The 115,343-nt window shown below is 38.8% G+C and carries 81 protein-coding genes and 1 tRNA gene (1 of these 82 running past the window's edge); 45 read left to right on the top strand and 37 right to left on the bottom strand.

Annotated elements, in window-relative coordinates:
* The 4 genes from U0R11_RS00005 to U0R11_RS00020 all read left to right on the top strand — a co-directional run.
* The coding region (locus tag U0R11_RS00005) for a T9SS type B sorting domain-containing protein (protein ID WP_406749213.1) at positions 1–3,254 on the top strand (3,254 nt) is incomplete at its 5' end.
* 56 nt (positions 3,255–3,310) lie between these two features.
* Complete coding sequence (locus tag U0R11_RS00010; protein ID WP_406749214.1) at positions 3,311–4,243, top strand: PorP/SprF family type IX secretion system membrane protein; 933 nt, start codon at positions 3,311–3,313, stop codon at positions 4,241–4,243.
* Between the two features lie 820 nt (positions 4,244–5,063).
* Entirely contained in the window at positions 5,064–5,603 is a 540-nt protein-coding gene (locus tag U0R11_RS00015) for a gliding motility-associated C-terminal domain-containing protein (protein WP_406749215.1), read from the top strand.
* 72 nt (positions 5,604–5,675) lie between these two features.
* Entirely contained in the window at positions 5,676–6,593 is a 918-nt protein-coding gene (locus U0R11_RS00020) for a PorP/SprF family type IX secretion system membrane protein (RefSeq protein ID WP_406749216.1), read from the top strand.
* A gap of 209 nt (positions 6,594–6,802) precedes the next feature.
* Here U0R11_RS00020 and U0R11_RS00025 read toward each other — a convergent pair whose 3' ends face one another.
* The 4 genes from U0R11_RS00025 to U0R11_RS00040 all read right to left on the bottom strand — a co-directional run bounded on the left by U0R11_RS00025 (position 6,803) and on the right by U0R11_RS00040 (position 10,802).
* A complete protein-coding gene (locus U0R11_RS00025) occupies positions 6,803–7,870 on the bottom strand; it encodes a phosphoglyceromutase (protein WP_406749217.1) in 1,068 nt (355 codons plus the stop codon).
* Positions 7,871–7,891: 21 nt separating this feature from the next.
* The gene (locus U0R11_RS00030; RefSeq protein WP_406749218.1) at positions 7,892–9,058 is read right to left on the bottom strand and encodes a sialidase family protein; all 1,167 of its coding nucleotides are present in this window, start codon (positions 9,056–9,058) and stop codon (positions 7,892–7,894) included.
* A gap of 91 nt (positions 9,059–9,149) precedes the next feature.
* Positions 9,150–9,881: a DUF3575 domain-containing protein gene (locus U0R11_RS00035; RefSeq protein ID WP_406749219.1), complete on the bottom strand. Its 732-nt coding sequence runs from the start codon at positions 9,879–9,881 to the stop codon at positions 9,150–9,152.
* Between the two features lie 93 nt (positions 9,882–9,974).
* Complete coding sequence (locus tag U0R11_RS00040; protein ID WP_406749220.1) at positions 9,975–10,802, bottom strand: M48 family metallopeptidase; 828 nt, start codon at positions 10,800–10,802, stop codon at positions 9,975–9,977.
* A gap of 89 nt (positions 10,803–10,891) precedes the next feature.
* On the opposite strand from U0R11_RS00040, the gene U0R11_RS00045 reads away from it, so the two are divergent.
* Complete coding sequence (locus tag U0R11_RS00045; RefSeq protein ID WP_406749221.1) at positions 10,892–13,675, top strand: AsmA-like C-terminal region-containing protein; 2,784 nt, start codon at positions 10,892–10,894, stop codon at positions 13,673–13,675.
* Here U0R11_RS00045 and U0R11_RS00050 read toward each other — a convergent pair.
* The 8 genes from U0R11_RS00050 to U0R11_RS00085 all read right to left on the bottom strand — a co-directional run bounded on the left by U0R11_RS00050 (position 13,672) and on the right by U0R11_RS00085 (position 25,783).
* Positions 13,672–14,769: a YncE family protein gene (locus tag U0R11_RS00050; RefSeq protein ID WP_406749222.1), complete on the bottom strand. Its 1,098-nt coding sequence runs from the start codon at positions 14,767–14,769 to the stop codon at positions 13,672–13,674. The genes U0R11_RS00045 and U0R11_RS00050 overlap by 4 nt on opposite strands.
* A gap of 80 nt (positions 14,770–14,849) precedes the next feature.
* Positions 14,850–16,106 carry a PQQ-dependent sugar dehydrogenase gene (locus tag U0R11_RS00055; RefSeq protein WP_454892289.1) on the bottom strand — a complete coding sequence of 419 codons (1,257 nt, stop codon included), beginning with the start codon at positions 16,104–16,106 and terminating at the stop codon, positions 14,850–14,852.
* A gap of 163 nt (positions 16,107–16,269) precedes the next feature.
* Positions 16,270–17,403, bottom strand: a complete 1,134-nt coding sequence (locus tag U0R11_RS00060; RefSeq protein WP_406749223.1) for an acyltransferase family protein — start codon at positions 17,401–17,403, stop codon at positions 16,270–16,272.
* 79 nt (positions 17,404–17,482) lie between these two features.
* A complete protein-coding gene (locus U0R11_RS00065) occupies positions 17,483–18,790 on the bottom strand; it encodes an aminotransferase class V-fold PLP-dependent enzyme (protein ID WP_406749224.1) in 1,308 nt (435 codons plus the stop codon).
* 21 nt (positions 18,791–18,811) lie between these two features.
* Positions 18,812–20,995 (bottom strand): c-type cytochrome domain-containing protein, encoded by a 2,184-nt coding sequence (locus U0R11_RS00070; RefSeq protein ID WP_406749225.1) that lies wholly within the window; start codon positions 20,993–20,995, stop codon positions 18,812–18,814.
* A 5-nt stretch (positions 20,996–21,000) separates the two neighbouring features.
* Entirely contained in the window at positions 21,001–22,455 is a 1,455-nt protein-coding gene (locus U0R11_RS00075; protein WP_406749226.1) for a DUF1501 domain-containing protein, read from the bottom strand.
* A 12-nt stretch (positions 22,456–22,467) separates the two neighbouring features.
* Positions 22,468–24,786, bottom strand: coding sequence for a PSD1 and planctomycete cytochrome C domain-containing protein (locus tag U0R11_RS00080; protein WP_406749227.1), 2,319 nt, complete (start codon positions 24,784–24,786; stop codon positions 22,468–22,470).
* A gap of 19 nt (positions 24,787–24,805) precedes the next feature.
* Positions 24,806–25,783 (bottom strand): Kelch repeat-containing protein, encoded by a 978-nt coding sequence (locus tag U0R11_RS00085; protein WP_406749228.1) that lies wholly within the window; start codon positions 25,781–25,783, stop codon positions 24,806–24,808.
* Between the two features lie 146 nt (positions 25,784–25,929).
* Here U0R11_RS00085 and U0R11_RS00090 point away from each other — a divergent pair, with 146 nt between their 5' ends.
* The 3 genes from U0R11_RS00090 (at position 25,930) to U0R11_RS00100 (ending at position 32,829) form a co-directional block, all read left to right on the top strand.
* On the top strand, positions 25,930–27,342 hold the full coding sequence (locus U0R11_RS00090) for a PQQ-dependent sugar dehydrogenase (protein WP_406749229.1): 1,413 nt from the start codon (positions 25,930–25,932) through the stop codon (positions 27,340–27,342).
* A 332-nt stretch (positions 27,343–27,674) separates the two neighbouring features.
* Complete coding sequence (locus U0R11_RS00095; protein WP_406749230.1) at positions 27,675–30,122, top strand: TonB-dependent receptor domain-containing protein; 2,448 nt, start codon at positions 27,675–27,677, stop codon at positions 30,120–30,122.
* Between the two features lie 262 nt (positions 30,123–30,384).
* The gene (locus U0R11_RS00100) at positions 30,385–32,829 is read left to right on the top strand and encodes a TonB-dependent receptor domain-containing protein (protein WP_406749231.1); all 2,445 of its coding nucleotides are present in this window, start codon (positions 30,385–30,387) and stop codon (positions 32,827–32,829) included.
* On the opposite strand, the gene U0R11_RS00105 is transcribed toward U0R11_RS00100, so the two are convergent.
* A complete protein-coding gene (locus U0R11_RS00105) occupies positions 32,822–33,913 on the bottom strand; it encodes a formylglycine-generating enzyme family protein (protein ID WP_406749232.1) in 1,092 nt (363 codons plus the stop codon). The two genes, U0R11_RS00100 and U0R11_RS00105, sit on opposite strands and share 8 nt — an antisense overlap.
* A 291-nt stretch (positions 33,914–34,204) precedes the next feature.
* Here U0R11_RS00105 and U0R11_RS00110 point away from each other — a divergent pair, with 291 nt between their 5' ends.
* The 6 genes from U0R11_RS00110 (at position 34,205) to U0R11_RS00135 (ending at position 40,770) form a co-directional block, all read left to right on the top strand.
* Positions 34,205–34,639 (top strand): Rieske (2Fe-2S) protein, encoded by a 435-nt coding sequence (locus U0R11_RS00110; RefSeq protein ID WP_406749233.1) that lies wholly within the window; start codon positions 34,205–34,207, stop codon positions 34,637–34,639.
* 86 nt (positions 34,640–34,725) lie between these two features.
* Positions 34,726–35,187 (top strand): QcrA and Rieske domain-containing protein, encoded by a 462-nt coding sequence (locus U0R11_RS00115; RefSeq protein WP_406749234.1) that lies wholly within the window; start codon positions 34,726–34,728, stop codon positions 35,185–35,187.
* A 12-nt stretch (positions 35,188–35,199) separates the two neighbouring features.
* On the top strand, positions 35,200–36,135 hold the full coding sequence (locus U0R11_RS00120) for a DUF5777 family beta-barrel protein (RefSeq protein ID WP_406749235.1): 936 nt from the start codon (positions 35,200–35,202) through the stop codon (positions 36,133–36,135).
* Positions 36,136–36,142: 7 nt separating this feature from the next.
* A complete protein-coding gene (locus U0R11_RS00125; RefSeq protein ID WP_406749236.1) occupies positions 36,143–36,694 on the top strand; it encodes a YceI family protein in 552 nt (183 codons plus the stop codon).
* Positions 36,695–37,777, top strand: a complete 1,083-nt coding sequence (locus U0R11_RS00130) for a c-type cytochrome domain-containing protein (protein ID WP_406749237.1) — start codon at positions 36,695–36,697, stop codon at positions 37,775–37,777.
* 152 nt (positions 37,778–37,929) lie between these two features.
* Positions 37,930–40,770 (top strand): sulfatase-like hydrolase/transferase, encoded by a 2,841-nt coding sequence (locus tag U0R11_RS00135; RefSeq protein WP_406749238.1) that lies wholly within the window; start codon positions 37,930–37,932, stop codon positions 40,768–40,770.
* A 126-nt stretch (positions 40,771–40,896) separates the two neighbouring features.
* Here the strand turns inward: U0R11_RS00135 and U0R11_RS00140 are convergent, their stop codons facing one another.
* Positions 40,897–42,501 carry a beta-N-acetylhexosaminidase gene (locus U0R11_RS00140; RefSeq protein ID WP_406749239.1) on the bottom strand — a complete coding sequence of 535 codons (1,605 nt, stop codon included), beginning with the start codon at positions 42,499–42,501 and terminating at the stop codon, positions 40,897–40,899.
* A gap of 268 nt (positions 42,502–42,769) precedes the next feature.
* On the opposite strand from U0R11_RS00140, the gene U0R11_RS00145 reads away from it, so the two are divergent.
* From U0R11_RS00145 to U0R11_RS00165, 5 genes are read left to right on the top strand one after another with little or no spacing between them, the layout of a single operon-like run.
* Entirely contained in the window at positions 42,770–43,699 is a 930-nt protein-coding gene (locus tag U0R11_RS00145; protein ID WP_406749240.1) for a bile acid:sodium symporter family protein, read from the top strand.
* Positions 43,696–44,457, top strand: a complete 762-nt coding sequence (locus U0R11_RS00150; RefSeq protein ID WP_406749241.1) for a sialate O-acetylesterase — start codon at positions 43,696–43,698, stop codon at positions 44,455–44,457. The genes U0R11_RS00145 and U0R11_RS00150 overlap by 4 nt, the downstream gene beginning before the upstream one ends.
* A gap of 24 nt (positions 44,458–44,481) precedes the next feature.
* Entirely contained in the window at positions 44,482–44,808 is a 327-nt protein-coding gene (locus tag U0R11_RS00155) for a cupin domain-containing protein (protein WP_406749242.1), read from the top strand.
* A gap of 51 nt (positions 44,809–44,859) precedes the next feature.
* Entirely contained in the window at positions 44,860–46,683 is a 1,824-nt protein-coding gene (locus U0R11_RS00160) for a family 16 glycoside hydrolase (protein WP_406749243.1), read from the top strand.
* An 18-nt stretch (positions 46,684–46,701) separates the two neighbouring features.
* Positions 46,702–48,654, top strand: coding sequence for a c-type cytochrome (locus tag U0R11_RS00165; RefSeq protein ID WP_406749244.1), 1,953 nt, complete (start codon positions 46,702–46,704; stop codon positions 48,652–48,654).
* Positions 48,655–48,688: 34 nt separating this feature from the next.
* Here U0R11_RS00165 and U0R11_RS00170 read toward each other — a convergent pair whose 3' ends face one another.
* Positions 48,689–49,729, bottom strand: a complete 1,041-nt coding sequence (locus U0R11_RS00170; protein WP_406749245.1) for a sodium:calcium antiporter — start codon at positions 49,727–49,729, stop codon at positions 48,689–48,691.
* 118 nt (positions 49,730–49,847) lie between these two features.
* Here U0R11_RS00170 and U0R11_RS00175 point away from each other — a divergent pair, with 118 nt between their 5' ends.
* Genes U0R11_RS00175 through U0R11_RS00185 form a run of 3 tightly spaced genes read left to right on the top strand, consistent with a single transcriptional unit; the run spans position 49,848 to position 52,762 of the window.
* Positions 49,848–50,735, top strand: coding sequence for a ThuA domain-containing protein (locus U0R11_RS00175; RefSeq protein WP_406749246.1), 888 nt, complete (start codon positions 49,848–49,850; stop codon positions 50,733–50,735).
* Positions 50,736–50,765: 30 nt separating this feature from the next.
* Positions 50,766–51,599, top strand: coding sequence for a sugar phosphate isomerase/epimerase family protein (locus tag U0R11_RS00180; protein ID WP_406749247.1), 834 nt, complete (start codon positions 50,766–50,768; stop codon positions 51,597–51,599).
* Positions 51,599–52,762 carry a CPBP family glutamic-type intramembrane protease gene (locus U0R11_RS00185; protein WP_406749248.1) on the top strand — a complete coding sequence of 388 codons (1,164 nt, stop codon included), beginning with the start codon at positions 51,599–51,601 and terminating at the stop codon, positions 52,760–52,762. The genes U0R11_RS00180 and U0R11_RS00185 overlap by 1 nt, the downstream gene beginning before the upstream one ends.
* Before the next feature lie 67 nt (positions 52,763–52,829).
* On the opposite strand, the gene U0R11_RS00190 is transcribed toward U0R11_RS00185, so the two are convergent.
* Together U0R11_RS00190 and U0R11_RS00195 are read right to left on the bottom strand one after the other, a co-directional pair.
* Positions 52,830–54,188 carry a PhoPQ-activated pathogenicity-related family protein gene (locus U0R11_RS00190; protein ID WP_406749249.1) on the bottom strand — a complete coding sequence of 453 codons (1,359 nt, stop codon included), beginning with the start codon at positions 54,186–54,188 and terminating at the stop codon, positions 52,830–52,832.
* 105 nt (positions 54,189–54,293) lie between these two features.
* Positions 54,294–55,157 carry a bile acid:sodium symporter family protein gene (locus U0R11_RS00195; protein ID WP_406749250.1) on the bottom strand — a complete coding sequence of 288 codons (864 nt, stop codon included), beginning with the start codon at positions 55,155–55,157 and terminating at the stop codon, positions 54,294–54,296.
* A gap of 163 nt (positions 55,158–55,320) precedes the next feature.
* Between U0R11_RS00195 and U0R11_RS00200 the strand changes: the two genes are divergently transcribed.
* The gene (locus U0R11_RS00200) at positions 55,321–56,613 is read left to right on the top strand and encodes a purple acid phosphatase family protein (RefSeq protein ID WP_406749251.1); all 1,293 of its coding nucleotides are present in this window, start codon (positions 55,321–55,323) and stop codon (positions 56,611–56,613) included.
* A 160-nt stretch (positions 56,614–56,773) separates the two neighbouring features.
* Complete coding sequence (locus tag U0R11_RS00205; RefSeq protein WP_406749252.1) at positions 56,774–58,135, top strand: Gfo/Idh/MocA family protein; 1,362 nt, start codon at positions 56,774–56,776, stop codon at positions 58,133–58,135.
* Between the two features lie 127 nt (positions 58,136–58,262).
* On the opposite strand, the gene U0R11_RS00210 is transcribed toward U0R11_RS00205, so the two are convergent.
* Positions 58,263–59,825 carry a RagB/SusD family nutrient uptake outer membrane protein gene (locus U0R11_RS00210; RefSeq protein WP_406749253.1) on the bottom strand — a complete coding sequence of 521 codons (1,563 nt, stop codon included), beginning with the start codon at positions 59,823–59,825 and terminating at the stop codon, positions 58,263–58,265.
* A 28-nt stretch (positions 59,826–59,853) separates the two neighbouring features.
* Entirely contained in the window at positions 59,854–63,072 is a 3,219-nt protein-coding gene (locus U0R11_RS00215; protein WP_406749254.1) for a SusC/RagA family TonB-linked outer membrane protein, read from the bottom strand.
* 411 nt (positions 63,073–63,483) lie between these two features.
* On the opposite strand from U0R11_RS00215, the gene U0R11_RS00220 reads away from it, so the two are divergent.
* Positions 63,484–64,917 carry a Gfo/Idh/MocA family oxidoreductase gene (locus U0R11_RS00220; protein WP_406749255.1) on the top strand — a complete coding sequence of 478 codons (1,434 nt, stop codon included), beginning with the start codon at positions 63,484–63,486 and terminating at the stop codon, positions 64,915–64,917.
* Between the two features lie 131 nt (positions 64,918–65,048).
* Here the strand turns inward: U0R11_RS00220 and U0R11_RS00225 are convergent, their stop codons facing one another.
* The 3 genes from U0R11_RS00225 to U0R11_RS00235 form a co-directional block, all read right to left on the bottom strand.
* Positions 65,049–66,224 (bottom strand): L,D-transpeptidase family protein, encoded by a 1,176-nt coding sequence (locus U0R11_RS00225; protein WP_406749256.1) that lies wholly within the window; start codon positions 66,222–66,224, stop codon positions 65,049–65,051.
* Positions 66,225–66,393: 169 nt separating this feature from the next.
* Complete coding sequence (nudK, locus tag U0R11_RS00230; RefSeq protein WP_406749257.1) at positions 66,394–66,969, bottom strand: GDP-mannose pyrophosphatase NudK; 576 nt, start codon at positions 66,967–66,969, stop codon at positions 66,394–66,396.
* Positions 66,970–67,108: 139 nt separating this feature from the next.
* Positions 67,109–67,843 (bottom strand): sulfite exporter TauE/SafE family protein, encoded by a 735-nt coding sequence (locus U0R11_RS00235; RefSeq protein WP_406749258.1) that lies wholly within the window; start codon positions 67,841–67,843, stop codon positions 67,109–67,111.
* A gap of 144 nt (positions 67,844–67,987) precedes the next feature.
* Here U0R11_RS00235 and U0R11_RS00240 point away from each other — a divergent pair, with 144 nt between their 5' ends.
* The 3 genes from U0R11_RS00240 (at position 67,988) to U0R11_RS00250 (ending at position 72,893) form a co-directional block, all read left to right on the top strand.
* Complete coding sequence (locus tag U0R11_RS00240; RefSeq protein ID WP_406749259.1) at positions 67,988–68,875, top strand: DUF4382 domain-containing protein; 888 nt, start codon at positions 67,988–67,990, stop codon at positions 68,873–68,875.
* Between the two features lie 467 nt (positions 68,876–69,342).
* Positions 69,343–71,811, top strand: a complete 2,469-nt coding sequence (locus U0R11_RS00245; protein ID WP_406749260.1) for an SLBB domain-containing protein — start codon at positions 69,343–69,345, stop codon at positions 71,809–71,811.
* A 5-nt stretch (positions 71,812–71,816) separates the two neighbouring features.
* The gene (locus U0R11_RS00250; protein WP_406749261.1) at positions 71,817–72,893 is read left to right on the top strand and encodes a GumC domain-containing protein; all 1,077 of its coding nucleotides are present in this window, start codon (positions 71,817–71,819) and stop codon (positions 72,891–72,893) included.
* Between the two features lie 58 nt (positions 72,894–72,951).
* On the opposite strand, the gene U0R11_RS00255 is transcribed toward U0R11_RS00250, so the two are convergent.
* From U0R11_RS00255 to U0R11_RS00265, 3 genes are all read right to left on the bottom strand, one after another.
* Entirely contained in the window at positions 72,952–76,260 is a 3,309-nt protein-coding gene (locus U0R11_RS00255; RefSeq protein ID WP_406749262.1) for a glycosyl hydrolase, read from the bottom strand.
* A 153-nt stretch (positions 76,261–76,413) separates the two neighbouring features.
* Positions 76,414–77,685 (bottom strand): purple acid phosphatase family protein, encoded by a 1,272-nt coding sequence (locus tag U0R11_RS00260; protein WP_406749263.1) that lies wholly within the window; start codon positions 77,683–77,685, stop codon positions 76,414–76,416.
* A gap of 94 nt (positions 77,686–77,779) precedes the next feature.
* Positions 77,780–79,024, bottom strand: coding sequence for a serine hydrolase domain-containing protein (locus U0R11_RS00265; RefSeq protein ID WP_406749264.1), 1,245 nt, complete (start codon positions 79,022–79,024; stop codon positions 77,780–77,782).
* A 256-nt stretch (positions 79,025–79,280) separates the two neighbouring features.
* Here U0R11_RS00265 and U0R11_RS00270 point away from each other — a divergent pair, with 256 nt between their 5' ends.
* The 7 genes from U0R11_RS00270 to U0R11_RS00300 all read left to right on the top strand — a co-directional run bounded on the left by U0R11_RS00270 (position 79,281) and on the right by U0R11_RS00300 (position 84,786).
* The gene (locus U0R11_RS00270; RefSeq protein ID WP_406749265.1) at positions 79,281–79,871 is read left to right on the top strand and encodes a TetR/AcrR family transcriptional regulator; all 591 of its coding nucleotides are present in this window, start codon (positions 79,281–79,283) and stop codon (positions 79,869–79,871) included.
* Between the two features lie 50 nt (positions 79,872–79,921).
* Entirely contained in the window at positions 79,922–80,203 is a 282-nt protein-coding gene (locus U0R11_RS00275) for an antibiotic biosynthesis monooxygenase (RefSeq protein ID WP_406749266.1), read from the top strand.
* A 38-nt stretch (positions 80,204–80,241) separates the two neighbouring features.
* Positions 80,242–81,354, top strand: a complete 1,113-nt coding sequence (locus tag U0R11_RS00280; protein WP_406749267.1) for a DinB family protein — start codon at positions 80,242–80,244, stop codon at positions 81,352–81,354.
* A 6-nt stretch (positions 81,355–81,360) separates the two neighbouring features.
* Complete coding sequence (locus U0R11_RS00285) at positions 81,361–82,332, top strand: ketopantoate reductase family protein (RefSeq protein ID WP_406749268.1); 972 nt, start codon at positions 81,361–81,363, stop codon at positions 82,330–82,332.
* Between the two features lie 64 nt (positions 82,333–82,396).
* Entirely contained in the window at positions 82,397–82,912 is a 516-nt protein-coding gene (locus tag U0R11_RS00290) for an acyl-CoA thioesterase (RefSeq protein ID WP_406749269.1), read from the top strand.
* 105 nt (positions 82,913–83,017) lie between these two features.
* A complete protein-coding gene (locus tag U0R11_RS00295) occupies positions 83,018–84,415 on the top strand; it encodes an aminopeptidase P family protein (protein WP_406749270.1) in 1,398 nt (465 codons plus the stop codon).
* Between the two features lie 5 nt (positions 84,416–84,420).
* Positions 84,421–84,786 carry a DUF1304 domain-containing protein gene (locus U0R11_RS00300; protein ID WP_406749271.1) on the top strand — a complete coding sequence of 122 codons (366 nt, stop codon included), beginning with the start codon at positions 84,421–84,423 and terminating at the stop codon, positions 84,784–84,786.
* A 76-nt stretch (positions 84,787–84,862) separates the two neighbouring features.
* Here U0R11_RS00300 and U0R11_RS00305 read toward each other — a convergent pair whose 3' ends face one another.
* The gene (locus tag U0R11_RS00305; protein ID WP_406749272.1) at positions 84,863–85,240 is read right to left on the bottom strand and encodes a hypothetical protein; all 378 of its coding nucleotides are present in this window, start codon (positions 85,238–85,240) and stop codon (positions 84,863–84,865) included.
* 25 nt (positions 85,241–85,265) lie between these two features.
* Complete coding sequence (locus U0R11_RS00310; protein WP_406749273.1) at positions 85,266–88,700, bottom strand: ThuA domain-containing protein; 3,435 nt, start codon at positions 88,698–88,700, stop codon at positions 85,266–85,268.
* Between the two features lie 103 nt (positions 88,701–88,803).
* Here U0R11_RS00310 and U0R11_RS00315 point away from each other — a divergent pair, with 103 nt between their 5' ends.
* The 4 genes from U0R11_RS00315 to U0R11_RS00330 all read left to right on the top strand — a co-directional run bounded on the left by U0R11_RS00315 (position 88,804) and on the right by U0R11_RS00330 (position 95,057).
* On the top strand, positions 88,804–89,532 hold the full coding sequence (locus U0R11_RS00315; RefSeq protein ID WP_406749274.1) for an NUDIX hydrolase: 729 nt from the start codon (positions 88,804–88,806) through the stop codon (positions 89,530–89,532).
* A 222-nt stretch (positions 89,533–89,754) separates the two neighbouring features.
* A complete protein-coding gene (locus U0R11_RS00320; protein ID WP_406749275.1) occupies positions 89,755–92,136 on the top strand; it encodes an alpha-L-rhamnosidase-related protein in 2,382 nt (793 codons plus the stop codon).
* The gene (locus U0R11_RS00325) at positions 92,133–93,800 is read left to right on the top strand and encodes a carboxylesterase/lipase family protein (RefSeq protein ID WP_406749276.1); all 1,668 of its coding nucleotides are present in this window, start codon (positions 92,133–92,135) and stop codon (positions 93,798–93,800) included. Before U0R11_RS00320 ends, U0R11_RS00325 begins: the two co-directional genes overlap by 4 nt.
* Before the next feature lie 132 nt (positions 93,801–93,932).
* Positions 93,933–95,057: an AbiH family protein gene (locus U0R11_RS00330; RefSeq protein ID WP_406749277.1), complete on the top strand. Its 1,125-nt coding sequence runs from the start codon at positions 93,933–93,935 to the stop codon at positions 95,055–95,057.
* Positions 95,058–95,114: 57 nt separating this feature from the next.
* Here the strand turns inward: U0R11_RS00330 and U0R11_RS00335 are convergent, their stop codons facing one another.
* The 3 genes from U0R11_RS00335 to U0R11_RS00345 form a co-directional block, all read right to left on the bottom strand.
* A complete protein-coding gene (locus U0R11_RS00335; protein WP_406749278.1) occupies positions 95,115–96,383 on the bottom strand; it encodes a type II toxin-antitoxin system HipA family toxin in 1,269 nt (422 codons plus the stop codon).
* Between the two features lie 2 nt (positions 96,384–96,385).
* Positions 96,386–96,661, bottom strand: coding sequence for a helix-turn-helix domain-containing protein (locus tag U0R11_RS00340; protein ID WP_406749279.1), 276 nt, complete (start codon positions 96,659–96,661; stop codon positions 96,386–96,388).
* A gap of 385 nt (positions 96,662–97,046) precedes the next feature.
* Positions 97,047–97,123: transfer RNA gene (locus U0R11_RS00345), tRNA-Asp, on the bottom strand.
* 74 nt (positions 97,124–97,197) lie between these two features.
* Here U0R11_RS00345 and U0R11_RS00350 point away from each other — a divergent pair.
* Together U0R11_RS00350 and dapF are read left to right on the top strand one after the other, a co-directional pair.
* Positions 97,198–97,716 (top strand): DinB family protein, encoded by a 519-nt coding sequence (locus U0R11_RS00350; protein ID WP_406749280.1) that lies wholly within the window; start codon positions 97,198–97,200, stop codon positions 97,714–97,716.
* A gap of 165 nt (positions 97,717–97,881) precedes the next feature.
* Complete coding sequence (gene dapF / locus U0R11_RS00355) at positions 97,882–98,655, top strand: diaminopimelate epimerase (protein ID WP_269010382.1); 774 nt, start codon at positions 97,882–97,884, stop codon at positions 98,653–98,655.
* Here the strand turns inward: dapF and U0R11_RS00360 are convergent.
* Entirely contained in the window at positions 98,642–100,426 is a 1,785-nt protein-coding gene (locus U0R11_RS00360; RefSeq protein ID WP_406749281.1) for a hypothetical protein, read from the bottom strand. The two genes, dapF and U0R11_RS00360, sit on opposite strands and share 14 nt — an antisense overlap.
* A 107-nt stretch (positions 100,427–100,533) precedes the next feature.
* On the opposite strand from U0R11_RS00360, the gene U0R11_RS00365 reads away from it, so the two are divergent.
* Positions 100,534–102,288, top strand: a complete 1,755-nt coding sequence (locus U0R11_RS00365; protein WP_406749282.1) for a phospho-sugar mutase — start codon at positions 100,534–100,536, stop codon at positions 102,286–102,288.
* Between the two features lie 188 nt (positions 102,289–102,476).
* On the opposite strand, the gene U0R11_RS00370 is transcribed toward U0R11_RS00365, so the two are convergent.
* The 4 genes from U0R11_RS00370 to U0R11_RS00385 form a co-directional block, all read right to left on the bottom strand.
* Positions 102,477–104,069 (bottom strand): peptide chain release factor 3, encoded by a 1,593-nt coding sequence (locus U0R11_RS00370; RefSeq protein WP_406749283.1) that lies wholly within the window; start codon positions 104,067–104,069, stop codon positions 102,477–102,479.
* A gap of 87 nt (positions 104,070–104,156) precedes the next feature.
* Positions 104,157–105,635 (bottom strand): APC family permease, encoded by a 1,479-nt coding sequence (locus tag U0R11_RS00375; protein ID WP_406749284.1) that lies wholly within the window; start codon positions 105,633–105,635, stop codon positions 104,157–104,159.
* 65 nt (positions 105,636–105,700) lie between these two features.
* Positions 105,701–108,628 (bottom strand): protein translocase subunit SecDF, encoded by a 2,928-nt coding sequence (secDF, locus tag U0R11_RS00380; RefSeq protein WP_406749285.1) that lies wholly within the window; start codon positions 108,626–108,628, stop codon positions 105,701–105,703.
* Positions 108,629–108,688: 60 nt separating this feature from the next.
* Positions 108,689–109,042, bottom strand: a complete 354-nt coding sequence (locus U0R11_RS00385) for a hypothetical protein (RefSeq protein ID WP_406749286.1) — start codon at positions 109,040–109,042, stop codon at positions 108,689–108,691.
* Positions 109,043–109,135: 93 nt separating this feature from the next.
* Here U0R11_RS00385 and nadC point away from each other — a divergent pair, with 93 nt between their 5' ends.
* Both nadC and nadA read left to right on the top strand, forming a co-directional pair.
* On the top strand, positions 109,136–109,996 hold the full coding sequence (gene nadC / locus U0R11_RS00390; RefSeq protein WP_406749287.1) for a carboxylating nicotinate-nucleotide diphosphorylase: 861 nt from the start codon (positions 109,136–109,138) through the stop codon (positions 109,994–109,996).
* Positions 109,993–110,979 (top strand): quinolinate synthase NadA, encoded by a 987-nt coding sequence (nadA, locus tag U0R11_RS00395; protein ID WP_406749288.1) that lies wholly within the window; start codon positions 109,993–109,995, stop codon positions 110,977–110,979. The genes nadC and nadA overlap by 4 nt, the downstream gene beginning before the upstream one ends.
* Positions 110,980–111,146: 167 nt before the next feature.
* Here nadA and U0R11_RS00400 read toward each other — a convergent pair whose 3' ends face one another.
* Positions 111,147–111,620 carry a RidA family protein gene (locus tag U0R11_RS00400; RefSeq protein ID WP_166374716.1) on the bottom strand — a complete coding sequence of 158 codons (474 nt, stop codon included), beginning with the start codon at positions 111,618–111,620 and terminating at the stop codon, positions 111,147–111,149.
* Positions 111,613–114,252 (bottom strand): MGH1-like glycoside hydrolase domain-containing protein, encoded by a 2,640-nt coding sequence (locus U0R11_RS00405; RefSeq protein ID WP_406749289.1) that lies wholly within the window; start codon positions 114,250–114,252, stop codon positions 111,613–111,615. Before U0R11_RS00405 ends, U0R11_RS00400 begins: the two co-directional genes overlap by 8 nt.
* 260 nt (positions 114,253–114,512) lie before the next feature.
* On the opposite strand from U0R11_RS00405, the gene U0R11_RS00410 reads away from it, so the two are divergent.
* Positions 114,513–115,343, top strand: partial view of a DUF885 domain-containing protein gene (locus tag U0R11_RS00410; RefSeq protein ID WP_406749290.1) — the 5' portion only. Its footprint extends 927 nt past the window's final position; 831 of the gene's 1,758 nt are visible here — the first part of the coding sequence; it begins with the start codon at positions 114,513–114,515; the stop codon falls past the right edge of the window.

Genomic DNA, 115,343 nt, shown 5'->3' on the forward strand with positions numbered 1-115,343 from the left:
CCACAACCGGTGTGATTAGTGGAAACCCTTCTGTCACTAGTCCGGCAACAGATTATACCGTAACTGCTACCAATGGTACAGGTAGTACTACTGCAGTTGTACGTATTACCGTTAATAATGCAGCACCAAGCACATTAAGCTATACAACTCCAAATGTGTATACCGTTGGATCAACTATTTCTAGTTTATCACCAACGGTTACAGGGACAGTTACTAGCTATAGTATTTCAACTCCACTACCAACGGGTTTATTATTCAATACCACCACTGGGGTAATTAGCGGAAACCCTTCTGTCACTAGTCCGGCAACAGATTATACCGTAACTGCTACCAATGGTACAGGTAGTACTACTGCAGTTGTACGTATTACAGTAATTTCAGGTTTACCAACGGATACGGATGGCGATGGAGTTTCTGATGCGCAAGAGGCGATTGACGGAACCAATCCTAATGATGGATGTTCATACAATCCAGCCAGTCAGATATTCGCTAATACGACCTTGACTTGGAAAAATACGGACTGCGACGGTGATGGAACCAACAATGGTACAGATTCACAACCGCTAAACTATTGTGTGGGTGGTGCAGGCGGAAACCCTCCAAGCATGGGTTCTCCAAGCTTTGCTATTTTCGGCACAAACGATTGTGATAATGATGGTATTCCAAACAGCGTAGAATGTGCCTCTGGTGGTCCAAGCTGCCAAGATTACGATGGCGATGGAATTCCAAACTTCCAAGATCCTGATTCTGACAATGATGGTATCCCAGATAGTATCGAGAAAAACATTGATTCAGATGGTGATGGTATCCCTAACTATTTGGATTTAGATTCTGATAACGATGGAATCTTGGATAGAACAGAAGGAGCTAGCGATCGTGATGGTGACGGAACTCCAAACTATTTAGACCTTGATTCTGATGGAGATTCTATCTTAGATGCATGGGAAGCTACTGATTCAAGACGCGGAGTGATTGATCCAAATTACAACGGACGTGTTGATCAAAATGGTGCTTTCATTGATAATAACAAAAACGGTTTAGCCGACTTTTTAGAAGCTAATCCGGCTCCTATTCCAGATACGGACAAAGATGGCACAGCCGATTTCTTAGATCTTGACTCTGACGGAGATTCAATAGTAGATAGCAAAGAATTAACTTCCGATCCCGATGGTGATGGTATTCCAAATTACCGTGATTTAGATTCTGATGGAGATTGGTTAGGTGATAGCGATGAAAGAGATGGAGACAATGACGGTGATAATATCCCGAATTACCTTGATCTTGACTCGGATGGAGATACGATTCCAGATGCATGGGAAGGTAAGAACAAATGCGCTACTTGTACGAACCTGAATGATGGTAATGGTGATGGTTGGGATGATCGTGGACAATATGTTGCTGTCATTGATACCGACAAAGATGGTACGCCAGATTTCTTAGACTTAGATTCAGATAACGACTGTATCCCTGACCAAGTAGAAGGAGGAGGAGATATTGATGGAGATGACAAGCCTAATTTCCGTGATACAGATTCAGATAATGATGGCATCTTAGACGCTTTAGAAGCTGTTACATGTAACTCACCTGTCGACACCGACAAAGATGGTGCCAAGGATTTCGAAGATTTAGATTCAGATAATGATGGAATCTCGGACAAGATAGAAGCTGGTTCCAATCCAAGTATTCCGGTAGATACCGATAAAGATGGCACTCCTGATTTCCGTGATTTAGATTCGGACAACGACGGTATTCCAGACAAATTAGAAGCAGGTTCTGATCCAAACAATCCGCTTGATACAGATAAAGATGGTATCTATGACTTCCGTGACTTAGATTCAGATAATGACGGTATTCCAGACAAATTAGAAGCAGGTTCTGATCCAAACAACCCAGTTGACACGGATAAAGATGGTAAACCAGATTTTCAGGATTTAGATTCCGATAATGATGGTATCCCAGATAAGATTGAAGCAGGTTCAGATCCAAACAATCCAGTAGATACCGATAAAGACGGTACGCCAGATTTCCGAGATTTAGATTCGGATAATGATGGTATTCCAGATAAAATTGAAGCGGGGGCAGATCCAAGTAATCCAGTAGATACGGATAAAGACGGTACGCCAGATTTCCGTGATTTAGATTCGGATAACGATGGTATCCCTGATAAAATAGAGGCAGGTTCTGATCCAAATAATCCGGTAGATACGGATAAAGACGGTACGCCAGATTTCCGTGACACAGATTCAGATAATGATGGTATCCCTGATCTATTTGAAGCAGGAGTCAATCCAAATATTCCATTGGATACTGATAAAGATGGCACACCTGATTTCCGTGATATAGATTCAGACAATGATGGTATCCCAGATAGCCTAGAAGCGGGTAAGGATCCAATCAATCCAGTGGATACGGATAAAGATGGCATCCCTGATTTCCGCGACTTAGATTCAGACAATGATGGTATCCCAGATAAAGTAGAGGCTGGTAAAAATCCAACGAATCCTACGGATACAGATAAAGACGGTATTCCTGATTTCCAAGAATTAGATTCGGATAATGATAGTATCCAAGATAAAACAGAGGCTGGGAATAATCCGAACAACCCAATTGATACAGATTCTGACGGAACTCCTGATTTCCAAGACCTAGATACCGACAACGATGGTATTCCAGATAAGGTAGAAGCAGGTCCGAATCCCAATGTACCCGTAGATTCTGATACTGATGGAACGCCAGATTTTAGAGATCTTGATGCCGACAATGACGGTGTATTAGATAAAGTAGAGGCTGGTACCAATCCTGCTACTCCAATAGATACCGACAAAGATCTTAAACCTGATTTCCAAGATTTGGATGATGATAATGATGGCATCCCTGATATCATGGAAGACAACTTAGACTATGGTGGACTACCTGATTGTGATAATGATGGTATTCCAAATCGACTAGATCCAGATGTTTGTCCTTCCTTCGTTCCACAAGGTATTTCTCCAAACGGTGATGGTAAAAATGACAATTTGATTATTCCAGGCATCTTAGGATTTAAGAATACATTGACCATTTTCAACCGTTGGGGTGAAATTGTTTACGAAACCAAAGACTATAAAAATGACTGGGGCGGTGAAAGTAACAATGTGTTCATCTTAAAAGATGGCTTACTTCCTGATGGCGTTTATTACTACATCGTTGATTTCTATGGCGTTAAACCCAACATATCAACTTACATCTTTATTAGCAGACTAAAAACCAAATAATCAACTCTGCTGAAAACAGAAATAAAATGAATAAAAATCAAAATAATAAACTGAATATGAGGAAGCCCATCAACATGCCCTTCCAAGGCATGTGGGTGGCCCTACTTGTTGCGATGTTGATTAGTATTTCTTCATACGAATCAAAAGGTCAAATAGAAACAATGTACAGTTTATATCGTTTTAACCCACAAATCGTAACACCTGCTCATGCAGGTTCCTCCGAAGTATCAGACATCACCGTGATTAACCGTCGCCAGTGGACTGGCTTTGAAGGCGCACCGGTAACATTTGCGGCTAGCCTTAACCAAAAATGGGGTGAAAATAAAGGTATTGGAGTCGTGGCATTAATGGACCAAGCTGGACCCATTAAAGCCACGACCATCAGTGCCGATTTCGCTTACCATGTTCCATTGAATGACAAATGGACCATGTCAGGGGGTATACGTGGAGGATTTTCCAATCTAACGATCGAATGGTCCTCGATCCGCTTAACACATGGAGGTGATGAAAACTTCCAAGAAGACATCTCCAGTGGCTTAAAATTTAACACAGGTTGGGGATTACGTTTCTCCAAGGGTGATGGACTATTCTTGAGTATTTCGCAGCCTAGGGTCCTAAAATATGATTTTGGAGTACTTTCTGGAGCTTATAAAGATGTCGACTATTATTATACCATGTTAGGTACCAAAGTCCGACTTAGTTCACAGATCACCTTATATCCAAGTGCTATGGTACGTGTAGCAACGGACGTTCCTTTAAGTTATGATCTAAATGTAAATAGCCATATCCGTGAAAAATTTGACTTAGGCTTTAGCTACCGCAAGGGAGATAGTTATGGTATCCGATTAGGATTTCAAGCAACTAAAAACCTTTATGCTGGATACGTATATGAGTTACCTATATCGGCCATTAGTAAAGTGACGACACAAACGCATGAAATGGCATTAAGATTTACGTTTAACAAGAAAAGCACCTTGGAAACAAAATAGATATTGAAGACAGTAGATTAGAGAACGAAAAGTGGAAAGCTAGATTAATTTTTGATCTAGCTTTTTTTTATACTTTCTTCATTTAGAAATTAAAAGATAAGCTTGATTTTCCCCAAATAAATAAAATCATTACGATACAATAGCCCTGTAAACTATTTTTCAATTAAAAAAGAGGGTACTTTTACCTTAATACAAATGAAATAATACATGAATATTAAATTAACTTTACAAAGCTATATTCTTTAAAATAGAGTTTTATCCCACAAATACGCACAAATATCCACCCAATAAAAGCCCAAATGGAGCCAAACAAGGGGAATAATTGCCACATTTGTAAAGAAAAGCTTAAATTATTGTCAAAAAAATCAATATTAGCTAAGTTGAAAATTTCTATACAGTGATGAATTTTTCAGTTAAGTCTAGAGTCAAAAAAAGCACAAAAGGGCATTGTGAAATACTGAGCAACAACTTTGTTGTCAATTTAAAATTAAGAACAAATAATAATTATGTTCTATTTTTTAAATTAATCCTTTAGACTACATTTGTAAAGCAAAACAGAAGAGGGGTATAGGACTTCGCTCTGGTTTAGTGTTCTACTTGTTCTAAATTAATATGAAAAAATTTATCTCTCAGCTCAACTCACGGTTCGGCTCTTCTGTACTAAAACTACAGAAAACTTTAATTCCACTAAAATCTGGTTTGCTTGTTTTAAATAAAATTTAAGACAATCTCCTAACCATCCATCATCGCGATGAGTGTGTTGAACTTCCATGGAAGAAACTAGCTTTTAAAAATTAAAACGTGTTCTAATAAAGATTAAATGAATTTAACATTCAACCTCAAGTCGAGTTTATTATCAAATTCTATGAAAACAATAAGGGTTTCTCTTTTGTTTATGTTAGGATTTGTTTTGATGAATCTAGAGGTTCTTGCTAAGATGCGTTTTTCTTCTAGCATTTCTCCTACAATTACCCGTACAATGGCAATGGCAGATTCTAGCCTGAAAGGCCAATTTGTTATTCCTACTGGTGATAAAAACAAGTTCCGCACTGAAAATATCGAGGCCATTGGTATTATTCCTCAGGGAATCACACCGAATGGTGATGGTAAGAATGACAAATTAGTCATTGACGGAATCTTAGGGCTTAAGAATAAGCTAAGCATTTTTAATCGCTGGGGAAATTTAGTTTTTGAAAAAGAAAACTATACCAATGATTGGGGTGGCGAATACCTCACTTCGGAATCAACTAGCGATAGCAAGCTCCTTCCAGATGGAATCTATTATTACGTGATAGATTTTTATGGACAAAAGGAAAATATATCGACATACGTACTTATCAACAGATTAGCAGTAAAGTAAAGTAACACAATGTTCTATAATTATATAAATTTTAAACTGAGAGTAGATCAAAAAAGGCAAAGTTGGGGCCGCTTGGCCCTTACTTACCTCATTTTGGGTATTTTACTTTCATGGAGTTATTCGTCACAGGCACAAATTGAAAGTATGTACAATTTGTACCGCTTCAATCCTCAAATCATTACTCCAGCACACTCAGGTTCAACAGAAAATTCAGAAGTAGTATTCATTAACAGACAGCAATGGATTGGTATTGAAGGAGCTCCTAAGACCATAGCAGCAACTGCCAACATAAAATGGGGAGAAAAAAAGGGAGTAGGATTTGTAGCTATGGTAGATCAAGCTGGTCCCGTTAAAACAACCAACATTGCTGCCGATTTCGCATACCACGTTTCTTTAAACGATAAATGGAAAATGTCAGGTGGTATTCGTGGAGGATTTTCAAATTTGGCATTAAACTGGTCTTCCATTCGCTTAGTTAATCCCAATGATGCACTATTTGCTCAAGATGTTTCCACAGGCCTAAAATTCAATACAGGTTGGGGCTTACGTTTTAGTAAAGGAGATGGTTTATTCCTTAGTATTTCTCAACCTCGTGTATTTAAATACGATTTCGGTTCAGCCAGTGGAGCTTACAAAGACGTGGATTATTTCTACACCATGGTAGGTACAAAAATCAAAATGGGTAATAACATCAATTTATTCCCGAGTACTTTAGTAAGATTAGCTGCCGATGTACCATTGAGCTGGGATATTAATTTAAACGCACAAATTAAAGAAAAGCTTGACATTGGCTTAAGCTACCGTCATAAAGATAGTTACGGTTTACGCCTTGGTATGCAAGCCTCCAAAAAAATCTATTTAGGTTATGTTTATGAATTACCTATCTCGAATATCAGTAAAGTAAGTACACAAACACACGAAATTGCATTGAGATTCTCCTTCTTTAAAAAAGCAGTAGTAGCTCCAGCTAGCGATTCTGATGTGAAATAAAAAGAATACTTAATCAACTAACATAAAAAAGCTCTGGGTTTATCTAACCTAGAGCTTTTTTTACAACTGATGTAACCTCTTAATAATTCTTTAAAACGGAAAAGCTCAGGGTTTAAACCCTGAGCTTTTTTACACCTGATGTAAACTCTACAAAAATCTTAAAACAGAACAGCTCAGGGTTTAAACCCTGAGCTGTTTTTCAATTTCCCTTACTCTTTACGCTCGCTCTTAAATTTCAATTGAAGTTTCTCTGACAGTACATGAATTAAGTCCTTTTGATAAATTTGAGCCGCCTGTTTCACCTCTCCCATAGGTGCCACACCAACTCCCAACATAGCAAACCATATCTCATGAGAATCTTGTACCTTTTTACCGTGCGACTTCCATTCGTCTTTAATAATGTCTCCCCTACCATGATCCGTCGTAATTAAGATCGTCGTTTTTCCTTTGTATAAAGGATCTGATTCAACAAAATCCCATACTTCATTTAACCAGGTATCAAAATGATGTACTGCCTGTAAATAATGCTGATATGCACCCTCATGAGCAAACTCATCCGTTTCCCCGTAGGAAATGTACATGGCTTTGGGCTTCTTCGTTTTTAAATATTGCATGGCTTGAAAGTGAATGAACACATCTTGACTTTCTACATCACCAAATACCCGAAACGATTGATTCAACATATCTGAAATCAATTTCATTTTTGGATCCTGATTCAATTCAGGATAAACTTCATAACCATTAATGACAGGAAAACCTGCCCTCTTTTCATTTAAAATACGGTCAAATGCATCCCAAGCACCGAAAGCAACCACCTGATTTTTATAGGCTGGTAATTGGTTTAAATACTCAAAAAAATTGGTATTGGGATTCGGTTTATATTCGTTGGAATTGATGGCTGTGTCCACTTGACCTGTCAAGAGCTCACTATAACCTGGATAAGAAAACCAATGCGGATTAGCGACATCTACCCGATTACCTAAGGCTCTATTACCATGAATTTGACCTTTCTGAGCTAATTCACCCCACAAAAAGGGCATCAACTTCTTTCTACGAGTAGCTAAATCATTATCCCAAAACTTCGTAAAAATAGCTAAACTATCTCCATGATGATATGCCTTCTTCTTTGCCAAAGTCGTATCCATACCTTTAAATACATCCTGCCAACGTAGCCCATCTGTCGTAATGACAATCACCCGATTCTCAGGTGCTTTTTGAGCTAAAACAAACGAGGTTTGAGCTAATAAACCAAAAACCAAGCATACAATTTGTTTCATATTATTCATTAAAAAGGTGAATTATTTTCTAAAACGTTTAATTCGATAAAAGGTCAAAAAATTCGCATCGTGGTTATTATGCGCTCCTCCTTCAGCATCGTCATAGGCAGTTCTGCAAGCCAATACAATGTGTTTGCCTTGAAATTGCCAGTCGACATATTGGAAACCATGCTTGATTTCATCAGGATGCTGAAATATCACCTTTTTAACTTCCCAATTTTTCAAATCATAGGAAAAACATAGGGCCAAGGTATTTCTAAATGAAGCAGGGTTTTTACCTTGATGCTTGACTTTGGTGGAGTCGGGGATCACATTGGAAATAGTCCAATATCGTTTAGAAAGTGGATCAAAGCGAATGGAGAATTTTTTGGCACCTCCAGGAAAACGAATAAAGCCATTTTGGTGATCAAAACTAGACTCTTTGCCGTCGGCACTAATCTTAACCATGGCAGCAAATTCATCCATCGTAGATTTATTATCTACCCTCAAGATATTCCAAACTTGTCCCCGTGTATCTAATACCGCATTTCCTTCAATCCAAGCTCCAAAATGATTGTCTAAGTAGGTTGAATCATAACGTAGAACATTCGTTTTTGTCCAACTGGCCGCCAACATGGGATCTGCATCCAATGGCATGGACATCATAAAAGTTCCATACCTTTTTCCCCATTTTTTTACTGTCCCCATGGCATCCTCCATGGCCCTCCACAAACGTCCCTCATGTTCTAAGAAAGGCATGGGAGCACAATGGTACTCCCCTTCCAATAACAGTCCATGTTGAGCATCTATGGGTTCTGACCAAGTATAACCGCCATCAGTAGAATTACGAATAATGGTATTCCCATGGTGTTTATTGGTGCCCATGATGTACAACTTGCCTTTAAATTCAAAAAGCTTGGACCAAAATTGCCCTTGAATCTGGCTAATTTGCACCCAAGATTTACCTTTATTTTTGGATAAATATACCCTAGAAACCGCTGAGCTATGTTCCGTAGATTTGGGTCCAAAAAAATCATGCGAGGCCAAATAATCGCCATTAGATAAAATACAAATACTGGGAGAACCTATATACTGACCGCTGGAAGCTGGACTATGTGCCACGATAACACCGGGAACTTGGGCAGTGAGGGAACTGAAAATAAAGCACAAGCAGACAAAGAGGCCTGCTCCCAAACTGGGAAGTTTCATGTTGATTAAATAGGTTAATTGATAAATGTATGGTAAAATCTGTAATAATGGATATACCCAAGATTAAGAAAAAATGAAACTCTAGTTATTTCTAAAACTTAAAGCCCAAATTTATCCCCAATCCTCTCACTCCTAACCATGGACCTTCTGTATTAATTTGAGCCGAGTTAGCCGTCACTTTACCGACAGATTTAAATGGTGAAGTATCCAAATTATCCACTTCTCTTTGTAATACTGCTTGCTCATCCGTACTTAATGCTGGATTAAATTCAGCTGTTAAAATCCCTGTACTAGTTCCAAAATGAGCTCCAACAATCCAAAAGTCAAAAACCATCCGATTCTTCCAAATAGGATATTGAATACCGAACATCAAACCTCCATTCATAGAAGTGATTTTTCCTTTAAAATCACGATCCACTTGTATCAGTTGACCACTAGATTTATCCTCTACTGTGATAGGAGCTGTAAGCTCATACACTAAATAACGCGCATATGGAGCCGCATAAAACCCTTGATTCCCTTTGCTGCTAAAATAGTATCGGATTTCAGGAGTAATCGCAATATTCCCTAATTTCATTCGGGATAGATTGATCGATTTATCATCCATTTGCTCCGTGATCGTCCCTTCCATAGGAACATTCCCATAAGGCATGGTTCTAAATCCGAGTGAAAATGACATGTGCTTGCTTAAGCTACGTTCATAAGTGAAATGATAGTTCCTAAGTAAAAGAGAACTCAAATTGATCTTAATACTATTCTTTGAGGGTTTTTGTGCCCACAATAAGGTTGGTAGCAATAATAAAACAAATGCAATTTTTTTCATGTTGGTTGATTGTAGGTACGCCAAGGTAGGCCAATGGCCATGAATTTAATTGAATAAATACTCGAATCCCAAAGATCGCTTAGCTGATACGAATTACTTTTTATAAAATTTAAGTGCTTCCGGCAGGTATTCCTTAATTTTCTGTATTCGAGTGGCATCAGAAGGATGGGTACTTAAAAACTCAGGAGGAGCCTGCCCTGATTTTGATTTTTGCATCCGCTCCCAAAATGCCGAAGCTTCTGAAGGGTCGTATCCTGATTTAGCAGCCCACATTAAACCAAATTTATCCGCTTCTAATTCTTGTTCGCGCGAAAATGGCAACATGATTCCTACCGATGTACCAATGCCATAAGCGCGCATAAATAAATCTTGCGTTTCTTTAGGCTTACTAGAAATAGCCGCAGACAAAACAGTACCGCCCAATTCCTGAATCATGGACTCACTCATTCGCTTATTTCCATGCTGTAATAAAGCATGTGATACTTCATGTCCCATCACAAAAGCCAATGCTGTTTCATTTTTAGTCACTGGCAAAATTCCGGTATAAACTACGATTTTCCCACCCGGCATACACCAAGCATTGATGGTGGTATCATTTTTAACCAAATTATATTCCCATTGATAACCCTTCAAAAACTCTTTATTGTTTTTTTCAGCAAAATACTTCTCCACAGAGGCTGTGATTTTCTTTCCAATTCGTTGAACCATTTGCGCTTGGGCATCTTTGGCCGGAGAAATAACGGTACTCGTTTTTAAAAAATCTTGGTATTGTGTCAAGGAAAGTGCTTGAATTTCTTGCTCAGAGACTAAGGATAATTGACTCTTTCCTGTCAAAGCATTTTGAGCACAAGAAATAACAAACAAGGTGCCTAAAAGAATCATTAGGCTACTTATACCGTATACTTGAATAGATCGTTTCATATAAATCAGACAATTGAGTTGGTTTCCACTGAGAAAATAATCGTAAATTTAAGTTATGCTAGCTGATTTACCCAATTAAATCATCCGCTATGCCGAATTCCAGTAAAATAGTTTTAACCGCCACAAGCATTCCTCACATGTTAAAAAAAGTCCTATATTCTTTATTAGGTATCATCCTATTTTTCATCTTCGCTGCGATGGGAATATCCATGATGTATAAAAATGAAATCAAGGATCTAATTACAAAAACGGCGAATGAAAAACTCCAAGCTCATTTCAAATTTGAAGATGCTTCCATCAGCCTTTTGCGTCATTTTCCCAGCTTAAGCATCGAAGTAGAAAACAGCAGCATCATTGGTAAAAATGAGTTCAAAAACGATACCCTTGCTCTTATACCTAAGCTAACGATTCAAATAGCCCCCTTGGCCTATTTATTGGATAACAACATGGAGATTCAAGAAGTGATCCTTGAACAGGCCCAATTTAACTTAATCATTCTTCCTTCTGGTCAAATGAACTGGGATATTTATCAAGCACCTCATTCAGATTCCCCACAAGAAAAATCCAATCAAAACATGCGCATTTCACTGGATCATTATCAATTAATTGATTCAAAAATTCGTTACAATGACCAAATGAGAGGATTTGCTACCCAATTAATTCAATTAAATCACGAAGGTTCGGGTGATTTTTCAAAGGATATTTTTACCTTAAACACGAACACAGAAGTTGAAAAGCTAAGTTTAGAGTTTCTAGGTAAAACCTACCTATCTGAAGTAAAAGGTAAACTAGAAGCTCCCATTGAGATGAATTTTGCCAAAATGGAATTTGCTTTTAAAAACAACGATTTATACCTAAATGAATTACCCATCCATTTTGATGCCTGGGTGGCCATGCCCGATACTTCCATCGATATGGATATCAAATTTCATGCCTTGAAATCTCCCCTAAAAGATTTCCTATCCCTTGTTCCTCTTTTATACCAAAACTCCTTCCAAGAACTTCAAGCGTCAGGTGATTTTGCGCTATCGGGTTATGCTAAAGGTAAAATGAACGGTCGCTCAATGCCTGGCTTTGGAATGGATTTACGTATCTCAAAAGGGTCATTTAGTTATGCTAAGGTCCCAGTAGGTGTTAAACAAATGGAGCTAGACCTACAAATAGATAATCCAGATGGTGTTCCAGACCATACTTTAATCGACTTAAAAAAATTCCAATTATACATGAACAATCAGCCAATACAAGCGAATTTGTTCTTAAAAACACCCCTTTCAAACCCCTACCTGAAAGCTAGTCTAAAAGGTGTTTTGAACTTAGGTGAAATAGCTAAAATTATCCCTCAGAAAAACACGCAAATGAGCGGTACCCTACAAAGTGATGTACAGCTGGATGGTTATGTTCAGGATTTTAAACAAGCAAAAGGCAAAGCAAATGGCTATTTTAATGCCCGCCAAATTCAATACAGTAATAGCGAAACGCAGCAAAAAATCAACATCAAGAATGCTGCAGCTACTATAAACCCTAAATCATTGATTATCAGTACACTGGAAGGAAATGTCGCAAATACCGAATTCTCGGCTAGCGGTAGTTTGCAAAATTATGTCCTCTACTTCTTGAAAAATGATAAAATCACAGGGAATTTAACCTTAAAATCGCCCTTGGTGGATTTAAATCAGCTGTTGAGCCGTAATGGGAATGCAACTCTGGACAGCCGTAGTAGTACTACGGCTTCTACGGCTGCTGCGGATCTGCAAATACCCAAAAACATTGATTTCACCCTTCAATCCAGCATCGATAAATTACTTTTCAAAGATTTGATCATTAGCCAAGCAAAGGGGGAAATCCACCTAGCTGATCAAGTCATATCAATGGATGATCTATCCTTTCAATTGGCCAATGCTTCTTGGAAATCAACCGGAACTTTTAGCAAAAAAGATCATCAAAACGCTTCGGTTAATTGGGCTTTCAATATCCAAGATTTAAACATTCAAGAAGCACATAAATACTTTAGCTTAGTTCAAAAATTTGCTCCTATTGCCGCAGTCGCTCAAGGTAAAGTGGATGTAGACTTTAGCTACTCGGGGAACTTAGAAGCTGATTTATCTCCTAATTTAATGAGTACTACGGCTGTTGGGAATATGGATTTGATCGATTTTAATCTAAAAAATTCCACCAGCTTTAATCAATTAGTCAGTTTGACCCAATGGAATCAATTAAAAAATCTAGCCTTAAAACCTACCCACCTCAATTTTCAAATTAAACAAGGTAGGCTACAATTCAAACCCTTTGAAGTTCAAACGAATTTGACCAAATTTCAAGTCAACGGTTCCAATGGTTTAGACCAAAGTTTGGAATACACCATCCTGACGGATATCCCAGCAAAAACGCTACAATCAGGCGTGGCGGCTAGTTTGAATCAACAATTAGCCAAATTAAATCCCAACCTTAATTTGGAGAAAATCCAACAAGCCTTAAAAATGCAAATAATGGTCAGTGGTACCGTTCAAAAGCCTCAATTTAAGGTCAATGTAATCAATGCTCAGGATGTGAATGGCAACAAACCAGTGACGACTCAAGCCAAGGAATTGGTAAAGCAAGAAGCGAAACAGCAAATAAATAAGCAATTGGATGAAGCTAAAGCCAAGGCGGAAGCGATGAAAAAAGAAGCCGAAATGCTCTCTCAAAAATTGCGGCAAGAAGCGTACGCCAATGCCGACCGATTAGTGGAAGAAGCCAAGAACCCATTTGCAAAAATAGCTGCCCAAAAGATAGCGGAACGACTCAAAAAAGAGGCCGATCGTAAAGCGGATGCCTTATTGGAAGATGCCGATAAAAAGGCCCAAGAATTGATAGAAAAGGCTCGTCAAAACTAACGAGCCTTTCCATTGCCAAATTGGTCACTGGCACGTATGGCTTTATTTCCTTGAAACTCTATTTCTACTAATTTTTCACTGGAAACGTAATTGTGCTGCTCATCTTCTAGGTGATACAATACTTTCCTGGTCATTGGGTCGATTACTTCCCCACTGGATGGATAAGCATATTTCCCATCTAAGGAGAAACTGATCCAACCGGGCATATCTTTCAATGGAATACTTGTCAACTGTTGATAAGGTGCTTTCCCTTGAAATACATGCAAACGCATATTAAAACCATCACAGAGCCAAATTTCCTTTTCATCTGGACTATATGCGATGCCGTGACTTGGATTCCCATGGCGTCTAACAAGGCCTTTGTTCCATCCTTCCACCACAATACTCGCCAATTTCTTACCCGTTTTTAAATCCCCTACTTCAAAACCCAAAAGACTATCCACAGTTACTAAACCAATACTTTCCTTACCATTGACCGTAAAAGGGCGAACAAAATTACGGAATGGGCCTATTTTCTGCACTAAAGTATGCTTTTGTGCATCCACTTGATACAACCAAGGATTGCCGATATCCGCTAAATAAACGTACTGTCCCGACAAACCATATAAGGTATTATGAGCTCTCTTAAAGCCTTTCAAGGTCTGAATGATGGCTCCTGTTTCGCAGCTGACTACTTGCCAAAAATCTTTTTCTAAAGAAGGCAAATACATGGTTTTACCATCAGGAGATATCGACATACGGTCGCATCCCCCAGCAAAGGGGATCTCCCAAATTACTTTTTCCGTAGCCAAGTCAATACGCTGCAAGGATTCCAAGGTGCTTACATAAATGCTGTTTAAAGGAATACTTACCGCAATCCCCTTCACATTGGATGGCTTTCCATTCGGATGGAATCCTTGGGTTTTAATTCGCTTTACAAATCGATGCTTATTATTGATGTCAAAAACCAATATTCCATGGCCACCATATCCTAGATAATCTCTGATTCCCGGAGCTGCTACATAGAGATAGCGCTTCGTTTTGTTTTGTGCATCCGAAGAAAAGCCCAGTAAGAGGCTCAACATCAATAGTAATATACATCGAATGGTTTTCATAGTTGCTAGGTTTTTAAAAAAAATGAGATGAACCATGGTATGTTCATCTCATTTTAATTTCAAATTAAATCATGATGCTGTTATTTTTTGTAACTGATTTTGAAAATCGTTCCTCCCAAATCATCCGCTACATACAAGGACCCATCTGGTCCTTGAGCTAATCCACAAGGACGGTGTTGAACTGGGCCAGTTGGTTTGGCCAAATCTGTTCCTGAAAAATTATCTGCAAATATCTCCCATTTGCCGGATGGTTTGTTATTCACAAACGGTACAAAAGCTACGAAATAACCCTTTTTCAATTCTGAATTTTGTCCGTGAAAAGCAACAAATGCTCCGTTTTTGTATTTGGCAGGAAACTGATTTCCTGTATAAAACAAGACATCATTAGGACCTAAGTGAGCAGGAAAAGCTACTTTCGGATTAATGGCTTTTTCTCCAGCCGTTTTCTTTCCATCTCCTCCATATTCCGGAGCTAAGATTTTCTTATTTTGAAATGGATCAAAATAAATGATTGGCCAGCCACCGTCATCCCCTTCATGAATTTCATATAAACATTCTGCGGGTATTTCAGCACTTTGCTTTGGCGTGTAGTATTGTGGATAAAAATCATGGAAGAATCCACGTCCATGAGATGTAGCAAAAAGTGTATTGGTTTTTGTATTCCAAGTAATACCTACGGCATTTTTCAACCCAGTAACATAGCGCTTACCATCTTGAAATTTTTGGCCTAATTGATCTGCTTTAAACTTCCAGATACCTCCAGCCGAATCCAAAACGGAACATGGAACCATTCCTTGGCCTGTACCAGGTACACGACAAGCATCATTCCAAGAACCAATGGTTACGTACATATTGGATTGTTTATCAAACACAAAAGGCTTGGCATTATCACGGCCTTTATCAATCAATCCACTCACAATGTTTTCATAATGCGCTTTATCTACAACCTCTGATTTATCGTTCATCTTAAAACGATTTACCCCTGTATTGGAGGACGCATAAAGAAATCCATTTTGAATTTGTATACCAGTACCCACAAAATCTCCGAAATAATTCGTTTCATCAGCCACACCATCCTTATTGGTATCTCTCAAATGAACGATTCCTTTGCCATCCTTAAACTTGGATAATTTAGCATAAATATCTCCATTATTGGCCACCGTTAAATGACGGGTAGCTCCCAAACCGGTTGCCACGATCTTGGTACTAAATCCCGCAGGAACCTTGATTTCCCACGCTTCCACAGGCAATTTAGCCGCTGGTTTATTGGACATGAATATACCTAGTGCCAACATTGCCAAGGTAAATTGACTTATACTTGTTTTAACTCTTTTCATGGTAATCTTCGAGGGAAAATGATTTATTTGTTTCAAATGCAATTCAATTTAAAGAAATCAGCCAAAATTCCTACCTGCAACTACACGTATATACATTTATTTTAACATGCTTCAATTTTCATTCTACATTCTACATTCCTAATTCTACATTCCTAATTCTACATTACACTCGAAGGAATACTTTTTTCTGGTACATAAAATACAAGAAGTACCATTTAATTCCTGTATAACAAATGGCCATAGCGACCGCATTGTATGGATTTCCTAATAATTGACCTAACCAATGAAATATACTATCTGTACTGTATTCCCAGTTAATAAATACGCCTGACATATAAATCAAGATGGAGTTCATTCCAATGATTCGGAAGAAAAATGACCATTTTTGATAGCCTTTCACGTCAATGATGTAATAAAATAAAGACAACAATAATAAGCTTATACCTCCCACCATCAAGACAAAGGAACTGGACCATAGGTTTTTATTGATGGGGAAATCGATATTCCAAACCAAAGCCAATACGATGAATAAAGCACCAAACATGGCCATGCGTTTCGTCTTTTGAGTACCATCACTTGGGTCATTTTTCAAGTAATTCCCTGTTAAAATTCCCAACAAACCGGTGGATATAGCAGGAATAGTCGAAGTAAACCCTTCAGGATCATGATTTCCTTTATACAAACGACCTGGCATAATTAAGCGATCCATGTAAGATGCAAAATTTCCTTCTTGACTTAGATCGCCCGCAGGAAAACCAGGAGCAGCATTAAACTTCAATAACAAATAGTAAAACATCAAAATCCCACCAAACCAAATGGCTTGAATCGCTGGCTTTTTGGTATACAAATAAATGATGTTGGCAAACATATAGCCTAAACCAATTCGAGCCAATACACTTCCAAAACGTATTTCTTCAATGGGTTTAATTTCCAATCCATTATTATAGACCACACCCAATGCGGCTAAAATCAAACCCCGTTTGATGACTTTCAACAACAACTGTTCCTTGTTTTTACCTTTTTCTATTTCTTTACCCAAAGAGAAAGGAGTAGCTACCCCTGCCATGAATAAGAAAAGTGGAAAAATTAAATCATAAAATCGGAAGCCATGCCACTCAGGATGCGAGAACTGATGCGCAAAGAAACCCCAAATGGGCGAATCTGTAGCCTTAAACATGGTATGAAAAACTTCATCAGCTCCCATAATCCAAAACATATCGAAACCCCTTAAGGCATCTAATGAATACAGGCGATTGGAGCTTAAACTGCTTTGATCTAAATTGGGTAAGGTAGACATATAATTAGGTTTAGAATTTCACAAAGGTATATAAAATGGCTACATTAAGCCTATTGGTGACCCATTTAGGCCAATTTAATTACAATTTTTTCGCTTTAGCTTGGGCGGCTAATTCTTTAATAGCATGCACCATTTTATCCAAATCCTTCAATCGAGTATAGACATGAGGGGTTACTCGGACACAAGAAATGTTTTCCCAAACTATACCCACTGTATGGATTTTATATTTAGTAAATAAAGCACTGTCTAATTCAGCGATGGTCATACCATCAATACTCACTCCAGCAATGGCACAAGAATAGGCTGACTTAAAAGAGGTATGAATCTTTACCCCAGGCACATCTTTTACCTGCGTGGTCCAATAGTTTTTCAAATAACGAATACGCTCTTCTTTCCTTTTAGAACCAATCGCATTGTGGAAATTAATGGCTTCTCCTATGCCTTGTTCAATGGGAAAGCTTCTCGTTCCCAAAGTTTCAAATTTACGAATATCCGTTCCTCGGGGTTTATCATTGCATACCAAAGGCCAAACTTTCTCTATTTTATCCTTTTTAATCCACAGCATACCTGAACCAATGGGCGCTGATAAAAACTTATGCAAGGAGGTTCCAAAATAATCACATCCTAAATCTGGAATCTTAAAATCGAGTAGACCAAAGGTATGAGCCCCATCCACGATTACTTCTATTCCACGCCGTTTCGCCATGGCACAGATTTTAGCTACCGGCATGATTTGACCCACCCAGTTGATGATATGCGTAACATGCAATAATTTCGTCTTTGGAGTGATAGCTTTTTCAAATGCATCCACAATCTGGGCATCATTTTCAATAGGAAAATCAAAGCTCAATTGAGTATACACAATCCCATCACGCTGCGCCCTTTGTCGCCAGGCATTGATCATATTCGGGTAATCTTGCTTGGTCCCGATAATCTCATCTCCCGCTTTAAAATCCAATCCAAAAATGACCGTATTTAAAGCCTCGGTGGCATTGCGGTTGATGGCAATTTCCTCTTTATCACAACCAGCCAATTCAGCTAATTTCTCCCGTAAAGGTTCACGACCTTGGTCCAAAACCCGCCACATAAAATAGGATGGCCCTTCATTGGATAATTTATTGTAGCGTTCTACGGCTTCTTGAACAATCCGTGGACTAGGACTCACGCCTCCATTATTTAAATTGATGATGTTGGGACTGGTGGTATATCCTTGCTGTACAAAGGCCCAAAAATCTTCGTCTTCTGCTAACAAGGCAGGAGATATATGCTGCTTAGCTTCCAAAATGCGCTTAAAATCAGCCGCATGGTTTTGTTGGAATAAACTAGAAGCAGAAAAGGCACTGCTCATCAGGCCTAGGGATTGTACAAATTTTCTTCGGTTAGTCATAGGTTTAGGTTTTAAAGCAATTTAATAAAACAACACCTCATCTAGCTTAATGATGGCAGGATTGGCTTTGTCTTTGACGTAGGCCGGGAAACGCTTAATACGTTTGGCTAGCATACGGTAATGAGTAAAATTACTTGATGGTAAAGGAATATTGATGGCTTGTGGTGAATAGCCCCCATTCTCTGCGGGCTGTTCGGGTTTGACAGAGGCAACTTTCTTCAAGGTTTTAGCTGAATTACCCGCATAAATTTCTATTTCCAAAGGTGGAAAAATATTGGAATCCTGCTTTCTCAAATAACTCACCGTCATACCTTTCACGGCCTTAGCATGTTTAAACTCAAACAAAGCATCGGCATCTTGCTGTTGAAATCCAATCCACGTATCATTTGCCAATCCGCGTGTATCTCGCTTGCCTTGTATCAGATCTTTGAGCGTAGACGCTCCTTTTGCCTGCCATTTGGCCTCCGCTTGAGTCAATAAGTAAACCGAATCTGGCACAAAATGATACTTATAAAAGGTATTTTTCACCACTTTACTGGCTAACCAACCAGGTTTGGTGGCCAAGGCCTTCACTACCGTAAATGCAGGAATATCAATGAGCCCTTGGGTCAGTAAAGTCCCCAAGGAATCTGGTTCTTGCTCTTTATCCAACGTATAATGAATACTCGTACCTTGGATGGTGTGCTTAAAAACTACCTTGTCTTGCGGTCCCAAAAAGAAATTCTCATTCACCAAAATGGGTGGATTAATCATCAATTTTTCATCAGTGGGAACAAATCCCTCCTCCCAACGAATCTTGGGGAAGGTCTTTTTCCAACTGGCTATTTGTTCAGATGCTATTCCTGTATTCCAAATGAATACTTCCTTGAGAAGTGGCAATTGAACAATCAGAGGCTGCAATTGATTAGCTGTAATTTTAGTTCCTGAAAGCGATAAAGACACTAATTTCTTGTTGGACATCAATGCTTTTAAATTGGCTCCTGATATTTCTGTAAAATTCAAATTCAACTTTTCTAGATTAGGAAATTGAGCCAAAAGCGATAGATTTTCATCTTTGATAGGCATTTTGGCTAGATTAATTCCAACCAACTGATCAGCCACTTTGCTTAAATTCTCCAAAGTTTTCAGTTCAAATCTTTTGGCCACATAAAAATCTGCTTGTAAGGCTGGCGCATCACTGGACATGGGATAAACCGAACAAAACGGGCTATTCACGGCTTGCAAATCAGATTCACTGGCGGCAGAAAAGGGATATTCTCTTTTGGGAATTTCTATGCTGGCAGGTATAGCAAATAAACGAGCAACAAGTTTACTTATTTGTAGGGATGGCGGGTATGCTTTGATCTTTTTATCCAAAGATGCTCCCTCTTTCACCCAAGCTTCTAGAAGTAAAATCTCATCCGGAGTCAACTGGCTTTTCCCCTTAGGTGGCATATGTTCTTTATGTTCCAAAGGCAAATGCGCGCGTTGTAAAAATAAACTCTTTGACACATCTCCTGCTTTCCAAAGATCGCCATGCTTACCGCCTTGTAGCATCTTGGCTACAGAGCTCATATTGAGCTGCCCCTTCGTTTTTTGATCATTGTGACAAGAAACACATTTTTTCTCCAATATGGGCTGAATTGCTCCTTCAAATAAAATGGATTCCCCAGTGGGTGCCTTAACTTCCTTTTCTGGCTGCCACAATTCCATCAAATAATTTTCACCATGCGTGATATTGGCTCCTCCATGACCTGCCAAACTAAGGAGCAGCACACCCAACATAGAGCCAATAAATGCCTGAAAGGGATTGACCAATAATCGATCAAACAAGATTAATAAGAGCAAATACATCCAAGCCACTGCTAAGCCTGCCCATTGATGAAAGACAAGTAATTCAGGTTCAAATCCGGATTCCTGCGACAAAAAGAAACCAAACAAGGCCGTAATGGCAGCACTGAAGGCTGTTAAATAGAGTACAAAGCGAAATGAAAGATAAAAGGCATGTTCACCTAATGGCCTCCGCAAAAGATGTACGAAAGGAAGCAAAACTCCCAAGCCAATCGGTAAATGTAAAATCAATGGATGAAAGCGACCAAACAGCTGAAAAGCCCAAGGTAAATTCACCTGATCTTGCCAAAAAAGCAGAAAGAGCAATAAGGCATGGAGGAAAATTAAACCACTCAACAAGATGCTGTACCAAGAAGATAATTGTTCTTTATTCATCCCATTTATGCCAAAAGTCCTGGGATTACATTTCCCGAAACATCGGTTAATCGATACCTTCTCCCCAAATGTTTATAGGTTAATTGTTCATGATTAATTCCCATTAAATGTAAAACTGTAGCATGAAAATCATGGATATTCACAGGGTCTTTGGCCACATTGTATCCCAATTCATCTGTTTCGCCATACACTGTACCTGGCTTGGTGCCTCCTCCTGCCATAAAAATACTGTAGGCTCTTGGATGATGATCTCGACCATAATTATCTGGGGTAAAATTCCCTTGACAATAATTTGTTCGACCAAACTCTCCTCCCCAAATCACCAAAGTTTCATCAAGAAGACCCCTTTGTTTTAAATCCGTAATCAAAGCAGCTGAAGCACGGTCTACATCTTGCGCCTGCATGCCCATTTCGTTCGGTAAATTCCCATGGGAATCCCAACCTTGATGATACAATTGAACAAAGCGAACCCCGGATTCTGACAATTTTCTGGCCAATAAAGCATTGGCGGCATAGGTGCCCGGTACCAAACAATCAGGACCATACATTTTAATAATGTGATCAGGCTCTTTGGATAAATCAGTCAATTCGGGTACCGCCGTTTGCATGCGGTAGGCCATTTCATACTGTTGGACTTTCGCCTGAATTTCAGGATCACCACTTTCATCAAATCCCAATTGATTCAGTTCTGCTAAATGATCCAACATCCGCCGACGATCCTGTTTATCAATTCCTTCGGCATCATTTAAGTATAAAATAGGGTCTTCACTGGAACTAAAAACCACACCTTGATGGGTAGAATCCAAAAATCCATTGGTCCATAGTTTGGAATAAACCCCTTGACCATTTCCTCTTCCCCTAGATAATAATACACAAAAAGCAGGTAAATTTTTATTCTCACTACCTAAGCCATAGCTCATCCAAGCCCCCATACTGGGTCTATTACCCACTTGAGCGCCCGTTTGTAAAAAAGTCAAAGCCGGGTCGTGGTTGATGGCATCCGTATTCATGGTGCGAACGATACAAATATCATCCGCTATTTTGGCAATATTGGGTAATAAATCACTGATATAAGCGCCCGACTGTCCATGCTGACGGAAGCTATAATAAGAACCCATCAAAGGGAACTTGGTCTGACTGGCCGTCATGCCTGTTAAGCGCTGACCACCCCGAATGGACTCAGGTAAATCCTGACCCATCATTTTGGTTAATAAAGGTTTGTAATCAAACGTTTCATATTGGGAAGGTGCCCCATTTTGACATAAGTAAATGATTCTCTTCGCCTTAGGGGCATATTGAGCTAATCCCAAAGGGCTAGTTGAAACATCTGTTCCGTCTCCCTTCCAAATTTTAGGAATCAACAAAGATCCTAATGCCAGGCCACCAATTCCCGCAGCAGCTTTTCCGAAGAAATGCCTTCTGGTGATATTCAGTCTATTTTTAAAAAACTCGTTTCCCATAGATGAAAAGGTTTACACCCGCATTAACGTTTCTTCCATATTATAAATCATTTGAATCGTTTGCATCAAAGCAGCCGTAAATGGATTGGCCACGGCTTGGTTTTTTTGATATTCGCCAACCTTCATCAATTGCTTGATTTTTGTAGGCTTTCGTTGGAATTCCAATTGTTCTGCCTCCAAATACTTCTTCAAAATGGCCAGTTCCTTGGCCTGTGGCGTTCTGCACACTATTTTTCGAAATACCTGACTCAAGACTTCATCTACTGGAAGTTTCAGCTTGGCCATATTTTCCGCCAATACGCGGGAACTTTCAGATACATGAGGGTCATTCATCATGACCAAAGCCTGCAAGGGTGTATTGGTTCTACCTCTTTGCACTTCACATTGATCGCGGTTACTCGCATCAAAAATCAGCATGGATGGTGGTGGCACGGTACGTTTGATAAAAACATACATCCCTCTTCGATATAAATCCTGTTGGTGATCTTGAATGTACGTCATCAAAGATCCACGACCAGAAGATGCCACTTCCCATATCCCTTTAGGTTGATAAGGTTTGATGCTTGGTCCACCTATTTCTGGATTTAAAATATCAGCACTAGCTAAAACATGGTCGCGCACATTTTCCGCTGGAATACGTAAACGAGGAGTATGAGAAAGGTAAATATTATCAGGATCCACTTTTAAATGTGCTGATGTAATGCTGGAAGATTGGCAGTAAGTAGCAGAGGTCACAATCTGTTTGACCAAACGCTTGATATTCCAGTGGTGCGACTTAAAATCAACGGCTAGCCAATCCAATAGTTCTGGGTGGGTCGGTAATTCTCCCTGCATACCAAAGTCACCCAGCGTCTTAACTATCCCTCTCCCAAAAAACTGAAACCATACTCGGTTCACAAATACTCGCGCTGTCAGTGGATTTTGATCATCAACCAACCATTTAGCCAATCCCAATCGATTCTTACTATATTTTTGGGGAGAGAAAGGTAAAATACTTTTCGGTATCCCTACTCCTACTGGCTCACCGTGGGCATCGTAATTTCCACGGTTAAGCACAAAAGTTGGTCGCCAATTACTGGAGTCCTTCATCACCATCACTTCTACTGCTGCCGTATCTCGTTTATTGATAAATTTCAAAATAGAAGCCACTTCTTGACTGGTAATTTTAATATTGGGAGGATCGGCAAAAGAGGCATCAATCGTCCCAAAAAGACCTTTTTCAGGAACCTGATTAAAAAAAGCATACGTACTGTAATAGTCCTTTTGTGAAATAGGATCATATTTATGGTCATGGCATTTGGAACATTCAAAGGTGAGCGCTAAAAATGCTTTACCAAAAGTACTCGTACGGTCATTGACATATTCCACTCGATATTCCTCATCAATCACCCCACCTTCCTGTGTGATTTTATGGTTTCGATTAAAGCCTGTGGCCAATATCATTTCTTTGGTGGCATGTGGGATTAAGTCGCCCGCTAACTGCCACGTCAAAAATTTGGAATAGGAATAATTGGAATTAAAGGCATGAATGACCCAATCCCGCCAAGGCCACATGGTCCTTAATCCATCATCTTGGTAGCCATGTGAATCCGCATAGCGCGCCACATCTAGCCAATACGTAGCCATTTTTTCTCCATAGTGCTTGTTGGCAAGTAGCTCATCTACGATCTTCTCATAGGCTTGAGGACTCGTATCTTTCAAAAAGCGATCTTGCATTTCTAAACTCGGAGGTAGTCCTGTTAAGTCAAAACATACTCGTTTTAAGAGACGCTCTTTATCGGCTTCTTCACTAGGACTTAGCCCTTTCTCTTTCATTTTGGCATAGGTAAAATGATCGATGGGGTTTCGTACCCAAGCAGCATCTGCCTCGGGAATTTCAGGTGTTTTAGGTGCGATGAATGCCCAGTGTGGTTTGTATTTAGCCCCTTGCTCAATCCATTTTTCTAAGAGCTCTATTTCGTGAGGACTTAATGTCAAATTGGATTTCATGGGAGGCATCCGCTGTGAAGTATCTTTGGCGGTAATTCTAGCCATTAATTCAGAAGCCTCTGGATTACCAGGTACAATGGCATGGGCTTTGGCATTATCTTTAAATGCAGCATAAGCTCCCTCAGGTGTATCTAAACGCAAATTGGCTTCTCGTTTATTGGCATCAGGCCCGTGGCATTTAAAACAGCGGTCTGAGAGAATAGGCCTAATGTGGTAGTTGTAATCCACTACATCCGGCATCGTGGTATCATCTGCCCGAGAGCTCGTGCATCTCCAGCTTGTATAAGCTAGAATACTGAAAGCTGCTAAAATAAGGATGAATCGAATGGATGTTGGGCGCATGGCTATCATGTTTATTATTTTATTTCCATGATAAACATTCCATTTCATTGAGTTCTGGTCCTCCACCTCGATTGGCACTTCCTGCAACTACATAAATTTTTCCTTTCCAATAAACAACCCCTGTACCATGTCTGCCTTGCAGTAAATTTGGTAGACTGGACCAAGTTCCTGTTCTGGTATCCAACACTTCTACTTCTGAATGAGCAGGAACTTGTTTGACACTTTCTCCATTCATTACAGCTAGGTAAGGCCCATTTGCAATGGAAGATGTACCTGCACGTAAGGTAGGAAGGCCTTCTGCCAAAGTTGACCATTGATTGCTTTTGAAATCAAAAACATCCACCTCCTTGATGCAAAGATCAAGTACTTTACCAATCTTGGCATGGGAAGTACGCCCTCCAGCAACATAGGCCTTGTCTTTACCCACCATCACGGCTTGGAAATGATCTCGAGCTCTGGGTGCATCTGGCATAATTTTCCAAGTATTGGATTTTGTATCGTATTCATCAAACCATTTGACATGTCCATCATAATGACCGTCGATAATCCCTGCCACTAAATAAATTTTATTTCCCCGGGTAAATACCCCGACAGAACCCCTCAATCGATCAGCTGGAATGGAAGCACCTTCTCTCCAGGTTTTAGTTTTGGGATTAAATATCAAAAATTGAGGAATTGGTTTTTCATGCGGATAATTACCTGTTAAAGCACCGATGACATAAATTTCATGTTGAAATGAAATGGCCTGAAAATGATTAAATTCCATGGGTGCATCGGCTAAAACAGTCCAATTGGATGTTTTAGGATCAAACTCTTCAATAGGTCTTTTTCCTCTTCCACCTAAAGCATAAAATTTCCCATCGCATTCTACCATGGAGCTTTCATGTCTTTTTTGTGCAGCTTGTTGAGATGTGATGATGTTCCAAGAACTGGAGGAATCCTGCGCAGACACACACCAAGAGATTAGCCCAAGGCAAATCAATAGAAACTTTTTCATGGTTTAATAGGTTTGAAAGTCTAATGTAAAAAAAATATAGAAATGTTCCGCTTTTTTAAGCCGATAGACCTAGATAAAATTTCAACAAATTATTTTTAGCTTAGTGCTAGAATTGAAAAGAAAATTGACCCTTTAATTTTACTATAATGCATAAAAGACTCAGTATTTTGGGCGGAATTGCGGTGGCCTCCATCAGCATCATGTCATTAACCTATGCTCCTAAAAAAGCATTAGTGGACGAATCCACAGAAAAAACGTATACGCAATATTGTTCAAGTTGCCATGGAGAAAAAGTTGATGCCTTTGTGGATCGTACTTGGAAACATGGAAAAACTAAGCCCGAATTGATCGCCACCATTACGAATGGTTATGCCGATTTAGGTATGCCTTCATGGAAAGCTGCATTAAGTGCCAAAGAGATTGAAAAATTAGCTGATTTAATTACGGAGAAATTAGCGAGTGTAGATCAATACAAATTTGCCAATAAGCCTTCATCCAATGTATTCAAATCCGAAGGAATGACGGTGGTATTGGATACGATTGTCAGTGGATTAGAAAGTCCATGGGGATTTGCTCAATTACCTAACAAAGATTATTTAGTTACTGACCGTGCCGGAACATTATATCTAGTAGACCAAAAACAACATAAAACGGCCATCAAAGGAACTCCTGCTGTAATGGCTAAAGGTCAAGGTGGATTATTGGATGTGGTTTTACATCCCAACTATGCTTCCAACGGTTGGGTTTACATGTCCTATTCCAAATTTAAAACGGAGGGAGGCCAAACAGTTACAGCCACAGGAATTGTGAGAGGTAAAATCAAAAACAATGAGTGGGTTGAATCTCAGGATATATTTGAATCGCTACCTTACACCAAGACTTTCCACCATTTTGGATCACGTATCGCCTTTGATAAACAAGGATATTTATTCTTTAGTGTGGGAGAACGTGGCATGGAAAAAGTCTTCCCGCAGGAAACAGATAATGACAATGGTAAAATCCATCGTCTGAATGATGATGGTAGTGTACCCAAAGACAATCCATTTGTAGGAAAAGATCTAGCTAAATTTCATCACAGCATTTATTCGTATGGACAAAGAAATCCGCAAGGTTTAACCTTGAATCCATATACAGGAGCCATCTGGGAAACAGAACATGGTCCACGTGGTGGAGATGAAATCAATATTATCCAGGCTGGTAAGAATTATGGCTGGCCAACCATTTCTTATGGAATCAATTACGATGGTAAACCCATTACGAGTATTTCTAAGAAAGAAGGCATGGAGCAACCCATCACTTATTACCTTCCATCCATTGCTCCTTCAGGATTGGCCTTTGTAGACAGTGATAAATACCCTGCATGGAAAGGCAATTTAATGATTGGATCTTTACGTTTCAATTATATGAACCGTGTGGTGATAAAAAACAACAAAGTCGTTTCGCAAGAAAAAGTACTCGTTAATCTAGGGCGTATGCGCAATGTGAAAATGGGTGTAGATGGCTATTTGTATGTAGGAGTTGAAAATCCAGGCATGGTTTTCCGTTTAAGACCGCAATAAACCCAATATTTTAGGATTGTTTGAAACAACGCTGTCAAGGTTCGGAACCTTGCCAGCGTTGTTTTTTTACATGCCAAACGAATGAGAATGCATATCTATTGTCCAATAAATTGATAATCGATTTTCACTAATCCAAACAGGCATTTTACATTTTGCCCTTGCTATTTACCACTCATCCAAAGCATTTTATTGTTTGTCATATAGTACTATGTATAACAAAGTACCTAGTATAGCTTTGCATTGTCAAAAGAGAGACATGCAACCCTCGGGCTCTTGTTTGCATCTTCGACATGTTCTCTGTTAAACAACCAAAAAACAATTCAATCCGCCTAATGAAAACTTTTATTTTATCTACCCTATTTTCTATTATTGCCCCCCTCCTCGCATTTGCCGATAACGGACTTTCAGCTAAAATCCGAGATGAAAAAAATCAGCCTGTTCCTTTTGCTTCTGTTCTTTTAAGAAAAGCAAGTGACTCCACGTTAGTAAAAGGATTTATCACCGATGAAAATGGTGAATTAAAAGCCTCTGCTTTACCCCAAGGAAACTTTACCTTAAAAATTCAATTTACAGGCTATAAAGCCTATTCCAAAAAATTGGGCGAAGTTACGGCCAATAGCCAATTGGATTTAGGCATTATTGCCCTAGAACCCCTTTCTACTCAACTAAACGAGGTGGTAGTACGAGCAACTAAACCATTTATCGAAAGACAATTAGACAAGACCGTTGTCAATGTAGAAAACTCGGTTATGGCAGCAGGCAACTCCGCCATGGAAGTATTAGAGCGCTCCCCTGGGGTCATTGTCGATAAAGATGGAAACATCAGTTTACGTGGAAAACAAGGTGTTAAAGTCATGATTGATGGTAAAATATCCTATTTATCAGGTAATGATTTGAGCAACTTCTTACGCAATCTTTCTGCTGATCAAATTTCTCAATTAGAAATCATGACCAACCCTTCTTCCAAATATGATGCGGCAGGTACTGCAGGTATCATCAACATTAAAATGAAGAAGAATGTGAATATGGGCATGAATGGGTCTGTAAACGGTACTATCGGCCAAGGTGTATATACTCGCTCCAGTGCGGGTTTAAATTTAAATTACCGCAATAATGGTTGGAACGTTTTTGGAAATGCTTCCTACTTTGGAAGAAACAACTTACAGCACAATAACATCACTCGTTATTTCCGTACCCAAAATGAAGTTTGGAATTCAACCACCGATTTCCCTTTCAAAGGCACTTATACTTCCATGAAAGTAGGGGCAGACTGGACGGTCAATAAAAAAACAACTTTAGGGATTTTATTCTCTGGAGGCTTAAACCAAACAAGCTTAAACAATGGTTTAAATCAATCTACTCAACGTAATCTGGCTACCAATGCCATCATGAGTAAATTGGATACCTACAACTCCATGGATAATCCATTCCATAACTTTGCCAACAACATCAACTTCAAACATACATTTGATAGTACAGGAAAAGAGTTGACGATTGACTTAGATTATGCACGCTATGTAGATAAAAATCAAAATGATTATTTGACTCAGTGGTATGGTTCTGAATTCAATAAAATCAAAAATGATTCCCTTTTACGTACAGGAGCATTTTCCAACATTGACCAATACTCCTTCAAATCGGATTATGTCTTACCTATTGGGAAAACCAGCAAATGGGGAATGGGTGTAAAATCCAGCTATGTAAAAACGGATAACGACCTTCAGTTTAGAGGAAAAACAGCTAGTGATGTGGATTATACCTTCCTAAACAAACAAAGCAATCGCTTTATGTATGAGGAGCAAATTCACGCAGTTTACTTAAATACAGAACGTAAATTGGGCAAATGGAGCTACCAAATAGGTTTACGTGGAGAATGGACCATTGCCGATGGAAAATCAATGGCTTATGGAAATGCGGCTTCAGATTCATCCTTCCACCGCGACTTCAAACAACTATTCCCAAGTGCTTTTGTTCAATATGAAGTTAACAAAAACCATACTCTAGGTTTAAACTATAGCCGTAGAATTAATCGTCCAGGTTATTCCGACTTAAACCCATTCGTTTTCTTCTTAGACAACTATACCTATCGAGTGGGTAACCCGATGTTGATGCCTCAGTTAACCAATTCATTTGAATTAACTCATACATTCAAGGGAGCATTTAATACCACTTTTGGATATAGTCATACCGATGATGTGATCACTCAATTATTGAGACAAGATACTAAGGCCCGTAAAACCTATCAAACTTCTGCCAACTTGGCTCAAAGTACCTCGTACAACTTAAGTTTCTCCTTGCCGATCCCAGTAACTAAATGGTGGACAAGTAATACGGATATCCAACTGAATCGCAATGAATTAACAGGTAAAGTGGATCAAGCACAAATCAATCCTGTGGGAAATATGTTCTACATCAACTCCAACCATACTTTTAGCTTAAAAAATGACATTAAACTAGAACTAGGAGGACAATATTTCTCAGGAGGATTGGAACAAGCCTTTAATTTTGGCCCTGGTGGTTCATTAAACCTAGGTATTCAAAAAACAGTCTTGAACAAAAAAGGAACCATTCGGATAAATGCAAGTGATATATTGTATACACAAAACCCAATGGCAACAATCAAATACGGAGATATTGATATAACCGTGAAAAACAGAAACGATACTCGTGTGGTTCGATTCAATTTCACTTACCGATTTGGAAATACAGCTGTCAAAGGAGCTCGTGTTAGAAATACCGGTTTGGATGCTGAAAAAGATCGCGTAAAAAGTGCCAATTAATAACCCATTTAAATACTAAGCGACTAATAATCAATTTCTTAAAAGATGTTAAAGCTTAACAGTTTTTAACTCTCCGACAAGGGCGAATCTAGGTTCGTCCTTGTTTTTTTGTATCCAGATTTCAACAAGAATTATGGTCGGGTTTTTTAGCCCAAAACTTCATTCTTCTGACGATTCTCCACCACTATTTTTTAATACGCCTAGGTCATTTTTACCCAAGCAATTCTGTATATACTTTAAAACTAATCAAACAATCTACCTAATGAAAAACCTCCTATTAACAACGCTATGCCTTATATTAATACAATTGACCTCGTTTGGTCAATCAAGTTTAAAAGCCAACATTGTCGATGAAAAAAAGCAAGCTATCCCCTTTGCTTCCTTCTTACTGAGAAAAAGCTCAGACTCCACATTAGTAAAAGGTTTTATCTCCGACGAAAATGGAATTTTACAGGCTCAAAATGTACCCAGTGGTCATTTTACCCTTAAAATTCAATCAACGGGCTATCTGGTTCGTTTAATTAAATTGGATGAAATAAAAACCAATAGCCAAATTGATCTAGGTACGATCCAACTTGAACCCTCGACTATAGAATTAGCCAATGTAGAAATTAAAGCTACTAAACCATTCATTGAAAACATGGTGGACAAAACGGTAGTCAATGTGGAAAACTCCATCATGGCCGCAGGAAATTCGGCTATGGAAGTCATTGAAAAATCACCTGGAGTCATCGTTGATAAAGATGGGAACATTAGCATACGTGGCAAACAAGGCGCCAAAGTAATGATTGATGGAAAAATTTCTTATTTAACAGGAAGTGACTTGAACAATTATTTGCGAAATCTAGGAGCTGATCAAATTGCTCAATTGGAAATTATCAGTAATCCTTCTGCCAAATACGATGCCGCTGGAACTGCTGGCATCTTAAATATCAAGCTCAAAAAAAATTCACAAATGGGCATGAATGGCTCAGTGAATGCAACTTTAGGTCAGGGGTTTTATACCCGAGGCCGTGTCGGTTTTAACCTTAATTATCGAAAAAATGCTTGGAATTGGTTCAGCAATGGATCCTATGTTCATCAACCTAACATGAACACCATTGATATTACGCGGCAATTCGCCAAGCAAGGGGAAGTTTGGAATTCAAATTCCTTCTATAATTTCATTTCCCAAAATACCCAATTAAAAGCTGGTGTTGACTGGACCTATTCCCCCAAAACAACGCTGGGCTTTCTCATTTCAGGAGGCAGCAGTCAAACGAATTTGTATCGTGGCATGAACCGAACTACACAAAGAAATTTGAACAATCAACTTCTAAGTCAATTAGACACTTATAATAATTTAGATAATCCATTTACGAACCTAGCCACTAATTTCAATTATAAACATAGTTATGATAGCACTGGTAAAGAACTTACCATTGACCTAGATTTTGCTCGTTTTCATGATCAAGGTACCAATGTCTATTTAACTCAATGGTTTGGTGCAACAAATAATCTAATAAAAAGTGATTCCCTCATCCGCACCCAATCCTTCTCCTATATTGATCAATATTCCTTCAAGTCGGATTATGTACTACCCGTCAATAAAACGACCAAATGGGGAATGGGTTTAAAATCCAGTTTGGTTAAAACCGATAATGATGTGCAGTTTTCAAGTCGGATCAAAGAAAACCCTTCCTATTCTTTCCTATATGCATTAAGCAACCGGTTTCAGTATAATGAACAAATCCATGCGGCTTACATCAATCAAGATAAAAAATTAGGTAAATGGAGTTATCAACTGGGCTTACGAGGTGAATGGACCATTGCTCAAGGAAAATCCATTTCGTATATGTCCGATGTTCCTGATTCTAGTTTCAAACGTTCCTATTTCCAAGTCTTTCCTAGTGCATTTCTCCAGTTTGAAGCAAATAAAAAACACAACTTAGGATTGAAATACAGTCGACGCATAGATCGCCCAAACTACAACTCCATGAATCCATTCATCTTTTATATTGATAATTACAATTATGAGGTTGGTAACCCTAATTTGTTACCCCAATTGACCAATTCATTTGAATTTACTCATACCTATGCAGGAGCTTATACTACTTCTTTAGCATATAGTCATACAGATCAAGTTATCACCCAATTGTTGAAACAGGATACAGAAAAGCGTATTACCTACCAAACTACGGATAACTTAGCTCAAAGGGTGACTTATAGTTTAGGTTTTTCCTTACCCATTCCTATTAAATCTTGGTGGACAAGCAATACCGACATCTATTTAAATCATGTTGAATTAACAGGCAAACTAGATCAAACTTCCATCAATCCCGTTGGAAATATGTTGTATCTAAATTCCAATCATACTTTTAGTTTGAAGCATGATATCAAAATAGAAGTAGGTGGGCAATACTTTACAGGCGGATTGGAACAAGCATTCAATTTCCAATCTGGAGGAGCGCTCAATCTTGGCATTCAAAAAACCATCATGAATAAAAAAGGAACTCTTCGATTGAATGCCAGTGATATTTTGTACACTCAAATTCCCAATGCCTCTATAAAATATGCCGATTTAGACGTATTTGTAAAAAGCAGAGGTGAAACCCGAGTTGTTCGCTTGAACTTTAGTTATCGATTTGGTAATTCCAGTATCAAAGAAGCGCGCGAAAGAAGCACAGGCTTAGAATCTGAAAAAGGAAGAGTCAAAAACACTAATTAACATCCTTCACACAGCGAAAGCCCGTGTGCATGAGACCAGAATCTGGACTTGATTTCATACGGGCTGAGCTTCGATAGGACGCACAATAGGAATCATTGCACAAAAATGAACCACCCCGCATCACTTTTTTAGGTATGCCCGGTTCATCTGGATCGTAACTATTCATGGGACCTTTGGGATTTAAAACAAGGGTTCCTTTCTTTTTTAAAGTAGCATAATAATCATGTCGGTAATTATCAAAACACCATTCCCAGACATTACCAGCGATATCATACAATCCAAAACCATTGGCTGCAAATTGCTTTACTGGAGCCGTCGTATGTACGTATCCGTCCTTGGCCTCATCTTTGTAAGGGAATTTTCCTTGCCAAGTATTGGCCTTGAATACACCTGATTCAATAGGTTCAGAACCCCATGGAAACTCTAGATTTTTCAGACCACCCCTTGCGGCCCATTCCCATTCAGCTTCCGTAGGCAATCTTTTTCCTGCCCACCGAGCATATGCCTGAGCATCGTCCCAAGAAACCTGTACCACAGGATGATTTTCTTTTCCAACGATGGAGGATTGTGGCCCTTCTGGATGACGCCAATCGGCGCCCCTTACAAATTGCCACCATTGACTGTAATCCATTAAATTGACAGGACCTGTTGTTGGGACAAATACTAAAGAACTAGGAGCTAATAAAGAATCAGGTGGACGAGGTGTGCCTGCAGGTACTTGTTTCTTCAATTCCTCCCAAGAAATGGCCTTTTCGGCCGTAGTTACATAAGCAGTAGCAGCAACAAAAGCAGCGAATTGAGCGTTGGTCACTTCCGTTTCATCCATCCAAAATGATTTCACCGCCACTCGATGAACGGGATATTCATCCGTTCTACCTTTTTCATCATGAGCTCCCATATCAAAAATTCCTGCCGGAATTTTTTTCATTCCCTGCACCATGGAAGATTTGATCGAATTTTTTTGGGTCAAATTTGCTTTGACGAATCCCCTCTTAGATGGCAATGGAACATGGCAAGCTGCTAATGAATCCTTTTGACGCTGACTCAATTGCGCACACAGATCATGTGGCAAATTCGTTATCATCAACACTACAAAAACACAGCTCCAATTAAATCTCATACTTGGGGTTTTCTTTTCATCGTAAAACTGAATCAATGGGGAATTTAACAGAAACAAAACATATAAACCAATTAATACTTGAGGAATTGTTTGACAAATAAGCTCCTAATTTGACTAATTGCTAAGTCGGCACAATTAGCCTATTGCAAGTCATACTAGCCTCCTTAATCGAAATCAGAGAAATAGCTGATCATGATCAGTTAAAACATTCGTTTGTTTGATTAGTTTTGGAAACATTAAACCCCTTAATAAATTATGAATGACAAAATAAAACGTCATGAGTTCTTGAAATCCCTAGGATTGAAAGGAGCTTCGTTAGTTGCCGTTTACTGCGGTACCACGGCGATGAGTTCATGTAAAAATGAAACTGGGATAACTCCTTCCTCTTCGACCGATTTCACTTTAGATTTAAGTCAGGCAGCTTACTCCAAACTCAATACGGTTGGATCTTATGTAGTGACCCAAAATGTGGTGGTTGCACGTGTTTCAAGTACAACATTTGCTGCCGTTACCCAAATTTGTTCCCATGAGGGAAGAGCTTCCGTTATCTTCAGTAGTGGAGGGTTTTATTGCCCTGAACACGGAGCCAATTTTGATACGAGTGGAAAAGGATTAAATGCCAATGGAAGCAAAGGATTAACTACGTATAAAACAACATTAACTGGAAACTCACTGAGAGTTTACTCCTAATTCTATATTTCCACTAGATTAACCTTGTTTTTCAAAAAGAATTTTTAACATTAGCCGTTTAATAACCCTTAATGTTCTATCATAAAATGAAAAACAATCTTAACAGAAATGAATTCTTGAAGTCTTTGGGCTTCAAAGGAGCCTCTCTTCTGGCAGTATATTGTACTGCTTCAAGCCTAAGTTCTTGTTCAAAAGAAGAAAACGTTAGCCCTTCTTCCAATGTAAAACCGGGTACTCCAGCTTCGGGAGTCGACTTTACATTGGATTTAACCAAAACTGATTATTCCAAATTGAATAATCCTGAAGGTTTTGTCATTGTTAATCAAATCGTAGTCGTGCGTGTTAACTCAAGCACCTTTGCGGCAGTGACCCAAGTGTGTTCCCATGAGGGAAATGTAGCTATTAGTTATGCTAATGGTGGCTTTAATTGTTCCGTGCATGGTGCTCTGTATGACATCAATGGAAAAGGCTTAAATGCCAATGGAAGCAGAGGTTTAACTACTTATAAAACAGCCTTAACAGGCACTAATCTGAGAGTTTTCTCATAAAATAACACACACATGAAGAAAATAACCTTCCTACTGCTCCTTATAAGTGGTATGGCTCATACCTCTATGGCCCAAGATGATTTGATGGCTATGCTAGATAAAGAAGCTTCTAAAGATCAGGTATTTACTCAAGCAACCTTTAAAGGCTCTCGTTTAATTAATGGGCAAACCATCGAGACAATAGCCAAAAAACATCTGAATTTTTGGATTTCACACCGCTTTGGGGCGGTCAACTCTGGATTTCTTGAGAACTTCTTTGGTTTAGATGAAGCACGCATCCGACTGGGACTAGAATATGGTATAACAGATCAATGGTTGTTGGGGGCTGGACGTTCCTCCATTGAAAAGAGTTATGACTTTTATACCAAATACAAGGTTTTGAGACAATCGAATCAAATGCCAGTAAGTGTAGCAGCTTATGGTAGCATGGTCATTAATACGATGCCAACTGGATATACGATGCCAACAGGCACTTTGATGCGCTTCTATAATGACCAACAGCGTCAAAGTTTTGTAGGTCAGCTTTTGATTGCTCGAAAGATGAATGAAAAGCTTTCCTTGCAAATCATGCCTTCTATTTTACATAATAATTTGAGTGAAACTCCCTATCACGAAAATACCATTACTTCCATGGGATTTGGAGGAAGGTATAAATTGAGTAACCGCCTCAGTATATCGGCTGAATATTATAAAAATTTGGTTGATAAAAATGCTTACCTAGCTAAATCTGGAGAAGTATATCCTTATCAAGATTCATTTGCCTTAGGCTTTGATATCGAAACAGGAGGACACGTATTTCAATTGCATTTCTCCAATTCACGAGGGATGATTGAAAAACATTTCATAGGTCAAACAACAGGTACTTGGGCAAATGGAGACATATTTTATGGATTCAATATCGCAAGGACTTTCAGTTTTGATCCAGAAGCAAAAAAAACACACAAATAAACCCCTTATGAAACGATTAATTTTGGCAACTATCCTAAGTTGCACCCTAGCATTTTCTTTTTCTGCCCATGCCCAATTGTACCAAGCACAAAATGGAGAGGTCTCCTTTTTTTCTAAAACTCCATTAGAAAATATTGATGCCGTATCCAAAAGTGTCAATAGTATCATTAATGTCGCCACGAATGAAATTGCTGTACAAATGCGCATTACATCATTTGTATTTCCCAATAAACTCATGCAAGAACACTTTAACGAAAACTATTTGGAAAGTGAAAAATTTCCCATGGCCTCGTTTAAAGGAAAAATCAAAGAAGTCGTAGACCTAAAAAAAGCAGGGACATATCCTGTAACGGCCACAGGTACAGCCACCATACATGGTATTACCAAGGCCATTGAAATTAAAGGAAACATTGTTTCAGATGGTACCCAGTTACAATTAAGTAGCCAGTTTGATATTCGATTACAAGATTATCAAATTGACATACCCAAAATTGTCTTTGCAAAAATTGCAGAAGTGATAGAAGTGAAAAGTAAAATACAGTTTACTCAAAAGAAATAAATGAAATACCAGTTCCTTGTAATAACCTTAGTCACCTTATTTATGGTGGCTTGCCTAAGTGATAAAAACAGTCCTTTGCCTGCCACAGAAGCAGGAACAGGAAATAATACGGGGGTAGAATTACCTAATTCTACCGCTTCTTGTGATACAAATACCATCACATTTGACAAATCGGTTTGGCCTATACTCCAATATAATTGTACTTCTTGCCATAGTGGTGCCATCATTTCTGGTGGGGTTGATTTAAGTACCTATGATAAAATAGTACCTTATATTAAAAATGGAAAACTGTACGGTTCCATGACTCATGCTAATGGCTATTCACCCATGCCGAATGCCGCTACGACTTTGTCCAAATGTGATGTCACTACGATCAAAAAGTGGATTATTGGCTCCTACCCTGCTGGAAGTATTCTTGTCAATTTAAATCCAAGCAATCCCGTAAACCCAGTAGTTGCTGTTAGTCCTACCGTACCTCCCGTGAATCCTCCAACGGTGACATGCGACCCGAATTTGGTATATTTTCAACAAAAAATCTTACCTATTATTATCTCAAATTGTGCCATGAGTGGCTGCCATGATGCCATCAGCAAAAAAGATGGAGTTCAATTAACCGATTACAGTAATATCATGAAATCGGTTAGAGCGGGAGATCCGGCCAACAGCAAATTATATAAAAGCATCATTCGAACAGATGATGAACGTATGCCTGTTCCACCGATGGCTCCACTAAGCACAGATACCAAAACCGCCATTTTCAATTGGATTAAACAAGGGGCGCTCAATAATTCTTGTGAGCCTAGTGGAAGTGCTTGCGTTACAACTAATATCAGTTTTTCCAGTACGATTCAAACGATCTTAAAGACCAATTGCCTGGGTTGTCATAGTGGAACAACAGCATCTGCAGGTATTGATCTAAGCACTCATGCGAATGTCTTGAAAGTAGTAAGCAATGGTAAGCTGTATGGTTCAGTCAATCATAGTGCGGGTTTTGTTCCAATGCCAAATGCCTCCACCAAAATCTCCAGCTGTGAAATCAGCCAGATTAAGTCCTGGATTGATGCTGGAGCGTTGAATAACTAAGGTGTTTTGACGTATTTTTTAAAATGGCTAAGATGGGATTCTTGCCTAGCTTAGTCATTTTTTTTCTTCTTGGAGATCCGATGAGATAAAGTAAAAAAGGCAGGATGTATTATCAAGTAGTATTGATTAAATTCAGGCATTAAACCTGATATATGAAATATATACTATTACTATCAATAACCCTCTTTACTGCGTTTAGTGGCTTGTCAAAAGCCCCCAAATCCAAGAAACCGAATGTCATCATAATCCTCATGGATGATTTAGGTTATGGTGATTTGAGTTGCTACGGTGCCCTCCAATTCGATACACCCAACATTGATCGAATGGCCAACCAGGGTATTCGTTTCACTAATTTTCTATCTGCACAAGCTGTTTGTAGTGCTTCTAGAGCGGGTATTTTAACGGGATGCTATCCCAATCGGGTTGGCGTTTCGGGAGCCTTCTTTCCCAATTCTCCTATTGGACTAAATCCAGAGGAAGAAACAATTGCAGAAATTCTAAAAGACAAAGGCTACGCCACAGGGATTTTCGGAAAATGGCATTTGGGAGATAAAAAAGAGTTTTTGCCCAAGCAACAAGGATTTGATGAATATGTGGGTATCCCTTATTCCAACGATATGTGGCCTGTGGATTTGGAAGGTAATCCTATCACTAAACCCGGCACTTATAAGCAAGATTTACCCATATTATCCATATTTGATGGAAATGAGCCAAGTATATATTTGAGAAATTTAAAAGACCAAGAACAAATCACTCAAGTATTGACCCAGCGTTCGGTACAATTCATCGAAAGGAATAAAAACAAACCCTTTTTTGTCTACTTAGCGCATTCCATGCCTCATGTTCCGATAGCAGCTTCTACCTCATTTCAAGGCAAAAGTAATCAAGGACTTTTCGGAGATGTGATGATGGAAGTGGATTGGTCCATCGGTGAAATCATCAAAACATTAAAGAAAAATCACTTGGAAGAAAACACCTTGGTTATATTCACGAGCGATAATGGCCCTTGGTTGAATTATGGCAATCATGCGGGTTCAACGAATGGGTTAAGAGAAGGCAAAGGAACCACTTTTGAGGGTGGACAAAGAGTACCCTTCATCGCCTATTGGAAGGGAAAAATTCAGGCAGGTCAAATTTCCAATAAATTAGCTGCGGCCATAGATGTATTACCGACTATTGCACAAGTGACACAAGCCAAATTACCAAAAAAGAAGATTGATGGCGTTAGTATTTGGCCCATTTTACAGGGCGACAAGCAAGCTGAGCCAAGAAAAGATTTTTTGTATTATTACCGTAAAAATAACTTAGAAGCTGTTAGAAAAGGTCATTGGAAATTAGTTTTACCTCACCCAGGGAGGACCTATGAGGGTTTCTTACCTGCCAATGATGGCTTAGCTGGCCAAGTCAATGAAAATGCTCCAGTTCCTCAGGGGCTCTATGATTTAAGAAGAGACCCTGGTGAGCGCTATGATGTACAAGCTAAATATCCCGAAAAAGTAAAAGAACTCTTACAAGTAGCGGATCAGGGTCGAGAAGAGCTAGGAGATGATTTAACACAAAAAAAAGGGAAGGGAAACCGGGATATTGGCCGAATCAAAAAACCGAATGTGGTTTATATTTATGCCGATGATTTAGGATATGGAGAGTTGGGGGCATATGGTCAAAAAATCATTAAAACTCCTTATTTGGATGCTTTAGCCAAACAAGGAATAAAATTTACGCAGCATTATACATCAGCTCCCGTATGTGCCCCTGCGCGTTGCATGTTGTTAACAGGTAAACATGCTGGACATGCTCAAATTCGTGGAAATCATGAGTTAGGAGGTTTTACCGATGAAACAGAAAGAGGACAAATGCCTTTGGAAGCCAATACATTTACTCTTGGTACCTTAATGAAAAACGCTGGCTATCAAACGGCAGCCATTGGTAAATGGGGATTAGGTATGGCGAATGGAACGGGGAATCCCAATGCTCATGGTTTTGACTATTTTTATGGATTGTTAGACCAAAAACAAGCACATAACTACTATACTACCCATTTATGGGAGAATGGGAAATGGGATACTTTGAATAATCAATACATGAATGTCCATCAATATCAAGGTAAAGGAGCACCAGCCGACATTGATTTTAAGCAGTTTCAAGGCAAAGAATATGTGGTGGATAACATGATGGACAAAGCATTAAACTTTGTTGAGAAGAATAAAAATAATCCATTCTTCCTTTACTTACCACTTCCCCTTCCCCACCTTTCATTACAAGCACCCGCTGAGGCCATCAAGCCCTATTTAGGAGCTTTCCCTGATAGTGCCTATTTAGGTAAAAAAGGGTATACTCCCACGGCTCACCCAAGAGCCACGTATGCAGGCATGATTAGCTATTTAGATACCCAGGTTGGTCGACTCGTACAAGCCCTTAAAAAGCATAAAATCGACAGTCAAACCATAATATTCTTTTCATCTGACAATGGAGCCACCTTTGATGTAGGAGGAGTAGATACAGAATTTTTCCAAAGTACTGCTGGATTAAGAGGTAGGAAACAAGATCTTTATGAAGGAGGCATTCGAGAACCCTTGATTGTTTCTTGGCCAAGCGTAATACCAGGAGGTCAGATTAATCACTTACCTTCTGTGCAATATGACATGATGGCTACTTTAGCAGAATTAACGGGACAACAGGTTGCAGATACCGATGGAATCTCATTTTTACCTAGCATTTTAAAAAAAGGAGAGCAGCAACAGCGGTCTTTCATCTATTTTGAATTCCCAGAAAAAACAGGTCAAGTTGCCATCCGTATTCAACAATGGAAAGGGGTAAAATCCAACTTAAAGAAAAATAGGCTCGCTCCTTGGGAGATCTATGATTTGGACAAGGATCCATTTGAAAAGAATAATATAGCTGACCAGCATCCAGAATTAATCCCACAACTAGACGCCATCCTCAAACGCGAACATCGAGCAGCAAAAATACCTGATTGGGAGATTATCAATTAGTTACGAAATAAATGTCAGGTTTCATTCGTTGGTTTTTTGATTGAAAAAATCAGGACCTATTAAAAATCAACGTCGTCAAGGTTTAGAACCTTGCCGACGTTTAGGAAAAAACCAACAATTCTGCGTTTATTTCAAACCTACAGGGCAATAATTGATTTTAAGGGCATCCATACCAGGTAAAATTCCTTTTACTCGACGAAGGAAATCATCATAATCTTTGGGCTGTTTGGGTGACCAAGAAATTTCAGATAAAGCTAATGCCCTTGGGAAAGTCATGTATTCAGCATAAGCAGGCGTACTGATGTATTCTGTCCAAACATTCGCTTGAATACCTACAATATGCTTAGCTTCTTCTGCTGTCAATTCGGGTAAATCGGGTTCAAATGAGTAAGATTTAGATAAAGTTAAATTTCCTCCAATAGCTAAAGGCTGGGTTTTGGGATCAGCTTGATAATAATCTAAATAGAAAAAACTATTGGGCGACATGACCACATCGTGATTTTGTTTGGCTGCTTCTATACCACCTTTAGTTCCTCTCCAGGACATCACCATAGCATTGGGCGATAATCCTCCTTCTAAAATTTCATCCCATCCTAGTAATTTTTTACCCTTTGAAGTGACAAATTTATCGATCCGACGAATGAAATAACTTTGTAATTCATGCTCGTCTTTCAAGCCTAATTTCTTGATAAGATCCTGACAAAAGCGACTTTCCTTCCATTGTTTCTTTGGGCATTCATCTCCACCTATATGAATGTATTGACCGGGAAATAAGGCCATTACTTCGGTCAAAACGTTTTCCATAAAGGTAAACGTTTCTTCCCTTGGACATAATACATCTTCTGAAATACCCCATCTAGTAGCTACTTGATAAATTTTATCAGGATTACAACCTAATTCTGGGTAAGCAGCCAATACAGCTTGAGAATGACCCGGCATTTCAATTTCAGGAATGATGGTGATGAATTTTTTGGTGGCATAGGCAATTACCTCTTTGATTTCCTCTTGCGTATAAAAGCCTCCATAGGGTTTATTATCATATTTTTGATCTCGATAATGACCTACCATGGTCTCCTTGCGAACAGAGCTAACAGTCGTCAACAAAGGATATTTCTTGATTTCAATACGCCAACCTTGGTCTTCCGTAAGGTGCCAATGAAAGGTATTCAACTTATAAACAGCCATCAAATCCAAAAATCGTTTGATAAAGCTCACTGGAAAATAATAACGACCTACATCTAGCATCATTCCACGGTAAGAAAAACGAGGAGCGTCTTCAATTTGACAAGCCAAAGCCGTCAATTCTTGACTAGAAGTGACATTCGAATATATTTGCGCTGGCATTAATTGAAATAATGTTTGTAAAGCATAAAATGCGCCTTTCCCCGATTTAGCTTGAATTTCAATCTTCTTGGTAGTAATATTCAAGCGATAAGCCTCATCCCCTAAGCTGGAATTTTGAACAAAAACAATGCCTTTTGAACTTGTGGAGCCTGATTTTATGGGCAGATTCAATCCAGAAGATACACTTATTTGATCTTTCAACATGGTGGCCACGGCATTGAAACTTTCATCTTGAGTACTCAAGGTAATGGCTGTACTTTTTTGAAAAATAAATTTACCTGGTACAGGAATTAATTTAGCCGGCTTAGGAACTAAATGATAAGCTTCTTGAGCTTGTAAATTAAAACAAAGCAAATAGGCACAAAGACCCCATAGGAATGATTTCATATTGAATAGGTTAATTGGAGGAAAGCAAAGATAACTTTTCATTTGAAAATGGAAAGTCTTTAGTCCATTTTTAGAAATTTCCGCGAAATTAAATCGATTATTAGCTGATCAAAAAATCAGGAAATTGATAAGATGTTAGCCGAATAAAATAAAATTAATTGGCCATTCGTTCTAACGCTGTCAAGGTTTAGAACCTTGACAGCGTTGGAAAATTTGCCCTTTTATTCGTTCTAGTAAATCGTATATTTGCCATGACGATACACCTACTATGAAAAAAATATTCAATGGCATTTCATTTTCCGTTTGGATCATCATTGCTGTTATCATGACCTTAATTTACCCCAGCCCTTTTCTTGGTGCTGGTGGAATCCAATTCAAAATTTTCATCATTCCCCTTTTGCAACTCATCATGTTTGGGATGGGTTCCACCATGGGTATTCACGATTTTCAAGAAATATTAAAATCTCCTAAAGCTGTATTTTTGGGTGTCTTTTTTCAATTTAGCATCATGCCGCTGGTAGGTTGGGGATTAACCAAAGTATTCGACTTCCCTACGGAAATTGCCGCTGGCATCATTTTAGTAGGCTGTATGCCTTGTGGATTAGCTTCCAACGTAATGTCATATTTAGCCAAAGCGAATGTTGCTCTTTCTTTAACTCTGACCTCCATAGCAACTTTTCTTGCTCCTATCCTCACTCCTTTCCTCATGAAAACCCTAGCGGGTCAATTAATCGAAATACATTTCTGGGATATGGTATGGGAAATATCAAAGCTCATCTTAATACCCATTATATTGGGTGTCATATATAATCAACTAATTGGTCAAAAATGGCCTTGGTTTCAAAAACAATTACCGCTTATTTCTATGCTCAGTATTGCTTTTATCATCATTATTATCACAGCAAATGGCCGAAATTCCTTACTTTCCGTTGGTCCACTCTTGGTATTAGCATGTTTCCTTCATAATACCATTGGTTTCATTTTAGGCTATTGGGGTGGTCGCGTGACCGGTTTACCCGAAAAAGACTGTCGGACTATCGCTATAGAAGTGGGCCTACAAAATGCTGGACTCGCTTCTGGTCTAGCTATGGCCATGGGAAAAGTAGGCACGCTCGGTTTACCTGCTGCCATTTTTGGTCCCTTAATGAATATCAATGGATCTACTTTGGCCAACTATTGGAAAAATAAATCAGTATGAAATACTATTTCATTTTACTACTCAACTTGATATTTCTCCCGCTTTGGAGTCAATCTAGTCCTGACCCCAATTTCCATATTTATATTCTGATGGGTCAATCCAACATGGCTGGCCGTGGCGAAATGGTAGAGCCCTATTCATCTCAATATCATGAACGAGTTTGGATGTTTCATGCTCAAAATCAATTTGTTCAGGCGAAACATCCCATGCATTTTGACAAACCTAGTCTAGTGGGTGTTGGTCCTGGACTTAGTTTTGGTATGGAAATGGCCAAACAATCTCCTTCGGTAAAAATTGGATTAGTTCCTTGTGCTGTGGGAGGTTCCTCCATCAATTCTTGGGTTATCAATGGCTACGATGAAGCTACGAAAACTCATCCTTTGGATGATGCTATTCAAAGAATTTTGGCAGCTCAAAAACTCGGAGTCATCAAAGGAATACTGTGGCACCAGGGAGAAAGTGATTCTGAAGCCAATAAACGAGTAGGCTATATTGACAAATTAAATGCCTTAATAGCTCAAATTCGAAGCATCACCAAGCAAGCGAATTTGCCTTTTGTGGTGGGAGAATTAGGCTATTTCAATCAAAACTACCAGGATTTCAACCAATTACTAAGCTCTTTTCGAGCTCCAAGTCTGCACATTGCGGTTGTATCTGCTAAAGATTTAACGGCAAAAAGTGACCACATCCATTTTGACAGTCGATCCGCGACTGAATTAGGCAAAAGATATGCTTTCGCCCTGCAACAATTACCCTAAAAAATTTCACTCAATACATTTTTCATGCAAACACTTATTCAAGACCAAGATATCCCTTGGAGCGATATCGAATCCGGGATCCAAAGAAAAATTATGGCTCATAATGATCACATGATGTTGGTCAAAGTCAACTTTAAAAAAGATGCCATTGGTAGTCTACACCAGCATCCGCATACCCAAGCTTCCTACGTTTCCAAAGGAAAATTTGAGGTCAACATTGCTGGCCTAAAAAAAATACTTCAAGCTGGAGATGTCTACTTTGTACCAAGTCAAGAAATCCACGGTGTAGTCTGCTTGGAAGATGGGGAGCTTATTGATGTTTTTAATCCTTCTAGAGAAGACTTTTTATAAAATCTGTCAAATTACTTACCTTTAACATTCTATTTTTTAGCATTAAACTAAATGAAACAAAAAACATTTTTCTCCAGGCTCTTGGGGTTGGGTTGCCTATTTATCCAAGTCGGTTTATTCGCCCAAAAAGAGCCCGTATCTTTTCAAGACTTAAGTTTTTGGAAAGCAAATGGTAAAAATAATTGGCAAATCGCTGGCCAAGTATCTGCTGATTTGAATAAAAAAGAATTCATGGCCACTCAGCCTGGACAAGGAGTTTTGGTCAATCTACCAGAACCTCAAAACAGGGCTAATTTAATTTCTGTCAAAGAATATGGCGACATGGATGTGGAATTTGACTTCATGATGGCCAGTCACTCCAACTCAGGCTTTTATTTGCAAGGTCGCTATGAGGTTCAATTGATGGACAGCTGGGGCGTTCAAAACCCAAGCACAGGTGATTGTGGCGGTATCTACAAAAGAAGGAAATTCATCCCCCAAGAATATTTATATGAAGGCCATGCCCCTAGGGTCAATGCCTGTCTGGCTCCTGGCTTATGGCAACATATGGAAATCTCTTTCCAGGCACCTAAATTTGATGCTCAAGGAAATAAAATCAGCTCTGCCAAGGTGCTTTTCATCAAATTAAATGGTTTTATTTTACATGAAAATGTGGAGTTAAGTGGCCCAACAGGCGGTCCGATTTCTGAAAAAGAAGTAGCCCGAGGTCCTATCATGATCCAAGGAGATCATGGTGCTGTAGCCTTTAAAAACCTGAAAATCAAAGACTTTGACGGTCAAGCAGCTAGCTTAAGTCCCTTTAACTACCAAGTTTATTACGGTAAATTCAAATCTCCTAAAGATTTTATCTACAAAAAGCCCAATGCTAGCGGCTCTCAAGCTCAATTAGCCTGGAATGCCAGCAAAAACAATGATGAATTTGCAGCTATTTACACGGCCAACTTAAACACACCAAAGGCTGGAAAGCATAACTTAGAGCTAATCAGTGCAGGAAATTATACCTTGCAAGTGAACGGTCAAATGATAGCATCCGATACACTGTATTCCAACAGAAGAAAGAAAAATGTAGAAGTGGATTTACCTGCTGGAAATTCAGCTATAAAAATCACCTATTATAAAGCTGATGCTGACATGAGTCCTATGTTAGGTTTTGGTATTGAAGGTCCCAATTTCAGAATGGTCAATTTCCAACACCCATCTTCCACACTTATTTTAGGCAATGGCCCATCTGACATTATCCTATTGGATGCAGCGAAACCTACTCTTCTACGTTCTTTTGTAGACATCCAAAAAAATGATACACGCAAACGCTTAGTTCACTCGGTGAATGTCGGCAATCCAGCTCATTTACATTATACCTATGATTTGGACAATGGGGCAATCGCTCAAATCTGGAAGGGCGACTTTTTGGATACCACACCCATGTGGGACAATCGGGGTGATGGATCATCCAGACCTAGAGGACCTGTTTTGAGTCTGGGTTCTAGTCCATTAATAGTAAAAAATACTGATTTGGAAAAAGCCATTGATAGCATGCCAGAATCGGCTGGTTTCAAAATTGGAGGATATGAAGTGAATGAACAAGAATTGCCTACGTTTGAATATGAAATTTGGGGATCTCAAGTTCGAGATGAAATTCGTGTCATGGAAAACAAATACCTCCAGCGAACTTTAAGCATCAAAAAACCAAGTTCCGATGCTTCCCTGAAAGTCGTTTCTGCTAAGTCGATCCAAGCCATGGGTAATGATTTATATGCCATTGATGGCCAAAGTTATTACATACAAGCCCCACAGGCGAGTATTCGTAGCACGGCCACAGGACAGATTTTGGTCCTACCTCTTGCTGAAAAAATCACTTACTCCATTCTTTGGTAAAAATCCAGAATATACGTTATGAACATACAACGATTCACCCATAGCTTAAAAGCCTGCTTCATCATTGGCTTACTATGCTGTCAAACGGTTTTAGCTCAAAAAGCTCCTACCGAAAATGATTATTATAAAATAGTTCGCATGGCAATTCCTGAAGGAATTACCTTAGAAGTTGGCGGTTTAGTTAGCCTTCCGAACGGAGATGTTGCCGTTTCTACTCGTCGCGGCGATGTATACATCATTGAAAACTATTTATCTTCCAAACCCACTTACCGCAAATTTGCCAGTGGATTGCATGAAATATTGGGTTTAGCCTATAAAGATGGTTATCTGTATTGTGCCCAACGAGGTGAATTAACCAAATTGGTGGATCAAAATGGAGATGGTAAAGTAGATAAATACCAAACTGTGTACTCTTGGCCCATCTCGGGTCATTACCATGAATATTCATTTGGACCAAAAATCGGACCCGATGGTTCATTTTATGTTACAGGAAACGTAGGATTTGGTAATAGCGATTGGTGGGCAGGGAAATCCTTAGTTCCTTGGAGAGGTTGGACCATGAAAATTTCAGCAGATGGAAAAATGGAACCTTTTGCTGCGGGTATGCGCTCCCCGTGTGGTATTGGTATGGTTGATGGCGAATTTTTCTATGGTGATAACCAAGGAGATTGGCAGGGTTCAGGCTTCATTTCTCATGTGGAAAAAGGAGATTTCTTAGGCCACCCAGCTTCTCTAAAATGGGCAGACCGTCCTGAATCTCCTGTAAAAATGAGAAAAGAAATGGTCTTTGCTCAAGTAGATCCGAAAGACAATCCTTTCGTGAAGCCAGAATATGTGAAGAATGAAGCCATGACTACCATTTACGAATTAGGTAAAAAGACCTATCCTAACATGGGCATTAAATCCCCTTCTGTGTGGTTACCTCATGGTATCATGGGAGTTTCTACCTCAGAAATTATCACAGATGAAACCAAAGGAGAGTTTGGCCCCTTTGCTGGTCAAGTGTTTGTAGGAGACCAAGGGATGTCCAAAATTGACCGAGTATTTTTAGAAAAGATCAATGGCAAATACCAAGGAGCAAGTTTTGAGTTTCGCTCTGGCTTCCGTTCTGGTGTTTTACGTATGGCTTGGGGCAAAGACCAACAAATGTTGGTCGGTGGAACGAATCGTGGATGGGGTTCTGTGGGCTCTGAGGATTTTGGACTTGAGCGCTTAGTCTATACGGGTAAAATACCTTTTGAGATGAAAGCTATCCGTGCAATGGTGGATGGTTTTGAAATTGAATTTACGCAACCAGCTAACAAAAAATTGGCAGAAGATGTAAACAAGTATGAAGTCTTTAATTATACCTATAAATACCACCCAGTTTATGGAAGCCCTATGGTCAATCGTCAAGACAATGCTGTACGGGGAGCTAAATTGAGCGAAGATGGATTACGCGTTCGACTGGTTATTGATGGAATGCGTGAAGGTTATGTCCATGCCATTAAACCAGATGGTGTGTTATCGGCTCAAGAAAACATCCCATTATTACATAGCAGTGGATACTATACCTTAAACCAAATTCCTGCTGGAGAAAAAGCAAACATTCCTTTGGTAACACCTAAGCGTAAGCCGTCCAAAGATGTGATTGATGCGGGTGAGAAAGCAAATACTCCCGATAACCAGACTAAGGAAGCAGGACCAAAGAAAACGGCTTCCAAGCAGGTGGTCACGGATAAAGAAGCGATGGCGCTTTTGACTAAAAATACTTGTTTGGCATGTCACAAAGTCAATGAAAGAGCGGTAGGACCCGCCTATACGGAAATTGCCAAAAGGAAATACAGCGTCGCTCAATTGATTTCTTTAATCAAGGAGCCTAAGCCTCAAAACTGGCCTGACTTTGCCACTCCGATGGCACCGATGAGCCATGTTCCTCAAAAAGATTTGGAGAAAATAGCCACGTGGATTCACGCATTAGGAAATAAATAACATGATAAAAAGAGGCATTTAGGTGCCTCTTTTTTTATGCGATGGCCCACAAGCCTATCAGGCCCATGAGGTAGGTTAAAAGAACACAAAAAGAATCTATCCCCATTTGAAAAACTTGCCGCCTAGAATGCAGCACCATACCTACCATGTAGATACAGGTTAGTATAATACCCATACCTGTTAAATACATATCAGAATTACTCAACGTAGGAATAACAGCCTCACCACTAATGATAGAAGCCACTAAAAACAAAACCGGCAGAAAGGCATTACCTCCAAAAATATCACTCACGGCCATATTATAATCCCTCATTTTAGCCGAGGCTATACCCGTGGATATTTCAGGCAAAGCAGTTGCCAAGGCCAAAATGGTTCCACCAAAAAGCACTCCACTGATATGCCAGCGTTTGGATAAAATTTCACCCGAATATTCCAAAGCCCATCCCGCCATCAAAGTTAAAACAGCCCCCACAGCCAAAACAAGCATGGCCGATTGAATGCCTCCTCGAAAAGGTGATTTTGGATGACGCAATTTGGATAAGCGAATTTGACGCTGCTCCAGAACTGTTTCTTCGGATTTGGCTAATCGGGATATGGAATAAACTGATCCTAGCCAAATAATCAGGATGAGCCATTCTATCGGGGTCGTTCTAAAAAACACTAATTGGGCTGGAAACTGTTTGGCCATCATGACTAAAGTTAAAATCATAATTAAGGCTACGCCTTCTAATATGAGGATCCGCGAATGTCCTTTTAAGGTCAACGGGGCTGAACGCCCCACCCCAAAAACATCGATTAATACCAAAACAACCGTTTGGATAGCCACACCGCCCAACAAATTACTGACAGCGATGTCATAATCATGATGGTATGCAGCCACTGAGGTAATGGCTATTTCTGGCAAATTGGTAACAATGGCTAAAAACACCATGCCCCCAAAAGCCTCTCCTAATTTAAAATGAGTGGTAATCGCATCTACTGCTCGGGTAATTTTAACCCCAGCAATCCATATAATCACCGTACAGCTTAAAAATATTAGTAATAAGCTAATGGAAGATAAAACATGAAAGTCCATGAAATCCTAGATAAATTTTAGCTAAAGTATTCATTGTTTTGTTAAAAATCATTTAGTTTTGAAGAATACACAAACCTATCTAGGTGATACCTGAAATTATCACTTGAAAATTGGAACTATGAAATGTAACCTTCGCCTCGGGCTGATTGTACTACTACAATTATGTCTATTATCCTTCAGCTCATGGGGTATTACTCCCCAGTTAAAAGAAAAATCAAAAGCTAAAAAACCTTTGATTGTATTTGTAGCTGGTGACCATGAATACAGTGGCGAAAGTACGCTTCCCCTCTTAGCTGAGATACTGGAAAAAAATTACGGATTCCGCACAAAAGTTTTGAAATCATTTCCTGATCAAAATGCTGAGAAAAATATTCCCGGACTGGAGGTCTTAGCCGAAGCTGATTTAGCTGTGTTTTTCCTTCGCTGGAGATTATTACCTGCTGACCAAGTTGCCATGATCGATGCCTATGTCAAATCTGGCAAACCAGTCATGGGCTTCCGCACTACCACACACTCGTTCAATTATCCCAAAGGTGACCCCTTAGAATCGTACAATGCCTGGGCTGAATCCACTTTTGGAGCGCCTCCGGGTTGGGGAGGAAAATCCAAGCATACCCACTATGGCCACAATGCCAGTACGGATGCCTCTGTGATTCCTTCTGCTAGAAAACATCCTATTTTAACAGGTGTGGCACCGAGCTTCCATGTTCGTTCTTGGTTATACCGTGTTTTGCCAGATTATCCAAGCAAAGGAGCGGAGTGGCTAATGATGGGTAAAGCTGTCAACCCAGATAAAACGGCTGAAGATCAGCCGATAGCTTGGACCTGGGTAAATCCTTACAAAGGCCGGGTTTTCTTTACTACCATGGGACACCCTGAAGATTTTTCAGTGGAGCCTTTCCAACGTTTGATTGTAAATGCCATCCATTGGGAATTAGGTAAAAAAGTTCCTAAAAACTGGGCGGGTAAATTAGACATTAACGTTCCTTACCGAGGAATGAAATAAGTACGTATTGACATAAATCACTCATAAAATATGAAATATCCCGTTGCGATGAACATGTTGGTTTACGGACCCGACATGAATGAATCACTAATTCCTCATTTATCCTACATCAAAGAAGTCGGTTATACGGGTGTTGAAATTCCAATATTCGAAACTGACTTGGCCTATTGGAAACCATGGAAAGAGGAAATAAACCGACTAGGTTTAGAGGTATTTACGGTGACTTTTTTAGGTGCTGATCGTAATACCATTTCACCGGATCCAGCTGTCCGTAAAAATGGAGTCGAGTTTCTAAAAAAAGCGGTAGATGTCACAGCTTATTTAGGGGCAACTTGGTTATCTGGGCCTTACCATTCTGCTTTAGGTGTTTTTTCAGGAGCGGCACCAACCCAACAGGAATTAGACTGGTCCAAAGAGAGTATGTTGGATCTAGCTGAGCACGCTCAAAAAATGAATGTGATGCTAGGCTTGGAATATTTAAACCGATTTGAAAACTATGTGGTAAGCTCAGCAGATCAGCTGTACAGCTTAGTAAAAGCCATCAATCATCCGAATGTCAAAATCATGTTTGACACTTTCCATGCTCATATTGAAGAATTCAATACTGGGGAAGCCATGATCCGCATTGCAGATGAAGTAGGTCATTTTCAATTATCAGAAAATACCCGCGCTACCTTAGGGGAAGGTCAAGTACTTTGGGCAAATGTATTTGAGAGTTTAGATAAAATGAATTACAAAGGATGGTTAGTAGTGGAGGCCTTTACTCCTTTGCTTCCGGCGGCATGTATCTGGCGCAAAAATTACAGCACAGAGGAAGAATTGATTTTGAAGAGTTACCATCACATTCAAAAATTCATCGGATAATGAACAGCTACTCGAAATCAATCCAACAGGGAGGCATCATGACAGCATTACTTTATGCCGTATTTCTCTATTTAAACAAAGATGTCCTCAGCCAAGAACTATTGATTTCCAGTGGCTATTTTCTTGTTTTATATGCCTTCATCTTCACCATGGGAAGGCCCGCAATAGTAGAAAAGCTGCAAGATTTTTATCATCTAAAAAAAGAGAGGGCCCTTTGGGTTCCTCTCTTTTTATTTTCGTTGCTCATTAGCCATTACTTATTTCATGGCATCAATCCATTCATTGGTAGCTCAGGGCTATACTTCTTCTTGTACCTATTTCCAACTTTAGCCTTTCTTGCCTTTCCTCGACAAGAAGCTTCTTGGTCAGATTTGATTATCCTTCTATTGGTATTAATCCCTTCCACCATCATCCATTTTCCCGGAAATAGTGATATCCCTTACGATACGGATGGTTTCAGTTCTGTCCAAAAAATCATACTGATACTAGGAGCTGCCTATGCCTTTACCGTGGTTAGAAAATTACCCGATGTAGGCTTTTATCCTACTTGGAAATGGTCATTCATGAGCGTAGCTCTAGGTTCATGGTTGTCTTTCTTGGGATTTGTCTATCTCATGGGAATTGTTTGGGATTTCAATATAACACAACCCTTCCAAGCTTTCGCTTGGGTATTGATTCCTACTGCTATTCGAGAATTAATAAGGGTTTACATAGGAACGGCCTTATTTGAGGAATTATTTTTCAGGGGATTAATTCAAAATATATTGGCTAAAAAAATAGCCTTTATGGCCAACTGGAAAACCTTTTGGACCTGGGGAGCCCTGATTTTCACCACGCTGAGTTTCTTTACAGGTTATGCCATGTACAAAGACTTATTCTGGTTTCCAGGATTAATCTCGATGGCTCTTTTTGCTGGAGCTTATTTCTTAGAAAAGAACCATGTAACTAAAACGGGCACCTATACTTCCTTGGCCATCACGAGCATGTTCTTTGGCCTTGTTCACTTTCATGCGGGCTCCGTCCTATTTGTGGGTCTTGCCAGCGTAGCAGGATGGGCTTATGGATATACATATATCAAAACTAAAAATGTCTTTTATGCAGCCTTGGTACATTGCTTAGTCAACTGTTCCGAATTTCTATTTTCATTACATACCATCAAATAAACCAAAAAAAATCAGGGCAAACATCTTTCGACATCTGCCCTGACCGGTTTCATAGGTTAGAGGTTTATTATAAAATCTTTTCGGTATCTGTGACAAATACTCGAGTACTAATGGTATACTTTCCGCCAGAGGCATCTTTATATTGTAAATCCAAATAAAAGGCCTGATATCCTTTTTTAGGATATTCTTTGATCAATTTCAATTGAGGCAAATTCTCTAATTTCACGCGAGAACTAAGCCATAAATTATTTCTAAAATCTTTGTCCATAGATGTGGTTTCCCACAAAGTCGCTTCCACTAAATCTTGCGTGGCTACCTGTACCTTTAGCTCAGCACCCGCTTTAGTCGTTGTTGCATTCCAAGTACAAACTGGATATTCCCTCCCTTGAATGGTATTGGCAAAAAATCCGCTTAAAGCTTCAAAAGCTTGCTTCCCTCCTGCTAAATCATGACCCGCATTGGGCACATAATGTATCATGTTTTTACCGGGAATCTGATCGTAATAATGTTTGATGGCATCCACTGTCCAATACTCGTCATTCGTTCCAATGAATAAGGTCTTAGGCACTTTCAATTTGGCACGATATGAAAAAGGATCTACTAAGGCGGTTAATGTTTTTCCGTCTGGGGTATCTTTCCCTTGTGGGATTCCCAAACTCACATAATCTTGAATTTGTATGCTGTATTCTCCGTAAGTTTTGAACTGGTAATCTAAAGTAGCGGGCATGTTCAACATATCAATCACCATAGGACCGATAGCTTTCACTCTAGGATCATCAATAGCGGCACTTAGCCAAGTGGTCCACCCTCTTTTTGAGAAGCCTGAAATCACAAATCCCCCCACTTTTGCTTTAATGCGCTTTTGACTAAACTCCTGCACAGCATCCATCCCTCTAACCGCTGATTTCACCATCGGAAATAGCAAAGGCCAGGTATAATCTTTGGTTTCTTTGAATTGATGTAAGGTATATGAAATTAACTCATCTTCCGTTTTATCCCCATACAAGGGTTGATTAGGAACTTGACGAATCAAAGAAACAATCGCTTTATTTTTATCTGAAATATTGGCTAAAATTGGCCAAAGTCGTTCATCAGCTACTAAATTAGGTTGCTCGTTCTTATTTGAGCCACCTGAAATAAACAACATGGCATCTTGGTATTTGATTTCCTTAGGAACGAAAATAGTCAATTGGTGACGCCATGTATACTCTCTCCATTTTTGAGAAGTCAAAATCAATTGATAGGCTTTAGTAGATCCAATGGTAGAAGAATCTCTTACCTCCCAATGATAGGTAGCATCACCATTATGGATATAGGAAGTCAATGCTGTCTCCGGCGTAACTTTCGTTTTTTGGGCAAAAACACTGCTACTAATAAGTGCAATGAGCAGGATGTTTTTAAGCAAAAAGGAGCACATTAATTTCATGGCGTTTATATTGGTTAAACACACCACAAAATAATAGCATAAAACAACTGAATAAGTTAATTAAACTTTCCAAAAAGTAAACTATTCTAGCAAAAACAGACAATACTAGGCATCTTTTCTGCCAATATTGACCAAATATCCAAAAATAGCCGCCGTAAAGAACATCAAAAGACTGTAAATAACAGGAGGTATACTCATGGTACTATTTCCGATCACCGTCAAGGCAATGAAGATGGCCAATGTCCCATTATGTATGCCAATTTCCATCCCGATAGCAATGGCTTGTTTTTTGCCTAGTTGAAAAAATAAGGGTACAAAATAACCAATAGCCATACTAGCGACATTCAATGTCAAGGTAGCTAATCCTACCGTTTTGAAATCATCTACGATATGATTCCTTTCTTTGATAATGGTTAAAACAATGACCAAGGTTAAAAAGATGGCAGAGGCTATTTTGACAGGTTTATCCAGAGTCGCCGCTAATTTGGAAAATTTTGATCGAACCACCATTCCGATAGAAACGGGTAATAAAACAATCATGACCACCTCCATTACTTTGGAAAATTGTAAAGGAACATATTGATCCGACTGCATGAATTGTTTCATGGCAAAATTCACAATGATGGTAATGGAAAATACGGATATTAAACTATTCAAAGCTGTTAATGTAACATTGAGTGCCACATCTCCTTTAGATATATGTGAATATAAATTGGCCGTTGGCCCACCAGGTGAAGCAGATAATAACATCAATCCTACAGCCAATTCGGGAGAAAGTCCAAATCCCATAGCTATAAAATAACAGATAACAGGAAGTAAAATCATTTGGCAAAACAGCCCCAGCACGACTGCCTTTGGGAAAGTAACCACCCGCTTAAAATCTTCTAATTGCAATGAAAGACCTAGTCCCATCATAATGATGGCCAGCGCCAATGGAAGTAATACGGCTGATAAAAAATTAGCTTGCATGTGTGATAGGTTTAGAATAATTGTACTAATATAATAAAATTTTGCATTGGGTTGATATCCTCTAAAAGAAAGACTCCGAGTACATTTCAAAAATTTTACACTCCCTTTATTTGGCTTAGATATAATTCAGTAATATTGCGCAATGAAAAACCTATTCTAACACATGAAAAAATACACATCAATCTTTTCCGTTTTTTTCTTATTATTCATTCAAATTACGGCTTTAGCCCAAATTGTGCGTGGACCCTACTTACAAAGTGTAAGCCCAAATCAGGGAATCATACGCTGGCGTACTGAACAGGCCACGGACAGTCGGGTTATCTACGGTGAAAATCCAAAGAAATTAACGAAAGTCATTGAACTTAAGCAGGCCGTGGTAGATCATGAAGTCGTCATCACAGGATTAAAACCCAACAAAAAATATTATTATACCATTGGAAATAGTAAAACCATGGAAGCAGCTTCAGAAAAAAGATTTATTCTGACTGCCCCTAAATTGGGATCGACTCAAGCCGTTCGCATTTGGGCATTAGGAGATTTTGGTTCTGGTTCAAAAAACCAATTAGAGGTTAAAAATGCAGTAGTGAATTATACCAAAAACCACCGAGCAGAGGCTTGGATTTGGTTAGGAGATAATGCTTACAGCAAGGGATTAGATGAGGAATACCAAAAGAAGGTTTTTCCTATTTATCAAGATGAGTTTTTCCAAAATTTAAACTTATACCCTGCTCCCGGAAACCATGATTATGCAGGTAAGCATGATCCTTCAGAGCCTCCCTATTTTAAGATTTTCAATATGCCAGTACAAGGCGAATTGGGTGGTGTACCTTCTGGGAATGAGTCCTACTATTCTGTCAATTATGGTCAGGTACACTTAGTATCCATTGATTCAGAACTGATGGAGCCTTCTGGTTTACAGGTAATGGATGGTAAAGGAGCTCAATATGAGTGGTTAGAAAAGGATTTGGCAGCCAATAAATTACCTTGGACTATCGTCTATTTCCATAAACCGCCCTATTCCAAGGGTTCACATGATTCGGATACGGAAAAAGATATGGTTAACATGAGACAACATGTAAACCCGCTATTTGAAAAATATAAGGTGGATATCGTGATGGCAGGCCATAGCCATGTGTACGAGCGTACGCATCCTTTGAGAGGACATTATGGAATCAATGCTACTTTTGATGCCTCAAAACATATCGTTGCAACAAGCACAGCACCAAACCAGTATGAGGTAGGAAAAGATGGCCAAGGTGTTATTTATATAGTCAATGGATCAGGTGGCCAGCTTGGTGGACAAAGAGAAGGATATCCTTTAAAATCAGCCATTTACTCCAATAATAAAATAGGAGGATCAATGATTTTGGATATCACTAAGACCAAATTAGAAGCTGTTTGGCTTGGATCTGATGGAGAAATTCATGATCAATTTACGATTACAAAAAAATATTAGGGCTAGGGATAAATCGCAGGAATGAAATGCACTGGATTTATCCCTATTTTCTTGTCATTTGCTCTAAAATACTCATAGAAAAGTATAAATTATTCCCCTGTTTTTTCTATTATTAGCGATATTAACATTTCCGTCAAAAGGAATTATAATCTCTAAACTAATGAAAAACAAAAATCAATTCGACTCAAGAAGGCATTTTCTTCTGAAGGCTGCCACAGCCGCTTTAGCAGCTCCCGTATTATTAGGACAACCTCTTAAAGCCGCCTCCGCAAGCGGTCGTTTGCAACATGCCTGCATTGGTGTAGGAGGAATGGGTTGGGGAGACTTCAATCAGTTTAAAAAACATGCTAATGTAGACATTGTCGCACTTTGCGATGTTGATGAGAAGAATCTAAAAAGGGCATCCGAGTTATTACCCCATGCGCGAACATATACCGATTGGCGCGAGATGTTCAAACAAGAAAGTGATAAAATAGATTCAGTCAATGTTTCTGTTCCAGACCATAATCATTTTGTCATCGCCATAGAGGCCATTCGAAGAAGAAAGCATGTATATTGCCAAAAACCCATGTGCCACGATGTGGCGGAAGTAAGGATTTTGACATTAGAAGCCACCAAGGCTAGGGTTATCACCCAATTAGGAACCCAAGTAGCATCCACGGCTGGGGATCGTACGGGTGTCGAAATATTAAAATCTGGGATTATAGGAAAAGTGAAACATGCCTATTTATGTTCCAATAGACCTGGAGCCGTGGCAAAATATCGACATGTGGGACCTCGACCTACAGAAGGAATAGAAAATCCTCCTAGCCACTTACATTGGGAAAACTGGATTGGTACAGCACCTATGCGGCCGTATGTTCCCAATATTTACCATCAAGCTATATGGAGAACTTGGCAAGACTTTGGTACAGGCTGGTCTGGAGATATAGGATGCCACATCTTTGACGCCGTTTGGAAAGGTTTAGGCATGAAAAATCCAATATCTGTGGTGGCGGAAGTACAACAATCATGGCAAGAATCTCCCGAAAGAAGAGCAGATACATGGCCACAAGGAAATCATATTACTTGGACATTCCCCGGGAATGAAAAAACTGCCTCCGACAAGTTAACTGTTGAATGGTTTGATGGTGAATTTTACCCACCGAAAGAAATTAGAGCACTTTTTTCTGAAACGGATTATCCAGCAGAGTCTGCGATGATCATTGGAACAGAAGGGGCCTTATTAATACCGCATCAAAAAATGCCCGTTTTATTGCCAGAAGCTAAATTCAAATCTTATCAACAGCCCGTAAAACCAGACAGAAACCATTACCATCATTTTGTAGATGCCTGTTTGGGAGGAGAAAAAACGGAATCTCACTTTGCCCAATCCGGTCCTATGACCGAGGCTGTATTATTGGGAACGGTTGCCATCCGGGTACCTGATCAGTTACTCGTTTGGGATGCGAAAAAAATGAAGTTCCCTAATTATCCCGAGGCCAATAAATACATTCAAAGAAAATATAGAAAAGGCTGGTAATGAGCCTTTTCTGATTAATATCTTCATCGCTTAGCTATCAGGGCTAAGCGATTTTTTTATACCTAATTCATGCAAAAAAAGGAGGGCAAATTTGCCCTCCTTTTCTCAATCACTCAAATCGAATAAACTAGTTAGGATAACCTGGATTTTGAGGTTTCAAATTCGGATTATTCAACATTTCTTGCTTTCCTAATGGAAGCAATAAGTGCTTCTCTTGCAATGGACGGTTGGAGCTAAGATTTACGTGACCAACGAAATTATCAAATTTACCCGTTGTTTCATTGTAAACCTTACGCAAACGAACCATGTCAAACCAAGTAATTTGCTCATAACATAATTCATGCCAACGCTCTACCCATACTGCCTCTCTAAAACTTGCAGCGCTATAGCTTCCTAAACCTGGAGTTTCCAAAGTAGCTCGATCACGAATTCGTTTGAACGCATCATAAGCCGCTTGAGAAGGACCACCAACTTCATTTTGAGCCTCAGCAAAGTTCAACAATACTTCCGCATAGCGAATTTGAGGAACATTCAAATTATCTAAACGTGTTCCGGCTACACCAGCAGAACCATTGGCTTTCTGATTAAAATGTTTGAATACATAAGGTGCGCCTAAATCAAATGGTGCGCCATTTCCATTGGTGAAATAGCTGGTATAAAAATATCCATCTTGATTTTTAGCTCTTAAATCCCCTTTTTCATACGAATTATAAAAAGCAATGGTTGGAACAGAACTACCTGTTCCTCCTGGACCAGAATAAGTCACTGGCTTAAAGTTAGGGAAGAAATTTCCCATAAAATTACCCGCTACCAAGGTATTACATTGAATCATAAATAAATGCTCCACACGGTTTTTTAAACCTTCTGAATGCACATCTTTATAAGTAGGGAATAAATTAATTACCGATGGATTGGCATTGGCGTAAGTAATTACTTCCAAAGATTTATCAGCCGATAATTTATAGTAAGCAGCCCCTTTATTTAATGGGAACCCAGCCATGGTTAAATAAACTTTACCCAATTGTGCTTTCACCGCAGCTAAACAAACACGACCACTTGCATCCATCCAAGGTAAGCCTGCCTTTTCGGCTTCTAATAAATCATCCACGATTAATTTATAAACGCTTTCCACAGGAGCTCTAGAAGGCAAGAAATCCTCAGAACCAGCCGTTTGAGGCTTGGTAATGATAGGAATATCACCCCATAATTGAACGGCTTGAAAATAAGCCCATGATCTTAAAAAACGTGCCTCACCCAAAATTTTCTTCTTTTGGTTTTCATCCATTGGAGTGATTGGTGGCACTTTTTCTAGTACTTGGTTCGCCTGAGCAATGACCTTGTATAAACCATTCCAATAGTTCACCACGTGAATGGTGTTAGGATCATGTACCAAACCATACAAGTTGTTTAGGTCGGAATTTTGAGCTGTTTCTGTAGTAGAAGTACCCGTTAATGCCTCCAACAACTGCCAGTTAGATGAAAATATACCTGCTCCACCACCCATGAATCGAGTATCAGCATAAACTGAAGCTAATGCGGCTTCGGCATGATCAGGAATTTGATAAAAAGCATCTGGCGTTAGATTCGATGGTGCTTTTTCAACCAAGAAATCAGAACAACCAAATTGCCCAAATAAAAGTACCCCACCTAGGGCCACTTTCTTTATTTTGGAATTTATTTTGAATTTCATATTACGTTTCTTTTAAAATTTTCCTTCATTAAAATGCTACCTGTAATCCTAACATGTATATCGTAGGCTTAGGGTAGTTGTGCCAAATCATACCTTGTGAGAACGCTGAGTTTCCTCCACCTTGGTTGGTTGGAGTAACTTCAGGATCGCCAACAATCGGATCTTTTACTAAAAGGAAGAAGTTTTGAGCAGTTGCATATACTCTCAAACGACTCAAATTCAATTTGCTAACCACATTGCTTGGAACATTATAGCCAAACATCAAGTTTCTACCACGTAGGAAAGAACCATCTTTGATCCACCAAGTATCCACGTTGGTTACATAACCCGCTCTTGTATCGCGAATTTCAGCAATCATGGTATTTTGATTGGTTGGTGTCCAAGCATTTAATACAGACGTGTAACTATTGGCTAAAGCTTGACGGTCTTCACTTGGATGAAGGTTCATCAACATCACTTCGTTTCCATAGTTAAACTGCATTTCTAAGGTCAAATCAAAGCTCTTATATTTGAACGAGTTTGAAATAGCTCCCCAGAAATCAGGACTACCATTACCAATAATAGAACGGTCAGCATCTGTAATCGCACGATCGCCATTAAAGTCTTTGTACTTGATATCCCCCGGTAAAATCTTAAGACCATTTCGATAAGAAGTCCATTTAGCGGCCTCCTCTGCTTCGGCTGTACCCCAAACGCCTAGACGAGTTAAGCCCCAGAATGCACCTACTGGCTCACCAACCCGAATGATGTTAGTTGGGTTAGTAAAGTTGGGTCCTCCCACATTAAAGATGTCAGATGGAGTAGCCAAAGTCAAAACCTTATTGCGGTTGAATGAAATATTAAACTGCGTATTCCACTGGAAATCTTTGGATTTTATGTTCGTCGAATTGATAGAAAACTCAAATCCTCGGTTTTCCATAGAACCCACATTACGACGAATGGTAGCATATCCTGAGGTTTGAGGAACTGGAGCATCCAATAACATGTCGGTAGTCAATCGATAGTAGTAATCCGCCTCAATGTTAACTCGACCTCCCCACAAACCTAATTCGATACCAAAATCTGTTTGTGCTGTTTTCTCCCATTTCAAATCTGGGTTAGCTAATCTAGAAATACCTGTTCCAGAAACACGACCGTCATTGTAAACCGCAGAATAGTTGGAACTCAATAAAGAAAGAGATGAGTACGCCGGAATTTCAGAGTTACCTGTTAAACCATAACTAGTTCTAATTTTCAAATTAGAAATCGTTGCATTTCCTTTCAAGAAATCTTCTTCTGAAACTCTCCATGCCAAGGCACCTGAAGGGAAAATCGCAAATTTATAATTCTCTCCAAACTTAGATGAACCGTCCGCACGTGCCGTCGCTGTAGCCAAATACTTATTCTTGAAAGTATAATTTACTCGACCAAAATACGAGTTAAAGGCAAATTTAGAGGCTCCTGAACCCACTGTAGGGTTAACGGCTCCAGCACCTAAGTTATTAAATCCAAAATAATCCGTGGCAAAACCATTGACACTTGCTCCTATGTTAAAGAAGTCTGTTTGCTGCCAAGAAATACCCAATAAGGCATTGATTGAGTGATTTTCATTAAAATCCTTCGTATACGTCAAGTAGTTTTCTAATGACCAGAACGTTTCCGTTTGATTGGTTGCCGAAGCATTACCTTGACCACCAATATTCAATGTTCTTGTTTGAGATTGGTTATTCTCTTGAGTCATGATATTCGCTCCCAAGATGGTTTTCATCTCCAAACCTTTCATGAAGGTAATGTTGGAATAAATGCTTCCCGTAGTAGTCTGTGTATTTAAAATATACTTTCGACCCATTAAACGGTGAACAGAACTCATCGTTCCTTCTGCAAAGGGGAAATCACGGTTATTAGCATAAGTTCCATCCGCATATTTTACAGGAAGGAATGGGAAGTCTTCTACAATCTGTCTTGAAACAGCATCATTCACGTCAGATAAATTTTCCGTTTGATTGTTGTATGCTAAAGTTCCTCCAACTTTCAACCATGTTTTGATTTGATCATCAATCGTAAATCGACCAGAATAACGCTTCAAGTAGGTTGTTTTGATTAACCCTTGATCATCACGATATCCTAAAGAAAAGGAATATTGAGTTCTTTCATTACCACCACTAAAACCTAATTGGTGATTTTGAGACAATTTATTTTGTGTTGACTCATTAAACCAATCTGTATCAAATAAAGGATTACCACTGGCATCAAATACACGAGTATCCGTTCTTCTCAGTCTTGGATTCAAATAAGCCCATCTTCCAGCTGCCCAACCTGCTGGGTCATACTTGGCCATATTGGCCCAAGCTAAATCTTCTACTGCCATGTATTGTTTTGCATTCAATACTTGTGGCTTGTTAGGACCCGCTACATTGACACTGAAATCAGCATTATATGTCACACTACCTTCTCCTGATTTACCTTTTTTTGTTGTCACTAAGATAACACCATTGGCTCCTCTTGCTCCATAAATAGCAGTAGAAGAAGCATCCTTAAGCACCTCTACAGAAACAATGTCATTCGGGTTCAAATAATCTATGGCCGAACTAAATTGATTCATGTTTCCTTGAGGCAACATCACTCCATCAACTACATACAAGGGGTTATTGGACGAGTTGATGGAACTAAAACCACGTACACGTACCGTAGTACGGCCACCAGGACGACCCGAGTTGGTACTTACCTGTACACCCGCCATTCTACCTGATAAAGCCTGATTTAATGAGGTAGCAGGACGCTCCATTAATTGATCCGTCTTAATAGAACTTACGGATCCTGTCAAATCTGATTTCTTCTGCGTTCCGTAACCAATAACAACAATCTCATCCAAATATTTATTATCTGGCTTCATATTGATGTTGATTGCCGACTGGTTTCCAACCGTAATCTCTTGTTGGGTATAACCAATGGCAGAAAATACCAAAACCGACTTAGAATCGGCAACCAAAATCTTGTAATTACCATTGGCATCCGTCATGACACCCCTGGTGGTTCCTTTGACTAATACGTTGACACCAGGAATACCTGAGTTAGTTTCATCAGTCACTTTACCCGTAACAGTGATATCTGCTACCTTGATGATTTTAGTTTCTTTTAGGCTTCCTACCCTTTCACTTAGGGCAGCCTGCGCTGGCAACATACTGAAGCAAGTAAGTGCAATTCCCCATATCGGAGTAACTGCTCTCATGCTCAATTGTCGATACGACATGAGTATTTTTTTTTGCATAGTTTGACCATTTTACTGGTTATTTTAGGATTAGTAATGGTCAATAATATCATCCAAATCCTATTATTCCTAAAAAAAATTATTAAATACATGTTAAGTTTGTAACGAAAAGTTTAAATTTTTAGTCAAACAAAATTCATATCTGCATTTATTTACAGCAATGATTTACTTATCGGCAAATCATATACGTAGCGTTCATTTGACACCAAAATGAAAAAAATAAAGAATCAGTCTACTTTTTAAAAATAGAGAATCTGCTTCGACTAGAAATACGTCCCAGCGTCTATATTTAGAAATTGAAAATGAGTAGATTTCAGTGTCAAACAGCTTGTTAGATAAATACAAATCAATCCTGATAATACCGCATGGGTATTGTACAATAAATGATATATTTGAATAAACTAAGCCATTATGAAAGCAAATCAAGACCGTAGAACCTTCCTGAAAAATTCAGGATTAATAGCCGCAGCCTCTGCATTCCCTTATATTTGGACCAATTCAGAAAAGCATTCTTCATTTAACCCTACCAAAAAAGCGGGAGATAAAGTCAATTTAGCTTGTATCGGAATAGGAAACCAAGGAGGTTCTGATGTCATGTCATTTCATAAAACGGGCTTAGCTAATTTTGTCGCATTTTGCGATGTGGATATGGGCGCTCCACAAACCTTGGAAGTCCTTAAAAAATTCCCAGATGTACCTAGATTTCAGGACTTCCGTACGATGTTCGACAAAATGGGGAATCAAATTGATGCGGTAGCTATTGGAGTACCAGATCATGCCCATTTTGCTATTACTATGATGGCCTTAGGATTAGGGAAACACGTGTATGTGGAGAAGCCGATGGCCAGAACTTTCAACGAGATTGAGTTGATGATGAAGGCAGCCAAGAAGCATTCCAAATTGGTGACCCAAATGGGAAACCAAGGCCACTCAGAAGCCAATTATTTTCAATTTAAAGCATACAAAGATGCAGGTATCATCAAGGATGTAACTGCCATTACTGCTCATATGAACTCTGCCCGCCGTTGGCATGGTTGGAATACTCAAATCAAGAGTTTCCCTCCAGCAGAAGCCATACCGAGCACCTTAGATTGGGATATATGGATGGGCGTAACCCAAGCTCACGATTATAATAAGGATTTTATCAATGGTCAATGGCGTTGCTGGTTTGATTATGGATTAGGCGCTTTAGGGGATTGGGGAGCTCATATCATAGATACGGCACACCAATTCTTAGACTTGGGCCTGCCAACAGAAATCAATATGTTGCGAGCAGATGGACATAATCCATATTTCTATCCGCAATCCTCAACGATTTTATTTAAATTTCCTGAAAGGGGCAACATGCCACCGGTAGATATTACTTGGTATGATGGTGTCAATAATATTCCTCCAGTACCTCAGGGATATGGAGTGACCGAATTAGATCCAAATATCCCAGCAGCTAGTAACGGAAAGATACAACCTGCTAAACTGAACCCTGGGAAAATTATTTATTCCAAAGACTTAACTTTCAAAGGAGGATCACATGGAAGTACTTTATCCATTATCCCTCCAGAGCAAGCCAAGGACATGGCCTCTAAATTACCTGAAGTACCTAAAAGTCCTTCCAACCATTATGCCAATTTCTTGAAAGCCTGTATGGGACAAGAGGAAACTCGATCTCCATTTGCCATTGCTGGCCCATTAAGTCAAGTTTTCTCTTTGGGCTGTATGGCACAGAAATTAAATACCAAATTGATTTTTGATCCAAAAAGCAAACAGATTACCAACAATGCATTGGCTAATTCCTTACTAAAAGGCGCCGCACCAAGAAAAGGTTGGGAGCAGTATTATAAGGTTTAATATCCTAAATGAAGAATGTAGAATTATGAATGTAGAATTATGAAGGCCAAAACCAACACTATTTTCTACTTACACAATTTCGAGATGGTACGATAAAAAATTCTACATTCTTCATTCTACATTCTCACCCCTTATTTATATATGTTTTCCAAATAAACCACCTCTCCTTTCTCATCAAAATCAATCAGATTATACCATATAATCAATGGAGCGGTTTTATTGACTTTAATCCATTTGGAAGGAACATTATAATAAGGCCCTTCGATTTTCAAGGTATCCATGGCGCGGGAATTAGGCCCCAAAAGCATTTTCGCATATCGAATCGGATCTTCTAAACGGATGCATCCATGGCTGTAAAATCGCTTGCTAGAAGCAAATAGCTTCTTCTCTGAAGTATCATGCAAGTACAATCGGTAGGGGTTAACAAAAGGAATTTTCAAAATCCCTAAAGTATTCCAAACACCCGTCTTCTGTCTAAATGTATACGGAAAATAATTCTTACTTAAGACTTTCCAATGAACCGTTTTCACATCTACGACCTGATTGTTTCTATCCAATAACTCCAAATGACTGGCATAAAAATAGCGGATGTTCTTTTGTATCTCAGGCAATAATTCCTCTGTAGCGATACTTCGAGGAACATACCAATTCGGGTTGATAATCACGTTTTTGATTTGGGCTGTTAATACCCGAGTAGGCCGAGCAGGTCTACCCAAAACCACTTTCATTTTCATGGCAACTTGATTCCCTTGATACACTTTCAACTGGGCGGCAGGAATATTGACCACGGTCACCTGTAGATTTTTCCGAATGTGATGTAACCATCGATAATGATTGGTCGATAATGTCAATTGAGCAATTTTAGATGGATTATGAAGCAAACTATCCTGACTTGATTGAAGTAATTTTAGCAAGGTCTTTACCTCAAAAGATGATTCATTTAGATAATTAACTAATTTTGCAATTGATTGTTTTTTCAAATAAGAATCCAGACACTGACTGACTTCATTTCTTCTTAATTCAAATACATAACCTCGAAATTTAAAGACAGGCCTAGGATTTCCAAAACTCAGATCCTCAAAAAAGGACTGTGCTAGATATTGAATTTTTGTTTCTAGCACCAAGGAATCTGTACCTAACCAAGATTTTGCTGGTGATTGTAGCAGCGAATCTAAAAAACCGTGAGAATAGAATTCCGTTTTAAGCGCGACACTAGGTGCTTGATGCAAGAGGCTATCCAAACTTTTGATGGCATGAGGTCTACTTAACCATGGGTATTCAGATTGAGCCTTCAGTCCTAGGCTCATCAACACACACACACCAATAAAACATAAAAAAATGCGATAATTCACCATATAAAAGCAACAGCTCTGAGGCACCAGCTCCTTGTTAAGCCTCCCAATATACCATTTCTCTGGGAGGAATAAATAACATGGCGATGTTGAAGGTTGCGTTTTCTATTGGGCATTTTCCAAATTACAAAATTCCTTGAAGCTTGATGTACTGCAAAAGCATGATGGTTTTGGCATCTTTAATCTCTCCAGACTGAATCATTTGCAAAGCTTGATGGATAGGGATTTCCAACACTTCGATATTTTCTTGCTCATGTTCCACTCCTCCCCCATCACTCACTTTCATGGATTTAGCATAAGCCGCAATAAAGAAATATAAAATCTCTGTGACAGAGCCTGGCGACATATAGGCTTCAAAAACTTTTTGTATCTCCGTAATCTTATAACCCGTTTCCTCCTCCGTTTCACGACGAATACAATCTTCGGGATTGTCTTGATCCAGTAAACCTGCGCAGGCTTCAATCATCATGCCATCTGGGTTTCCATTGACATAAGTAGGTAAACGAAATTGCCTAGTTAAAATAACGGTTCCTGCTTCCTTATTGTACAATAAAATAGTTGCCCCATTCCCCCGATCATAAGCTTCCCTTTGATGTGTTTGTACATGGCCATCTGACTGAGTATACTCGTAAGTAATTTTTCTCAAAACGTACCAATTGTCTGACAGAACTTCGCTTTGGGTGATTTTTATTTGAGCCATAGTGTATATGCTTGCATTGAAAGAACGAAATAAGTTGTTTCACGGGAGAAATCAATCTAGAATTGTCGAAATATGATAAATGGAAAGATCCAGATAAAGGAATCAGGTGGTATTTAATTTTGACAATCATTGGTCAAAACTACGTAAATATTAATTTAGCACTTGCGATAACAAGACCGAGAGCTAAGAGATAGCGCAGTGTGGGGACATTGAATTTCTGACTCCCATAATATGAACCTAGGAGTCCTCCCAAAATGGTTGCCGCTACGGCCCATTGAAAATTTTCAGTCACTTGAATACCTCCCTTTTGAATTTGGCCATATAAACCTGATAAGGAATTGACAAATATAAACAAGGCAGAAACTGCTGCCGTTTGCTTTAAGGTGGCCCATCGCATCAAAAGCATCAATGGACTTAAGACAATCCCTCCACCGATTCCAATCATACCCGAAAGCAAACCAATAGCCCCTCCAGAAACAAGTCCAGCCGAAATGGAAATCGGCTTAATTTCTTCCTTTTCGTTGCGAAATTGAAAGATTAATCGGAAAATAGAAATCAGAATACATAATGCCAAAATTTTCTTATACAGTGAATCTGTCAGCGTCATGGTACCTCCCAAATAGGCCAAAGGCACAGAGGCTAATGCAAAAGGCCAAAATAAGTTAAACTTGAAATGTCCTGCTCGATAAAATCCAATAAATGAAAACAGCGACACGGCTAAGTTCATCACCAAAGCAGAAGGCTTCATGATGGCTGGGGCTACCCCCATAATAGCCATAACAGCCAAATATCCACTTGCCCCTCCATGTCCGACAGATGAATAAAGAAATGCGATTATTGCTAAAAATAGTAGTAAAACGACTAGTGAACTCATCATGACTTTGACTAAAACAATTAGGGTGACAAAAGGCCCAAATGTGGCTTCAAAAAGGCCTTATTTGAAACAATTTAGCATTTTTTAATGAAATTTAACAACTAATATTGCGTTAATATTGAAATTTTAAAACCAGATAAAATAATGAAACTCTCTAATCAACTCTCAGCACTTTTAATCATTTCTGCCTTGTTTGTTTCCTGCAAATCGGATGATCTCACGAATGGCACAGGAAAGCTTGCCCTTAGCGTTACGGATGCCCCGATTGACGCTGCCAATGTCAAAGCCGTTTATGTTACATTCACGGGATTAGAATACCAAAATAGTGGTGGATCGTGGGAAACAGCCACGGATTTTACCAGCCCCCAAGTTGTGAATATTCTAGATTTACAAAACGGAAAAACATCTCTACTAGGTAACTATACCTTAAAATCTGGAAACTATACTGGATTACGCTTCAGATTAGATGCACCAACCAAAGGAACAAATAATCCCAGCAATCCAGGTTGCTATGTAGAGCTCACCACTGGTGAAAAAATGCCCTTATTTGTACCCAGCGGTGCATCATCGGGTTATAAAGCGAATGGAAACTTTTCGGTTCCTATCAATGGAGTTGTGGAAGTTACGGCCGACTTCGACTTGAGAAAATCCATAGTTGTAACAGGATCTGGAAGCACTTATATTCTAAATCCTACCATCAAAATTGCAGTCAATAATCAATCTGGAACAATCACAGGATTAGTGAGTAATTTGGCAACGGATAAAAAATACGTGGTTTATACGTATGAAAAGGATAAATACACCAACAGTGAGAGCGCTGAACCAAGTGGTGAAAATGTACGATTTGCTAATGCTATCTCAAGTACCAAAATAAGTTCGACAGGCGCCTATACCTTGGCCTTTTTAGCTGCAGGGAGCTATGATCTAATCGTTGTATCTGAAAACGCGAACGGTTTAGTAACCGTAGAAAAACAAATTAGTGCCATCGTGGTTCAAAGTCAGAAAACAACTTCTTTGAATATAGCATTGTAATTCAATCCCTAAATTATTATCGGGGTCTACATATAGTGGACTCCGATTTTTTTTTAAAAGAAAGGTCAATGAATTTTATATTTCCCTCCATATCAATATTTTTCTTAAGAAACAGTTGGCGGGTATTTAACGCCTAATCATTTGTAACCTTAATTTCCTTTTAACCATCCATTTTTTTATCTTTGATTGTAATAACCTGTTCCACCGTTTTATTTTTGAAAATTGGATGTAAGAATAAACTAATATCAACTGTTAATTCCATTGATATTAGTAGCTATTTATTCAAATCAACTATAAAACATAGCCTTGATTTCATTAAAAATATCCAAAATTTTGATTGTAATACAAACAAAGTCGCATTAACCTAAAAACCACCTTAATCGTCTGACATGTATACCCGTGTACGTGGGAGATTCTTCTAAATTATAACATCCTAAAAATTTCTTTTAAATATTTAAATCATCAAAATGAAATCAAATTCATTTAGTTCCAAAATACTTAGTGCTTGTTTCTTGCTCTTTTTTCTTTCATTTTTGCCTGTTTCAGGTCAAGATTTAAATACCTTGTCACAAAAGAATTTAAGTGCCATAAAAGCAAGTCAAATTTCTGACGCAGAAATTCAAAAAATAAAATCGCAAGTAGAAAGTTCAAACATGGGCTTGGAAGATCTTAAAAACTCTGCTCTGGAAAGAGGCTTACCCAGCGAGGAATTCGATTTGATTCGTCAAAGAATTGAAGGTCAAAAAAATAACAACCAACAAAATTCAAACGAAAAACTAATTGAAAATTCGGCAAAAATAGAAGCTCCAAGTGCCAAAAATAATACTGAAATTGATCCATTAATATTCGGTTCTGAATTATTCTTGCAGAAGTCTAATTTCATGGCTAATTCTAGCTTAGCCTCTCCTTACAATTATGAAATTGGCCCCAATGATGTACTTAAAATAATGTTGTATGGCATTCAAGAATTTTCGACAGAACAACGTGTAACTAAAGAAGGCAACATTACTATTCCTAACATAGGATTAGTAAAAATTAGTGGATTAACCATGGAAGCTGCGCAAAGTAAAATTAAGCAGCAAATGGAAAAGAATATTTATAAATCATTAAAAACAAACGAATCAAAATTATCGGTTACACTTTCCAACATTAGAACCATTCACATCACCATTATAGGTGCAAATAATTCAGGAACCTTTAATGTCAGTTCTTTAACAACGGTATTCAATGCATTAAATATTGCTGGGGGACCATCTAGAATTGGCACTTATCGAAATATCGAATTAATTAGAAATAATAAACTATTACGAACCATTGATTTATACCATTTTTTAATCAATGGAGATCAATCTGACAATGTTGGATTAAAGGAGAATGATGTCATACGTATTCCGCCTTTTAAGGATCGAATTGAAATTAAAGGTTTTGTTAAAAGACCAGGGATTTTTGAAATTAAAGCTCAGGAAACTTTCAATGATCTATTAAATTATTCTGGTGGATTTGATGATTTTGCTTATCAAGCTAGTGTACAAGTCATAAAAAAAAATGATGAAGAATTCCTTATCCAGGATTTAATTAAAAACGAATATTCATCGTTTCATCCAGAGGGTGGAAGTACTTTTATCATCTCTAAAATATTAAATCGTTTCAAAAATAGAATTAAAATTGGAGGTGCTGTTTTCCGCCCAGATAGTTATGAATTAAAAGAAGGATTGCGTATTAAAACTTTGATTGAAAAATCTGGCGGGTTAAAAGAAGATGCATATTTATATGGCGCTCATTTATTCCGAAATAAAGCAGACCTAACGAAAGAAATCATCAACATCAATTTAAAGAAAGTTTTGGAAGACGATCAAAAAGAAAATATTTTATTACAAAGAGAAGATTCCATTCATGTAACATCCATTTTTGATTTAAAAGATAAATTAAAAGTTTCTGTTCAAGGTGAAGTACATAAACCAGGTAGCTTTATGTATTACGAGGGAATAACGATAAAAGATTTAATTCGATTAGCTGGAGGAACTACCTATAAAGCTAATAGTAAAATTGAAATTGCTCGGTCGCTAAACAAAGGGGGGCCCTTAACAGACAAATCTCTTGAATCAAAAACTCAAATTCTAAATTCAGAAATTGATGCTAATTTAAACGTAGTGGAGGGTTTTGAAAATTTTCAATTAGAACCCTTTGATTTTATTTCTATTACTAAAAATCAAAATTTCAATGATGTTGAACAAATCAAATTGACTGGACAAATTCGTTTTACGGGTACGTATTCATTAGCGTCCAAAACAGAAAGGATCAGCGATTTAATTCAACGATCTGGAGGAGTTCTACCAAGCGCTTTTTTGAAAGGGGCATATTTAATCCGACATGAAAACAAAAAAAATTATTTTGATTCTGATAACAATTCGGCTTATTTAGACTCACTAGAGAAAATAAAATTTGAAGGATCGATTAAATCACTGGATGGTTATGCTCAAATAAATACTACCAAGAAAATAAATTATCTAGCCCTAGAACTAGATAAAATACTCATGAAACCTGGTAGCACATTTGATGTTATTTTAAAAGATGGAGATGAATTGGTTGTCCCCAAAATAAATAATCAAGTTAGGATTTCAGGGGCCGTTTTTCAAGAAACTATTATCCCATTTGAAAATGGCCTTAATATCAAAAAATGTATATCATCTGCCGGTGGGGTAACCGATAAATCGATACGAGGTAAAGCCTATGTCATTTATGCTAATGGCCGTTCAAAACAAATTAAACGCTTTGGGTTCTTCCGATTTAATCCAGTGATAGAACCTGGTTGTCAAGTGGTTGTACCAGTACTAACTCAGCCTAAGGCCAATGTATTAGTAACTATTTTACAATATACGGGAATGATTGCCCAAATTGGCACTACACTACTCACCATTTCTTTACTTAGTAAATAATAAAAATGTCGACTAATTCTGAATCAAACATTCAAGCCGTAGAAGAAGAGGGTAATATTTCTATCATGGATATTATCCAAATTGGCATCAATTTATACCATTTTCTAAAAAATAAGTGGATTTTCATCGCATTGGCTTCCGCTATCGGCTTTGGTGCTGGTCTATACTTTGCCATGAATGAGAAACCTACTTATAAAGCGGTATTGACCTTTGCATTAGAAGAGGATAAAGGCCCTGGGGCTGGAGTTAGTGGAATAGCAAGTCAAATAGGCCTAAACCTTGGTGGAGATGCAGGAGGTAATTTATTTTCTGGTCAAAACCTTTTAGAAATAATGAAAAGCCAGCTGATGGTTCGTAAAACATTATTAAAACCTATCACAATAAATTCTAAAGAGACTACTTTAGCTGATTACTATATTAAGATATACCAAATATATGCGGAAGATTATCCGAATAAAACAACCTTTTATCAATTAAAAAACTTCAGTAGAACAGAGGATTCAACCATTGCTATTTTATACAAAAACATCATTAATGATCATTTAATCGTACTCCAACCAGATGCTAAAATATCCATTTTAAAGATTGAAGTAAACTCTATCGATGAACTTTTTTCCAAATTATTTTGTGAGCATTTAATTCAAGAAACCTCTGATTTTTATGGAGAAACTAAAAGTAAAAAATCTAGAATAAACGTCAATATTCTGCAACATCAAGCAGATTCACTTCGAATGGAATTAAATTCAGCTATTACAGGTGTTGCCGTAGCCGTCGACAATGTTTATAACCTAAATCCTGCATTAAATGTCAGAAAAACGACAGGAGCCAAGAAACAAATCGATGTACAAACTACTACGGTAATGTTAACCCAAGTGCTTACAAATTTAGAAATGGGGAAATTGATGCTACGAAAAGAAACACCTCTCATCCAAGTCATAGATAAACCAATATTACCTCTAGAAATTACTAAAAAATCAAAAAGGGAGTCTGCCCTAGGTGGTTCTATTTTATTTGGATGTTTAAGTATCCTCTTCTTTTTAGCAAAAAAGTATTTTCAAAAAATGAAGGATCAATTAAAATAGTTGATACAAAAAAAAATCCCCGGAAATACCGGGGATTTTTAAGCAACCATTTATCATTTTATTTGTAAGTCGAAACCTTCACTGGCCCCAGCAAACCTGATTCCTCAGTTTGACTATTGGGACGAATCAAAGGAAAAGAAGTAAATGTAATCTTCTTCGCTCCTGGCTGAGCATCACCCACCAAGCGGTTTACCCAAGAATTAATTACTTTAATTTCAATCGTATTTTTACCCATTTTTAATGGAGAAGTAATATCTACCACAAATGGTTTTTTCCATAGTGTCGCCACCTTGATTCCGTTCACAAATACCTCCGCTAAGTTTTTTACATCCCCTAAATCCAGCTTAATACTTTCTCCACGAGCAATACTCAATAATTCATACTTGTTGCTATAGGTAGCCGCACCAGAGAAATATTTAACTCCTTCATTTTCATGCTGATTCAATGACATCAAGGTATTCATGGTAATCTCCGATGGAGCACTTCTGTCTTTTTGGAATTGAACTTTCCAAGGTCCATCGATCACTTGTGTTTTCACTACTTGTGGTTTAGCGTAAGACGCCTTTAATGCCGTAGCCTTGCCTTCAAAAACCACAAAATACGCATCCCAAGGACTAAAATCTAGGTTCAACATTGTTCTTCCTCCTTTCATTTCATAACCCACTTTAGCAACTTCTCCCGTCTCTGGATTCCATATAGAAGGTACTTTTCCGCTAACACGGAAGGACACTTGCGCAGAATTTGATTCATTGGAACGACTATTCAACCAGTAAATTTGCTTATCGGCCAAAGCACGGTGAACATACAAAATCTCTGCTTTTTGATTCGAAATCTGAACATCTTCTGACACCTTTACCTGTGCCAAAACCTCTTTCAAATTCTTCCCAAAGTGTACATTTGGTATTTTTTTCAATTGAGCCAATTGACTAGCAAACTCTTGCTCATGGTCGACTAAGCTTGGCGTATATTCTGGAGCTTGTCCTGCCACAGCTACTCCATCATTCGCTAATTGTAGTATCCTATTCAACACCGACAAGGTCATTTGTTTGGCCGTAGGATCTAAGACCAACACTGAATATTGACCGCCATTGGGATTCGTCAATTTTTTGTTTTTTGCTGTAATGACATTTTTCAAAGCAGTAGCATTCACAAAATCATACTCATAACCCACTGGTATTTTGGGTAATGATTGGGTAAAATTGGAAGTGATGTTGGTATTTTCCCCATAGTAATACAGGATATCAGCAACAAACTTACCTTGTTGCAACATATATGAACTCCTACCCAAATAATCTCCCCAAACACGAGCCTGATCTGCCCAAGTCTCCTGGCGAGTAAACCATTGTCCAAATGGCCCTAAAGTGAAACCCGGAAATAAATTATCCATAGGTTGATGCACCGATGTATGAATCACAAATCGATTCAAGCCTGATGCCATTTCTACATCTGCTGTTCTCTTTAAAGTGCCCGGATGTGGTTTAAATGGATTTCCTACGGTGGTCATTGATTCACCCGCTACGATATTCTGACCATACATATGGGCTACTGAGGCTGACTCACGAATATCGGCTCTACTTCTAATTTCTTCATCAGCACCGGGTACCAATGCTCCAGGCTGCCACATGGCCGACATGGGAATATCCGCTTTCTTTTTCACATCCATACCGTCGGCTAAAAAGATACGACCTGTTTCATGTGATTCTGTATAACGTTTCATTCCTCTCTCTGCCAAAATCTCTCCGATTAATTCGTAATGATTTTCGACAATCATCTCTCCTATGGTCTTTCTAAAATCCCAAAGAAACTTCTCACTGGATTTGAGATCTTGGACAATCTGACCTACTAATACGGGTAACCATGTTTTCATATCATAGCCACGCTTAGTTTTGAATACCTCAAACATGGCGGGAGTCCAAGTCATGTGACCCGCTTCATAACTATCCAATACCATGTGCGTCAAGCCCTGCTTTCCTATCAGATCAGCACCCGTAGCATCTTTGTATTGGTCTAAGTAATTATTCAAATATCGGCTTACTGCTTCTCTGTCTATCTTATCCACTTCCAAACCTGTAGCTTCTGGTGAGGCTGGGTGATTCTTTTTACCAGTCAAAGAATATCCAAATCGATAAATGACCCATTCTCCCGCAGGGGCATTCCAAGAGATGGAACCGTCTGCTTTCATTTGACCCGTTAAATCCACCACTTGATTCGTATGAGGTCCAGCAGGATTATAAGTTGAAATACCAGGCGTCTCTACCCAAGGCTGAAAACCTGCTTTGCCTTCAAATAAATGCACTTTAGGACTTGTATGAACGACAAATTCCGAAACTTGGGTTCCCTTAGGACTATTGTCTTGACTGCCTCCAAACATCGCCATCATGTTAGGGGCTGGAGGCAATATTTTATACACTAAGCGAACATATTTTGCCTTGACAGGACTAAATGACAAGGTGGTTTGAGCAGTAATAGTGCCCGGTATAGCTATGATTTGCTTAAAAGTAATTCCATCCAAACTGTATTGAAGGAAGCGATTTTCTGGTCCTCCTCTAAATACCGCTAATTCGCCATACCCTTCATTCGCAATGGTCACAGCGGCAATTTCTTGGGCTTCTGTAAACTCGTATTGAATCCATGTTTCTTCGCCCACATTTTTAGGGGGTAACATGCCAAAATTATGCAAATCACCATCTGTCAATTGAGCTAAAGTAAATGTACCTCCACTGCTGGTCAACTTAGGATTCATGCTCGCCAAAGTTTTATCAAGTTGGGATAAAGGATAGGCTATTAGGGCAAAATCTTGGTAAAATTCAGGCGTCACTGGCGCTGGACCAGGAGCTGGACCACCAAATCCCCCTGCCTCCACAGGGGTATTTTGCATGGGACCTGTTACAGATGATGGTGCAGGAATTTTTCCTGTAAACACTTTGCCTCCACTAATACGTGTCTCTGACCACACGTATTTTTTCATGGCATCGGAGGGTTTTACCCAAGGGCCTCCGGTTACACTCCAACCTGGAGAGCCTGCAATGGCCATTTCTAAGTTCTTTTTTTGGGCTAAATCTGCAGTAAACCTAAAGGCCTCTTTCCAGCCAGGATTCATAAAGCCTAGCTTGTCTTTCACCACCACTGGAGTCATTAAACTGGCATCAAAATTCTGAAAACCACCTATCCCCGTCTTTTCCATCCACTCCAAATCCTTCTGAATTCCTTCCTTGGTAATATTCCCGTTCATCCAATGCCACCATACCCTTGGTTTAGCAGCATTCGGAGGAGTTTTAAATTCAGCTTTTAATGCATCCTGAGCTTGCACACCAAAGCTTACGATAAATGGACTTATTAGGGCTACTAAATAGCTACGCTTAACCATGAATAATTCAGTTTTGTAGTGGCAAAATACCAAAGGTATTTGAGCTAACTATCATTGTCCATCCTAGGGCAAACCCACTAAATCAATCAATTGGCATTCATTAGATATTCCTGAAGAAAAAATACTCCTTATTTTTAAAAAAAAGAGTTCGATTTACTTTTGAATACTAAATGCATCATGCACTTTTCCATCAGATCCTAACCACTGTCCTACTAATTTTTTACCTAGGATGTCCAAGATGAGTGATCCTCCCAGGGCTACGGTAGAAAAAGCTGAAGATTTCAATGGAAAACTGGGTTGACTTTTCCCCAATTGTCCACCTGAACCAGCCACGATATATATTGTGCCTTGGGCTGAGGATTTGTCAACTACGTAATGATTAGGTTTTATTTCCTTAGCAAACACATGCTTATTAGGATTAAAGCTCTCATTCTGCCCCAAATGCCCCCGAATTGGTACTGTTCTTTCATAAGAATGACTATGTCCTGCCAATACTAAATCCACCCGATACCGCTCCAAGATAGGTACTATTTGTTGACGTACCTTCGTCATTTCCTCATCCGTATCTGTATTGTGTGATCCTTTAGAATAAGGAGGTTCATGAAAATAGACGATGGTCCAGGGTAATTTATTAGCTACCAAATCACGTTTTAGCCATTGAGCTTGTTGACCCGTACTATCCACAATGCTAGTTCCGTCTTCTGAAGTTTCTTCCGAATTAACCGATACGAAATGTACATTTCCTATGTTGAAAGAATAATAGGCTTCGGTACCCGATTTTATGCCTCCTGCCTCTCCATTCATCGGCATGGTAAAGTTTTGATAATATGCCAATTTCTTGGAATCAGGATTATCCTTATAATCATGATTGCCTGGATTAGGCCATAATTTGGTATTCGGAAAGAAATCCTCTTGATATATTTCAAATACGTTTTTTTGATACTCCACATCTTTTCCACTTCCATAGGCATTGTCTCCTAACCAAATCCAAGCATCGATGGGCTTCTCTTTGACAAAATCTTTGACTGCATCTCGAACCAATATCTGGTTTTTAGAACCCGTACCAAAATCCCCTAAGGCCCATATCCGAATAGCCTGCTGACTTCCTTGTTTAGGTAAAGTCTTAACAAACTGATTGGAAACTTTTTCTAGTTTGGCAATGGCATAAAAATAGGTCTGATTGGGTTGTAATCCGGAGATTTTCACCTCATGTTCCGTCGTCAAACGGGCATCTTGAACTGATTTGGCATTTCTGGGTAATTCTTTACCATAATATACCCGACTCTCGGTAGGTAAATCCGTCCTCCAACGAATGACACCTGAGGTGCTAGTGAAGTTTTGTAAATAAGGTCCACGGATGATTTTTGCGTGTTGAGCCCATGCAGGAATACCTCCTAGCATCAATAGGATAATAATATGTTTCATAGAATAGGTTTACATGAATATGCCAAAGCTTGTAGGCATTGGCATATGGATTCAATTTTAATTAACTCAGGAATAAATTACTTAGAAAGACTGATTAATCCACAATAGCTTGATGGATCAATTGGCGCATTTTGGTATGGTAATAAATTGTATGTGGGTCCTTTTGGGTTAACATAATGGCGATTAACTTCTCTTTCGGGTTGATAAAAAAGTGCGTATTATTGGCTCCTGACCAAAAATACAATCCTTTATCTCCTAACACCTGACTTCCGCTAACACTTTCTAATACTGCAAATCCCAAACCAAAACCTTCCCCTTTACGATCGGGAATTCGTTTTTCATACATTTCCCCCACATGGTTAGAAATCATTAATTCCAATGTCTTTCTACTTAAGTATTGTTTCCCTTTCCATTTGCCATCATTTAATAACATTTGGCAAAACTCCATGTAATCTTTGGCGGTAGAAAATAGGCTATGTGTACCAAACCAGATGACATTACCCGAAGTTTTAGGTTGATTTGTCGTCAAAATCAAAGAACCATCTGGAGTATTACGATGTACTTTAACCACTCGAGTGGCCTGAAATTCTGTTAAATTATAACCGGTATTAGTCATTCCCAGTGGCTTAAACAATCTTTCTTGCAAAAATTCAGCTGTACTCATGCCAGAAAATTTTTCGATTAAGGCCGATAAAACATCAGGGCTAGCACTGTAATTCCACTGTTTCCCGGGCTGTCCTACCAAAGGAATTTTGGTAGCCTTGAGAACCAACTCTTGTATGTTTTTAGGAAAAGGCATTCCATAATATTTTATTCTAAAATCCCGATCCAATGCTGTTGTGGCTAATCCATGGGTCATACCAGAAGTATGACTTAGAATTTGGGCAATGGTAATTTGGCTATTTAAACTATCGGTTTCTCCATTGGCACCTTGATTCACATCTTTGGCAACACGAAAGTTTTTAAATTCAGGAATGTATTTGGAAACAGGGTCAGTCAAGAGGAAATGGCCTTCTTCATACAACATCATAAAAGCCACTGTTATAATAGGCTTGGTCATGGATTGCATGTAAAAAAGATCGTCTTGCTTCATGGGCACTTTGTCCACCGCATTGCTATATCCTAACGCACTTTGGTCGACCACTTTACCCTCTTTCATGATGAAACTAACTGCTCCAGGTATCTGATGCTCATCAATTTCCTTTTGCAAAAATGCATGATAGCGTTGCAAGCGCTCTAGTGAAAGCCCAGCTACTATTTTTTCGGATGATTGGGCGAAAATGGTTGTGCTGAATATGAAGCAAAGTCCAAAGAATATCAGGTATTGTTTTAGTCTCATTTCACTAATATTGATTTTTTTGAAATTTAGACTTGAAGCTAAGCAATAAATAGATAAAAATAATGCACAATGTATCGCAAATGAATCTAGCCTATTCACGAAAAACACTCCCGCTAGCCAAAGAACTATATATATTGAATTTTATGATCGCATAAAGAGTGAAAAAAATTCATAGAACGCTTTCCGAAAATAATCAACATAATATTTATACCAATTGGTATATTTTATTACATTTACATCACATAGCAAACAAAGCATGTCGAAAGCAGCACGAACAAAGCAATTTATCATTGAAAAAACTGCCCCCATATTCAATACAAAGGGATATGCTGGTACGTCTATCAATGATTTAACTTTTGCCACGGGTTTAACGAAGGGGAGTATTTATGGAAATTTTGACAATAAAGACGAAGTAGCGTTAGCCGCATTTGATTACAATTTTATGCGGGTTAATCTCTACATAAAAAGTCAAATGGAAACTCAAACTTCCATTATCGGTAAATTATTAGTTTACCCTCAAACCTATAGAAATTTTCTAAAATTACCTTTCCTAGCTGCAGGCTGTCCCATTACGAATACTTCAACCGAAGCGGATGACACGCATCCTCCCTTGAGAAGCAAGGCCACCGCTGCTTTTACCTATTGGAGAAAAACATTAGAATTCCTCATTAACAAAGGAATATCAGAAGGTGAAATCAAATCTGATCTTCAAGTTCAAGAATTTATATCCGTGCTTACTTCTTTGATTCAAGGCAGTTTTATGCAAACTAAAGTAACTGGAAACCTTAATGCTTTGTATGATTCGATGGACTTCCTAGAAAAATTGATCCGAAACATAAAAGCATAAACAAAAAATTTACCTAAAAATATACCGAATGGTATAAAAAATACAATCTTATGAACTATGTCCTTATAATCCATGAAGTAGCCGATTACACATCATGGAAAAAGCAATTTGACCAAGCCGCTGACATAAGAAAAGCAGCTGGGGAAATATCGTTTCAAGTATTACAATTCCAACATGAGCCAAACAAGGTTGTTCATTTTTCACATTGGGATGATGTAGAAAAGGCTAAGTCATTTTTCAACTCCCCAGAAGTCAAGCAAATCCGACTAGATGCTGGTGTTAAAACTCCGGAGTTCAATTACCTCAACCTAGTAGATTCTGGCATTCTCTAATGCTCATTTCTTTTGTCTCACATTAACTATAGAAGAACATGGACCCCAACTATTTATCGAGTGTCATCAAGCAATTTGAATATTACAAAATGCTCGCTGAAAAGACCATAGAACAAGTCGATGAACCTGATCTGTTTTGGCAATACAACACGGAAAGCAATAGCATCGCTATCATCATTCAACACCTGAGTGGAAATATGCTTTCCCGCTGGACCGACTTCTTAATTTCAGACGGAGAAAAGGAAGGACGAAATAGGGATCAAGAATTCGACCTTTCCATTCAGGATAAAAAACAGCTCATGGCTAGCTGGAATGCAGGTTGGAATTGTCTATTGACAACCTTAAGTAAACTAAGGGATGATGACTTATCAAAAATCGCATATATACGAAACCAAGGTCATACGGTTACAGAAGCGATTAATCGCCAACTAGCCCATTATCCTTACCATATAGGTCAAATCGTTTTCATAGGTAAAATGCTTCGTGATGAACAATGGAAATCCTTATCCATTCCGAAGGGGAATTCTGGGCAGTATAACGCCCAAAAATTTGCACTAGAAAAGAGTCAAGTTCACTTTACAGAAGAATACCTCCAACAGCTTAATACAGGCAAATATCAAATTGCCAATACAAACATGCAACAAGAAAAATGGTTTGAGAGACATTTTCAATTTGGAAATACGCAGCAAATTTTCCCATCCATACTTGAACGACTCAGTGGAACATCCATTCGCTTAGAGGATAAACTTGCAGGAGTGTCTGAAAAAACACTTACATGGTCAGAAAATAGCTCTTGGAGTATCAAAGAAAACATTGGCCACTTGATTGACCTGGAACCACTGTGGCAAGGAAGAATTGAGGATATATTGAGCGGCCAAACCGAATTACGTTATACTGATTTAGACAATACTCCAACACATACAGCCAATCACGATGCCACTTCCATCCAGGAATTACTAAACTCTTTTAAGAAATGTCGACTGGAAACAATACAAATACTACAAACACTACAATCTGAAAATCTGTTACTATCGGCTCTTCATCCTAGATTAAAAATACCGATGAACCTACAAGACCATTTATTATTTGTGGCAGATCACGACGACCACCATTTAGCTACTATAAGCCAATTACTATACAAGACACAATAAAAACACATGAATACGAATCAAAAAACAAGAATTGCCATAGCAGGAATTGGTGGTATAGGTGGATACATAGGAGGGAAATTAGCCTACCATTATCAAAATAGTGAAAACGTTGAAATCCTATTTATTTCACGAGGAGAAACCAAAAAGGCTATTGACCAACAAGGACTTACGCTGCATTCTGGTGATCAAACATATAACTGTGTCCCAAGCGTTAATTCTGATGATCCAGTTCTCATTGGTCAAATAGATGCCTTAATTATCTGTACCAAAAGCTATTCGACCACCTCGATTTTAAAAGAATATGCCAGGTGTTTACAACCGAATGCTGTCATAATCACCACTCAAAACACGGTTAATGGTCAAGCAAGCTTAGCCGATTTATTGCCCAAAGGAATTAGCCTATTGGAAGGCTGTATTTTCATAGCTTCCAACATCCTACAAGCTGGCATCATTGAACACAAACCTGGACCGACCAAATTGTTTTTTGGCACGAATAATCTAGCAAGTAAGCAAGGGGAAGCTTTTGAAAAATTGCTCCAAGAGGCTGGAATAGACACAACATTCACACAAAATATTCAAGAAATTCTATGGAAAAAATTTCTGTTTGTATCTCCCATAGCTATTGTTTCGGCATTAACTCAGCTGACATTCTCCCAAATACTTGAAAACGAAATACACGTAACAAGATTCATTCAACTTACATCAGAATTGATTCAGTTAGCTCAAGTAAAACATATTCCTTTGGATGAAAATGCCATCAATAACAATGTTGAGCTACTCAGAAAATTCAATCCAACAGTTAAGTCTTCATTCCAACTTGATTTGGCGAAAGGGAACTTATCTGAAATTGACTCACTTATTTCTTATGTTTTAACAGAAGCTGCAACACATGCACTGAAACTCCCATATTATGAAACGGCATTTATAGAATTATGCTTAAAATACCCACATATAAATGCCCAAATCGACCCATTATAAACTTTTACTCTTACGAATAAAAATCTAAGAAAATGATTAGGGCAAATAATAAAATAATAATGACATGACTAAGACACCTAGCAGTACCTATATTATTCGATTTAATGATTGTGATTTATTAGGGCACTTAAATAATTCGAGATACCTCGACTATTTCATGAATGCTCGAGAAGATCATTTAAGAGACTTTTACCAAGTTGATTTGACATCCTACTTTAATAAGGGCCTAGGTTGGGTTGTAAGTGGACATGAAATCGCCTACATCAAACCCGCTTTCTACAATGAAGTTGTTTGCATTCAATCAAGTCTGCTTTATGCAGATTCTGAGCTTTTATTTTTAGAAACCATCATGATGAATGAAAGTCAAAGTCATTTAAAAGCCATTATGCGTACGAAATTGATCCCCATCAGTACACAAACGGGTAAGAAAAGTCAGCATCCCTCTGACTTTTTGAACTGGGCCAAATCCATTGAAAATGAAGCTATCAATCACGAGGAGAATTTACCTATACGACTTAAACACTTACTCAGTTCGTTTAAAGCCAAATTAATCCCATTTCCTAACGAACTCCCCGACTAAGTTAAACCCACTTGAAATTGAATTTGGGATATTTTGAATTAGGCAACAAAAAATTGGAAGAAACTTGATACTTTTATTTCTAGAATAACATCTTATCAACAAAAAATGAAGACTTCCCTATTCTTTTTCTTGGTATTTACCCTATTGGGTCCTTACTTAATGTTAGCACAATCTCCCAAGTTATATCCGAATGATTATTTGAGTCCAGAGTTCCATGCCAGCAGAAGAGCGGCATTAAAAGAAAAACTTTCAGAAAAGGGAATGGCTGTCTTTTTCGCTTCTCAAGTTCGGGTACGCAATAATGATATTACCTATCAATATGCCCAAAGTAAAAACTTCTATTATCTAACGGGTTTAGATGAGCCTAATGCTGTTTTATTCCTATTCAAAAACCCAGTTAAGCTTTTAGGCAAAACAGGAACCGAATTTATTTTCCTCCAAAATCGTGATCCATTAAAAGAGCTATGGACAGGCAAGATTTTGGGAGTAGATGGATACAAGGAGAAAAGTAAGATGGACCATGTCTTTACAAATGATAAACTGAATGCTTCTACCCTTCCTTTTGCCCAAATTGATTCCGTCTATTCGCTCTATCGTGATGAAGGGATTTTTGGGAAATATGAAAGAAGAGAGGAGCCTTTAACGAAGATGGCCAACTTGTTGGATAGCCTCGTGATAGCTCATAATAAACCTATTGCTCAAAGGAGCACGTTAGGAATCCTCAGTAAATTGAGGGGAATCAAACTTCCTGAGGAAATTGCCTTAATTAAAAAAGCAGCTGAAATCAGTGCCTTAGGACATAATGATGTGATGCGAGCCATTAAACCAGGTATGAAAGAATTTCAGGCTCAGGCCATCATGGAATACCACTTCAAAAACCAAGGATCTGAATACACGGGTTATCCAAGTATTAACGGTGCCGCGGGTAATGCTTGTGTCTTACATTATATTACCAATCAAAAAGAAATTCAAGCAGGTGAATTATTGCTGAGTGATTGCGCGGCGGAGTACCATGGTTACAGTGCCGATGTCACCAGAACGGTTCCTGCCAATGGTAAATTCAGTGAAGCACAAAAACAGATTTATGAAATTGTACTTCAGGCTCAAGATGCAGGTATCGCTGCTTGCAAAGCTGGCTTGCCCTTTTCAGGTGTAGATGCCGCCTCAAGAGCTGTAGTAAATGCGGGATTAATCAAGCTGGGCATTGCTGCTAATGAAAAAGAGGCTAGAAAATATTTCCCTCATGGTACTTCCCACCATTTGGGCTTGGATGTGCATGATATGGGACCAAGAACCTTGGAAGCAGGCGTGGTATTAACCGTAGAACCAGGTATTTATATTCCAGCAGGAAGCAATTGTGATAAAAAATGGTGGGATATTGGGGTAAGAATTGAAGATGATATTTTAGTCACTCAGGATACACCGATCAACTTATCTGCGGGCTCCCCAAGAACCGTGGCCGAGATTGAAAAATTGACCAAAGGAAAAAGCATATTTAAATAAAAAAAATGGAAATTGTCAGCAAAGCATTCATTGGACTCGTGGCCTTAGAGCATCTGTATATCTTGTATTTAGAGATGTTTGCTTGGGAAACATTGGGCAAAAAAACATTCAAAGGGGCTTTGGCCTCAGAATTGTTTAAGCCTACCAAGGGATTGGCGGCTAATCAAGGTTTATACAATGGTTTTTTAGCGGCAGGATTAATTTGGTCATTATGTATCTCGGATCCTATTTGGTCGAAAAACATTGGGATGTTTTTCCTTGGCTGTGTGTCGGTGGCTGGACTTTTTGGCGCCATGTATAGTCGGGCAATCTTTTTCAAACAGGCTTTACCTGCCTTGATTAGCTTGATTTGTGCTTATCTTTTTTTATAAAGATTAAACACCATGTAAGGCAATTATTAACAAAGAAAGGGGCTAATTGCCCCTTTCTCTCTACATGCTAATCAGCTTATTCTTTGATACGTTTGGCTTTTGCTTCAAACATACCTCCCATAATATCTCCTTTCAAATTATCCTCATCTACTTTGGTTAATGATAATGTGATATCCATACCTTGGGCTTGGAAAAAAACTAAAATCTGATTTTCCTTTTCTTCTACACTAGCCACCATATCTTCATTTTGTCCCTTGGGGTCTTTCAAAATGGCTTTTAATGTACCTTCAACACGCTTAATCTCACTAATCATTTTTGCATCTCCATTGGGAGTACCAATCACGACTACTTCCCACTTGCCTGCAAAAAAATCAGGAGCTAGGGTCGATTTAGAAAAACTTTGAAAGCTTAAAAGGAAAGCTAACACAGCAAAAAACATACTTACTTTTTTCATTGGTTGGATTATTTAGATGTAACAATTATTTTAATTTAAATTCAATGCCATTGACAATCATGAGTGAATTTGTTCCCGGATTGGGATTCACAAATACGAAATAAATAGGGTGCAATCCATTCGTCAATTGTCCCGTGTTTCCTACTGGAATCTTATACGTAATCTTGGGATCAATCTTGGCGGTAGCTTCAATAAATGGAGACTCTCCAATGATCTGACCAGAAGGACTATCCAAGCGAAGTTCAATTTTTCCTCCCATGGTATTAAACTGTCCTAATGGGGCCATGGCCGCCACCTGTATGTGATCTATATGTTGCAAATCAATTGCATCAAGTCGCATAAATGCCCCTGATTTACCTGCAATAACCAAATTTCTACCTCCTGCAGCGACTTTATTCATGTCACTATATTCATCAAAATCATGTACATCGACCTTGGTGTTTTTCAGTACTAAGCTTTTTTCTACTCGGGTAGAACCCAATCCTTTGGCTCCCTTATCTTCATAAGCTGCCCGAATAATATAGACGCCTTTATATTTATTATAAACGGATAACTCATCCTTATAAGAGCCTTTCAAAGGAAGATTGGCCTTATCGGCTTTGACATCTAAACTGTTCAACATATACTTCACCATTTCAGCAGCATCTGCCTTCGACAATTGCGGATGGCCGGCCATCGACGCTTCTCCCCAAACACCACTTCCTCCCGAAATAACCTTTTTGGACAATTTATCAATCGCATCAGCTTGATCCTTATATTTAGTAGCTACCTCTTTCCATGTAGGCCCTACCGACTTTTTATCTTTACTATGACAAGCTGCACAGTCGCTTGCATCCATTAACTTTTTGCCAATGGAAAGCAGAGCCTTATTATCTGCAGAACGATGCCCTTGGGCAACTGCGTTTTGATCATAGCCCTCAGCTAAATAGTCGACTGTTAATACCACTCGATTAGAATCTATCCCTTTCCCTAATACCCCATCCTCTTTATCCTTGACATCTACTTGGTAATGAAAGGGCTTTTCTGGAGCATAAAAAGTCGTATTGCTATTTGGTAAGGTCAGCTTCAAATCCGGCAAAGCATTTCCCGCAGAGATTTCCATCGTCTGCGTACTTATTCCTCCTTTAGCGTCATTAGCCTGAAGTTTTACCGTATAAATACCTGCCTTGCTTAGTGTCACATTAAAATCTGGAGATTGACTCTTTTTCACAAATCCATTCTTAGAGCGAATTTCCCAAGTAAAGCTAAGCGCATCATTATCGGCATCCACGGTTCCCTTTGAACTTAATTTTAACTGTACTGGCAGAGCACCTCCCGTTTGATTCGTCAATAGATTAACCTGAGGCTTACGATTTCCCCCATTGTATTCAATACGAATTAAACGAGCATCTTTATTGGCAGCAAACCAGCCAGCACCATACTCCAGCATATACAAATCTCCATTTTCAGCAAATTCCATATCCATCGGATTACTGAATTTATAGCTTGGCATAAAGCGCTCCATCGATACATACTGGCCTTGTTTATCCATGGTGACAGCCATAATGAATCCACGCATCCATTCATAAATCAACAATTTACCGTCATAATAAGCTGGAAAAGCTCGATTGGCCTGAGCAAACTCACTGGAATAAAATACAGGTCCAGCCATGGCATTTCTACCTCCTGTACCCATCAATGGGAATTCTTTGGAGCTGGCATAAGGATACCAAATAAAAGCCTTTTCGGCAGGAGGTAATACTTTTAATCCTGTATTATTAGGGGAGGTATTCACGGGTGCCTTAGGATCCCACAAGGATAGTGATTTCTTGTTTTCAAAATCATATTTAAAATATGGCTTGTTATCTCCTACAAAATAAGGCCAGCCAAAATTTCCTGCTTTTCTGGCTTGACCAACCTCATCAAAACCTTCCGGCCCACGGGCAGAGTCCGACTTAGAGGCATCAGGGCCTACTTCACCCCAATAAAGGAAGTTAGTTTTAGCATCTACCGAAATTCTAAAGGGATTACGGTGACCCATGGTGTAAATTTCTGGGCGAGTGTTAGGTGTTCCAACAGGGAATAAATTCCCGTCAGGAATGGTATAAGTTCCATCTGTTTGCAGTTTAATTCGGATAATTTTTCCTCGCAAATCATTGGTATTAGAAGATGATTTCTGTGCATCCCATGGCGCTCTGTTAGGTCTTTCATCACTTGGACTATAGCCATTTGATCCATGAGGATTGGTATTATCACCCGTCGATAAATACAAATTCCCTTGCTTATCCCAGGTAATAGATCCTCCCGTGTGATTGGCTTCTTGTCGCTGTGCAGGAATTTCCAATATGACCTTTTTAGAAGCTTGTACTAATTCATCTCCCTTCAATTCAAAGCGCGCTAACACATGCTTTGGCTCTTTCAAATCCGCATAAAAAAGGTAAATCCAATGGTTCTGAGCAAAATTAGGATCTTTGCTTAAACCTAATAAACCATCTTCTCCTACGGATTCTTTCCCATCCTTGGCAAAGCTTTTCAAATTCACTGGAATTTTAGCAACGGTCTTTAATTCATTGGTTTTGGTATGATACACACGCAATTCCCCTTTGCGCTGAATAAATAAGATACGCCCATCTGGCAATACACTCAATTCCATCGGTTCATCCAATCCTTCTTTCAAAACCACTTTGGAAAAGCGATTTTCCTCAGGTCTTGACTTCTTGAAATCCAAACTTATGGGTGAATCCCAGTGAGTCACATATTGTAAGCCTGCCCAAATATGATTCATTACCAACGGTTCTGCAAAAGATTCATTGGTATGACCCATAGCGGTATAAAAAGAACGACCACCGTCATATTCCTGATACCATGACATGGGGTGATAATCTGGATTTTTACCCCCTTGGTAGCTCTTATCATCTAAGGATAATACGACATTTATCTTAGAAGAAATATCTTTGAAAGAATAAAACTCGTCACTTCGCTCAAACTCATCTGGCATGCCTTGGGTAGCCCAATGGTTTTTCTTTTCCACTCTAAATTTCCCTTTCTGTACATTGCTAGGCTGCATGGGATGCATCAAAAAATAAGCTCCCGCTAATTTCCCGTACCATGGCCAGCCATATTCTGTATCCGTAGCCGCATGAATTCCCAAATATCCCCCGCCTGCTTGAATATATCGCTCAAATGAATTTTGCTGGTCTAAATTCAATACATCTCCCGTAGTACTTAAAAATACCACTGCTTGAAAGCTCTTTAAATTTGACTCAACAAATTGATTGGCATCTTCTGTAAATACCACTTGAAAACCCTTGTCTTTTGACATTTTTAACAATGCCTCTTTACCGGCTGGAATAGATTCATGTCTGAAAGAAGCTGTTTTACTAAATACCAAAACATTGATTTTCTTTTGTCCAAAAATAGGCGCATATACCCAAAATAGACAAATTAAGCCCAATAAGTATGATTTTTTACTACGAATCATGATAAAATTATCTTTATTTTGTGCCCAAATATAGAAACAATTTTTATATTGTCTATTTTTTAGACAATAATTTCTTATTTTTGATATAAGAATGTATCAACCTATGTCTGAAAGCTATAAAGGATTAAGTACCCAAAATTATATCGCCCAATTGTCGATTGATTGTGTCATTTTTGGTTACCAAAATGGGACATTGAAAGTATTGGTGCCCAAACTGAACTTCCAAGGTGATTTCTGGGGATTACCTAGTGGATTTATCTACCAAGAGGAAGATGTGGACCAAGCGGCCAAACGCATACTGGAAGACAGAACTCAGATGAAGGACATTTATCTGGAGCAATTTCATGTATTCGGTAATGCCAATCGAAACAATGCTGAATTCATGAGTTCTCTCTTGGTACAAAACCCTCAATTACAAGGATCTAAGGAAGAATACGACTGGTTTGTTCGTCGGTTCGTATCCATTGGCTACTATGCCTTGGTGGACATCAAAAAAGTAAAACCACAAACCACCCCCATCGATGAGAAAATGGAATGGGTCGATATCAATCAGCTGCCGAATTTGTTGCTGGATGGAAAGGAGATCATTGCCAAGGCACTTCAAGCTTTACGGGCTAATTTTGATGATCATTTGGTGGGGTATAATCTCTTAACTGAAACTTTTACGATGAAAGAGCTACAAAAATTATACGAAACGATTTTCGATAAACCTTTCCGCAGAAACAATTTCCAAAAAATGATGCTGGATTTAAACATGCTCGATCGATTAGAAAAACAATTTACTGGCGCGGCCAACAAAGCTCCTTATTTGTATAAATTCAAAGAAATTTGATACCATCCTTCATTTTCTCTGGCTACCATTACAAGCTTTTCCGTTAAATAAACATTAAGTCGCCCAATTTTACTTCTTTGGCCAACTAACCTTAATACCAATAAGGATAGTCCTTTCATTTTCAATATCAATATTTGCATCAAATCAAGAATATGTTTTACAAAACATATACATTGTATACTTTTAATTCAATAATACGCCAACTCATTAATTCGATTATATATGAATTTACGCACCCAATGGATCTTACTAGTTCTACTACTCCAATCCACTCTAACTTATTCGCAACAAGTTTCTTCTGACATTTTACAAAAACGTTGGCAAGCCAATTGGATTGGTGTTCCTAATACAAGTCCAGATGGATATGGCGTTTACATGTTCAGAAAAACCATTGACCTAAATACCAAACCCCAATCATTCATCATTCACGTTTCAGGAGATAATCGATATAAACTGTATATCAATGAAAAAATCGTTTCCATGGGACCAGCTCGTGGTGATTTAGCCCACTGGAATTTTGAAACAGTAGACATTGCTCCCTATTTGAAATCGGGTAAAAACATCCTGGCTGCCCAAGTTTGGAATGAAGGTGAGTTTAGGCCAGAGGCACAAATTACCTACAGAACTGGTTTTATCTTACAAGGTGCGAGTAGCAACGAGGCCATAGCTAACACCAATAATACTTGGCTGTGTGAAAAAGACAATAGCTACAATCCTATTCGATTTAACGTAAGGGCATATTATGTGGCAGGTGCAGGTGAATTAAGAAACTTGAATGCGCAAACCAAATCTTGGCAAAGTGATCAATTTGATGATTCCCAATGGCAAAAAGCAAGACCTATTTTCCCCGGTTCTCCTAAAAATCAATTGGGCCAATTCGGTACCATGAGTGGTTGGATGCTTGTACCATCTCAAATTCCCCAAATGGAATTAAAAGAAGAGCGCTTGAAAAAACTTGTTCACAAAGAAGGCTCCATTGAAGTTCCTGCCAACTTTCCTGAAAAAAAGAATGACCTAGTGATACCTGCAAATAGTACCGTTAAACTCATTCTAGATCAATCATATTTGACAAATGCTTATCCACAAATAGTTTTCAGCGGAGGCAAAGGAGCCTCCATCGCCTTAGCTTATGCAGAATCCTTATTTAATGCTTCGTCTTCAAAAGGAAATAGAAATGAGGTAGCAGGAAAAAGATTCATTGGACGTACGGATAGTCTTTTGGTAGATGGATCTAGCAATCAAACATTTACTACCTTGACTTACAGAACCTATCGCTATGTTCAGGTGAAGGTCACTACTCAAAATGAGCCATTAACCATTCAGGACATATATAGCCAATTCACAGCTTATCCATTTCAATTAAATGCAAGTTTAACTTCTTCCAATACCGAAATCAGTAAAATTCTGGAAATTGGATGGAGAACGGCTCGTTTATGCGCCTATGAAACCTATATGGATTGTCCCTATTATGAACAATTGCAATACATCGGTGATGGTCGAATTCAAGCATTAATTTCATTATACAACAGTGGCGATGATCGCTTGTTTAAAAATGCCTTGAATTTAATTGATTACTCTCGACAGCCAGAAGGTGTCACCTTTAGTCGACACCCCTCATTTACTCCTCAGTACATCCCAACCTTTTCTTTTTGGTACATTGGTATGTTGCAAGATTACGCGCGCTATGGAAAAGATGCCAATTTTGTCAAGCAGAAATTAGGTGGTGTACGTCAGATTTTGGAATATTTCAAAAACTATCAGCAAGCAGATGGTTCATTAAAAAATGTCCCGCAATGGATGTTTACCGACTGGGTGGATAATGCCAAAGATTGGCGTGCAGGAATGGGCCCAATGAGTCCCAATGGAACATCGGCTGTATTAGATTTTCAATTATTGTGGGCTTATCAAGTTGCCTCCGATTTGGAAACAAAACTAGGAAATAAGGCATTGGCATTGGACTATCAGCTTTTAATTGATCAACTAAAAAATACGATTCGTCAAAAATATTGGGTAAAAGAGAAAAATCTATTTGCTGACCGTGAAGAAAAAGATACTTTTTCTCAGCATACCAACTCCTTTGCAATTTTAACGGGATTGACCCAAGGAGAAGAGATTAAAGCAGTAGCAGATCAATTACTTCATAATTCCACCTTAGCCCCTGCTTCGATCTATTTCAAGTATTATTTACATCAAGCTTTAATCAAGGCAGGATACGGAAATGATTATTTGTCATGGTTGGATAAGTGGCGAGAAAACATCCAAATGGGATTAACTACTTGGGCAGAAACTTCAGACGTAGATAAGACCCGATCAGATTGCCATGCTTGGGGTTCCAGTCCAAACATCGAATTTTACCGAACTACACTAGGAATAGATAGCGATGGAATCAGTTTTTCAAAAGTAAAGATTGAACCTCATTTGGGTGCATTAACCCAAGTAAATGGTAAGATTCCACATCCCAACGGAGAAATTTCGGTCGACTATCAATTGATTCAAAATCAATGGAAAATACAAATTAACCTTCCTAATACAATCACGGGCAGTTTCGTTTGGAAAGGAAGAAAAATTCAACTTAAAGAAGGTGTAAACACATTCAAACTATGACCAATAGACGCAAATTTTTAGCCCAAATATCCTTGGCGACAGCTGGAGTGAGCTTTTTACCAAGCTACTTACAGGCTAGATCTACGATTTTTTCTGGAGCCTCTTTAGTTGAAGAATTCGTCCCAGCTGAAACCACCTATGGCAAAATTAAGGGCTTCCGAACAGAGGGAGTCAACATCTTCAAAGGTATCCCCTATGCGGGTCGGATTTCGGGCGACAGACGTTTCCGAAGACCAGCACCTTTAGAGCCTTGGACAGGGGTGAAAGACACGCTGACCTTAGGTGCACCTGCCATTCAGGCACCTCGTAGAAACGAGCCTGCGCCATCGGAAGATTGCTTATTTTTAAATGTGTGGACACCAGCCAACGACAATAAGAAGCGACCTGTGATGTTTTATAATCATGGTGGAGGTTTTGTGATTGGATCGGGAGGTTCTGCTAGTCAGGATGGAGCCAATTTAGCCCGCCATTTTGATGTGGTGGTAGTAGAAACCAACCACCGACTGGGATTGATGGGCTTTTTGTATTTAGAACAATTGGCTGGGGCTGATTATGAAGGTTCAGGAAATAATGGCATGTTGGATATAGTGGATGGCTTGAAATGGGTACATGACAACATTTCCCAATTTGGAGGAGACCCTAATAATGTCATGATCTGGGGCGAATCAGGTGGAGGAGCTAAAACATCCTGTTTATATGCCATGCCATCAGCAGCTCCCTATTTCAATAAAGCATCCATAGAAAGTGGACCAGGCCTTAGGATGATGGACAAAGAAACGGCGCATGAAAACACCTTACAATTATTGAAAGAGTTCAATATCTCCACCCAAGATTGGAAAAAACTATTGGACATTCCTGCGGCAGATTTACTAGCCATGCAAGCGAAACTTCCTCTTGTTCCACATTTCCAAGAAAAGAACAAGGCCAGCGCTGCAGGTTTGATGCGTCGAAATGCGGGAGGTTTTGGCCCAGTGGTAGATGGAAAAGTATTACCGTATCATCCTTTTGACCCGAGCGCCCCCGCCATTTCAAAAAATAAGCCATTGTTGGTCGGTTGGAATGAAGATGAATACACCTTTTTTGCTTGGGAAAGAAAAGATACGGAATCCTTTAAAATGGATTTTGAGGCCTTGGCAAACAAGTTAGAACCTCAATACAAAAAGGATACCGCCAAGATTATCGACACCTATCGGAAAGCGAATCCATCGGCTACAGCGCCCGATATTTTTGTGGCTATTTCATCCATCACCATGATGGGATTAGGTTCGGTTGAAATTGCGGAAAAGAAAGTGAAGCAGAATGGAGCACCGGTATATTTATACAATTTTGGCTATAAATCAGAAGTGAAAATCCCGGGAACTGACTATGCCATGGGAACGCCTCATGCCATGGACATTTCCTTTAAGTTCAATAATGAAACGGCCAATAAGGCAAGTTTCTTTGGAGGTAATCGACCAGAGAAGGCACAAGCATCGCATAATTTTGCTGAATTATGGACCAATTTTGCTAAAACGGGAAAACCTTTTGCGAAGGATGCTCCAGAGTGGAAAGCCTACAATCTAAAGGATAGACCAACCATGCGCATTGATTCAAAATTGGAAGTGATTCATGACCGATTCAAGCAGGAATTAAGCATTTGGAGAGAATTGGGGAAATTGTCCTAAAGAATAAAAATATAATCAGTTTATGAATTACAAAGCCCCAGGATTCTGGGGCTTTTTTTGTGGATATTGAATATATGACAATAAATATGTTTCTAAAATAAGCTATCTTAAGTCCATCAAATTTGATTTTATATGCAAGATTCAGAGATAGAAGATTATCAATACAATAGAATTGTCATAATTGGAAATGGGTTTGATATAGCTTGGGGATTACCTACATCTTACAATGACTTTATTTTAGATTATTTAAAAGACAGCTTTAAAGATTCTATAAAAAATCAAAGACCAAAAGAATCATTTCTAATTACAATCAATCCTAATAGTGTATATAATTTTTCAAAAATCGAAGAATACCTGAATGGCTTCAAAAAGATTTCTGAACTTCTAGAAGACTGTAAACATAAATTCACTTACAACATAAAGAGTGAATTATTACAGTTGATTTTGGAAAAACAGTATAATTTAAATTGGGTAGATATTGAATCTCTATATTTCAACTTATTATTAACTAAAATTGAAGAAGTCAAAAAATTCTCATTAATAAATAGAAATTATTCTAAAATTGAATTACTAAATAATGAATTTGAAGAGCTTTCCTCAGCATTAAAATCATATATTTCAAAAGTAAATTCAAAGTTTATTCCATCATATAATGGCAATAATTTGTATTTACTTAATGACAAAATGATAGAAAAAGATGACTCTAGTAACAATTTAATTATTCATAAAAAGAAACAAATCCCTAACCCTTCTAAAATTCTTTTTTTAAATTTCAACTACACCAATAGCTTAGAAAAAGTTACAAAAAACTTAAGAGCAAAATTTAGTATTGTAAATATTCATGGAGAAGTAGGTTCGCAAGATAACCCAATTATTTTTGGGTACGGAGATGATTCACATCCCAAATACCAAGAAGTTGAGGATGAGGATCACAATCAATCATTAAAACATATTAAATCATTTTATTATTTCAAGTCTAATAATTACCTCAAATTAGACAATTTCATGGCAGATACTAATAAGTATGAAGTTCTTATTGTCGGTCACTCATGTGGATTATCAGATAGAACCCTTCTTAAAACTGTTTTTGAAAATGAAAACTGTATCTCAATTAAAATATTTCACTTTGAAGGCCTAGACGATTATTTTCAAAAAAGCATAGCTGTTTCAAGGCATTTCTCAAATAAACCTAATTTGAGAAAAAAAATAATTCCATTTGATAAGCAAGCAAATATACCTCAATTTAAATTCCAATAATTTTATAAATTAGATACCATAAGTATTAAACAATTTAGTAATACGCTATTATTTCAATCAAATCCCACCCAAATCCTGCTGGATTTTAGCACAAATAGTTTCAGGGATAGATAATTCTCTCATTTGCTGAAGTAGAAAAGGAATGGCTTGTAGAATGTGCTGAATGGACTTTTCGGGAAATTTGATGGCATATTGATCCGCCAAAATCAAGATATCCTGTTTCGTTATCTGATTCCGTTTTTGGTTGACCGACAAGGCTCGATTGGTCTTGAGACGGTTAAGTTTCAAGGAGGCAGAATAGGTCAAATCATAAGCAGGTGCCAAATGCCAACGGTCTTTGTCCGCATCGTAACAAAAGGAATGATTTTTTAAATGATCATCTATATTAAAAAAGACGAGATTAAACACCATTCGTTGAAATAACGCATCGATTTCAGCTTGAGGAATTTTCAAATACAGGGCCAAGTCAAACAAGTTTTCGTAGGTCGACACCGAGCTATCCAGAAAATCCCAACCGGTTAGGCCAGAGGCTGATAGCACATGGATTTTCTTACCAGCCACTCGGTCGAAACGCAATGTCGCAAAATGCTTATCATCAATCAGCTTAGATTCCATCATTTGAATGCCACAGTAGCGAGCAGTCAAATAATATGCATATTCAATCTTAGCTCGGTAATAATCCAAATCCGATGGATCTTCTAGCGTTAATTTGACCAAATAATGATGGTAAGCTTCTGATATTTCTACATCCCCTGGGATGATTTTCTTGGACTTTTTATGCTCAGAAATGAGAATCTTGGGTCTTATACCACCCGCCGAGGTGCCGATTTTAAAAATGGTCAGTAATGCCTCATGATCCAATTTCTCTCCTGATGTACTAGCCTTATTATCGAGTACTTTTTTCAAGACCTCCACCACTTCATCCAAGTGGAAAGTCACACGAGATGGCAAATGGTGGGCCGGCTTAAATTCTAAAGCACCCATTCCCCGATTGGCTAAATAAGTCAATTGTTCCAATGGACCAATTTTTGATATTCCCTGACTCTTGGATTCCATCCACTTATTGAAAAGTAGGTTTCCAAACATATCAGGTAAGGAGTCGGCTATCATCGGTGGCAAACCCCGAAAGGTATTTCCTTCAAATTGCTTAAATACTTGAACGACTTCCGTCTGTTTGAATAAAAGTGGGAATAAATGAGCGAAATGTGTCGATTGAAGAAATTTTGGATGGTACTGAAAATATGCATTCCGATGTTCTTCATCGTATCCTAACTTGCCTATTTCTTTACCCCAGCACCATATTTCGATCAATAATTCCTTTCCCATGACTAGTATAAGGATTTGGGTAATGGGTTGACTGATTTTGTATGAATGTACTGATACAACTCATCCATTTCTTGAAAATGATTTAACACCTTTAATAAGGTTTCTAGAGTGGAGTTTTTGCCAGATTCTAAATGCTGTATGGTTAAGCGCGACAAATTCAATTGTTTCCCCAATTCATCCTGAGATAAACCTTGTCGTTTTCGCAATGATTTACACCATTGGCCCAATTGATCCTTGACATCGCTTACTTTAATTACATTAAATAATATATTATCCATTTTTTGATAATTAAAATATACTAAACAAGATCTATTTGATATAAATGTATAATAAAATTATTAAATAAAATACATGATAAAAATAAATAGTATAATATAATTAACAATTATTGCTAATATAAATTATTTTGTATATTATAATTAACATTTAATACTATAAATTGATAATTAAAATTAAACCTGTTGTAAAACCCAGAATTGGGTATAAGTCAATAATTCATTAACGCGATGAAAAAAGATTTACCAAAGCAGATTTGAGCCTTGAGTCAATATTGATTATCTAACTGTACCAAGTAAAATCCTACATGATTATAAGGAGGAGTTCAGAAACTTGACAGAGGGAGTAACAAAAAAGCCTCAGATTTCTCTGAAGCTTTTTCTAAGTTGGCGGTCCGGACGGGACTCGAACCCGCGACCCCATGCGTGACAGGCATGTATTCTAACCAACTGAACTACCGGACCGTCTTGTAATGTGGCACAAAATTAGCTAATTTATCCTTTCAAACAAATGCCCAAGCAAAAAAAACCTAAAAAATATGTTCCCTCCCGCCTCCTACGAATACCCGAAAACACGCTACTTCGCTGAATATCTGAATTTTGAGTCAACCGAAAATCTATTTGACGTACTCGATAATCAATCAAAAATAATTCAATCCCTCTACCAAAACCTTAGTCCAGACAAATGGGCCTATGCCTATGCTCCCGAAAAATGGACTTTGCAACAGCTTTTAGGTCACCTAGTTGACACCGAACGTATCTTATCCTATCGAACCTTATGCATCAGTCGGGGTGAACAACAATCTCTACCCGGTTTTGATGAAAATACCTATTTAGAAAATGCCCATTATGAAAACCAAAACCCCGATCTAATCCTACAACAATATCAACTAACCCGTCAAGCTACCACTGCCCTATTCCAGTCCTTTTCGCCCGAACAATGGAATACCATGGGTACAGCTAACGGCAATTCCGTATCTGTCCGCGCCATTTCTTGGATGATCGCCGGCCATGAAAAACATCATTTAGGAATTATGAAGGAGCGGTATTCCATGTAGAATGTAGAATGAAGAATGTAGAATTATTGCTTTTTATCTAGTCACTTGCAATATAAAAAATGCCCAATTATCATACATACTTCATAGATTTACTTTTGACTCGACAATTCTACATTCCTCATCCTACATTCTACATTGATTTCTAATTTCCCTATCTTTGCACCCATGAAATTCTACAAATACCAAGGCACAGGAAATGATTTTGTGATCATCGATGACCGAGAAGGAAAATTCCAGCTCGGTCAGAAGGAGATTGCCCATTTGTGTCATCGTCGTTTTGGTATTGGCGCAGATGGACTCATGCTGCTTCAAAAAGCAGAAGGTTATGATTTCCGCATGGTCTATTATAATTCGGATGGAACCGAAGGAAGTATGTGCGGAAATGGTGGACGCTGTTTAGTTCGCTTTGCGGCCGATTTAGGTTTAGTAAACGATTTCACTACTTTTATTGCCGTTGATGGCGAACATCAAGCGCACATTAACCCCAATGAAATATCCTTGCACATGCAAAATGTGTCTGAGATAGAAGCCATTTCTTCCGACTATTTTGCCCAAACAGGATCACCCCACCTTGTTCGTTTTAGCTCTGCCGTGCAAGAGGAAGATGTCAAAAACATCGGTGCTCAAATTCGCTATTCGGATACGTTTAAAAGCCGGGGTGGCACCAATGTCAATTTCGTAGAATTATTGAATCAAGGTCTCTTTGTTCGTACTTATGAACGAGGGGTTGAGGATGAAACTTATTCTTGCGGAACAGGAGTAACGGCAGCTGCGTTGGTAGCTAATGCCATCCATGGATTAACAAGTCCCGTGGCTATCCAAACCATCGGAGGAAAGCTGTCCATTGAGTTTAAAGGAAATGCCCAAACAGGCTTTTATGATGTCTATTTAATTGGGCCAGCTGTACGGGTATTTGAAGGGGAAATCACATCCCTTTAACTGGAATATGGGTCAAAATACCCACTAAACTAGTCTGATTGTCTTCCACCCTCATAATTTTCACTCGATAATCTCCATCAGGCAGGTAAATGAAAGGAATAATTCCTGAAACCCTGCGTACATAAATGGCATCGTGAAACTTGATTTGTCGAGCACGATCCAACTCTTCGAAATACAAACTAAATACCCAATTTTCTTTTTTAGCATTTTCAAAGACCACATACATCCCATCCGAACCATGGGACATTCTTGCCCGCGTCTTTTCTCCCGAATATCGTAGACCATTTTTCTCGAGACTAAACTTCAACAAGTCTTTGCCATGAGGAGCCTTTGGTATAGATACAACATCTGTTTGAAAGTCCTTCTCGAGTTTTGCTTCACGTTTATCTAGGGTATAAAATCCATTTTTGAATGTCAAGGAAACTACATCATTGGCATATTTAACTGAAGCTGGTAATTCGGCAGTAAAGTCGACGATTGGACCCCCTAATTGTGCAAGTTCTTTTAAACTAGGAGCCCCTAAATCAGCCTTTTGACCTAAAGAATCTTTAAAATAATAATGCTCACGATGCTGCATACTATGCTTTATGATGGCCGCTGATTGCGCACTGGTAAAATTGATGACAGCCAACAAATTATTCCAATAAGATAGGGCAAAGTACAGGATGGAGCAACCTACAAAACCCCAAGCTCTCCACGTTTTAATACCTGGGAATGCATGCCAAAGCATCAAACATAAGCTCATTAAAAACAAGGTGCTGTTGATGGCATATCGACTTTCAAACACAAATTCAATGGGTAAATTGGCTCTTCCTACTGCGTAAATAAATGCTGTAGCGAGGACGAATAATTGAATGGCAATTAATAAATCTAAGGATGATTTTCGTCGGATGATTTGATAGATATGTCGAAATACAAATATCATCCAAGTCCCAAAAACAGCAATTCCAATACCTAAACTAAGCTCAACCCGAAACTCGGATGAAGTAGAGAAAAATACCCCAACAAAAGAGCCCAAATAGACAAAAAATATTTGAACGATAGAACCTACCATATGTAAATTATCCGTCAAGTGTCCTCGTTGAAAAGGATGCTGATAACCCCACATGTACAAACTAAAAAAGGCAACACCTGCTACCGACCAGAGAATCCAAAAAGTCCAACGGTAATTCTTTAAGATAGGAAAAGCTGCTACAAACAACAGAAAGCCATTTCCACTCGTAAAAACGGCGATAAAAGCTAGGAAAATGGCCCATATAAATTGTGTAGATTGTTTCCCCTTACCATCTAACACATAAAATACCAATAAAATAAAAAACACAATACTATTGTGCTGTAAGGCACAAACAGGCCAGAAAACATTGTGAAAATAGGCGGCATTGTACCAAATAAAAGCCAAGGGAATAATCCACCAATGAGGTAATTGATAGCGATGCAAATAGCCATTCAATAAGACATGAACCCCTAGGGTGGCACCAGCGCCAATCAAATTCAAGGTCATGTAATTGATTTGACCCGAAATAGTATATTGAATTAAACTGACGATGGACAAATAACCCTCACGGTGTTCATTGCATTGAGAAGCCAACAAAGCTATTTTTTCTGCCAGATTATCATCCCCATGAAAAAATCGAATGATGAAACCGTTAATAGCACTCCAATCATCCGCAAAGGGAGCATTTATTCCAAATTTCAGAAGAAAGAAATAGAAGAAAATGGCAGGAGCCAGAGAAAGAAAAAAATAAAAATGCCGCTGGCTAAACAAGTTCATCAATCCAATTATAATTCTTGCGAAAATTTTCTAATTTAGAGGCAATGTGTTCGTATATCCACAAAAGTAAGCAAATATTTTGACAGCCCTATTTGAAAATTAACCCTATGGCATTACACCTTGACAATACCACTCAACAAAATGTGAATCAATGGCTTTCTGGAGCCTATGATGCAGAAACAAAATCTCAAATCCAACAATTAATTGATCAAGAAGATCAAATTACCTTAACCGATTCCTTTTATAAATCCTTGGAGTTTGGTACGGGAGGAATGAGAGGCGAAATGGGCGTAGGCTGCAATCGCATGAACCGCTATACGGTAGGTGCTGCTACCCAAGGATTTGCGAATTATTTATTAACGGTATTAGGGAATCAAAAAATCAAAGTGGTCATTGCCCATGATTCCAGAAATAATTCACCCGAATTTTGTCGGATTGCCGCTGATATTTTTACCGCCAATGGCATCGAAGTATATTTATTTCCAGCGCTTCGCCCAACTCCCCAGCTATCCTTTGCGGTGCGTCATTTAGGTTGCCATGCCGGTATTGTAATTACTGCGTCGCATAATCCGAAAGAATACAATGGATATAAAGCCTATTGGTCGGACGGTTCACAGGTGGTAGCTCCTCACGACAAAAACATTGTGGCTGAAGTGAATGCAATTCTTTCGGTAGATGATATTAAGTTCCAAGGGAATGATGCATTACTGCATCTATTGGATGATCAAATCGATCAAGAATATCTAAAAACGATTCAAGCTAATTGTCGTCAGCCAGAAGTCATTCAGCGCCAGAAAGATTTAAAAATTGTCTTTTCTCCTATTCATGGAACGGGAATAACGCTGGTACCTAAAGCACTAGCTTTATTAGGATTTACTTCGGTTCATGTCGTTCAAGAACAAGCGGAACCCAATGGAAATTTCCCTACGGTTATTTATCCAAATCCAGAGGAAAAAGAAGCCATGACTTTAGCGCTAGATCAGGCAAAGGCTTTGGACGCAGATTTGGTCATTGCTACGGACCCAGATGCGGACCGAGTGGGGGCAGCAGTAAAAAGTCCTAGTGGAGAATGGCAGTTGCTGAATGGAAATCAAATGGCAAGTTTGATTTTATATTATCTATTGAAGGTAGACAAAAAATTAGGTCGATTAACAGGCAAAGAATTTGTGGCCAAAACCATTGTGACCACGGATTTAATTGATAAAATGTGTGCTCAACAAGGGGTTCCTTGCTACAATACGCTGACCGGATTCAAATACATTGCACAGGTGATTCGAGAATTAGAAGGTAAAGAGAAGTTTATTGGTGGTGGAGAGGAGTCCTATGGCTATTTAATTGGCGATGCTGTGCGTGATAAAGATGCGGTGGCCTCATGTGCTATGATAGCGGAATTAACCGCTTATGCGAAAGATCAAGGCAAATCCCTTTTTGACTTTTTAGCAGAAATGTACATCGAGAATAATTTCTATTACGAAGGTTTAATTTCTTTAACTAAAAAAGGAAAGGCGGGAGCTGAAGAAATCAAGCAAATGATGATTAATCTTCGTTCCAATGTGCCTGCTAGCGTAGCAGGAAGCAAGCCCGTGAAGGTTTTGGATTATGAAGGCTTACAGTCAACGGACTTAACCACAGGACAAGTTAACCCAATTGTCGAAGGTCGAGGAATTGAGGCTTCCAATGTGATTCAATTGATCTTAGCTGATGGTTCTAAGGTTTCAGCAAGACCTTCGGGTACGGAGCCAAAAATCAAATTCTATGTTTCTGTCAATGCACCATTGGCTTCTGCTGCCGATTTTGATACGACCTTTAGCTCTTTACAAGCCAAAGTCAAAACCATTCAAGAGGATTTAGGCCTTAAATAAGGATTGGATGTCATTGGAAAATGACGCAATATTTTGGTATCAAAAAACCCAGGCAGAATTGTCTGGGTTTTTTGATTTTTTATTGGAATTCAACGCTCTTTTTCCTAACGCTGGCAAGGTTTGTAACCTTGACAGCGTTGAGCGTTGTAACGTTTTTCGAACAAATTATATTGTCCAAGAAATTGATATTAAGCTAATTTGAACTCCGAAGTAAAATGGAATTCAATCTCCGGATTATTCGTTTGGTTCATGCGCAAAATCCAATCGGACTCAGCTAGAAACACGTAGTTACCATCTTTGTCCTGAGCAATATTTTGTCCTTTCAAACGAACGAACTCTTGTAATTTCTTAGGGTCTTCTGAGGTTATCCAGCAAGCTTTACTAACTTGCATGCCATCAAAACGACATTTGGCGCCGTACTCATGTTCCAAACGATATTGAATAACTTCATACTGTAAATCCCCAACGGTTCCTACAATTTTACGATTACCTAATTGGGGTTGAAGGAATAATTGAGCTACCCCTTCATCAGTCAATTGATCAATTCCCTTTTCCAATTGCTTGGATTTCATCGGGTCTAAATTGATCAATTCCTTAAAAATTTCAGGTGAAAAATTAGGTATGCCCTGGTAATTTAACACTTCACCTTCCGTCAAGGTATCACCAATTTTAAAATTTCCTGTATCGTATAAACCAATCACATCGCCTGGAAATCCTTCTTCAATCACTTCTTTCTCCTGAGCCATGAAATTATATGGATTGGCAAAGCGGACATTCTTTTTCAAACGGATGTGTTGATAAAAGGTATTTCGTTGAAATACACCCGAACAAATGCGCAAGAAGGCAATTCTATCCCGATGTTTCGGGTCCAAGTTAGCATGTATCTTAAATACAAATCCAGTAAATTTCTTCTCAGAAGGCTCCACTACTCGGACATCGGTACCACGTGCCTGCGTAGGTGGGGCAATCTTGGTAAACGTATCTAGCAATTCTTGTATACCAAAATTGTTTACGGCTGAACCAAAAAATACAGGGGCAATTTCACCAGACAAATACTCAGCACGGTCAAATGGTTCATAGACTCCTTCGATCAAATCCACATCTTCTCGTAATTGAGCCGCATCCTTTTCTCCTACGCGTGCATCTAATTCTGGCGTATGAATATCTACTGACACTACATTTTTTTCAATCTTGGTTTTATTGGCAGAAAACAAATTCAATGAACGATCCAGTAAATGGTATACTCCTTTAAAATTTGATCCCATATTAATCGGCCAAGTTAATGGCCGTACACTAATGGAGAGTTTTTGCTCTAATTCATCCAACAAATCAAATGGATTTTGACCTTCACGGTCCATTTTGTTGATAAAAATAATCACCGGTGTTTTACGCATCCGACAAACCTCCATCAAGCGCTCTGTCTGTTCCTCTACCCCTTTCACACAGTCAATGACCAAAATAACGGAGTCTACCGCCGTCAGGGTTCTATAGGTATCTTCAGCAAAGTCCTTGTGACCAGGAGTATCCAAAATATTAATTTTAACTCCTTGGTAATCAAAAGTCATTACGGATGTAGCCACCGAAATACCTCTTTGGCGTTCAATTTCCATGAAGTCGGAGGTTGCCCCCTTCTTAATTTTATTGGACTTTACTGCACCTGCTGTTTGGATTGCCCCTCCAAAAAGAAGCAATTTTTCCGTTAAAGTAGTCTTTCCGGCATCGGGGTGGGAGATAATTCCAAAGGTTCTTCTTTTGGCAATTTCGGCTGCGAGCTTACTCATTCAATGAATATTTTAAATCAAGATGCAAAAGTACAGCAAAAAAAAATGGCACCCAATTTGGGTGCCAAATATTACAAGTCATATAAGCTAGTTTTTCTGATTCAAATTACTATGCTTTTTACTGTATAGGAAGTAAACGATTACACCTAAGCTACCCCAAATCAAGAAGGAAATTTTGGTTTCTGTCCGTAATCCCCACATCAAATACAGGTTACATAAGATACCCGCAGTGGCTACAAATGGCAACCACGGAGCACGGAAAGGGCGCTCAATATTAGGCTCACGAACACGCAATAACCATACCGCACCACAAATCATGGCGAAAGCCAATAAGGTTCCTGAACTACACATTTCTGATACTTTATCAATAGGTGTAAGTGCAGAAACGACCGACACAATTCCACCAACGAAAATCGTACTTTTCCAAGGTGTTTTGAATTTTGGGTGGATAGCTCCAAACAAACCTTTAGGTAATAAACCATCTTTTGCCATACCTAAGAAGATACGTGTTTGAGATAACATCATCACCAACATCACCGAAGTTAAGCCTGCCGTGGCCGCTATAGTTACGATGTACATGGCAATAGGTAAGCCTGCTCCTTCAAAAGCTGAAGCAACTGGTGCTTTCAAATCCAAGGTATCGTATTTTACCATCCCCGTTAATACCAAGGAAACCAATATGTACAATAAGGTACATATTAACAAAGAGGCAATAATGGCAAATGGAATATCTTTGGTCGGGTTGATTGCCTCTCCAGCTTGCGTAGAAACTGCATCAAAACCAATGTAAGCAAAGAAAATAATACTCGCAGCGGTTACTACACCATTGAATCCATAATGCTGAGCTCCTGAATCATCGATTACCGCTTCTGGAATAAATGGATGCCAATTAGCGGTATCTACATAAAAAGCACCTACTACAATGACAAAAATAACAGCGGCCACTTTCATAATAACGATTAAGTTATTGGTGCTAGCTGCCTCTTTGATTCCTTTCACTAAAACCCAAGTAACTCCCCAAACAATCAAGAAAGCGGGTAAATTAAAAGCAAAAGCAAAATCGGGTACCACTTCCCCAGCTGCACGTAGTTTCTCCGCTTTTTCTGCGGCCGTAATAGGGTCATTGGTGAGATAAATAGGTAAGTTAATGTTGAAGAGATGTAATAGTTTTTCAAAGTACCCAGACCAGGCCACAGCTACCGTAGTAGCTCCCATCATGTATTCCAATATCAGGTTCCAACCTATGAACCAAGCAAAAAATTCACCCACTGTACCATATGAATAGGCATATGCGGAGCCTTCTACAGGCAAAATAGAAGCAAATTCAGCATAACATAATGCTGCAAATGTACAGGCTACACCTGCCATCACAAAAGACAAAGCCAAAGCTGGACCAGCCCAATCATGGGCAGCAATTCCTGTTAAGGTAAAAATACCCCCACCAATAACAGCTCCAATGCCTAAAGAGGTCAAAGCCCATTTTCCAAGAACACGTTTTAATTGATTGTTTTTTACATCGGCAGCATAGGCTTCCAATGGTTTTTTTCTCCAAATACTGTTGCTCATAGCATCAAATTTTTAAATGGAAATCATTAAAAAGCCGGTGCAATTTTTGCACCGGCCTAATGAATTTATTTCTTTTCTTTTTTCGACGTACCTAAGTCGATTACAATAGGTGCAGCTACAAATATAGAAGAATATGCACCAAATACAACACCAATAAACATGGCGAAAGAGAATCCTCTCAAGACTTCCCCACCAAAGAATAACAAGACTGTTACTACTAAGAATACGGTGGTAGCTGTCATAACGGTACGCGACATGGTATGGTTAATCGACTCGTTGATGGTTTTAATCATCAATGGCTTATTTCCTAAATCAGGATTTACACCAATTTCCTCACGAATACGGTCAAATACCACCACGGTATCATTAATGGAATAACCAATCACCGTTAAGATTGCTGCAATGAATACTTGGTCTACCTCTAATTCAAAACCAAACAAACGAACGATACCCACCATACCTAGCACCACTAAAGTATCGTGCAACAAGGCAATGATACCTCCTAAAGAGTACTGCCATTTGCGGAAACGAATCAAGATATAAACAAAGATGGCGATCAAGGCATAGAAAATGGATACAAAAGATTGCGTCAAAATATCATCTGCTACTGTAGCACCTACTTTTGATTCAGATAAAATCTTAGGATTGCTGGCAGAAAACTCGCTCAATCCTTTTTCCAAGGCTGTTCTCACCGTTTGATTCGCTTGGATAGACTCATCTCCTACTAAATAAGAGGTAGTCACCTTTAATTTAGTTTGGCCATTATAGGTCTTAACTTCTGATCCAATACCATTGAAATCATCTTTCAATGCTTCTTTCACTAATCCTGCTTCAACTGGTTTAGAGAATTCAACCACATAAGAACGACCTCCTTTGAAATCAACTCCTAAGTTGAATCCACCTTGCATAAACAACACAATAGCTCCTACCGTAATTAAGCCCCAAGAAAACCAATAAGAATATTTACGTTTTCCGATAAAATCAAAATTCATGCCTTTGAAAAGATCTTTAGAAATAAATGTTTCAAAGGTCATTTCTTTTTCTTTACCAGCTTTAATAGCACGTTTAGCCATCCAATCGATAAAGATGTGTGATAAGTATACTGCAGTAAATACTGAAGTAATCAAACCAATACAAAGCGTTACTCCAAATCCTTTGACAGAACCGGAACCGAAAATAATCAAGATGACACCGACTAATACCGTCGTAATGTTACCATCCAAAATGGCACTTAATGCTTTCTCATAACCTAAGTTAATAGCTTCTAATAAGCCTTTGCCTTTACGTAATTCTTCACGAATACGCTCATTGATCAACACGTTAGCATCTACTGCCATTCCTAAAGTCAATACGATACCAGCAATACCCGGCAAAGTCAAGGAAGCTTGGATTTGAACCAAAACCCCTGCAATAAAGAATAAGTTGAAGAACAAAGACAAGTTAGCCATCCAACCCGGAGTACCATAATAACCCACCATGAAGATGATCACTAATAATAAACCTAATACCATGGATAAATACCCTTGGTCAATTGCTTCATTTCCTAAAGATGGACCTATAAATGCATCTTCCACAATACGTGTAGGAGCTGGTAATTTACCTGCTTTCAATACATTGGCTAAGTCTTTAGCTTCTTCTACTGTAAAGTTTCCTGAAATAGAAGAACGACCTCCTGGAATCTCTCCATTGATTACGGGAGCGGAATACACATAACCATCTAATACGATAGCTATACGACGGCCCACATTAGCGCCAGTTAAGTTTTTCCAAATACGAGCACCTGTTCCATTCATGGACATGGTTACTTCTGCACGGCCTGTTTGATCAAAATCTTGAGCCGCATCCGTAATCACATCACCTTCTAAAGGAGCAGATTGACCTTCTCCTTTTTTCAAGGCCTCCAAACTCAAAATTTCATCTCCATTCGTAGCAGGAGTACCTTTGGCAGACCAAGCAAATGTCAAATTCGCAGGGAAGAAACTTTTAACCTCTGGACGACGGAATAAGGCATTTACACGTGCTGTATCTTTACGATATACGCCAATACCATTTCCCATTTGAACAAATAATTTAGTCAAAGCATTACCAGCGGCTGTATCAGTCTTAGCTTTTCCAGTATCCGCCTTGGGTGCAGATGACAATTGAGATGCTAATGCATTCGCAGACGTATCTTTACTTGCTACAGCAGGAGTACTTGCCGCTGCTACCGGTGCCTTAGTTTCTTGCTCTAATAAAGCGCCTAAAGCATTTAAGCCAGCACCATATTCATTCAATTCATAGCACTCAACAAATTCCAATTTCGCGGCTCCTGATAATAATTTACGAGCACGCTCTGGATTATCCACGCCCGGTAATTCTACTTGAATACGGTTAGAACCTGGCAAACGCTGAATATTGGGGTTAGCAACACCAAATTTGTCAATACGCGCCTGAATAATTTTGTACACACGATCCACAGCACCATCAATCTCTGCATTAATTACTTTCTTCACTTGAGAGTCTGATGTGCTAGAACTGATTTTACCGCGGTTAACCGAGTTTGCAAAAACAGAAGCTAAGCTTTGGTTAGGTGCAATTTTAGCAAATGCAGCATAAAATAACTCGTTGAAAGGTAGAGTTGAATTCATCTGTTGTTTCGCAGCCTCGGCAATTGCCTTCTCAAAAGTAGGGTCATTACTCTTTCCAGATAATGCACGTAAAATTTCATCGGGTGAAACTTCCAATACGGCATGTAAACCTCCTTCAAGGTCTAGACCTTTCTGTAAGGCATATTGAGTTACCTCTTGAAATGTATAACCTAAATAAACAGGTTGCTTCCAAAGAGAATCGATGAAACGTAAACGTTTTGCTGGATCATACTTACCGTCTTTGGCAGTAGCATAAGAAATAGCTTGATCACGTAATTGATTCGCTTTCCAAGTAAAGGAAAGGAAAAAGATACATAGGGCTGAAATAATGGTAGACAGCCATATAATGGCACTTTTGTAACGCATAATTGTAAATTAAAAATGAAATGAAATAAGAATATATTCGTCCAAATTACTAGACAATTCTCAAGGGGCCAGAGTGGCTATGTATTGAGTAAATAGTATGCTCAGAATTTGAGCACGGGGCAAAGAAGTGGGTAATTTAAAGGCATGCAAGGTTTCCCGGAAACTAGGAAGACTGATTTGCTGAAAGGCCCAATCCGTAGGGAAATCAAATTGCAAATTACTACTCACCTGATATACAGGCTGTTCTGCTTTTACGACTGTTTCAGGAGTGGATTCTTTTTTACTTACTGGGTACTTTTTATCCGTTTTTACAAGCTTCTTTTCTGCTGAAAACAGAGAAATAGGATTCGCTACCAACCAAAACAGGACAGGTAGAAATAAAAACAATTGAAAAAAGTTGACCTTCTTTTGCATGATGGGGAGCAAAAATAGGATATTTTTTTTACAATTCCATTTCCCACAGGATAAGATTAAAATTTGTAAATTTGTCAAACAAAACCCCTGAGCATGTTGGCCTACCTGGATCCCATTCATATTAAATCCTTTATTCAAGCTGCCTTGAAGGAGGACGTTGGCCCTGGAGATTATACCTCATTGGCCACAGTGAATCAAGATGCCCAAGGAAAAGCCCAATTATTGGTCAAGGATGAAGGGATATTAGCAGGTGTAGAAATGGCTTTGTACATTTTTAAAGAGGTTGATGCAGCTCTACACGTACAAACTTTCATGACAGATGGGGCAAGTATCCAGCATGGTCAAGTCGTATTAGAAGTACAAGGAAATGCTCAATCGATTCTAAAAGCAGAGCGTTTAGTGTTAAACTGTATGCAAAGAATGTCGGGAATTGCCACTTATACCAGACGTATGGTCAACTTACTGGAAGGCACTCGTTCACAATTATTGGACACCCGCAAAACAACACCCAATTTCAGAATAGCTGAAAAGTGGGCTTGTAAAATAGGTGGTGCTGCGAATCACCGTTTTGCGCTATATGATATGATCTTAATCAAAGATAACCATGTCGATTACGCAGGTGGAATCAAAGCAGCATTAGAACAAGCGATTTCCTATAACCAAAAGCATCAATTGGGACTAGCCATTGAAATAGAGGTTAGAAATGAATCAGAATTAGATGAGGTTTTGGAAATTGGTGGAGTACAGCGCATCATGTTGGACAACTTCAGTCCCGGCCGTCTACGAGATGCCATCAGAAGAATTAACGGAAGATTCATAACGGAAGCTTCTGGAGGAATTACAGAAAAGACCTTGCGAGCCTATGGCGAAACGGGTGTTGATTATATATCGATGGGAGCATTAACCCATCAAATCAAGAGTTTAGATCTTAGCTTAAAAGCAAAAAAAGCATGAATTTAACGGAAGAAGCAGCAGAAGTTGGTTATATCAGTAGATCCGCCCCAAAGGGACCGGAATTAATTGAAGCCATCAAAAAATTAAAAGCAGAAAAAAATGCCGTGATATTAGCTCATTACTATGTTGATGGGGAAATTCAAGAATTGGCTGATTTTGTGGGAGATAGCTTAGGTTTATCACAAGCTGCAGAAAAAACAACGGCCGATTTAATCGTATTTTGTGGGGTGCATTTCATGGGAGAGACTGCCAAGATTTTAAATCCTAGTAAGAAAGTCGTTGTTCCGGACTTCAATGCAGGCTGTTCCTTAGCTGATTCGGTACCTGTAGAAGAATTCGCTGCATTAAAAGCCAAGCATCCGAATGCCGTGGTGGTGAGTTATATCAATTGCTCTGCCGAAATTAAAGCGATGACGGACATTATTTGCACCTCATCCAATGCCGTACAAGTAGTGGAATCTATCCCAAAAAATCAGGAAATCATCTTTGCTCCAGATGCAAATTTGGGGAGGTATGTTGCCCATAAAACAGGTCGAGAGTTGATTTTGTGGGAAGGCGCTTGCATGGTACACATTGACATTTCATTGGAAAAATTGAAAAAATTGCGTGTTGAATTCCCAGATGCGCTATTGATTGCTCATCCAGAGTGCAAGGAGATGATTTTGCGGGAAGCTGATTATGTGGGAAGTACCACAGCGTTATTGAATTATGTAGAAAAATCAGACCGACAAACCTTCATTGTGGCTACAGAAGCAGGCATTTTACATAAAATGAAAATGGCTGTTCCGAATAAGCATTTAATTCCTGCGCCTGCCAATGAGCAAAACTCATGTGCTTGCAGCGAATGTCCTTATATGAAAATGAATACCCTGGAAAAATTGTACAATGCCTTGTACTACGAACTTCCAGAAATTCACTTGAGAGAAGAAATCCGAATTCCAGCTTACAAGGCCTTAAAAGCGATGTTGGAAATTTCCAAGTAAGGTTTAAAAATGAGCTTGGGAGTCCTTAAGCTACTGACTGCTTGGGTAATTAAGGGATTGCTTGGGAAATTAAGTGAACGGTTGAGGGGGGGGGTATGGCACCTAGATTTGTCAACTTTGACAAAGTTGACAAATCTAAATGGGAAAAATCAAAAATAAAAATCAACTTATTGATGTAATTCAAACAAGGCTTCAATCTCCACGGGTATATTATCAGGTAAGGTTCCCATCCCCACAGCGCTTCGCACTCCAATGCCCATTTCTTCTCCCCAAACTTTGGCAAATAATTCACTACATCCATTGATAATGTAAGGATGACGCTCAAAATCTGAGGTGCAATTGACCATTCCTAGCACCTTTACTACCCGTTTTACTCGATCTAAACTTCCCAATTGAGCTTTTAAGGTGGCCAATATCGTTAATCCAACTTGTTGAGCCGCCTCCTTACCCTCCTCCATCGTGAATGCCTCTCCAATCCTTCCAATAATCAGCTGACCATTGGTTTGCACGGGTCCATGACCTGAAACATAATATAATTCACCCATTTGAAGCCCTGGTTTATAAACTCCCAATGGGCTTGGTGCTGGTGGTAATGCCAAATTCAAGGCCGCAAAATTCTCTTCTGGTGTACGCTTATCCATATAATTGATGTATTATTTCTGAAATTAAACCTGTCCAGCCTGTTTGATGACTGGCTCCTAAACCTTTACCCGTATCTCCATCGAAATACTCAAAAAACAACATAGAATCCCTAAAATTCTCATCCTCCTGCATCTTTTCATAAGTACCATACATCGGTATCCTACCTTCTTTATTCGGAACAAATAGATCCAATAAGCGCTTAGAAACACCCTCAGCCGCATCTTTGATATTGACCATTACGCCAGAATTCGTAGGAAACTCGACTTCATAATCCGTTCCATAATAGTCCGAGAACTTTCTCAAAGAATCAATAATCAAGAAATTCATAGGAAACCAAATAGGCCCGCGCCAATTGGAATTACCCCCAAACATATCTCCCGTTGATTCCGCTGGATCATAATTCACCTGAATCGTTCCTCCATCATAAATAAACTTATAAGGATGTTCTTGATGGTATTTCGACAAAGTTCTTATGCCAAAATCGGATAAGAATTCCGTTTCATCAAACATACGTTTCATGATCATTTTCATACGATGACCGCGCAAAATCGACAACAATCGACTCTCTCCTTTGCCAGGTTCATACCAACGAGAAATCAAATTGGCCAAATCTGGTCGGTTGTTCAATACCCATTCTACCCTTCTTTTAAACTGTGGTAATTTTTCCAACATATCAGATGTCAAGACCTCCACCGCAAATAATGGAATCAGGCCTACCATGGAACGCAATTTCAACAACATCAGACTGCCATCTTCTTTGTGCAACATATCATAGTAAAACTGATCATCCTCATCCCACAAATTTAATTTGTCCCCTCCAATGGCCTGCATCGCTCCGGCAATGTGTAAAAAGTGCTCAAAGAATTTGGAAGCCATGTCTTGATATACTGGCTTTTCAATGGAAATTTCACAGGCTATGCGCAGCATATTCAAGCTGTACATGGCCATCCAGCCAGTTCCATCGGCTTGTTCCAAATGCCCACCCGTAGGCAAAGTGGCTGATCGGTCAAATACTCCAATATTATCCATCCCCAAAAAGCCTCCTCCAAAAATATTATTTCCTCCTTCATCCTTCAGGTTCACCCACCAAGTGAAGTTCAACAAGAGTTTATGGAATATTCTTTCTAAAAAGGTAAGGTCGCCCTTGCCTCCATTCATCTGCTTATCAATCTCATACACTTTCCAGGTAGCCCATGCATGTACGGGCGGATTCACATCTGAAAACGACCATTCATAAGCTGGAATTTGACCGTTCGGATGCATGTAGTATTCCCTCAGAATAACCGCCAATTGACGTTTCGCAAAATCTGGATCTAGTCGAGCCAAAGGCAGGGTATGAAATGCCAAATCCCAGGCTGCAAACCAAGGATACTCCCACTTATCTGGCATGGATAAAATATTGGCCGCATACATATGTCGCCACGTACTATTCCTTCCCACCTTTCTACTCGGATGCGGAGGTGGCATGGATGGGTCCCCTTTAATCCACTCAAACACATTATAATAATACCATTGCTTCGTCCACAACATGCCCGCGTAGGATTGGCGTTGTATAGCGCGCAACTTTTCCTCCTTTACCTTACCATGCATATCATCGTAAAAATCATTGGCCTCCTGAATTCTGGCTGAATAAACAGCATCAAAATCCTCAAAAGGATGTTGCATGGATTGGCTTGTCAATCGCAGTCGGAATACTTTTTTACCACCCGCAGGAATTTTTGCCGAAAAACGAACAGCCGCCTTACTTCCTATATTATTTGGATTGATGGTGTTTTTGGCCTTATTGACGATGTAATCATTGATTCCATCTTTCACAAAATGACTCAGATTGGGCGAATCATGCAGGCGACGAAAATTGGTTTCATTGTCACAAAATAAAAACTCATCTGCATTCTCCGCATATAGCTTAAAACGACCCACCACTCGATGATCCACTTCAATAAATGAATGACCCACTCCAGTCAATAAGGGCTTGTATTTGTAATTTTCATATCCCCAACACCAAGTATTGCGATACCAAATGGTGGGCAACACCGTAATAGGTGCTGCTACTTTAGCCCTATTTTCTACGGTAACCTGAATCAATATATCTTGCTCATCGGCTTTGGCATATTCCATTTTGATGTCAAAATATTCATTTCGATCAAAAATGCCCGTATCCAATAACTCATATTCAGGCTCTAAACGAGTCCTCTTTTTACTTTCATCAATCAGTTTTTGATAAGGGAAAGCTTGATGAGGGTATTTATAACTCATCCGCATGTAGGAGTGCGTAGGTGTGGAATCCTCGTAATAATACAATTCCTTCACATCCTCCCCATGGTTAGATTCTCCACCTGTTAGACCAAAAAAGCGTTCCTTTAAAATATGATCTTTATGATTCCAAAAAGAAAAAGCAAAGCATACATGCTGCTTATTATCTGAGATTCCACCTATACCTTCTTCCCCCCAACGGTAGGCCTTGGATCGCGCCATGTCGTGCGTAATGGAGTCCCAAGCATTTCCATGAGCTGAATAATCCTCACGTACGGTACCCCATTGTCTTTCCGTTAAATATGGCCCCCACTTCTTCCAACCTTTATTATCATTCCGAGTTTTTAATCGTGCACGCTCCGCTCCTAGTTCCGACATATCCTTTAATTTGTATGAATAAATGCAAATCGCAAAGTTATTGATTTCAAGCAGATTCGAAATAGAAAGCAAGACGAATTCAAAACTACCGATGAAAAATACTATTCAAGATTGAAATTAGTCCATAAACAGGTTTAAATCCTACCATGAATTCTAGCAAAAATGAATATATTGCTTTTCAAATGGCTTAATTTTAATTCGAAAGATCAAAAATTGATTCATTTCTTTGGTTTCTGCTTATCAATCCTTCCATCAACAACATGAAAAAATATTTCTTCCTTCTCTCCTTAACCACTTTAGGTTATTTTCAATCCTTCGCTCAGGCTCAGAATGCAGCATTAAACCAGCTGACAGATGCATTCTATGAGAATCAACTTCAAATGAATCCACTTTCTGCTACTCAAAATGGAGATAATCGATTCAACGATCAATTGACTTTTGATTTTACCGATGATTATCGAGCTAAACAAAAAGCCTATTCTCAAAAAACCCTTGCCAGCCTAAAAAGCATCCCATTGAAGGATTTGAATGATAATGACCGACTGAGTTATGAAATTCTAAAAAACACGTTAGAGCTTAACCTAGAAGGATTATCATTTCCAGAAAATTACATCCCACTCAATCAATTTCAAGGATTTCACTTAACCTTTGCTCAATATGGTTCTGGGTCGGTAGTGCAGCCCTTTAAAACCGTCAAAGACTATGCCAATTGGGAAAAAAGAATGCATTTAGGCGCGGCTTGTTTAGACAGCAGTATCGTCTATTTCAAAAAAGGGTTGAAGACAAATTATGTTTTACCTAAAGCTTTGGTCCTGAAATTAATTGGACAATTAGAATCTTTTGATAAGTCTGATCTTACGCAAAGCACCTTTTATGGTCCTTTAAAAAACTTCCCATCTAGTTTTAGCCCAGCAGAAAAAGATCAATTTATTGCATCCTATTCATCCATCATTGAAAAGGAAATCATTCCAGCCTACCGTCGATTAGCCGTATTTATCAAAAACGAATATTTACCTAAAGCCCGAGCTACTTCTGGCGCGCAAGGACTACCCGATGCTGCACGGTATTATCAATACAAAATCCGACAAATG

It is taken from the genome of Aquirufa salirivi (genome assembly GCF_045310485.1).
Lineage (GTDB): Bacteria > Bacteroidota > Bacteroidia > Cytophagales > Spirosomataceae > Aquirufa > Aquirufa salirivi.

Coding starts and splice junctions, on each gene's coding strand:
- U0R11_RS00250 (WP_406749261.1), top strand. CDS start 71,817: ATGTCGACTAATTCTGAATCAAACATTCAAGCCGTAGAAGAAGAGGGT.
- U0R11_RS00120 (WP_406749235.1), top strand. CDS start 35,200: ATGAAGAAAATAACCTTCCTACTGCTCCTTATAAGTGGTATGGCTCAT.
- U0R11_RS00205 (WP_406749252.1), top strand. CDS start 56,774: ATGAAAAACAAAAATCAATTCGACTCAAGAAGGCATTTTCTTCTGAAG.
- U0R11_RS00155 (WP_406749242.1), top strand. CDS start 44,482: ATGCAAACACTTATTCAAGACCAAGATATCCCTTGGAGCGATATCGAA.
- U0R11_RS00365 (WP_406749282.1), top strand. CDS start 100,534: ATGGCATTACACCTTGACAATACCACTCAACAAAATGTGAATCAATGG.
- U0R11_RS00130 (WP_406749237.1), top strand. CDS start 36,695: ATGAAATACCAGTTCCTTGTAATAACCTTAGTCACCTTATTTATGGTG.
- U0R11_RS00315 (WP_406749274.1), top strand. CDS start 88,804: ATGTCTGAAAGCTATAAAGGATTAAGTACCCAAAATTATATCGCCCAA.
- nadC (WP_406749287.1), top strand. CDS start 109,136: ATGTTGGCCTACCTGGATCCCATTCATATTAAATCCTTTATTCAAGCT.
- U0R11_RS00070 (WP_406749225.1), bottom strand. CDS start 20,995: ATGAATAAAGAACAATTATCTTCTTGGTACAGCATCTTGTTGAGTGGT.
- U0R11_RS00260 (WP_406749263.1), bottom strand. CDS start 77,685: ATGAAACATATTATTATCCTATTGATGCTAGGAGGTATTCCTGCATGG.
- U0R11_RS00200 (WP_406749251.1), top strand. CDS start 55,321: ATGAAAAAATACACATCAATCTTTTCCGTTTTTTTCTTATTATTCATT.
- U0R11_RS00335 (WP_406749278.1), bottom strand. CDS start 96,383: ATGGGAAAGGAATTATTGATCGAAATATGGTGCTGGGGTAAAGAAATA.
- U0R11_RS00160 (WP_406749243.1), top strand. CDS start 44,860: ATGAAACAAAAAACATTTTTCTCCAGGCTCTTGGGGTTGGGTTGCCTA.
- U0R11_RS00095 (WP_406749230.1), top strand. CDS start 27,675: ATGAAAACTTTTATTTTATCTACCCTATTTTCTATTATTGCCCCCCTC.
- U0R11_RS00175 (WP_406749246.1), top strand. CDS start 49,848: ATGAAATGTAACCTTCGCCTCGGGCTGATTGTACTACTACAATTATGT.
- U0R11_RS00290 (WP_406749269.1), top strand. CDS start 82,397: ATGACTAAGACACCTAGCAGTACCTATATTATTCGATTTAATGATTGT.
- U0R11_RS00310 (WP_406749273.1), bottom strand. CDS start 88,700: ATGATTCGTAGTAAAAAATCATACTTATTGGGCTTAATTTGTCTATTT.
- dapF (WP_269010382.1), top strand. CDS start 97,882: ATGAAATTCTACAAATACCAAGGCACAGGAAATGATTTTGTGATCATC.
- U0R11_RS00025 (WP_406749217.1), bottom strand. CDS start 7,870: ATGAAACAAATTGTATGCTTGGTTTTTGGTTTATTAGCTCAAACCTCG.
- U0R11_RS00185 (WP_406749248.1), top strand. CDS start 51,599: ATGAACAGCTACTCGAAATCAATCCAACAGGGAGGCATCATGACAGCA.
- U0R11_RS00340 (WP_406749279.1), bottom strand. CDS start 96,661: ATGGATAATATATTATTTAATGTAATTAAAGTAAGCGATGTCAAGGAT.
- U0R11_RS00100 (WP_406749231.1), top strand. CDS start 30,385: ATGAAAAACCTCCTATTAACAACGCTATGCCTTATATTAATACAATTG.
- U0R11_RS00275 (WP_406749266.1), top strand. CDS start 79,922: ATGAACTATGTCCTTATAATCCATGAAGTAGCCGATTACACATCATGG.
- U0R11_RS00240 (WP_406749259.1), top strand. CDS start 67,988: ATGAAACTCTCTAATCAACTCTCAGCACTTTTAATCATTTCTGCCTTG.
- U0R11_RS00050 (WP_406749222.1), bottom strand. CDS start 14,769: ATGAAAACCATTCGATGTATATTACTATTGATGTTGAGCCTCTTACTG.
- U0R11_RS00190 (WP_406749249.1), bottom strand. CDS start 54,188: ATGAAATTAATGTGCTCCTTTTTGCTTAAAAACATCCTGCTCATTGCA.
- U0R11_RS00285 (WP_406749268.1), top strand. CDS start 81,361: ATGAATACGAATCAAAAAACAAGAATTGCCATAGCAGGAATTGGTGGT.
- U0R11_RS00325 (WP_406749276.1), top strand. CDS start 92,133: ATGACCAATAGACGCAAATTTTTAGCCCAAATATCCTTGGCGACAGCT.
- U0R11_RS00105 (WP_406749232.1), bottom strand. CDS start 33,913: ATGATAACGAATTTGCCACATGATCTGTGTGCGCAATTGAGTCAGCGT.
- U0R11_RS00030 (WP_406749218.1), bottom strand. CDS start 9,058: ATGAAACTTCCCAGTTTGGGAGCAGGCCTCTTTGTCTGCTTGTGCTTT.
- U0R11_RS00075 (WP_406749226.1), bottom strand. CDS start 22,455: ATGGGAAACGAGTTTTTTAAAAATAGACTGAATATCACCAGAAGGCAT.
- U0R11_RS00245 (WP_406749260.1), top strand. CDS start 69,343: ATGAAATCAAATTCATTTAGTTCCAAAATACTTAGTGCTTGTTTCTTG.
- U0R11_RS00180 (WP_406749247.1), top strand. CDS start 50,766: ATGAAATATCCCGTTGCGATGAACATGTTGGTTTACGGACCCGACATG.
- U0R11_RS00330 (WP_406749277.1), top strand. CDS start 93,933: ATGCAAGATTCAGAGATAGAAGATTATCAATACAATAGAATTGTCATA.
- U0R11_RS00135 (WP_406749238.1), top strand. CDS start 37,930: ATGAAATATATACTATTACTATCAATAACCCTCTTTACTGCGTTTAGT.
- U0R11_RS00060 (WP_406749223.1), bottom strand. CDS start 17,403: ATGTCTACCTTACCCAATTTAGATCAAAGCAGTTTAAGCTCCAATCGC.
- U0R11_RS00360 (WP_406749281.1), bottom strand. CDS start 100,426: ATGAACTTGTTTAGCCAGCGGCATTTTTATTTTTTTCTTTCTCTGGCT.
- U0R11_RS00040 (WP_406749220.1), bottom strand. CDS start 10,802: ATGAAACGATCTATTCAAGTATACGGTATAAGTAGCCTAATGATTCTT.
- U0R11_RS00065 (WP_406749224.1), bottom strand. CDS start 18,790: ATGACTAACCGAAGAAAATTTGTACAATCCCTAGGCCTGATGAGCAGT.
- U0R11_RS00015 (WP_406749215.1), top strand. CDS start 5,064: ATGAATTTAACATTCAACCTCAAGTCGAGTTTATTATCAAATTCTATG.
- U0R11_RS00125 (WP_406749236.1), top strand. CDS start 36,143: ATGAAACGATTAATTTTGGCAACTATCCTAAGTTGCACCCTAGCATTT.
- U0R11_RS00090 (WP_406749229.1), top strand. CDS start 25,930: ATGCATAAAAGACTCAGTATTTTGGGCGGAATTGCGGTGGCCTCCATC.
- U0R11_RS00010 (WP_406749214.1), top strand. CDS start 3,311: ATGAGGAAGCCCATCAACATGCCCTTCCAAGGCATGTGGGTGGCCCTA.
- U0R11_RS00145 (WP_406749240.1), top strand. CDS start 42,770: ATGAAAAAAATATTCAATGGCATTTCATTTTCCGTTTGGATCATCATT.
- U0R11_RS00080 (WP_406749227.1), bottom strand. CDS start 24,786: ATGCGCCCAACATCCATTCGATTCATCCTTATTTTAGCAGCTTTCAGT.
- nudK (WP_406749257.1), bottom strand. CDS start 66,969: ATGGCTCAAATAAAAATCACCCAAAGCGAAGTTCTGTCAGACAATTGG.
- U0R11_RS00350 (WP_406749280.1), top strand. CDS start 97,198: ATGTTCCCTCCCGCCTCCTACGAATACCCGAAAACACGCTACTTCGCT.
- U0R11_RS00265 (WP_406749264.1), bottom strand. CDS start 79,024: ATGAGACTAAAACAATACCTGATATTCTTTGGACTTTGCTTCATATTC.
- U0R11_RS00210 (WP_406749253.1), bottom strand. CDS start 59,825: ATGAAATTCAAAATAAATTCCAAAATAAAGAAAGTGGCCCTAGGTGGG.
- U0R11_RS00405 (WP_406749289.1), bottom strand. CDS start 114,252: ATGTCGGAACTAGGAGCGGAGCGTGCACGATTAAAAACTCGGAATGAT.
- U0R11_RS00280 (WP_406749267.1), top strand. CDS start 80,242: ATGGACCCCAACTATTTATCGAGTGTCATCAAGCAATTTGAATATTAC.
- U0R11_RS00270 (WP_406749265.1), top strand. CDS start 79,281: ATGTCGAAAGCAGCACGAACAAAGCAATTTATCATTGAAAAAACTGCC.
- U0R11_RS00295 (WP_406749270.1), top strand. CDS start 83,018: ATGAAGACTTCCCTATTCTTTTTCTTGGTATTTACCCTATTGGGTCCT.
- U0R11_RS00235 (WP_406749258.1), bottom strand. CDS start 67,843: ATGAGTTCACTAGTCGTTTTACTACTATTTTTAGCAATAATCGCATTT.
- U0R11_RS00220 (WP_406749255.1), top strand. CDS start 63,484: ATGAAAGCAAATCAAGACCGTAGAACCTTCCTGAAAAATTCAGGATTA.
- U0R11_RS00085 (WP_406749228.1), bottom strand. CDS start 25,783: ATGAAAAAGTTTCTATTGATTTGCCTTGGGCTAATCTCTTGGTGTGTG.
- U0R11_RS00150 (WP_406749241.1), top strand. CDS start 43,696: ATGAAATACTATTTCATTTTACTACTCAACTTGATATTTCTCCCGCTT.
- U0R11_RS00300 (WP_406749271.1), top strand. CDS start 84,421: ATGGAAATTGTCAGCAAAGCATTCATTGGACTCGTGGCCTTAGAGCAT.
- U0R11_RS00165 (WP_406749244.1), top strand. CDS start 46,702: ATGAACATACAACGATTCACCCATAGCTTAAAAGCCTGCTTCATCATT.
- U0R11_RS00110 (WP_406749233.1), top strand. CDS start 34,205: ATGAATGACAAAATAAAACGTCATGAGTTCTTGAAATCCCTAGGATTG.
- nadA (WP_406749288.1), top strand. CDS start 109,993: ATGAATTTAACGGAAGAAGCAGCAGAAGTTGGTTATATCAGTAGATCC.
- U0R11_RS00375 (WP_406749284.1), bottom strand. CDS start 105,635: ATGAGCAACAGTATTTGGAGAAAAAAACCATTGGAAGCCTATGCTGCC.
- U0R11_RS00170 (WP_406749245.1), bottom strand. CDS start 49,729: ATGGACTTTCATGTTTTATCTTCCATTAGCTTATTACTAATATTTTTA.
- U0R11_RS00115 (WP_406749234.1), top strand. CDS start 34,726: ATGAAAAACAATCTTAACAGAAATGAATTCTTGAAGTCTTTGGGCTTC.
- U0R11_RS00035 (WP_406749219.1), bottom strand. CDS start 9,881: ATGAAAAAAATTGCATTTGTTTTATTATTGCTACCAACCTTATTGTGG.
- U0R11_RS00215 (WP_406749254.1), bottom strand. CDS start 63,072: ATGCAAAAAAAAATACTCATGTCGTATCGACAATTGAGCATGAGAGCA.
- U0R11_RS00225 (WP_406749256.1), bottom strand. CDS start 66,224: ATGAGCCTAGGACTGAAGGCTCAATCTGAATACCCATGGTTAAGTAGA.
- U0R11_RS00140 (WP_406749239.1), bottom strand. CDS start 42,501: ATGAAATCATTCCTATGGGGTCTTTGTGCCTATTTGCTTTGTTTTAAT.
- U0R11_RS00385 (WP_406749286.1), bottom strand. CDS start 109,042: ATGCAAAAGAAGGTCAACTTTTTTCAATTGTTTTTATTTCTACCTGTC.
- U0R11_RS00400 (WP_166374716.1), bottom strand. CDS start 111,620: ATGGATAAGCGTACACCAGAAGAGAATTTTGCGGCCTTGAATTTGGCA.
- U0R11_RS00045 (WP_406749221.1), top strand. CDS start 10,892: ATGCCGAATTCCAGTAAAATAGTTTTAACCGCCACAAGCATTCCTCAC.
- U0R11_RS00370 (WP_406749283.1), bottom strand. CDS start 104,069: ATGAGTAAGCTCGCAGCCGAAATTGCCAAAAGAAGAACCTTTGGAATT.
- secDF (WP_406749285.1), bottom strand. CDS start 108,628: ATGCGTTACAAAAGTGCCATTATATGGCTGTCTACCATTATTTCAGCC.
- U0R11_RS00255 (WP_406749262.1), bottom strand. CDS start 76,260: ATGGTTAAGCGTAGCTATTTAGTAGCCCTAATAAGTCCATTTATCGTA.
- U0R11_RS00055 (WP_454892289.1), bottom strand. CDS start 16,106: ATGAAAAGAGTTAAAACAAGTATAAGTCAATTTACCTTGGCAATGTTG.
- U0R11_RS00320 (WP_406749275.1), top strand. CDS start 89,755: ATGAATTTACGCACCCAATGGATCTTACTAGTTCTACTACTCCAATCC.
- U0R11_RS00195 (WP_406749250.1), bottom strand. CDS start 55,157: ATGCAAGCTAATTTTTTATCAGCCGTATTACTTCCATTGGCGCTGGCC.
- U0R11_RS00305 (WP_406749272.1), bottom strand. CDS start 85,240: ATGAAAAAAGTAAGTATGTTTTTTGCTGTGTTAGCTTTCCTTTTAAGC.